At 71.7% G+C, this 113,341-nt stretch carries 101 protein-coding genes, 2 tRNA genes and 1 riboswitch (1 of these 104 cut by a window edge); of the genes, 64 read left to right on the forward strand and 39 right to left on the reverse strand.

What is annotated here, in order from left to right; translation table 11 throughout:
* The coding region (locus tag QUV83_RS13830) for a dihydrolipoamide acetyltransferase family protein (protein WP_289565330.1) at positions 1-962 on the forward strand (962 nt) is incomplete at its 5' end.
* A 7-nt stretch (positions 963-969) separates the two neighbouring features.
* Here the strand turns inward: QUV83_RS13830 and QUV83_RS13835 are convergent.
* Both QUV83_RS13835 and QUV83_RS13840 read right to left on the reverse strand, forming a co-directional pair.
* Positions 970-1,353 carry a GntR family transcriptional regulator gene (locus QUV83_RS13835; RefSeq protein WP_289565332.1) on the reverse strand — a complete coding sequence of 128 codons (384 nt, stop codon included), beginning with the start codon at positions 1,351-1,353 and terminating at the stop codon, positions 970-972.
* On the reverse strand, positions 1,350-2,279 hold the full coding sequence (locus QUV83_RS13840; protein ID WP_289565333.1) for a hypothetical protein: 930 nt from the start codon (positions 2,277-2,279) through the stop codon (positions 1,350-1,352). Before QUV83_RS13840 ends, QUV83_RS13835 begins: the two co-directional genes overlap by 4 nt.
* A gap of 413 nt (positions 2,280-2,692) precedes the next feature.
* On the opposite strand from QUV83_RS13840, the gene QUV83_RS13845 reads away from it, so the two are divergent.
* A complete protein-coding gene (locus QUV83_RS13845) occupies positions 2,693-3,448 on the forward strand; it encodes a cysteine hydrolase (RefSeq protein ID WP_289565335.1) in 756 nt (251 codons plus the stop codon).
* The gene (locus QUV83_RS13850) at positions 3,448-4,134 is read left to right on the forward strand and encodes an AmiS/UreI family transporter (RefSeq protein WP_289565336.1); all 687 of its coding nucleotides are present in this window, start codon (positions 3,448-3,450) and stop codon (positions 4,132-4,134) included. The genes QUV83_RS13845 and QUV83_RS13850 overlap by 1 nt, the downstream gene beginning before the upstream one ends.
* A gap of 99 nt (positions 4,135-4,233) precedes the next feature.
* On the opposite strand, the gene tmk is transcribed toward QUV83_RS13850, so the two are convergent.
* The gene (gene tmk, locus QUV83_RS13855; RefSeq protein WP_289565339.1) at positions 4,234-5,031 is read right to left on the reverse strand and encodes a dTMP kinase; all 798 of its coding nucleotides are present in this window, start codon (positions 5,029-5,031) and stop codon (positions 4,234-4,236) included.
* A gap of 203 nt (positions 5,032-5,234) precedes the next feature.
* Here tmk and QUV83_RS13860 point away from each other — a divergent pair, with 203 nt between their 5' ends.
* From QUV83_RS13860 to QUV83_RS13885, 6 genes are all read left to right on the forward strand, one after another.
* Positions 5,235-5,921 (forward strand): hypothetical protein, encoded by a 687-nt coding sequence (locus QUV83_RS13860; protein WP_289565341.1) that lies wholly within the window; start codon positions 5,235-5,237, stop codon positions 5,919-5,921.
* A gap of 90 nt (positions 5,922-6,011) precedes the next feature.
* Positions 6,012-6,842, forward strand: a complete 831-nt coding sequence (locus QUV83_RS13865) for a YcnI family copper-binding membrane protein (RefSeq protein ID WP_289565343.1) — start codon at positions 6,012-6,014, stop codon at positions 6,840-6,842.
* An 8-nt stretch (positions 6,843-6,850) separates the two neighbouring features.
* On the forward strand, positions 6,851-7,477 hold the full coding sequence (locus QUV83_RS13870) for a copper resistance CopC family protein (protein WP_289565344.1): 627 nt from the start codon (positions 6,851-6,853) through the stop codon (positions 7,475-7,477).
* A gap of 4 nt (positions 7,478-7,481) precedes the next feature.
* Complete coding sequence (locus QUV83_RS13875; protein WP_289565346.1) at positions 7,482-9,581, forward strand: cytochrome c oxidase assembly protein; 2,100 nt, start codon at positions 7,482-7,484, stop codon at positions 9,579-9,581.
* A gap of 153 nt (positions 9,582-9,734) precedes the next feature.
* The gene (locus QUV83_RS13880) at positions 9,735-11,768 is read left to right on the forward strand and encodes a S9 family peptidase (RefSeq protein ID WP_289565496.1); all 2,034 of its coding nucleotides are present in this window, start codon (positions 9,735-9,737) and stop codon (positions 11,766-11,768) included.
* A complete protein-coding gene (locus tag QUV83_RS13885; protein WP_289565347.1) occupies positions 11,768-13,066 on the forward strand; it encodes an alpha/beta fold hydrolase in 1,299 nt (432 codons plus the stop codon). Before QUV83_RS13880 ends, QUV83_RS13885 begins: the two co-directional genes overlap by 1 nt.
* A 50-nt stretch (positions 13,067-13,116) precedes the next feature.
* On the opposite strand, the gene QUV83_RS13890 is transcribed toward QUV83_RS13885, so the two are convergent.
* Both QUV83_RS13890 and QUV83_RS13895 read right to left on the reverse strand, forming a co-directional pair.
* Positions 13,117-13,848 carry a uracil-DNA glycosylase gene (locus QUV83_RS13890; RefSeq protein WP_436231924.1) on the reverse strand — a complete coding sequence of 244 codons (732 nt, stop codon included), beginning with the start codon at positions 13,846-13,848 and terminating at the stop codon, positions 13,117-13,119.
* Between the two features lie 47 nt (positions 13,849-13,895).
* Positions 13,896-14,516, reverse strand: coding sequence for an L-threonylcarbamoyladenylate synthase (locus tag QUV83_RS13895; RefSeq protein ID WP_289565349.1), 621 nt, complete (start codon positions 14,514-14,516; stop codon positions 13,896-13,898).
* 155 nt (positions 14,517-14,671) lie between these two features.
* On the opposite strand from QUV83_RS13895, the gene QUV83_RS13900 reads away from it, so the two are divergent.
* On the forward strand, positions 14,672-14,896 hold the full coding sequence (locus QUV83_RS13900) for a DUF6458 family protein (protein WP_066583712.1): 225 nt from the start codon (positions 14,672-14,674) through the stop codon (positions 14,894-14,896).
* A 137-nt stretch (positions 14,897-15,033) separates the two neighbouring features.
* On the forward strand, positions 15,034-15,252 hold the full coding sequence (locus tag QUV83_RS13905; protein WP_289565353.1) for a DUF6458 family protein: 219 nt from the start codon (positions 15,034-15,036) through the stop codon (positions 15,250-15,252).
* Positions 15,253-15,327: 75 nt separating this feature from the next.
* On the opposite strand, the gene QUV83_RS13910 is transcribed toward QUV83_RS13905, so the two are convergent.
* Positions 15,328-16,485, reverse strand: a complete 1,158-nt coding sequence (locus tag QUV83_RS13910) for a lytic polysaccharide monooxygenase (protein WP_289565354.1) — start codon at positions 16,483-16,485, stop codon at positions 15,328-15,330.
* A gap of 442 nt (positions 16,486-16,927) precedes the next feature.
* On the opposite strand from QUV83_RS13910, the gene QUV83_RS13915 reads away from it, so the two are divergent.
* The 3 genes from QUV83_RS13915 (at position 16,928) to QUV83_RS13925 (ending at position 20,710) form a co-directional block, all read left to right on the forward strand.
* Positions 16,928-17,965 carry a hypothetical protein gene (locus QUV83_RS13915; protein ID WP_354003949.1) on the forward strand — a complete coding sequence of 346 codons (1,038 nt, stop codon included), beginning with the start codon at positions 16,928-16,930 and terminating at the stop codon, positions 17,963-17,965.
* A 451-nt stretch (positions 17,966-18,416) separates the two neighbouring features.
* The gene (locus QUV83_RS13920) at positions 18,417-18,659 is read left to right on the forward strand and encodes a hypothetical protein (protein ID WP_289565356.1); all 243 of its coding nucleotides are present in this window, start codon (positions 18,417-18,419) and stop codon (positions 18,657-18,659) included.
* 92 nt (positions 18,660-18,751) lie between these two features.
* Entirely contained in the window at positions 18,752-20,710 is a 1,959-nt protein-coding gene (locus tag QUV83_RS13925) for an NHL domain-containing thioredoxin family protein (RefSeq protein WP_436231925.1), read from the forward strand.
* A 51-nt stretch (positions 20,711-20,761) separates the two neighbouring features.
* On the opposite strand, the gene QUV83_RS13930 is transcribed toward QUV83_RS13925, so the two are convergent.
* Both QUV83_RS13930 and QUV83_RS13935 read right to left on the reverse strand, forming a co-directional pair.
* Entirely contained in the window at positions 20,762-22,153 is a 1,392-nt protein-coding gene (locus QUV83_RS13930) for a GGDEF domain-containing protein (protein WP_289565359.1), read from the reverse strand.
* 107 nt (positions 22,154-22,260) lie between these two features.
* Positions 22,261-22,941 (reverse strand): heme oxygenase (biliverdin-producing), encoded by a 681-nt coding sequence (locus QUV83_RS13935; RefSeq protein ID WP_289565361.1) that lies wholly within the window; start codon positions 22,939-22,941, stop codon positions 22,261-22,263.
* A gap of 170 nt (positions 22,942-23,111) precedes the next feature.
* Here QUV83_RS13935 and QUV83_RS13940 point away from each other — a divergent pair, with 170 nt between their 5' ends.
* A complete protein-coding gene (locus tag QUV83_RS13940) occupies positions 23,112-23,648 on the forward strand; it encodes a GNAT family N-acetyltransferase (protein ID WP_289565363.1) in 537 nt (178 codons plus the stop codon).
* A 21-nt stretch (positions 23,649-23,669) separates the two neighbouring features.
* Here QUV83_RS13940 and QUV83_RS13945 read toward each other — a convergent pair whose 3' ends face one another.
* The 4 genes from QUV83_RS13945 to QUV83_RS13960 all read right to left on the reverse strand — a co-directional run bounded on the left by QUV83_RS13945 (position 23,670) and on the right by QUV83_RS13960 (position 27,324).
* Positions 23,670-24,278: a TetR/AcrR family transcriptional regulator gene (locus QUV83_RS13945; RefSeq protein WP_289565364.1), complete on the reverse strand. Its 609-nt coding sequence runs from the start codon at positions 24,276-24,278 to the stop codon at positions 23,670-23,672.
* Positions 24,279-24,350: 72 nt separating this feature from the next.
* Positions 24,351-25,112: a heme ABC transporter ATP-binding protein gene (locus QUV83_RS13950; RefSeq protein WP_289565501.1), complete on the reverse strand. Its 762-nt coding sequence runs from the start codon at positions 25,110-25,112 to the stop codon at positions 24,351-24,353.
* 65 nt (positions 25,113-25,177) lie between these two features.
* Entirely contained in the window at positions 25,178-26,284 is a 1,107-nt protein-coding gene (locus QUV83_RS13955) for a FecCD family ABC transporter permease (RefSeq protein ID WP_289565366.1), read from the reverse strand.
* A complete protein-coding gene (locus tag QUV83_RS13960) occupies positions 26,281-27,324 on the reverse strand; it encodes a heme/hemin ABC transporter substrate-binding protein (RefSeq protein WP_289565368.1) in 1,044 nt (347 codons plus the stop codon). Before QUV83_RS13960 ends, QUV83_RS13955 begins: the two co-directional genes overlap by 4 nt.
* Positions 27,325-27,418: 94 nt before the next feature.
* Here QUV83_RS13960 and QUV83_RS13965 point away from each other — a divergent pair, with 94 nt between their 5' ends.
* From QUV83_RS13965 to QUV83_RS13985, 5 genes are all read left to right on the forward strand, one after another.
* Positions 27,419-28,195, forward strand: coding sequence for a hypothetical protein (locus tag QUV83_RS13965; protein ID WP_289565370.1), 777 nt, complete (start codon positions 27,419-27,421; stop codon positions 28,193-28,195).
* Between the two features lie 98 nt (positions 28,196-28,293).
* Positions 28,294-30,771, forward strand: a complete 2,478-nt coding sequence (locus QUV83_RS13970; RefSeq protein WP_289565372.1) for an HtaA domain-containing protein — start codon at positions 28,294-28,296, stop codon at positions 30,769-30,771.
* Positions 30,772-30,971: 200 nt separating this feature from the next.
* Positions 30,972-32,312 carry a transcriptional regulator gene (locus QUV83_RS13975; protein WP_289565374.1) on the forward strand — a complete coding sequence of 447 codons (1,341 nt, stop codon included), beginning with the start codon at positions 30,972-30,974 and terminating at the stop codon, positions 32,310-32,312.
* Between the two features lie 331 nt (positions 32,313-32,643).
* Positions 32,644-33,198, forward strand: coding sequence for a DinB family protein (locus QUV83_RS13980; RefSeq protein WP_289565375.1), 555 nt, complete (start codon positions 32,644-32,646; stop codon positions 33,196-33,198).
* Positions 33,199-33,364: 166 nt separating this feature from the next.
* Positions 33,365-34,297 carry a hypothetical protein gene (locus QUV83_RS13985; protein ID WP_289565376.1) on the forward strand — a complete coding sequence of 311 codons (933 nt, stop codon included), beginning with the start codon at positions 33,365-33,367 and terminating at the stop codon, positions 34,295-34,297.
* Positions 34,298-34,397: 100 nt separating this feature from the next.
* On the opposite strand, the gene QUV83_RS13990 is transcribed toward QUV83_RS13985, so the two are convergent.
* From QUV83_RS13990 to QUV83_RS14005, 4 genes are all read right to left on the reverse strand, one after another.
* Positions 34,398-35,378: a transglutaminase family protein gene (locus tag QUV83_RS13990; RefSeq protein ID WP_289565378.1), complete on the reverse strand. Its 981-nt coding sequence runs from the start codon at positions 35,376-35,378 to the stop codon at positions 34,398-34,400.
* Complete coding sequence (locus QUV83_RS13995; protein ID WP_289565380.1) at positions 35,375-37,969, reverse strand: circularly permuted type 2 ATP-grasp protein; 2,595 nt, start codon at positions 37,967-37,969, stop codon at positions 35,375-35,377. The genes QUV83_RS13990 and QUV83_RS13995 overlap by 4 nt, the downstream gene beginning before the upstream one ends.
* Positions 37,970-38,086: 117 nt before the next feature.
* Complete coding sequence (locus tag QUV83_RS14000) at positions 38,087-38,638, reverse strand: GNAT family N-acetyltransferase (protein WP_289565381.1); 552 nt, start codon at positions 38,636-38,638, stop codon at positions 38,087-38,089.
* A 10-nt stretch (positions 38,639-38,648) separates the two neighbouring features.
* On the reverse strand, positions 38,649-39,017 hold the full coding sequence (locus QUV83_RS14005) for an ArsR/SmtB family transcription factor (RefSeq protein WP_289565383.1): 369 nt from the start codon (positions 39,015-39,017) through the stop codon (positions 38,649-38,651).
* Between the two features lie 96 nt (positions 39,018-39,113).
* Here QUV83_RS14005 and arsM point away from each other — a divergent pair, with 96 nt between their 5' ends.
* From arsM to QUV83_RS14020, 3 genes are read left to right on the forward strand one after another with little or no spacing between them, the layout of a single operon-like run.
* The gene (arsM, locus tag QUV83_RS14010) at positions 39,114-39,899 is read left to right on the forward strand and encodes an arsenite methyltransferase (RefSeq protein WP_289565384.1); all 786 of its coding nucleotides are present in this window, start codon (positions 39,114-39,116) and stop codon (positions 39,897-39,899) included.
* Positions 39,900-39,925: 26 nt separating this feature from the next.
* Positions 39,926-41,068 (forward strand): ACR3 family arsenite efflux transporter, encoded by a 1,143-nt coding sequence (arsB, locus tag QUV83_RS14015; protein WP_289565386.1) that lies wholly within the window; start codon positions 39,926-39,928, stop codon positions 41,066-41,068.
* The gene (locus QUV83_RS14020; protein ID WP_289565388.1) at positions 41,065-41,478 is read left to right on the forward strand and encodes an arsenate reductase ArsC; all 414 of its coding nucleotides are present in this window, start codon (positions 41,065-41,067) and stop codon (positions 41,476-41,478) included. Before arsB ends, QUV83_RS14020 begins: the two co-directional genes overlap by 4 nt.
* A 6-nt stretch (positions 41,479-41,484) precedes the next feature.
* Here the strand turns inward: QUV83_RS14020 and QUV83_RS14025 are convergent, their stop codons facing one another.
* The gene (locus QUV83_RS14025; RefSeq protein WP_289565390.1) at positions 41,485-42,594 is read right to left on the reverse strand and encodes an FUSC family protein; all 1,110 of its coding nucleotides are present in this window, start codon (positions 42,592-42,594) and stop codon (positions 41,485-41,487) included.
* Positions 42,595-42,720: 126 nt separating this feature from the next.
* Here QUV83_RS14025 and QUV83_RS14030 point away from each other — a divergent pair, with 126 nt between their 5' ends.
* A complete protein-coding gene (locus QUV83_RS14030; protein WP_289565391.1) occupies positions 42,721-43,245 on the forward strand; it encodes a MarR family winged helix-turn-helix transcriptional regulator in 525 nt (174 codons plus the stop codon).
* Positions 43,246-43,267: 22 nt separating this feature from the next.
* On the opposite strand, the gene QUV83_RS14035 is transcribed toward QUV83_RS14030, so the two are convergent.
* A complete protein-coding gene (locus tag QUV83_RS14035) occupies positions 43,268-43,696 on the reverse strand; it encodes a CBU_0592 family membrane protein (RefSeq protein WP_289565393.1) in 429 nt (142 codons plus the stop codon).
* Between the two features lie 243 nt (positions 43,697-43,939).
* On the opposite strand from QUV83_RS14035, the gene QUV83_RS14040 reads away from it, so the two are divergent.
* Positions 43,940-44,845, forward strand: coding sequence for a LysR family transcriptional regulator (locus tag QUV83_RS14040; protein WP_289565395.1), 906 nt, complete (start codon positions 43,940-43,942; stop codon positions 44,843-44,845).
* Positions 44,846-44,871: 26 nt separating this feature from the next.
* Here QUV83_RS14040 and QUV83_RS14045 read toward each other — a convergent pair whose 3' ends face one another.
* Entirely contained in the window at positions 44,872-45,396 is a 525-nt protein-coding gene (locus tag QUV83_RS14045; RefSeq protein ID WP_289565396.1) for a DUF4870 domain-containing protein, read from the reverse strand.
* Positions 45,397-45,475: 79 nt separating this feature from the next.
* On the opposite strand from QUV83_RS14045, the gene QUV83_RS14050 reads away from it, so the two are divergent.
* Genes QUV83_RS14050 through QUV83_RS14060 form a run of 3 tightly spaced genes read left to right on the forward strand, consistent with a single transcriptional unit; the run spans position 45,476 to position 46,460 of the window.
* Positions 45,476-45,739 carry a type II toxin-antitoxin system Phd/YefM family antitoxin gene (locus QUV83_RS14050; RefSeq protein ID WP_289565397.1) on the forward strand — a complete coding sequence of 88 codons (264 nt, stop codon included), beginning with the start codon at positions 45,476-45,478 and terminating at the stop codon, positions 45,737-45,739.
* Entirely contained in the window at positions 45,736-46,119 is a 384-nt protein-coding gene (locus QUV83_RS14055) for a PIN domain-containing protein (protein WP_289565398.1), read from the forward strand. The genes QUV83_RS14050 and QUV83_RS14055 overlap by 4 nt, the downstream gene beginning before the upstream one ends.
* Positions 46,116-46,460 (forward strand): hypothetical protein, encoded by a 345-nt coding sequence (locus QUV83_RS14060; RefSeq protein ID WP_289565399.1) that lies wholly within the window; start codon positions 46,116-46,118, stop codon positions 46,458-46,460. The genes QUV83_RS14055 and QUV83_RS14060 overlap by 4 nt, the downstream gene beginning before the upstream one ends.
* A 63-nt stretch (positions 46,461-46,523) precedes the next feature.
* On the opposite strand, the gene QUV83_RS14065 is transcribed toward QUV83_RS14060, so the two are convergent.
* Positions 46,524-47,177: a hypothetical protein gene (locus QUV83_RS14065; RefSeq protein ID WP_289565400.1), complete on the reverse strand. Its 654-nt coding sequence runs from the start codon at positions 47,175-47,177 to the stop codon at positions 46,524-46,526.
* A gap of 107 nt (positions 47,178-47,284) precedes the next feature.
* Between QUV83_RS14065 and QUV83_RS14070 the strand changes: the two genes are divergently transcribed.
* The gene (locus QUV83_RS14070) at positions 47,285-47,728 is read left to right on the forward strand and encodes a hypothetical protein (protein WP_289565402.1); all 444 of its coding nucleotides are present in this window, start codon (positions 47,285-47,287) and stop codon (positions 47,726-47,728) included.
* A 355-nt stretch (positions 47,729-48,083) separates the two neighbouring features.
* Here the strand turns inward: QUV83_RS14070 and QUV83_RS14075 are convergent.
* From QUV83_RS14075 to QUV83_RS14090, 4 genes are all read right to left on the reverse strand, one after another.
* Positions 48,084-48,154, reverse strand: a tRNA-Gly gene (locus QUV83_RS14075).
* A 111-nt stretch (positions 48,155-48,265) separates the two neighbouring features.
* Complete coding sequence (locus QUV83_RS14080) at positions 48,266-49,228, reverse strand: aldose epimerase (protein WP_289565403.1); 963 nt, start codon at positions 49,226-49,228, stop codon at positions 48,266-48,268.
* Complete coding sequence (locus tag QUV83_RS14085) at positions 49,225-51,624, reverse strand: GH36-type glycosyl hydrolase domain-containing protein (protein ID WP_289565404.1); 2,400 nt, start codon at positions 51,622-51,624, stop codon at positions 49,225-49,227. The genes QUV83_RS14080 and QUV83_RS14085 overlap by 4 nt, the downstream gene beginning before the upstream one ends.
* Before the next feature lie 273 nt (positions 51,625-51,897).
* A complete protein-coding gene (locus tag QUV83_RS14090; RefSeq protein ID WP_289565406.1) occupies positions 51,898-54,399 on the reverse strand; it encodes a GH36-type glycosyl hydrolase domain-containing protein in 2,502 nt (833 codons plus the stop codon).
* A 184-nt stretch (positions 54,400-54,583) separates the two neighbouring features.
* On the opposite strand from QUV83_RS14090, the gene dcd reads away from it, so the two are divergent.
* Positions 54,584-55,159 carry a dCTP deaminase gene (gene dcd / locus QUV83_RS14095; protein ID WP_289565407.1) on the forward strand — a complete coding sequence of 192 codons (576 nt, stop codon included), beginning with the start codon at positions 54,584-54,586 and terminating at the stop codon, positions 55,157-55,159.
* A gap of 4 nt (positions 55,160-55,163) precedes the next feature.
* Positions 55,164-56,291 carry a hypothetical protein gene (locus QUV83_RS14100; RefSeq protein ID WP_289565409.1) on the forward strand — a complete coding sequence of 376 codons (1,128 nt, stop codon included), beginning with the start codon at positions 55,164-55,166 and terminating at the stop codon, positions 56,289-56,291.
* Positions 56,292-56,310: 19 nt separating this feature from the next.
* On the opposite strand, the gene QUV83_RS14105 is transcribed toward QUV83_RS14100, so the two are convergent.
* Both QUV83_RS14105 and QUV83_RS14110 read right to left on the reverse strand, forming a co-directional pair.
* A complete protein-coding gene (locus QUV83_RS14105) occupies positions 56,311-57,114 on the reverse strand; it encodes a hypothetical protein (protein WP_289565410.1) in 804 nt (267 codons plus the stop codon).
* Between the two features lie 115 nt (positions 57,115-57,229).
* Positions 57,230-59,428, reverse strand: a complete 2,199-nt coding sequence (locus QUV83_RS14110; protein ID WP_289565411.1) for a (Fe-S)-binding protein — start codon at positions 59,426-59,428, stop codon at positions 57,230-57,232.
* Positions 59,429-59,674: 246 nt separating this feature from the next.
* Here QUV83_RS14110 and QUV83_RS14115 point away from each other — a divergent pair, with 246 nt between their 5' ends.
* From QUV83_RS14115 to mnhG, 6 genes are read left to right on the forward strand one after another with little or no spacing between them, the layout of a single operon-like run.
* Complete coding sequence (locus QUV83_RS14115) at positions 59,675-62,713, forward strand: Na+/H+ antiporter subunit A (protein ID WP_289565413.1); 3,039 nt, start codon at positions 59,675-59,677, stop codon at positions 62,711-62,713.
* Positions 62,710-63,264 (forward strand): Na(+)/H(+) antiporter subunit C, encoded by a 555-nt coding sequence (locus QUV83_RS14120; protein WP_289565415.1) that lies wholly within the window; start codon positions 62,710-62,712, stop codon positions 63,262-63,264. Before QUV83_RS14115 ends, QUV83_RS14120 begins: the two co-directional genes overlap by 4 nt.
* Positions 63,264-64,850 (forward strand): Na+/H+ antiporter subunit D, encoded by a 1,587-nt coding sequence (locus tag QUV83_RS14125; RefSeq protein ID WP_289565417.1) that lies wholly within the window; start codon positions 63,264-63,266, stop codon positions 64,848-64,850. Before QUV83_RS14120 ends, QUV83_RS14125 begins: the two co-directional genes overlap by 1 nt.
* Entirely contained in the window at positions 64,847-65,434 is a 588-nt protein-coding gene (locus tag QUV83_RS14130; protein WP_289565418.1) for a Na+/H+ antiporter subunit E, read from the forward strand. Before QUV83_RS14125 ends, QUV83_RS14130 begins: the two co-directional genes overlap by 4 nt.
* A complete protein-coding gene (locus QUV83_RS14135; protein WP_289565419.1) occupies positions 65,431-65,826 on the forward strand; it encodes a monovalent cation/H+ antiporter complex subunit F in 396 nt (131 codons plus the stop codon). The genes QUV83_RS14130 and QUV83_RS14135 overlap by 4 nt, the downstream gene beginning before the upstream one ends.
* Entirely contained in the window at positions 65,823-66,272 is a 450-nt protein-coding gene (gene mnhG / locus QUV83_RS14140; RefSeq protein ID WP_289565421.1) for a monovalent cation/H(+) antiporter subunit G, read from the forward strand. Before QUV83_RS14135 ends, mnhG begins: the two co-directional genes overlap by 4 nt.
* Positions 66,273-66,302: 30 nt before the next feature.
* Here the strand turns inward: mnhG and QUV83_RS14145 are convergent, their stop codons facing one another.
* Entirely contained in the window at positions 66,303-66,584 is a 282-nt protein-coding gene (locus tag QUV83_RS14145) for a DUF4235 domain-containing protein (protein WP_289565422.1), read from the reverse strand.
* 62 nt (positions 66,585-66,646) lie between these two features.
* Positions 66,647-66,781, forward strand: a riboswitch (TPP riboswitch).
* A 78-nt stretch (positions 66,782-66,859) separates the two neighbouring features.
* On the opposite strand from QUV83_RS14145, the gene QUV83_RS14150 reads away from it, so the two are divergent.
* The 8 genes from QUV83_RS14150 (at position 66,860) to QUV83_RS14185 (ending at position 75,984) form a co-directional block, all read left to right on the forward strand.
* Positions 66,860-67,963 carry a thiamine ABC transporter substrate-binding protein gene (locus QUV83_RS14150; protein WP_289565424.1) on the forward strand — a complete coding sequence of 368 codons (1,104 nt, stop codon included), beginning with the start codon at positions 66,860-66,862 and terminating at the stop codon, positions 67,961-67,963.
* A complete protein-coding gene (locus QUV83_RS14155) occupies positions 67,939-69,738 on the forward strand; it encodes an ABC transporter permease (protein WP_289565426.1) in 1,800 nt (599 codons plus the stop codon). Before QUV83_RS14150 ends, QUV83_RS14155 begins: the two co-directional genes overlap by 25 nt.
* Entirely contained in the window at positions 69,738-70,802 is a 1,065-nt protein-coding gene (locus QUV83_RS14160; RefSeq protein WP_289565428.1) for an ABC transporter ATP-binding protein, read from the forward strand. Before QUV83_RS14155 ends, QUV83_RS14160 begins: the two co-directional genes overlap by 1 nt.
* Positions 70,803-70,924: 122 nt before the next feature.
* Positions 70,925-71,719, forward strand: coding sequence for an SRPBCC domain-containing protein (locus QUV83_RS14165; protein WP_289565429.1), 795 nt, complete (start codon positions 70,925-70,927; stop codon positions 71,717-71,719).
* Positions 71,720-71,951: 232 nt separating this feature from the next.
* Positions 71,952-73,823, forward strand: a complete 1,872-nt coding sequence (gene dnaK, locus QUV83_RS14170) for a molecular chaperone DnaK (protein WP_289565431.1) — start codon at positions 71,952-71,954, stop codon at positions 73,821-73,823.
* Positions 73,820-74,461, forward strand: coding sequence for a nucleotide exchange factor GrpE (gene grpE, locus QUV83_RS14175; protein WP_289565433.1), 642 nt, complete (start codon positions 73,820-73,822; stop codon positions 74,459-74,461). Before dnaK ends, grpE begins: the two co-directional genes overlap by 4 nt.
* 48 nt (positions 74,462-74,509) lie before the next feature.
* Positions 74,510-75,517, forward strand: a complete 1,008-nt coding sequence (locus tag QUV83_RS14180; protein WP_289565435.1) for a DnaJ C-terminal domain-containing protein — start codon at positions 74,510-74,512, stop codon at positions 75,515-75,517.
* A gap of 29 nt (positions 75,518-75,546) precedes the next feature.
* On the forward strand, positions 75,547-75,984 hold the full coding sequence (locus QUV83_RS14185) for a heat shock protein transcriptional repressor HspR (RefSeq protein ID WP_289565436.1): 438 nt from the start codon (positions 75,547-75,549) through the stop codon (positions 75,982-75,984).
* A gap of 13 nt (positions 75,985-75,997) precedes the next feature.
* On the opposite strand, the gene QUV83_RS14190 is transcribed toward QUV83_RS14185, so the two are convergent.
* The 3 genes from QUV83_RS14190 to QUV83_RS14200 form a co-directional block, all read right to left on the reverse strand.
* Entirely contained in the window at positions 75,998-76,267 is a 270-nt protein-coding gene (locus QUV83_RS14190; RefSeq protein ID WP_289565439.1) for a hypothetical protein, read from the reverse strand.
* A gap of 1 nt (position 76,268) precedes the next feature.
* Positions 76,269-76,901, reverse strand: coding sequence for a winged helix-turn-helix domain-containing protein (locus QUV83_RS14195; RefSeq protein WP_289565441.1), 633 nt, complete (start codon positions 76,899-76,901; stop codon positions 76,269-76,271).
* Between the two features lie 82 nt (positions 76,902-76,983).
* Positions 76,984-77,424 carry a hypothetical protein gene (locus QUV83_RS14200; RefSeq protein ID WP_289565442.1) on the reverse strand — a complete coding sequence of 147 codons (441 nt, stop codon included), beginning with the start codon at positions 77,422-77,424 and terminating at the stop codon, positions 76,984-76,986.
* Between the two features lie 385 nt (positions 77,425-77,809).
* Here QUV83_RS14200 and nrdH point away from each other — a divergent pair, with 385 nt between their 5' ends.
* From nrdH to nrdF, 4 genes are all read left to right on the forward strand, one after another.
* Positions 77,810-78,055: a glutaredoxin-like protein NrdH gene (gene nrdH / locus QUV83_RS14205; protein WP_066583875.1), complete on the forward strand. Its 246-nt coding sequence runs from the start codon at positions 77,810-77,812 to the stop codon at positions 78,053-78,055.
* A gap of 68 nt (positions 78,056-78,123) precedes the next feature.
* Positions 78,124-78,540 carry a class Ib ribonucleoside-diphosphate reductase assembly flavoprotein NrdI gene (nrdI, locus tag QUV83_RS14210; protein ID WP_289565444.1) on the forward strand — a complete coding sequence of 139 codons (417 nt, stop codon included), beginning with the start codon at positions 78,124-78,126 and terminating at the stop codon, positions 78,538-78,540.
* Complete coding sequence (gene nrdE / locus QUV83_RS14215; protein ID WP_289565446.1) at positions 78,510-80,654, forward strand: class 1b ribonucleoside-diphosphate reductase subunit alpha; 2,145 nt, start codon at positions 78,510-78,512, stop codon at positions 80,652-80,654. Before nrdI ends, nrdE begins: the two co-directional genes overlap by 31 nt.
* A 40-nt stretch (positions 80,655-80,694) precedes the next feature.
* Complete coding sequence (nrdF, locus tag QUV83_RS14220) at positions 80,695-81,669, forward strand: class 1b ribonucleoside-diphosphate reductase subunit beta (protein ID WP_066583881.1); 975 nt, start codon at positions 80,695-80,697, stop codon at positions 81,667-81,669.
* 96 nt (positions 81,670-81,765) lie between these two features.
* Here the strand turns inward: nrdF and QUV83_RS14225 are convergent, their stop codons facing one another.
* The gene (locus QUV83_RS14225) at positions 81,766-82,401 is read right to left on the reverse strand and encodes a TetR/AcrR family transcriptional regulator (RefSeq protein WP_289565449.1); all 636 of its coding nucleotides are present in this window, start codon (positions 82,399-82,401) and stop codon (positions 81,766-81,768) included.
* Between the two features lie 153 nt (positions 82,402-82,554).
* Between QUV83_RS14225 and QUV83_RS14230 the strand changes: the two genes are divergently transcribed.
* The 3 genes from QUV83_RS14230 to QUV83_RS14240 all read left to right on the forward strand — a co-directional run bounded on the left by QUV83_RS14230 (position 82,555) and on the right by QUV83_RS14240 (position 86,679).
* Positions 82,555-84,711, forward strand: a complete 2,157-nt coding sequence (locus tag QUV83_RS14230) for a glycoside hydrolase family 3 protein (protein WP_289565450.1) — start codon at positions 82,555-82,557, stop codon at positions 84,709-84,711.
* A 93-nt stretch (positions 84,712-84,804) separates the two neighbouring features.
* Complete coding sequence (locus QUV83_RS14235) at positions 84,805-86,097, forward strand: MFS transporter (RefSeq protein ID WP_289565452.1); 1,293 nt, start codon at positions 84,805-84,807, stop codon at positions 86,095-86,097.
* Positions 86,098-86,214: 117 nt separating this feature from the next.
* Positions 86,215-86,679: a VOC family protein gene (locus tag QUV83_RS14240; RefSeq protein ID WP_289565455.1), complete on the forward strand. Its 465-nt coding sequence runs from the start codon at positions 86,215-86,217 to the stop codon at positions 86,677-86,679.
* 7 nt (positions 86,680-86,686) lie between these two features.
* On the opposite strand, the gene QUV83_RS14245 is transcribed toward QUV83_RS14240, so the two are convergent.
* Entirely contained in the window at positions 86,687-87,412 is a 726-nt protein-coding gene (locus QUV83_RS14245; RefSeq protein WP_289565457.1) for a phosphotransferase, read from the reverse strand.
* 340 nt (positions 87,413-87,752) lie between these two features.
* Here QUV83_RS14245 and QUV83_RS14250 point away from each other — a divergent pair, with 340 nt between their 5' ends.
* Positions 87,753-88,049, forward strand: a complete 297-nt coding sequence (locus QUV83_RS14250; protein WP_289565459.1) for a DUF1540 domain-containing protein — start codon at positions 87,753-87,755, stop codon at positions 88,047-88,049.
* Between the two features lie 6 nt (positions 88,050-88,055).
* Here QUV83_RS14250 and QUV83_RS14255 read toward each other — a convergent pair whose 3' ends face one another.
* Positions 88,056-88,868: a hypothetical protein gene (locus QUV83_RS14255; RefSeq protein WP_289565461.1), complete on the reverse strand. Its 813-nt coding sequence runs from the start codon at positions 88,866-88,868 to the stop codon at positions 88,056-88,058.
* Between the two features lie 185 nt (positions 88,869-89,053).
* On the opposite strand from QUV83_RS14255, the gene QUV83_RS14260 reads away from it, so the two are divergent.
* The gene (locus QUV83_RS14260; RefSeq protein WP_289565462.1) at positions 89,054-92,818 is read left to right on the forward strand and encodes a sigma-70 family RNA polymerase sigma factor; all 3,765 of its coding nucleotides are present in this window, start codon (positions 89,054-89,056) and stop codon (positions 92,816-92,818) included.
* An 18-nt stretch (positions 92,819-92,836) separates the two neighbouring features.
* On the opposite strand, the gene QUV83_RS14265 is transcribed toward QUV83_RS14260, so the two are convergent.
* The 3 genes from QUV83_RS14265 to upp all read right to left on the reverse strand — a co-directional run bounded on the left by QUV83_RS14265 (position 92,837) and on the right by upp (position 94,889).
* Complete coding sequence (locus QUV83_RS14265; protein ID WP_289565464.1) at positions 92,837-93,502, reverse strand: SDR family oxidoreductase; 666 nt, start codon at positions 93,500-93,502, stop codon at positions 92,837-92,839.
* Between the two features lie 125 nt (positions 93,503-93,627).
* Positions 93,628-93,969 carry a hypothetical protein gene (locus QUV83_RS14270; protein WP_289565465.1) on the reverse strand — a complete coding sequence of 114 codons (342 nt, stop codon included), beginning with the start codon at positions 93,967-93,969 and terminating at the stop codon, positions 93,628-93,630.
* A 284-nt stretch (positions 93,970-94,253) separates the two neighbouring features.
* Positions 94,254-94,889 (reverse strand): uracil phosphoribosyltransferase, encoded by a 636-nt coding sequence (gene upp, locus QUV83_RS14275; protein ID WP_289565467.1) that lies wholly within the window; start codon positions 94,887-94,889, stop codon positions 94,254-94,256.
* Positions 94,890-94,949: 60 nt separating this feature from the next.
* Here upp and QUV83_RS14280 point away from each other — a divergent pair, with 60 nt between their 5' ends.
* Positions 94,950-95,438: a nucleoside deaminase gene (locus QUV83_RS14280; protein ID WP_289565469.1), complete on the forward strand. Its 489-nt coding sequence runs from the start codon at positions 94,950-94,952 to the stop codon at positions 95,436-95,438.
* Here the strand turns inward: QUV83_RS14280 and QUV83_RS14285 are convergent.
* Positions 95,435-96,313 carry a Sir2 family NAD-dependent protein deacetylase gene (locus QUV83_RS14285; protein WP_436231926.1) on the reverse strand — a complete coding sequence of 293 codons (879 nt, stop codon included), beginning with the start codon at positions 96,311-96,313 and terminating at the stop codon, positions 95,435-95,437. The genes QUV83_RS14280 and QUV83_RS14285 overlap by 4 nt on opposite strands.
* 115 nt (positions 96,314-96,428) lie before the next feature.
* Between QUV83_RS14285 and QUV83_RS14290 the strand changes: the two genes are divergently transcribed.
* Positions 96,429-96,518 (forward strand) — tRNA-Ser (locus tag QUV83_RS14290).
* Between the two features lie 239 nt (positions 96,519-96,757).
* Here QUV83_RS14290 and QUV83_RS14295 read toward each other — a convergent pair.
* Positions 96,758-98,371: a hypothetical protein gene (locus tag QUV83_RS14295; RefSeq protein ID WP_289565473.1), complete on the reverse strand. Its 1,614-nt coding sequence runs from the start codon at positions 98,369-98,371 to the stop codon at positions 96,758-96,760.
* Entirely contained in the window at positions 98,368-99,909 is a 1,542-nt protein-coding gene (locus QUV83_RS14300) for a hypothetical protein (protein WP_289565475.1), read from the reverse strand. The genes QUV83_RS14295 and QUV83_RS14300 overlap by 4 nt, the downstream gene beginning before the upstream one ends.
* Positions 99,910-100,125: 216 nt before the next feature.
* Here QUV83_RS14300 and QUV83_RS14305 point away from each other — a divergent pair, with 216 nt between their 5' ends.
* From QUV83_RS14305 to brxL, 8 genes are all read left to right on the forward strand, one after another.
* On the forward strand, positions 100,126-100,617 hold the full coding sequence (locus QUV83_RS14305; RefSeq protein ID WP_289565477.1) for a hypothetical protein: 492 nt from the start codon (positions 100,126-100,128) through the stop codon (positions 100,615-100,617).
* A gap of 529 nt (positions 100,618-101,146) precedes the next feature.
* Positions 101,147-101,353: a helix-turn-helix domain-containing protein gene (locus tag QUV83_RS14310; protein WP_289565479.1), complete on the forward strand. Its 207-nt coding sequence runs from the start codon at positions 101,147-101,149 to the stop codon at positions 101,351-101,353.
* Positions 101,354-101,417: 64 nt separating this feature from the next.
* Complete coding sequence (locus QUV83_RS14315; protein WP_289565481.1) at positions 101,418-102,050, forward strand: DUF1819 family protein; 633 nt, start codon at positions 101,418-101,420, stop codon at positions 102,048-102,050.
* Positions 102,047-102,646 (forward strand): DUF1788 domain-containing protein, encoded by a 600-nt coding sequence (locus tag QUV83_RS14320; protein ID WP_289565483.1) that lies wholly within the window; start codon positions 102,047-102,049, stop codon positions 102,644-102,646. Before QUV83_RS14315 ends, QUV83_RS14320 begins: the two co-directional genes overlap by 4 nt.
* 5 nt (positions 102,647-102,651) lie before the next feature.
* Positions 102,652-106,149 (forward strand): BREX system P-loop protein BrxC, encoded by a 3,498-nt coding sequence (gene brxC, locus QUV83_RS14325; RefSeq protein ID WP_289565485.1) that lies wholly within the window; start codon positions 102,652-102,654, stop codon positions 106,147-106,149.
* Complete coding sequence (gene pglX, locus QUV83_RS14330) at positions 106,149-109,655, forward strand: BREX-1 system adenine-specific DNA-methyltransferase PglX (protein WP_289565487.1); 3,507 nt, start codon at positions 106,149-106,151, stop codon at positions 109,653-109,655. The genes brxC and pglX overlap by 1 nt, the downstream gene beginning before the upstream one ends.
* A complete protein-coding gene (gene pglZ / locus QUV83_RS14335; protein ID WP_289565489.1) occupies positions 109,648-112,146 on the forward strand; it encodes a BREX-1 system phosphatase PglZ type A in 2,499 nt (832 codons plus the stop codon). Before pglX ends, pglZ begins: the two co-directional genes overlap by 8 nt.
* Positions 112,147-112,163: 17 nt before the next feature.
* Positions 112,164-113,341, forward strand: the 5' portion of a protein-coding gene (gene brxL / locus QUV83_RS14340) for a BREX system Lon protease-like protein BrxL (RefSeq protein ID WP_289565490.1). It continues 961 nt past the right edge of the window; only the first 1,178 of its 2,139 coding nucleotides appear in the window; its start codon is at positions 112,164-112,166; its stop codon lies beyond the right edge, outside the window.

The raw sequence follows: 113,341 nt of genomic DNA on the forward strand, positions 1-113,341 counted from the left end.
TTCCCGCCCGGCAGGCGCCCGCCCAGCCGGCACCCGTCCAGCCGGCGCCCGTCCGCCCGCAGGTCCTGGCCAAGCCCCCGGTGCGCAAACTGGCCCGTGACCTCGACGTCGACCTGGGCTCCGTGACCCCCACCGGCCCCGGCGGCATCGTCACCCGTGAGGATGTGGTCGCCCGCGCGAGCGAGGCGTCGGCGCACAAGCTCGCCACCTACCCCGGCGACGACGCGCCCTGGCTGGCCCAGGGGACTGTCAGCGACGGCGGCCGGCAGACGCGGGTGCCTGTGAAGTCGGTGCGCAAGCGGACGGCCGAGGCGATGGTGGCGAGCGCCTTCAGCGCGCCGCACGTCACGGTGTTCCACACCCTCGACATCACGAAGACGATGAAGCTGGTGGCACGCCTGCGCGAGGACCGCGAGTTCGCGGATGTGCGGGTCACGCCGCTGCTGATCGCCGCGAAGGCGGTGCTCACGGCGGTGCGCCGCCACCCGGAGATCAACGCGAGCTGGGATGACGCCGCACAGGAGATCGTCTACAAGCACTACGTGAACCTGGGCATCGCGGCGGCGACCCCCCGCGGCCTCGTGGTGCCGAACATCAAGGACGCGCACACCCTCGGCCTCAAGGACTTGGCGCTGGGCATCTCGGAGCTGACGGCGACGGCGCGCGCCGGCCGCACGACCCCCATGGACATGTCCGACGGCACCATCACGATCACCAACGTGGGCGTCTTCGGCATCGACACCGGCACCCCGATCCTCAACCCCGGCGAGGCGGCGATCCTGGCCTTCGGCGCCATCCGCCAGCAGCCGTGGGTGCACAAGGGCAAGATCAAGCCGCGTCACGTGACCCAGCTCGCGCTGAGCTTCGACCACCGCCTGGTGGACGGCGCGCTGGGCGCGAAGTTCCTGTCCGATGTCGCGGCGGTGCTCGCCGAGCCCGCGCAGGGCCTCGTCTGGGGCTGAGGCGTCGCTACGGGCTGCCCGGCGCCGGCTTCCCGAGTGCGGCCCGGACGAGGTCCAGGATCTGGTCGTCGGGCATGCCGTGCTCGCGTCCGAGCGTCACCAGGTGGTGTGCCGCACGCCGGGGCGCCGCGTGGGGGGCTCCGGCGCCTGGCGCCACGGAGGTCCCCGTCCGACGACGTGTGGTGACGAGGCCGGACGCCTCGAGCTCGCGGTATGCCCTCGCGACGGTGCCGGGGGCGATGCCGAGGTCGGCGGCGAGGTCGCGGATGGTCGGCAGCCGCGTGCCGGGCTCCAGGCGCCCAGCGGCGATGTGCTCGCTCACTTGGCGGCGGATCTGCTCGAACGGGGGCACTGACGAGCCCAGGTCCACCTCGAGCGTCGTGCCGTTCATGCGGGCGCCACTGCGGGGGCGCGCACGGCCTGCGGTGAGCGCGCCGCCACGACGAGGCTGGTGAGCGCGATCACCAGGGCCAGCAGGATGAGGCCGACGCCGAGCGCGGTGTGCAGTGGGCTGCCCGCGTCGACCAGCTCGCCGTCGATGGACGACCCCGAGGATGCTCCGACGTTGCGGGTCGCCATGCCGGCGAGCATCAGCACTGCGGCGAGGGTCAGGCCCAGCACGAGCTGCGCGCCCCCGAGGGCCGCACGGGCGGAATGCCGCCGCAGCTCGAGGTCCCAGGCGTCGGGGGCGCCGGCGACGGCGGGCCTGCGCGCGACCAGGATCAGCAGGCCGTGCACCGCGATGAGCAGCGCGAGCGTGGCGATCAGCAGGGGCGCGCCGTAGAACCAGCCGGGGAAGGGGCCTGCCCCACGCGTCCCAGCGTCGTACGCGCGGGTGAGGCTGCGGCCGTCGTCGCTGAACGCCCCGCAGGCGATGAGGGTGGTGGCGAGCGCCACGCCCCAGGCGACGGTGAGCCGGTAGGCGGGGCCGGGTGTGACGTCGGCGGCGGTGCGCCGGGTGAGCGTGGCGCGGCGGATGGCGCCTGTCGGACGCGGCCAGGTGAGGTCGCCGACGGCGTGGACGGCGATGAGCGCGATGCCGGCGGCGATGGGGACCAGGCCCAGGAGCCGGCCTTGGGCGAGGCCCTCCACCGCGCCGGTCACGACGCGCAGGGTGGCCGCGCCGATGACGATCAGCGCGCCCCACGCGAGGCCGCGGACGACGCTGGCGTGGCGCCTCGCCCCGAGCGCCGTGTCGGATGAGGGCGCCTGGGCGGGCGTCGTCTCGCCGCTGCGGCGCGCCGCCTGTGCGCCCAGCACCACGGCGATGACCAGCGCGGTGAGGGCGAGCGTGAGTCCGAGCAGGGGCAGCGCCATGACGTTCTCCTGTCAAAGAATCAATACATTGACACAATGGCGTCCCGTGGCCCGCGCGTCAAGCGGGGTGCGGGTGACAAGTGTCCGCCTGTCAAGACTCGTTGTTCCGGGATCTGGCTGCCCATCAGGGGCGGTGCTACCTTCGCCGCATGTCCGACACGATGAACGCCCTGGTCCGCTGCGTGCGGCCCCGCGTCCGTGTCTGTATGTCGCCGTCGACCGTGCGCTGACGCGCCACCTGACGGCCTGCCCCTGAACGACCTCTCCCGGGTGCTCTTCGGCCCCGGGCTCCGCGTGCCTCGAGCACGCTGACGGCTGCCGCGCGCCTCCCGGCTGGGCAGCCCTCCACCCCACCCCGCATGTCCTGCCGCGCGCGCTCCGCCGCGCGCCCGTCGAAGAGCCCGGAGGCTCCCATGTCTGTCGACCTTCCCGTCGCATCCCGCGTGACCCCGCTGGATCCCGTCGAGCTGGACCCGGCCGTGCTCGGCCACCCGGCGACGAACGTCGCCTCGATCCCGCCGCTCGCCGCCCAGTGGGCCTCGCTCGACCTCCGCGAGATCCTCTCCCGGCCGGCGGCGTTCCTGTCCGTCAGCCAGTCGAACTCGCTCTACCGCCCCGGCGGCGTGCAGTACGCCGAGGGGCACGCGTTCCGCGGCAGCCTTCCCGCGACCGTCCAGGCTGTGCAGGCCGCACGCCGGGCGCCGAACTTCGTCTCGTTCGCATGGATCGGCTACTCGGTGTTCCGTGACTCCTACCCGGGCACCGACTTCGACCGCGCGCAGTACGCGTCCTGGACCGGGCACATCGACGCGACGCCTGAGCAGATCGCATGGGACAACGCGCTCGTCCCCGAACTCGCGGAGCTCGTGGAGCCGGGCGACAGCACGCTGTACGAGAAGGCCCTGCAGACGGCCTTCGTGGGCACGGACCTCCCGCTCGAGCTCGCGCGCAAGCGGGTCGAGGTGGTGGTGATCACCGGCATCCACACCGACTGGTGCATCGAGGGGAACGCCCGGGCGGCCCGCGACCACGGCCTGCTGCCCATCGTCATCGGCGACGCGACCGGCACGCAGCACCCGGACCAGGAGGCCGCGACGTTCGAGCGCATCAACAACTTCTTCGCCCCCGTGATCTCGTCCGCGACGTTCGTCGAGCTGGTGACCCGCTGATGGGCAACGTCGGCCTGCTCCTCGTCGGGGCGGTGCTGTTCGTCAACGGCGTCTCCTCCCTCGGGCTGGTGTCAGCGCGCAGCGCCGCCCCGCTCAACCTGTTCGTCGGCACGGCGCAGGTGGTGCTGCCCACGCTCGTGCTGGTGCAGCACGGGTCGGACCCGGCTGTCGTGGCGGCCACCTGGCCCAGCTACCTGTTCGGGTTCACCTACCTGTGGTTCGGGCTGCTCTCGCTGCGGGGGATCGAGCCGCAGGGCTTCGGGTTCTTCAGCGCGTTCGTCGCGGCGGTGGCGCTGTTCCAGGCTGTCGCGACCGTGGGGACGGATCCGGTGTTCGCGGTCATCTGGGCCACCTGGGCCGCCATGTGGTCGCTCTTCTTCGTCCTGCTCGGCCTGGGGATCACCCACGTCCGGGGCCTGGACCTGGGCCGTGCGACCGGCTGGTTCCTCACGCTGCTGGGCATCCCGACGTGCACCGTCGCGGCGGTGTTCCTCATCGACGGGCGCTGGACGACCTCACCCGTCGCGGGGCTCGTCGCCTTGGCCGGCCTGGCGGTGGGCGCGGTGGCGTCGGTCGTCCTGGCCAAGGCTGGTGTGCCTCGGCTGGCGCCCGCTGCCCGCGATGGCGCGTCGACGGCGGGCTCCGGAGTCGCGGCCAGGTCCGGCGAGGCGCTCGCGCGGGCCTGAGCCACGGCGCCACGGCGCCACTCCGTCGTGGCCGGGTCGCAGCACGACCCGGCCATGACGAGAGCTGTCCGGCGTGAGCGGCGCCCGCCGTCGCGCCCCTCAGACGAGGACGCTGGTGCCCTGCTCGGGGGTCGGGGGCGGCTCGGAGGAGAACGGGTCCTTGGGGGACGGCTCCGTGGCCGATGCCTCCTTGGCGGGGGAGCACGGCGCGGCGATGTCCGCGCTCCGGGCAGGAGCGCCCTTGCGCGTGCGGTCCTCGAGGTCCTGGGCGGCGGAGTCGACGAGGCTCAGCACGTCCCGGGCCGCCTCGTCGATGGGCCGGGCGCCATCGACCACGTGGTAGGTGGTGCGCCGGCCCCACGGCTGCTCGAGGTACGTCTGGCGGGAGTCGATGAGGCGCCGCAGGTCGATGTCCTGCTTCTGGCGCAGCGAGCCCTCCCGGTGCACGATGCGGCTGGCGGCGGTCTCGGCGGGGACGTCCAGGTAGAGGGTGACGTCCGGGGCGGGCGCGAACCGGTTGAGCTGCACCAGCCAGTCCATCTCGGTGAGGCCGCAGGCCTGGAAGAACGTGTAGGTCGAGAACACGTACTGGTCGGCGATGACCGTCTCCCCGCGGTCGAGCCGGGGGCAGATGACGGTGCGGGCGTGCCGGGCGAGGTCGAAGGCGGCGAGCAGCGCGAGCTCGCGCATCGCCTCGGGGGTGCGCCGGTCGAGGCTCTCGACGGAGCGCACCAGGTCGTCGCCCCGGTAGAGGTCGGTGGGCTGGCGGGTGATGTGGACCGGGCGGCTGTCGCGCAGGTGCTCGGCGATCCGCGCGGCCTGGGTCGTCTTCCCGCTCGCGTCGATGCCGCACACGGCGACCAGCAGGCCGCGGGTCGGCGTCTCCTCGGTGCTCATGCGCCCAGGATGACGCAAACCAGGAGAGTTCGGGAACTTCTATCGAAACGATCCTTCTCACACTGATCACGGTTAGGTGACGGCGACCGTGGGGCGCCGCACCACGCGACGCGATGAGGGGCTGAGGGGCGCGTCTCCGCATAAACGATTCGGACTTGAGCGGCCCTCCGGCGACGGGCCACGCGCTGCATAGGGTGCCCTGCATGGCCTCACCGGCGAGCGGACCGTTGCGGCTCGCCCGCGCGCTCGCGCTGACCGCCGTGGTGTTCGGCCTCGCGGCGGGCGCCCATGTCGCCGGGGGAGCCGAGCTGCCCGCGCCGACAGTCCTCGCGTTGTTGGCCGCTGTCATCCTCGCCGGGTGCGTCGTCGCGACGCGGTCACGTCTGGGCCTCGTCGCCGTGGGATGCCTGCTGGGCATCGGGCAGGTGGCGCTGCACCACGCCTTCGGGCTGTTGGCGACCTCACCGGCCTGCGCGCCTGTGGCGGCCCCCGCGGCCGACGCCGGGCACGCGCACCACGGCGGCCATGAGGCGGTGAGCGCCGGCTGCGGGACGTCGTCGGACGCCGTGGCGGCGCCGCTGGACGGGTTGGCCTCCGGTCTGACGCATGGCCAACTCGTCGATCGGACCATGCTGTTCGCGCACGTCGCGGCCACCCTCGCCGCCGCGCTGGTGCTGCTCCTGGGGGAACGCGCGCTGTGGTGGCTCGCCGCCTGGCTGCGCCCCGCGCTGGAGCGGTTGACCGCCGTGGCACGCCTCCCGCAGGGCGTCCTCCCAGGCGTGCCCCGCGACCACGTCCTCGTCGCGGGGCCGCAGCTCCAGCCCGGCCCCGCCGGGGTGCGCGGGCCACCCGGCGGCCAGTCGTCGGGCCCTCCCGGGCCGCGCACGTAGCGCGCCGCTGACGGGACCGGTCCGGCCTGCGCCCTGACCGACATCCCGCGCCCGCCGATCGTGCGGGCCACCAGCCTCGAAGGACCCACCATGCGTAGACCCCTGCCCGCCCGCGCGGGCGCCCTCGCCAGCACGCTCGCCCTCGCCGGGGCGCTGCTGCTCATCGCGCCCCCCGCCTCAGCCCACGTGACGGTCATCCCGGAGCGCACCGCCGCCGGCGGCTGGGCGCGCCTGACGTTCCGGGTGCCCAACGAGTCCGCCACCGCGGGCACCACGCGGCTCCAGGTGCGCCTGCCCGCCGACTCGCCACTCCTGCACGTCTCGGCGCTCGCGGTGCCGGGCTGGACGGCCACCGTGGAGAAGGCGGCGCTGGCGACCCCCGTGACGAGCCACGGCACGGAGATCACGGAGGCGCCGTCCGTGGTGACGTGGACGGCAGATCCCGGCGTGCAGATCGGACCGGGCCAGTTCCTGGAGTTCGCCATCTCGGGCGGGCCGTTGCCGGAGGCCGGCACGACGCTGGTGCTGCCCGCCGAGCAGACGTACTCGGACGGCTCCGTAGTGGTGTGGGACGAGGTGGCGGCGGGCGACGAGGAGCCCGCGCATCCGGCGCCGGCCTTCACCACCACCGCCGGTGACGCGCACGACGCGACGGAGGTCACACCCACGCCCACGGCGGACGCGGCTGTCAGCGCCGAGCCGGTGGGGCGGCAAGGCTCCGACTCCGACTCGGGCCAGACGGCGGGCGACGCCGCAGGTGAGGGCGGCAGTGCAGGCGCCGATCCGGTGGCCCGCGCGCTGGGCGGCCTCGGCGCCGTGGCGGGGCTGCTGGCGTTGGCGCTCGCCTGGTCCCGCCGCCGGGCCGCCGCCGCGCCGGAGGGCGGATCGGAAGTTCGGCCCCCTGGCGAACAGAGGCGATGATGGTCGACATGTCCCGCATTCCTGTCGCCCTGCGCCCTGCGCGGCGTGTCCTCGCGGCGGTCATCGCCGCGTTCGTCCTCGTCGGCCTCGGCGCCGGCGGCGCGAGCGCCCACAACTCGTTGCGCTCCACCGACCCGGCTGACGGCTCGACGGTCACCGTCGTGCCCGAGCAGCTCACTCTCACCTTCGACCAGCCCGCGCTGGCGATCGGCACCGAGATCGCGGTGGTCGCGCCCGATGGCGGCCTCGTGAGCGTGGGCGAGCCGGTGCTCGTCGACTCGAGCGTCAGCCAGCCCATCGAGGGGGTGCTGCCGGCCGGCACGTACACCGTGCAGTGGCGGGTGACCTCCGCGGACGGCCACCCGCTGTCCGGCGAGCTGTCCTTCACCGCGTCGGAGGCCACGGCCATCGGCGTCGAGGCGCCCGCGGAGACGGCCGAGCCGGTCGTCGAGGACGAGCCGACGGCGGAGGCCGAGGAGTCGCAGCCCGAGGCCGTCGTGACCTCGGCGGTGGTGGAGCCCGAGGAGGACGGCGGGCTGTCCACCGGGCAGATCGTCGGCATCGGCGCGCTCGTGATGGTCATCGCGGGCGGCGCGCTTGTCGCGCTGCGCATGAGCCAGCGGAAGAAGAACTGAGCCGATGACCGTGCGCGAGGCGCCCCCAGCCACTGACACCGACCACAACCCCAGGGTCGGCGTCGGGGGGCTCCTCGCGCTGCTCGCGGGCAGCGGCGCGCTGCTCGCCGTCCTCGGCGTGTGGATGTCGGGCGCCGCGGTGCCCGGCTTCCTGCGGGACCCGGGCGCCGTGGTGCGCTGGGGGCTCCCCGTCGTCACCACACTCACGGAGCTCGCCGGCTCGCTCACCCTCGGCGCCCTGGTCCTGGCCATCGGGGTCCTCCCGCGCCGGGCCGCGGCAGCGGTGGGGACGGCCACGTCCCGCCCGGCACGGGGCGGCGTGAGCCCTGTCGTGGGCGATGGCTATGCGCGCAGCCTGGTCCTCGCCGGGGTCTCCGCGGCCGTGTGGACGGTGCTGAGCATGGTCCACCTGGTGCTGACCTACGCCTCGGTGAGCGGGCGCCCGCCGGACTCGGCGACGTTCGGCGAGGAGCTCGGCGTCTTCGTCACCCAGATCGACCTGGGCCGCACGCTCATCCTGGTGACGACCCTCGCGGCGGTCGTCACAGCCCTCGCGCTGCTGGTCGCGACCCCGACGGGCGCCGCCTGGACGGCAGTGCTCGTCGTCGTCGCGCTGTGGCAGCAGGCGCAGACCGGCCACGCCGCCGGATCGGCCAGCCACGACCTGGCCACCACGTCCATGTTCGTGCACCTGGTCGGCGCGGCGGTGTGGATCGGCGCCCTGGCGGCTCTGGCGGTGCTGCTGAGCCGGCTGGGCGCGGACCTGGGACCGGCGGTGGCCCGCTACTCGGTGATCGCCGGCTGGTGCTTCGCGGCGGTCGCCGTGTCCGGGCTGGTCAACGCCGTGGTCCGGGTGGGCGGCATGGACGGGATGGCGAGCCGCTACGGCGTGCTGGTCATCGTCAAGGCCGTGCTGTTCGGCGCCCTGGGGCTGCTGGGGTTGTGGCACCGACGCCGCGTCATCCCGGCGCTGGCCGGCGTCGACACCCGTGGGGCCGGCGCACGCCTGTTCTGGCGCCTCGTCGCCGTCGAGCTCGCCGTGATGGGCGCCGTCTCCGGGGTGGCCGCCGCGCTCGGCTCGACGTCGCCGCCGGTGCCCGATGAGCCCATCGGCAACCCGACGCCCGCCGAGATCGTCACCGGCCACGCGCTGCCGCCCGAGCCGACGCCCCTGCGCTGGCTCACTGAGTGGCGCTGGGACCTGATGTTCGCGTTCGCCGCCGTCGCCGGGATCGTGGTCTACCTGGCCTGGGTGCGCCGCCTGCGCAAGCGCGGCGACACGTGGCCGATGAGCCGCACTCTCATGTGGGTGGCCGGGCTGGTCATCTTCTTCTGGACGACGTCCGGCGGCCCCGCCATGTACGGCCATGTGCTGTTCAGCGCGCACATGGTGCAGCACATGATCCTGGCGATGGTCATCCCGATCCTGCTGGCGCTCGCGGCGCCGGTGACGCTGGCGCTGCGGGCGTTGCCGTCGCGGTCGGTGTCGCTGCGCGGGGACGCGTCGCGGGGCCCTCGCGAGTGGATCCTGGTGCTGGTGCACAGCCGGCTCGGCCAGTTCTTCGCGAACCCGATCGTCGCGGCGGTGAACTTCGCCGGGTCGATGATCGTCTTCTACTACACCAACGCGTTCGAGTGGGCCCTGACCAGCAGCGTCGGGCACATCGTCATGGTGGTGCACTTCTCGCTCGCCGGGTACCTGTTCGCGAACGGCCTGATCGGCGTGGACCCCGGCCCGAAGCGCCCGCCGTACCCGCAGCGCATCCTCGTGCTGTTCGGCACGATGGCCTTCCACGCGTTCTTCGGGGTGACGCTGCTCAACGGGGAGTCGCTGCTGGTCGCCGACTACTTCGGGCTGTTGGGCCGCGAGTGGGGGCCGTCCGCGATCGCCGACCAGCAGAAGGGCGGCGGGGTCGCCTGGGGCATCGGCGAGCTGCCGACCTTGGCGTTGGCCGTCGGCGTCGCGGTGTCCTGGGCGCGGGACGACGAGCGGGTCGCGCGTCGCCGTGACCGCAAGGTGGACCGCGACGGGGACGTGGAGATGGACGAGTACAACGCGATGCTGGCCCGGATGTCCGATCGCGACGGCGCCGCCCCGCACTGATCGGGCGGCGAACTGATCTGGCGACGCGCTAGGCGGCGCGTGTGGAACGCATGCCCTGGCGAGGCGCCCGCGTGATAGGACGGACGCGTGACCCAGACGCCGCAGCCTCCCACGCCGTTCCACGACCTCGAGCAGTACATCGCCCTGCCGCGGATGTCGGGCCTCACGCTGTCGAAGGACGGCACACGCCTCGTGACGGCCGTCGCGACGCTCGACGCGAAGCGCACGAGGTACGTGACGGCGTTGTGGGAGGTGGACCCTGTGGGGGAGAAGCCCGCGCGTCGCCTGACCCGCAGCGCCAAGGGGGAGTCCAGCGCGGCGTTCACGCCGTCGGGGGACCTGCTGTTCACCTCGGCCCGCCCGGACCCGGAGCCCCGCGAGGGCGCTGACGACGAGCCGGCGCCGGCGCTGTGGCTGCTGCCCGCCGATGGCGCCGAGGCGCGGGTCATCGCCGACCGTGCCGCCGGGCTGGGCGGCGTCCGTGTCGCCGCTGACGCACCGATCGTCATGGTCGGCTCGGAGGTGCTGCCGCGCGCCGCGGACGCCGTCGACGACGAGCGGCTGCGCAAGGGCCGCAAGGACAAGAAGGTCGCGGCGATCCTGCACACGTCGTACCCGGTGCGGTACTGGGACCACGACCTGGGCCCCGCGACGCCGCACCTGTTCACCGCGCCGCTCGACGCCGACGTCACCGAGCCTGTCGCCGGGGCGCCGGAGCCGCGCCTCGAGCTCACGGACGTGACCCCGGGCGCTGCCGCCGCGCTGATCGAGCAGTCCAGCGACCTGTCGCCTGACGGCCGCACGATCGTCACTGGATGGATGACGCCGATCGCGCGCGGCGCGCAGCGGGCGCATCTCGAGGTGGTGGACGTCGCGACCCGCGAGCGCCGCACCCTCGTCGCGGACGAGGATGCGGACCTCAGCGCCCCTGTGATCTCGCCCGACGGCCGGCTGGTGGCGTACACCCGCGGGACGCTCGGCACGCCGCACAGCGCCCCGCGGTCGGAGCTGTGGGTGGTGGGCCTGGACGGCGCCGGCGCGCGTCGGCTCGCCGAGGGCTGGGACCGGTGGGCGCACAGCCCTGTGTGGACGCCGGACTCCGCCGCACTGCTGGTCTCGGCAGATGACGACGGCCGCGGGCCGATCTTCCGCATCGACCTGGCCACGGACTCCGTCACGCGCGTGACCAGCGACGACGCTGCATTCACCGACGTCCAGGTCAGCCCCGACGGGCAGACCCTGTACGCGATGCGCAGCTCCTACCTGACGCCCGCGCACCCGGTGCGCGTGGACCTGGCGGCCGCCGTCGCCGCTGGATCACCGGTTCCCGCCACCGCCCTCCGCGCCCCGGCGCCCGTGCCCGCCGTGCCCGGGACGCTCACCGAGGTGGTCGCCACCGCCGAGGACGGCCAGCGCGTCCGGTCCTGGCTCGCGCTGCCCGAGGGCGCCTCGGCCGCGAGCCCCGCGCCGTTGCTGCTGTGGATCCACGGCGGGCCGCTCAACTCGTGGAACGCCTGGTCGTGGCGCTGGAACCCGTGGCTGCTCGTCGCCCAGGGGTACGCGGTGCTGCTGCCCGACCCGGCGCTGTCCACCGGCTACGGCCAGGACTTCGTCCAGCGTGGCTGGGGCTCGTGGGGCGACGCGCCGTTCACCGACCTGATGGCCGCCACCGACGCCACCGTCGCGCGGCCCGACATCGACGAGACCCGCACGGCCGCGATGGGCGGGTCGTTCGGCGGGTACATGGCCAACTGGGTGGCCGGGCACACCGACCGCTTCGACGCGATCGTCACGCACGCGAGCCTGTGGGCACTGGACCAGTTCGGCCCGACGACGGACGCGGCCTACTACTGGGAGCGGGAGATGACGGACGAGATGGCCCTGGCCAACTCCCCGCACCTGTTCGTGGAGAAGATCGCGACGCCGATGCTCGTCATCCACGGCGACAAGGACTACCGCGTCCCGATCGGCGAGGGCCTGCGGCTCTGGTACGAGCTCAACGCCCGCTCAGGCCTGCCCGCCGACGAGGAGGGCCGCACCCCGCACCAGTTCCTGTACTTCCCGGATGAGAACCACTGGATCCTCGCGCCGCAGAACTCGATCGTCTGGTACCAGGTGATCGAGGCGTTCCTCGCGCAGCACGTGCTCGACCAGGAGCCGCCCGCGCTGCCGGAGGTGCTGGGCTGATGGCCGACGAGTACCGCGTCCCGGGGCTCGTGGTGCGCGAGCACCGCGTGAGCGTGCCGGTGGACTGGTCCGCGCCGGAGCGCTTCGGGTCCATCGAGGTGTTCGCCCGGGAGCTCGTCGACCCCGCGAAGGCCGGCGACGACCTGCCGCTGCTGCTCTTCTTGCAGGGCGGCCCCGGCGGCCAGGGCCCGCGCCCGCTGGGCGGCGGCTGGTGGGGGACGGCGCTGCAGACGCACCGGGTGGTGCTGCTCGACCAGCGCGGCACCGGCCGCTCGTCGCGTGTGGACGGGCGCGCCATCGCGGCCTTCGACGACCCGCGCCAGGCCGCCGACTACCTGGCGTGCTTCCGGGGCGACGCGATCGTGGCCGACGCCGAGCACCTGCGCGCCACCGTCTACGGCGGACGGCGATGGGCCACCCTCGGCCAGTCGTACGGCGGGTTCCTCACCCTGGCCTACCTGTCCCGCCACCCGCAGGCGCTGACCTCCTGTTACGTGACGGGCGGGCTGCCGGGCATCACGGCCACCGCGCAGGACGTGTACCGGGCCACCTACCCGTTGCAGGCGCAGCGCAACACCGAGCTCGCGCGCCGCTACCCGGCCGACGTGGCGGCCCTGGGCCGGCTCGCCGACCGGCTCTCCGCCGAGGACGTGCGCCTGCCGAACGGCGACCCGTTCACCACCGAGCGACTGCAGACCTTGGGCATGCCGCTGGGCATGAGCACCGGGGCGGACGCGCTGCACTGGCTGCTCGACACGGCCTTCGTCGACGAGGCCACGGCTGAGCCGTCCGCCGCCTTCCTCGCGGCCGTCGCGCACCAGACCGGCTTCGACGACAACCCGCTGTACGCCGTGCTGCAGGAGGTCATCTACCACCAGGGCCACGTCGAGCCCGGCTGGGCCGCGCAGGCCGAGCAGGATCGGTGGCGGCAGTTCGACACCACCGCCCGACCGCTGCACCTCACGGGTGAGGCGATCTTCCCGTGGATGTACGAGCAGGTCAGCGCCCTGCGGCCATTCCAGGCCGTCGCCGAGGAGCTCGCCAGCCGCACCGAGTGGCCCCAGTTGTACGACCTCGACCGGCTGGCCGCCAACGAGGTGCCCGTCGCGGCCGTGCAGTACTACGACGACCCCTACGTGGACCTCGGCCTGGCGCTGGGCACAGCCGACCGCGTCGGCAACGCGCAGGTGTGGATCACCAACGAGTACCTCCACGACGGCCTGCGCGTCGCCGGGGACGTCATCCTGCCCCGCCTGATGGACCTCGCCGCCGGACGCTGGACGGTCACGGGGCGCTGAGGTCACGGGGCGCTGAGGTCACGGGGCGCTGAGGTCACGGGGCGCTGAGGTCAAGGTGCGCTGAGCTCGCGGGCCCGGCGGAAGACGTCGTCGAGCATCTGCGGGGTCAGCCGGCCGGTGAAGGTGTTCTGCTGGCTGACGTGGAACGACCCGAGCAGGGTCAGCGCCTGCCCGTCGGGCCCCGTCAGCGGCGCCTCCGCGCCATGCGCGAACCGGGGCCGCGGCCGGGGCACGTGCCAGCCCTGCTCGCCGAGGGTCGCCAGCATCGCCTGCCAGGCGAAGCCGCCGAGCGCCACCACGACCCGGGGCTGGACCAGCCGCAGCTCGCGGGTGAGCCATGGCGCGCAGGTGCGGCGCTCCTCGGGCGTGGGGGCGTTGTCCGGCGGGGCGCAGTGCACGGGCGCCGTGAGCCGCAGGCCGGTGAGCACCAGGCCGTCATCGGCCCGCACGGACGTGGGCTGTGAGGCGTAGCCCGCGCGGTGCAGCGACGCGATCAGGAAGTCCCCGGACCGGTCGCCGGTGAACATGCGGCCCGTGCGGTTGCCGCCATGCGCGGCAGGGGCCAGGCCCACCACGAGCACCTGCGCGTGCGGGTCGCCGAGGCCCGGCACCGGCCGCGCCCAGTACTCCTCGCCGCGGAACGACGCGCGCGGCGCGGCGGCGACGGCCTCCCGCCACGCGACGAGCCGAGGGCAGGCCCGGCACTCGACGAGCATGCCGTCCAGCTCGTCCACCGTGCGGGCCGAGGCGGCGACCAGGGGGTACGCCGGGTCGTCCGGCACGCGCGGCGCTCCGTCGTCCCCTGTCGCCTGCACCCCCTTCACCCCGGTCACTCGAAGCGGCTGGGGTCCCCGGCGCCGACGCGCACGATCTCGGGGTACCCCTCGGACCAGTCGATGACGGTGGTGGGCTCGGTGCCGCAGTCCCCGGCGTCGATCACCGCGTCGACCAGGTGGTCGAGCTCCTCCTTGACCTGCCAGCCGTCAGTCAGCGGCTGCTCCTCGCCGGGCAGCAGCAGCGTGCTGGACAGCAGCGGCTCGCCGAGCTCCCGCAGCAGCGCCTGCACCACCCGGTGGTCGGGGATGCGCACCCCGACGGTCCGCTTCTTGGGGTGCGCGAGCCGCTTCGGCACCTCCTTGGTGGCCGGCAGGATGAACGTGTACGCCCCGGGGGTGGCGGCCTTGATGGCCCGGAACGCCGCGTTGTCGAGCTGCACCAGCTGCCCGAGCTGCGTGAAGTCCGAGCACACCAGGGTGAAGTGGTGCTTCTCGTCGAGGTGGCGGATCTGGCGGATGCGGTCCGCCGCCGCGTGGTCGTCCATGCGGGCGCCCAGCGCGTAGCAGGAGTCCGTGGGGTAGGCGATCAGCGCGTCGTCGCGCAGCATCTGCACTGCCTGGGCGATGGTGCGCGGCTGGGGGTCGTGGGGGTGGACGTCGAGGTACCGGGCCATGGGTCGAGAGTAGGCCCGCCGCCTGGCCACGGCGCCCCGGCAGGCCCGCGTCATCAGCCTCGACGATCCCGCTCGCCGCGCGGAAACGGACAACCCGCGCCAGACTCGTGGCTGCCCGGGCGGCCCCCCTGCCCGGCCCGACGGGAGGAGTGACCATGGGAATCGGTGGCGGCATAGGCCTCATCGTGCTCGGCGCGATCCTGGCGTTCGGCGTGCAGGACGGCATCAGCGGTGTCGACCTGACGGCGATCGGGTACATCTGCATGGGTGGTGGCCTGCTGGCCATCATCATCGCGCTGGTGCTCAACGCCCAGCGCAGCAACACCACGCACCGCGAGGTCATCGAACGGCACGACGACACCCGCCCGCCCGTCTACTGACGGACCCGGCGACCCTTTTCCGGCGAGCGCCGCACCACGCAGCAGCGCGTGGTGCGGCGCTCGCCGCGCGTCCGCCGTCGGCCAGGGCGAGACTCGACAGTGCGGGCGCCCGACGCCCGGCGCGAGAGGGGTCAGGCATGGGCATCGGCGGCGGCATCGTCCTCATCGTGATCGGCGCGACGCTCGCGTTCGCGGTCACCGACAACGTCCCCGGCGTCGACCTGACGATCGTGGGCTACATCTGCATGGGCGCAGGGCTGCTGGCGCTCATCCTGGCGATCATCTTCAACGCACAGCGCTCGCACACGAGCCACCGCGAGGTCATCGAGCGCCGGGACACGGGCTACCGGTACTGAGCGCCAGGCGACGCGCGCACGAGCGCCCGCCTCGCCGTGATGCGGGCGAGGCGGGCGCAGCGCGTTGCGAGCCGGTCAGGCCACGGTGCAGGCCGAGCCGTTGAGGGTCACGCCGGTGGGCGCGCCCGGGCCGTTGGTCGCGTTGGCCAAGAACCCGAAGCTCGTGGAGCCGTTCGCCGCGATCGTGCCGTTCCACGCGGCGGCTTTGGCGGTCACCACGGCGCCGGACTGCGTGGCTGTCGAGCTCCACGCCTGGCTGAGCTGCTCACCCTTGCTGAAGGTCCACTTCAGCTCCCAGTTGTTCACCGCCGAGCTGGAGCCGTTGCGCACGGTCACCTGGCCGACGAACCCGCCGTTCCACGCGTTCGTCGTGTCGAAGGTGACGGAGCAGCCCGAGGCGGGCGGCGTCGTCGGGGTGACGGTGGGCGTCGGGTTGACCGTCGGGGTCGGGGTCGGGTTCACGGTGGGGGTCGGCGTCGGGTTGACCGTCGGGGTCGGCGTCGGCGTCGGGTTCACCGTGGGCGTCGGGGTGGGGGTCGGGTTGACCGGGCCGCCCTGGAAGTTCACGTCCGAGCAGTTGTAGAACGCCTCGGGGCTGTCGGAGCGCTGCCAGATCGAGTAGATGATGTGGCGCCCCGACTTGTTCGGGAGCGTGGCGTTCCAGTAGTACTCGGCGCCCTGGGGGCCGCCCTCGCGCAGCGGCGGGTTGGTCACCTCGTTGAACGGCGCGGCCTCCAGGTCGCTCCACTTCAGCGGCTGGCTGGGGTTCCACCCGTCCTTGGTGACGTACTGCGACCACGTGCCCGGGTGCCGTGCCCACGCGTTGTACTGCAGCGTGATGGTCGAGCCGGACTGCAGCGTGGTGGTCGGCCAGTCCGTGCCGCCCTTGCGGGCGCCGCTGAACGAGGCGAGCGGGCCGCACAGGTTGCCGTCGGGGATGATCGTGCGGTGCTGGCCGCCGGCGTTGCTCAGCAGGTTCCCGAACCAGTTGTAGAACGGGTAGTTGCCGTTCTCGGCGAGCATGTTCACGCAGGCGGGGTTGGTCGGGTTCAGCCCGCCGCCCACCCCGTTCTCGATGCCGTTGACGTAGCACGCGTAGGTGCGCGTGGCGGGGTAGGTGAGGCCACCGTGCGCCATCGCCGGTGACGTGGGCAAGGCGACTAACAGCGTCGCGGCCAAGGCCGTCGTCGCTGCCGCGGCGATGCGCCGCGCGAGCCTTCGGGCAGGGGACATGCGGGCTCCTCGGGGTGGATCGGCCGGTGGCCCGGGCACGGGCGCCGGGATGGAGGGTGTGCGGTCCGCCGGCGCCCGGTTCCGGTCCGTGCCGGCCGGCCACCCTCCCGGTCGTGCGTCGTCGCAGACGCGGAAGGCGCGGAGCGTGCGGTGTGCCGTCCCAGGGTCGGCGGGCATGGTCGGCCCGTCAACGAGCCGAAACGCTTCAGGTCGGCTGGGGCGATGACAGGCGCGCAGGTGTGCGTCTTGCATGCCCAGCTCATGCGAACTTCCCGGCCATTGAGCGCGCGCCGCTCTGGGGCATGTCGGCGCCACAGGGAACACTGGGGGGCTCGACCGGACGAAACCCCCACGGGGGCAGGGACCGGGCATCGGCGGACAGTGCGGCGCCGGGCCTGCCGGGCTCGGAGGGTACGCACGGAGGCGCGGTCAAGGGGGGCCCATGATGAACAGGGATGAGGCGCGCGAGGTCAAGGCGCAGCTCGCCGATTACGTGGACGAGCTGGTGCAGCGCCAAGGCCTGCAGCCACTCGACCTCGACGTCGCGACGGCGAGCGGTCCCACGCTGGGGCTCGGCCTCGCGCCGCGCGACGGCGGCGGGTACGCGATGGCCGTGCGCTACCGGCTCGGGGTGCCCGCCGTGCGGCGGCTCGCGCGCAAGGTCGTCGAGCAGGCCGGCCCCGCCGTCGACGTGCGCCGCACCGGCCGCATCCGGCCCGTCACCACCGGCCATGTCGCCGACGCCGAGAGTGGCGAGCAGCGCGCCGGGCAGCGGCTCCCCGTGGCGACCGCGCTCGCGGAGGGCGAGACCGGGCGGGCCCGCCCGCTGCGCCCCGGCGTCTCGATCGCCCATGTCGCCGTCACAGCCGGCACGCTGGGCGCCTTCGTGGTGCGCGACGGCGCCCTGCACGTCCTGTCCAACTTCCACGTGCTGGCCGGCACGCCGCGGGCGCAGATCGGGGACGTCATCGTGCAGCCGGGCCCCGCAGACGGCGGGGCGGCGCCGCGCGACCGTGTGGGAACCCTGGCCCAGTTGGTCCCGCTCGAGCGCGGGCGCAGCGCGACCGTCGACGCGGCGATCGCGCTCCTCGACGAGCAGGACGTGGACCTGCGGTACCCCGTGGGCCCGATCACCACCACCACAGTGGCGTTCGGCAACGAGGAGGTCGCGAAGATCGGTCGCACCACGGCGGTCACCACCGGGCGTGTCACGGCCATCGAGCTGGACGACGTGGTGGTCGGCTACGGCAACCCGCTGGGCAACCTGCGGTTCGACGACCAGATCGAGGTCGAGTCGACGGGGGCGGGCCCGTTCTCCCGGGGCGGGGACTCCGGGTCGCTGGTCTACCGGGCCGACGGGGTCGCGCTCGGGCTGCTTTTCGCGGGCAGCGAGACCGGCGGGTCGAATGGCTCAGGCCTGACGTACCTCAACCCGATCGACGCCGTGCTGTCGGCGCTGGGGGTCGAGCTCGCGAGCTGAGCGCCGCGGCGGGGCTCGTCCTCGGGCGAGCCCCGCGTTGCTGTGCTCAGCCGAAGAGGAGGGCGGCGGCGAGGGCGCCGGCCATGAGCCCGCCAGCCGCGACGATGAGCTTGACCCGAAGCGGGTGGCGGGGCGGTGCTGTGGCGCTGATGGTGTGACTCCATGCTCGGATCAAGGTGCGGCGGGATCGCCAGTCACCTGATCGGCCTTGCGCGCCGGGATGTGAGGGCTGAAGATGAGGCCCTTGGTCCTATCGAATCGATCAGGGCCGAGAATCCCGCAGCGCCGGATGCAACTGTCGTGCGACGTTCCATGGCGCGAGGACCCGGTTGCGGGAGACAATGATCTGGACAGGCGTATCACCACCCGATCGAACCGTTCCGAGTGTCTGGGCGCCCCACCCGTCTTTTCGCGGGCGCGCAGGCGGATGTCGAGACGTGAGGCGTACACCATGGCGGACCTGCAGCAGGCACGCGCAGCCAAAGAACGGTTGCGGAGCGAGCTTCGCGAGCGCTCCGGGGTGAGCGGGATCGGCCTGACCACCGACGACGACGGCTACGCCGTCCAGGTCAACGTGCAGCGCCGCAACGACGCCGCCATGCTCCCCCAGAGTGTCGACGGGGTGCGGGTCCAGGTCCGCGTCGTCGGCCCGGTCTCCGCCCAGCCGCGCCCCACGCGGCTGCGCACCGTCTGACCTCCTCCGCCTGGGACCGGCTCGTCCCCTGAGACAACCAGCGGTCACTTCCGCGCCGTGGGCGCGGGGTCGTGTTGACTACCGCCGTGACCGTGACTCCTCGTCTTCCCCGAGTCCGCGCCTCCGAGCTGACCGGCCGCGGCTGGCTCAACACCGGCGGCGTCGACCTGACGCTCTCCGGCCTGCGCGGCAAGATCGTGCTGCTCGACTTCTGGACGTTCTGCTGCATCAACTGCCTGCACGTCCTCGACGAGCTGCGCGAGCTCGAGGCGCAGTACCGAGACGTGCTCGTGGTGATCGGCGTGCACTCCCCGAAGTTCGTGCATGAGGCGGACCCGGTGGCGTTGGCCGCCGCGGTGGACCGCTACGAGGTGCATCACCCGGTCCTCGACGACCCGAACCTGACCACGTGGTCGGCTTACACGGCGCGGGCCTGGCCGACGCTCGTCGTCATCGACCCCGAGGGGTACGTCGTCGCCCAGATGGCCGGCGAGGGGCACAAGAACAACGTGGCCCTGCTGCTCCGCGACCTCGTCGCCGAGCATGAGGCCAAGGGCACGCTGCACCGCGGCGACGGACCCTACGTGCCCCCGGCGCCCACCTCCACGACGCTGCGCTTCCCCGCCAAGGCGATCACGCTGCCGGACGGCCGCCTGCTCGTCGCCGACGCCGGCCACCACTCGCTCGCCGAGCTCGAGGCCGACGGCGAGACCCTCGTGCGGCGCATCGGCTCCGGCCGGCGCGGCCTGCTCGACGGCGACGCCGCCACCGCCCAGTTCAGCGAGCCCAACGGCCTGGCCCTGGTGCCCGACGAGCTGCGCGCCGCCGTCGGCTACGACGTGCTCGTCGCGGACACCGTCAACCACGCGCTGCGCGGAGTGCGACTGTCCGACGGCGCCGTGACGACAGTGGCGGGAACCGGCGAGCAGTACATGGTGGGCGCGGCGGACAACGTGGCCGCGCGCGACGGCGACGAGTCGCAGGCCGACCGATCAGGGCTCCGCTACGACGGCCCCGCACTCGACGTCCGGCTGTCCTCGCCGTGGGACGTCGTGTGGTCGCCTGCCGCGTCGGCGTTCGTGGTGGCCATGGCCGGCAATCACACGCTGTGGGCCTTCGACCCGGTGACAGGCCGCATCACGCACCTGGCCGGCACCATGAACGAGGGGCTCGTGGACGGGCCCGCCGACGAGGCGTGGTTCGCCCAGACCTCCGGACTCGCCGTCGACCAGGACGGCCGCGTGTGGCTCGCCGACTCCGAGGTCTCCGCGCTGCGCAGCCTCGACCTGCCGGGCACGCCCGCGGCCGGCGACGCGACGCAGCCCGTGGTCGGCACCTCGGCGGGCGCCGGGCTCTTCGACTTCGGCCACCGCGACGGCCCCGCCGACCAGGCGCTGCTGCAGCACCCGCTCGGTGTCGCGGTGCTGCCCGACGGTTCCATCGCGATCGCCGACACCTACAACGGCGCCGTCCGCCGCCACGTGCCCGGCCGCGCGGCCGATGGGTCCCCGGCCGGGCCCGGCGAGGTCACGACCCTCGCCACCGGCCTCGCCGAGCCGTCCGACATCGTGGTCCTCACCGAGGGCGACGGCGTGCAGCTCCTCGTCGTCGAGTCGGCGGCGCACCGGCTCACGCGCGTGCCGCTGCCGGCCACCCTTGCCGGGCAGATCCTCGACGCGGGCGCCCACCGCACCCAGCGGCCGGTCACCGACCTGGCGCCCGGGGCGGTGCGGCTCGACGTGGTGTTCACCCCTGCCGCCGGGCAGAAGTACGACGACCGCTACGGCCCGTCCACCCGGCTGCAGGTCTCCTCGACGCCCCCCGAGCTGCTGCTCGACGGCGCCGGGGACGACGTGCCGCTCGAGCGCGTGCTGCGCCTCAACCCGGACGTCGCCGAGGGCGTGCTGCACGTGACGGCCCACGCCGCGAGCTGCGACGCCGACCCCGCCATCGAGTACCCGGCCTGCCACCTGAACGCGCAGGACTGGGGGGTGCCGGTGCGGATCACCGCCGGCGCCGCGGATGTGCTGACCCTGCCGCTGCACGGCTGACCGGGCGACGGCCCCGCGGTCAACGCGGGGCCGTCACTCAACGGCCAACGCTCAGCGGGCGCCGTGGATCGCCACGTCGATCAGCGCCTGCAGGGCCTCGGTGAGGGAGTCAGTGGCGTCGTCGGGCGCTGTCGTCTCGACCTGCACGACCCACGGCGCGTGCTCGACTGTCAGGGTCTGGCGGTCGCCGGGCTCATCCGAGGGGGTGCCGCCGCGCGCGACGGCCGCGGGCATCCCGTCGGTGTCGCGCAGGACCGTCCAGGTGGACCCGCCGAGCGCGGCCGCGGCGGCGCCGGCGAGTGCGCAGAGCCGGGTGACCTCGCCGGTCTGGGCGGCGAGGACTGCGGCGACGACGGCGGTGATGAGCCGGTCGACGGTGACGGCGGACTCGGCGTTACGCCGCTCGAGGGCCTTCGCGGCGCGGGCCCGGCTGCGCTTGGCCTGGTACTGGGCGGCGTCGGCACGGCGGAAGAGGGTGCGGGTGCCGTCGGCGTGCCCGTCGGCGGTGGACGCGATGCCCCAGGAGATCGCGGCGCCGTGCGGCAGCGGGTAGGTGGCCAGCGCCCGCGCGACCGCCTGGCTCACCGTGGCGCGGGCGTGGCCCCCGGTGACGAGGCTGAACTCGTCGCCGCCGAGCCGTGCGGCGGTGGAGCCCGGCAGGTCGTCTTGGATGCGGCGCAGCACGTCGGCGACGGCGCGCAGCAGGTCGTCGCCGGCGTCGTGGCCGAGCTCGTCGTTGACGCGCTTGAGCCCGTCCACGTCGCACATCACGATGCAGGTCTCGCCCTCGGCGTCGAGCGCGGCCTGTGCGGCGTGGTCGGCGACTCGGCGGTTGCCCAGGCCGGTGAGCGGATCGTCCGACACGAGGTGGCGCACCTGGTCCTCGAGGTCGACGCGGGCGACGGCGCCCGCGATGAGCCCGGCGAGCACCTCGGCGGTGGCGACGTCGTCGATCTCGAACAGCGCTTGGTCGACCCCGCGCGCGGCGTAGACCTGACCCCAGACGAACTCGTTGACGATGATCGGCGCGGCGAGCCCGGAGCTGAGTCCGAAGGCCCGGAGCGAGTCGGCCTCGACCTCGTCGCCGACCTCGAGGTCGCTCACGAACTCGGGGGAGTGCGCCACCCAGCTCGCCCGGTCGCGGAGCAGCTTGCGCAGCGCGGGGCGGTCCTCGGCGCGGAATGTCGAGCCGGCGGCGAGCATCTGGTCGGGGGCGTCCGGGTTGGTGGCGAGCACGCTGCACGTGTCCTGTTCGATGCGGCAGATCGCGCAGGCTCGGGCGTCCAGCACCTCGCGGGCGTGGGTCGCGGCGACCTCGGCCACCTCGGCGAGGGTGCGGCACCGGTCGAGGCGGTGCGCGGCCACCGCGAGCTGACGCACGGCGCTGGTCAGTGCGGTGGCGCCCGTCAGGGCCCCTGCTGGTCGCGCCTGTGTGCCGGTCACGTGGCCATCATCCGACACACAGGGCGGCGCGCAAGGGTGTCGTCACCTTTTTGGCCGTGTGAGCATCCACATGTGGACCCCAAGAGGCGCATCTGCCGCGGAACGCCTCAGCGCAGGTGCAGCTCTCCGAGCTCCGCGAACAGCGCACGGTTGTGCTCGAAGGCGTGCTTGGCCTCGGTGACGGCCGCTGCGCGCGCGTCCTCGTCGAGGTCGAGGGCGTCGAGGCGATCCCGGTAGGCGTCCTTGAAGGGCTTCGGCTTGGGGATCTCCGCGAAGTGGTAGAAGCTCACGCCCTCGGCCTCGAAGCCGTAGTGCCGCTGCAGCATGCGCTGGATGATCTGCCCGCCGGAGAGGTCGCCCAGGTAACGGGTGTACGCGTGCGCGGCGTAGGCGGCGAGCGACGTGCCGGTCTCGCGCAGGCGGGCCGCGTACCGCTCGGTGGCGGGCAGCACCCGCATCTGCTGGGCCCAGTCGGGGCCGAGCAGGAACGCGAGGTCGGCCTCGATGGACGGGACGCGGGTCAGCTCGTCGAAGACGATGGCGTCGCCGCCGGGCAGGGCGCGGATCTGGGCGCTCGCGGCCTCGAGGGCGGTGTAGATCGCGTGCTGCTGCACGGCCAGGTCGGTGTACGCGGCGCGGTCCAGGCGCCCGGCCATGAGCGACTCGACGAATCCCATCTGCTCGGCCGCCTCGTGCTCGGTGCGGGTGCCCTCGCGCAGCAGGGTCGACAGGGGTGTGGTCGCGGGCAGGCCCTGCTCCACGGCGAGGGGGTCGGTCGTGGTGGTCACAGCGGTCTCCCTGGGGCGGCGAGAAGTCTTTGATGACAGGTCGTCAGGACGTGCTCAGGGGAACTGTAACCGACGAAGGTAAGGCTTGCCTACATGCGTCCATGGCGGGCTTGGCGACGGGCCCACCGATGGCGGGCGCCAGGGCTCGCGAGCATCGTGGGAGGGTGACGATGCGGATCAGGCTGGCGCACGCGGATGAGTGGCCCGCGGTGCTCGCCGTCGTGCGCGAGGCCTTCGCGGCCACCGACCCGCGTTACACCGAGCTCGTGGAGCGCATCCACGACTCCGCCGACTTCGTCCCGCAACTGTCCTTCGTCGCGGAGCTGGACGGCGTGCTGACGGGCAACGTCATCCTCAGCAAGATCCCGCTGCACACCGCGACGGGCGACGTGCAGGCGCGGCTGCTGTCAGAGTTCGCGGTGCTCCCCGAGCACCGCCACCACGGCGTCGGGGCGGCGCTGATTCGCAACGCCCTGCGGGGCGCCGAGCGTGGCACGGCCTCGATGGTGCTCGCCGCCGGCCCGCCGTCCTACTTCCAGCAGTTCGGCTTCCGCCGGTCCTCCGACCTGGGCGTGATGCCGCCGAACGACACCATCTCCGACAGGGACTTCCAGATGGTGCCGCTCCCGCAGTACAACCCTGCGGAAGACCGTGGGCTCACCGCCCTGCCGGCGTACTTCGGGGAGTCGGGCGTCCGCTGGCCCTGACCTCCCCGCGGCGCCGGCCGATCAGGCGGCGGCCAGGTCCCGCGCGCCGACTGCCCGCAGCACGAACGTCACCGTCGAGTCGAGCGCGCGATCCCGCGCCGGGCCGTCCGCCTCGGGCACGCTGCGGCTGGACAGGCACGCGTTGACCAGCGGCACCGTCGTGTCGATGTCCTGCTCGGCGAACTCGCCGGTGTCGATGCCCGCCCGCAGGATGCGCCGCAGGATCTGCTCGACCAGCACCACGTGCTCGCGGACGCGCTGCTGCGTGGCACGGGAGAGCACCGAGCGCAGGTCCGGCCCGGGGGCCAGGTGGTAGACGCGCTTGAGCTGCGCCTGCGCGAAGACGTAGGCGCGGAGCTGGTCGGTGGGGTCGTCGATGTCCTCGAGCGAGCGTTCCAGCGTCGCGACGTACTGCTCGGTCTCGTCGGTGATGAACGCGACGAGCAGCGACTCCTTGTCGGGGAAGTGGTTGTAGACGGCGGTGCGGCCCACACCGGCCGCGGCGGCGATGTCAGCGAGGGTGATCGCGTCGAAGCCGCGCTCCTCCATCAGCGTTGAGAGCGCCGCGAACAACTTGTGGCGTGTCTGCTCGCGGTGCTCGTGCAGAGATCCACCGATGATCTTGGGCATGCTGACATTCTCCCACCATGTGTCAGGTAGTCCGGCCACCGAGGGCGGCGCGGCGCTGCGCGGCGTCCAGGCTCAACGCACCGGCAAGATGACCTGTCGTGAGGTGCGCGGGTGGTCGAAGACGTCCACCGGGTACTCGTAGACCTCGCTGAGCAACTCGGCGGTGAGCGCCTCGGCAGGCGGCCCGTCCGCCACGACCTGGCCTCTGGCCAGCACCGTCACCTGATCCGCATACGCCGCCGCGAGCCCCAGGTCGTGCACCACCACCACGACGGCGCCGCCCTCGCGCGCATGCCGCTGCGCGAGTTGGAGCACCAGCTCCTGATGGCGCAGGTCCAGGGCTGCCGTCGGCTCGTCGAGCAGCAGCACGCCGGTGCGCTGGGCGAGCACCCGGGCGAGGGCGGCCCGCGCGCGCTCGCCACCCGAGAGCTCCGTGAACTGGCGCTCCGCCAAGTGCGTCACGTCGGCGGCGGCCAGCGCCTGCGCCACGGCGTCGTCGTCCTCCAGGTCGAGCGGGGTGCCACGCCACGGCGCCCGGCCCATCCGCACCACCTCGGTCACGGTGAACGGGAACGAGACGCCCACCTGCTGGAGCAGCACGGCCCGGCGCAGCGCCAGCTCGACGGTGCTCCAGTGCCCCAGCGGGCGCCCGTCGATCTCCACGGCTCCGGCGGACGGCGCCAGGTCGCCCGTGAGGACGCCGAGCAGCGACGACTTCCCGGCGCCGTTGGGGCCCAGCAGCGCCCGCACCTCGCCGGCGCGGACGTCCAGGTCGACGCCCTGGAGCACCTCGCCGGCGCCGCGGGTCAGGTGCGCCCCCCGCACCCGGGCCATCAGCTCGCCCGGCGCCGGGGGCGACGGCAGCTGGGCTGGCCGCCGCCAGAACAGCCCGCGCGCGCTCACGCCCAGCCGCCCTGCGTGGCGCGGGTGCGGCGCAGCAGCCAGAAGAAGAACGGGCCGCCCACCAACGACGTGAGCATGCCCAACGGCAGGTCCGCGTTGGCGATGGCTGTGCGGGCCACCAGATCGGCCACGAGCAGCACCAGGGCGCCGCCCAGCGCCGACCCCGGGACCAGCAGCCGGTGCCCGGGACCCGCGAGGATCCGGACCAAGTGCGGCACCACCAGCCCGACGAACGCGATGATGCCGGTGAACGCCACCCCGGAGGCGACGAGCACCGCGACCAGCACGATGACCCCCTGCCGGAGTCGTTCCACGTTGACGCCCAGGTGCCGGGCCGCGCGCTCGCCCAAGGACAACAGGTCCAGCCGGCGGGACAGCGCCATCGCGATGGCGAGGCCCACGATCACCAGCGGGGCGACGATCGCCACCGACGACCAGGACGAGCCGTTCAGCGACCCGAGCTGCCAGAAGACGATCTGCTCGCGTGCGGCGGGCGAGGCGATGAAGGTGAAGAAGGCCAGCAGCCCGCCCGCGAACGCGTTGATCGCGACGCCGGTGAGCACCAGCGTGACGACCTCGGTGCGGCCGCCCGACCGGGACAGCCCATACACCGCGAACGTGGTGATGAGGCCGCCGACGAACGCCGCCGCCGCGACCCACGGGCCCGCGGTGAGCGCGCCGCCGAAGACGATGACCGCGCACGCCCCGACTGCCGCGCCGGAGGACACCCCGATGATCCCGGGCTCGGCGAGCGGGTTGGCGAAGACGCCCTGCATCAGCGCGCCCGCGCAGCCGAGCGCGGCGCCCACCAGCAGCGCGAGCGTGATGCGGGGGAACCGCACCAGCCACAGCGTGTTCTCGCCCTGGGGGTGGCTCGGCAGCGGGCCCACGTCCAGGCCGACGCGGTGCAGCAGCGAGCCCAGCACCTCCGCGGGCGGGATGCGGACCTGCCCGACGCCCGCGGCCACGACCGCCGCGGCGAGCACGCCGACGGCCAGCAGGATCAGCAGCAGGCGCCCACGGCGACGGCTCGACGCGGTGGCGGACGAGTCAGGGGCACTGGGCGCCGCCGGCTTGGCCGGGGCGGCGACGTCGGCCGTCATCGGGCGGTGCCGTAGACGGCTTCGGCCAGGGCGAGCACCGTGGCGCCGGTGCGCGGGCCGAAGCTCAGCAGGGTGGTGTCGCTCATGTCGACCACGCGCCGGTTCTCGCCGGCGGGGGTCTGCGCGATCCCTGTGATGCCCAGCAGCCCGTCGACGCCGCCCACCGAGTTCAGGCCCTCAGAGAGCATGAGGATGACATCCGGCGCGGAGCTGATGAGCGCCTCGCTGGTCAGGTTCACGAAGGGACGGTCGAGGCCCACGTCGGTGCCGACGTCGACGGCGCCGATGGCCTGGATCATCGCGTCCGCCCCCGAGCCCGGGCCGCCCAGCAGGTACACCCCGGCGGTGCCGCGCAGGTAGAGGAACGCGATGCGCGGCGCCTCGCCGTCGGAGGGCGCCAGCTCGACCGCGCTGGCGATCTCACCCTCGACGCGCTCGACGAGCGCGGCGCCGTCGTCCGGCACGCCGAGGGCGGCGGCCACCGCGGCGATCTGCGGGCCGATGCCCTCGAGGGTGCGCTCGGGGTCGAAGTAGACGACGGGGATGCCGGCCGCGCGGAGCTGGGCCTGCACCTCCGACGGGCCGATGGAAGTGTCGGTGAGGATCACCGTCGGGTTCAGCGCGAGGATCGACTCCGCGTTGAGGTCGTGGCCTGCGGCCGAGACGAGCGGGACGTCGGCGGCCTCCGCGAACCCGGTCGCCCGGTCGCGCCCGACCACGTTGTCGCCGAGGCCCAGGGTGTAGACGATCTCGCCGAGCGTGCCGTAGAGGTCCACGGCGATGATCCGGCTCACGTCGGTGACGGTGACGTCCACGCCGTCGAAGGAGCGCACGGTCACCGGGAGCTGCGGCTGCGGGTCGGTGGTGATGGGGCGGATGCTCGCGTCCTCCACGACAGCGGTCGCGGGGCCGAGGGAGGAGGCCGCGCTCGCGGGCGGGGCCGCGTCGGCGGCGGTGCAGCCGACCAGGAGCACGGCGCTCAGCAGTCCGGCGAGGGCGGAGAGTGCGGCGTTGCGCGGACGCATGCGTGCGCCATTCATCATGTCTCTCCTGGTCATCCGTGCCCCTGCACCGCCCTGCGGAGGTAAGGCTAACATTAGGAAGGTAAGCCTAAGTCGTAGTACGGTCCGGCTCGTGGAACGACGTGACCTCACCCGACGCCTCCTGGCTGTGACCGCCCTCGTCGCCTGTGCGATGACGGGCGCCACCGCCGCGTCCGCCGCACCGGCCGGAGACCTCACGGTCTCGCAGACCGACGGCCTCACGCCCGGGCAGGCCGTGACGGTGAGCGGCGCCGGATTCGACGAGTCCAAGGGGATCTACGTCGCCATCTGTGTCGACAACGGCCCGGGCGCCACACCCACGCCGTGCCTCGGCGGCGTCGACATGGAGGGGACCGCGGGCGGCTCCGCCTGGGTCTCCTCCAACCCGCCGAGCTACGCCGCGGGGCTGACGACGCCCTTCGGGCCCGGCGGCACGTTCGAGGTCACCCTGCCCGCCGTCGCCGAGGACGCCGTCGCCGGGGTGGACTGCCGCGAGGTCTCCTGCGCTGTGACCGTCCGCTACGACCACACCCGCGCGGACGACCGCACCGGGGACGTGCTCATCCCCATCACCTTCGCGGCCGACGGCGCCGCCGAGACCCCCGCCACCGAGACCCCCGCTGCCGACGCGACGCCCGCCGCCGAGCCGACAGAGGGCGTCGCCGACGAGGCCGAGAGCGCCGAGCCCGTCGACGCCACCGCCGAGGCTGACGAGGACACGGGCGTGAACGGCCCCCTCGTCGCCGGGGCGATCGGCGTCGTGCTCCTGGCTGCCATCGCCGGCGGCCTCCTGCTGGCCCGTCGCCATCGGGGGGCGCTCGCCGCCCAGGCCGCCGACGACGACCCGGCCAGCCCCCGCGCCAACTGACCGCCCGCACCACCCGCACCCTGCTCCACGCGCAACCGCATCCGCACTTCTCGCCCATCCCCGGCGTCTGACCGCGCCCGAACTGAAGGAGCTCTCCTGTGCTGACAGGAAATAGGAGGGCCCGGTCCGCCGGGCGAGTCCTCGCCGCGCTGACCGCGGCCGCGATAGCCGCCACCACGGCCGTCGTCGGACTGGCCGGGGTGGCGAACGCCGCCGAGGGGCCGAGCATCGACGTCTCGACAGCCGCCGCAGGTGGTGGCGAGATCACCATCACCGGCACGGGCTTCGCTGTGGACGCGGTCGGGGTGTACGTCGGCCTCGGCGCCACTGGCGCCGCGAACTTCTACCAGGCCACGATCGCCAGCACGGTGTGGGTGGCGCAGGGCCAGGCGGCGAGCGCCACCACCGCGCCGCTCGGTGCGGATGGCTCCTTCAGCGTCACGTTGACTGCCCCTGCGCCGGCGGGCGAGGGCGTCAGCATCTACGTCTCCAAGGCGCACGGCCAGGGCGCGTTCGCCGACCGGACGCAGAACCTGAGCGTCCCGGTGGCCTACGCGACAGCGCCGGAGCCCACCCCGTCGCCGGAGCCCAGCTCGTCCCCGGAGCCGTCGCCGACCACGAGCCCGGAGCCGTCGCCCTCACCCTCGACGTCGCCCAGCCCCGACCCGGAGCCCACGACGTGGACCCCCGCGCTGACGGTCTACGCCGCTGACGGCACGACGCCGCTCGGCAACACGGCCGTCCGCGCCGGCGACACGATCGTCGTCAAGGGCAAGGGCTACGACCCGAACGCCAACGTCGGTGGCCGCGGCATGCCGATCCCGAAGACCCTCCCGCAGGGCGCGTACGTGGTGTTCGGCTCGACGGCCGCCGTCTGGCGCCCCTCGCAGACCACGGCCTCCGGGGTCCGCACGAGCACGACGCAGGGCTGGGTGCTCCCCGAGTCCGTCCTGACGCAGGTCAGCGAGGCGATGCAGCCCGCGATCCGCAAGGAGTGGGTCCCGCTGGCCGCTGACGGCACGTTCACGGCGACGCTCACCATCGCCGAGCCCAAGCTGATCGAGGGCGGCACTGTCGGCGTGTACACCTACGCCGCCGGCGGCACGACCAACGCCGACCAGGAGATCTTCATCCCGGTCAACTACACCTCGGCCCCGGTGGCGCCCGAGCCCGAGCAGCCCACCGACCCGACAGCCCCGAGCCTGACGGTGAGCCCGGCGACGAACCTCGACCCGACGGTCGACCAGAAGATCACCGTCACCGGCGCCGGTTTCGCGGGGGCGCTCGCCTACCAGGGCGTCTACGTCAACCTCGGCACGGCCGGGCAGTGGACCCCGGGCACGGCTCCGTCGCAGGACGGCTGGGCGGCCCAGGCCTACGTCCCGGCGGCGCGGATCGCCGCGGACGGCTCGTTCACCACGACCCTCACCATCAAGGCCGGCACGGCGGCCGCGGGCTCCACCTACGTCGCGGCGGTCTTCTGCGCGCACGCCTGCTCGGGCTTCGACCGGTCGCTTGACGCGGTCTCCGGGCCGATCACGTTCGCCACGAAGTCCACCGGCGGCACGCTGCCGACCCCGACGCCCGAGGCGCCCCCGGTGCTGGCCGTCGAGGGCGTCCCGGCCGGCGGCGGCGTGACCGCTGGCCAGTCGGTGACGATCGTCGCCAGCGGCTTCCAGCCGAACGAGACGGGCATCCGCCTCGAGCTGCACTCCGACCCGATCGTCCTCGCCACCGGCCTCACGGCCGACGCGACGGGCACGGTCCGGGCCACCGTGACGCTCCCGGCCAACACGCCCGCAGGCAGCCACCACCTCGTGGTGATCGCCGCCGATGGCCGCCAGGTCGCGTTCCCGGTGACCGTCGCGGCAGCGGCGCCGGTCTGCGTGGCGCGCGTCGTCTCCGGCGCCACGCTCACCTGGGGCTTCAAGAGCGACTTCCGTGACTACATCACGGGCAGCATCGCCAACGGCTCCATCACCGCCACGGGCGTCTCCGGCTCGGGGCCGTGGACGTGGAGCGGCGGCAGCGGCACGTTCAACACGAATGACGGTGTGGGCCGCGCGGCCTACGCCGGGTCGGTGCGGTTCACCGGCCACGGTGGCGTGCTGGACGTGACCATCTCGAACCCGCGCGTCCAGGTGAACAGCGCGACGTCCGCGACGCTCGTGGCGGATGTGCGCACCGCGGAGAAGTCCTACTCGGGCATCGCGGTGGCGACGCTGCGCCTCGGCGACGGCACGGCCTCGCGCTCCGGCGACAAGCTGACGTGGCAGGGTGTCCCCGCGACGCTCGCCGCCGCGGCGGCCCCGGCGTTCGAGGGCTTCTATGCCGCGGGCGCGGCGCTTGACCCGGTGTCGTTCACGCTGCCGCGGGGCGCCGAGACGGACTGCACGGCCGCGTCCGGCGCGGCGTTGTCGAAGTACGGCAAGGGCGGGGTGCTGGCCACCACGGGTGGCGACCTCGACGCGCTCGCCTACGCGTTGTTGCTGGTGGCCTTCGGTGGCGCACTGGTGCTCGTCGCACGGCGACGCGCGCGGGCGTCCGCGCCGGTGACGGCGCGACTCGAGGGCTGACGCCAACGTCACCAGCAGGAGAGCGGCGCTGATCGGTTGCGGAATTGACCGATCGGCGCCGTTCTCGTCATGTGGGGGAAGCCAGCGCCTCGAATTCCACGGCGAAAGCGTCTTCTTTCGCCATTTGCCACTATCGATCTAGAATCGGGACGAATCACTCGACGACAGCCGCTCGACGACGAGGTCGGGAAGGGTGTGTGATGCGCCGACGAGAAGTGCCCGCCGTTCCACCTGGGGTGGACCCCTCCGCCCTCGCGGCCAGCCTGCGCTCGGCCCACGAGGCATTCGTGACCACTGGCGCGCTCGAGAACGCCGTGCGCCCCGTCGTCGCGAGCTCGTGGCGGCGCAGCGCGCGCAATGGCGTGGACCCCGAGCAGCCGCTGGCGCCCGTCGACCTCACCACCGCTGAGCTTGTCGCCTACCGCCGCGACCACCCGTTGGCGGCGGCCATGCCGGCGGTGCGCAGGCTGCTCGTCGACGGGGCGGTGGGCGATGGGATCGTCACGGCGCTCACTGATGACGTGGGGCGCCTGCTGTGGGTCGAGGGCGACGGCAAGGTGCGCAAGGCCGTCGACCGCGTCGGGTTTGTGGAGGGCGCGTCGTGGGGTGAGGAATACGCCGGGACGAATGCGCCGGGAACTGCCATCGCGGCGCGGCGCGCGTTGCAGGTCTTCTCCGCCGAGCACTTCACGCGCTCGGTGCAGCCGTGGAGCTGCTCGGCGGTCCCGGTGCGTGATCTCGCGACGCGTCGGGTGCTCGGGGTTCTCGACGTGACGGGCGGCGACCATGTCGCGTCGGGCCTCATGCTCTCGTTGGTGCGCGCCACGGTGATGGCTGTCGAGCTGGAGCTGGCCGCCGCGACGGGGGCGTTGCGCATCGGCGCCGGGGAGCAGGATCCGCGGGCCGGCGTCGGGCCTCGAGCTCCCGGCACGGCACGGCTCGAGGTGCTGGGGCAGAACGCGGGCATCCTGCACGGGCCGGACCCGGGCGCCTCCAAGAGCCTGAGCCTGCGCCACGCGGAGCTGCTGCTGTTGCTCGCCGCGAACCCGCGTGGGCTCAGCGGCGAGGAGCTCGCGGTGCACCTGCACCAGGACCACCTGAGCGATGTGACGGTGCGGGCCGAGGTGTGGCGGCTGCGGCGGGCCGTGGGGCCGTTGCTGGGCGAGTCGCGGCCGTACCGGTTGGCGGTGCCGTTGTACACGGACGCGGACGCGGTCCGCACGGCGCTCGCGTCGGGTGACGTGTTGGGAGCCCTGGCGAGCTATCCCGGGCCGATGCTGGTGCGCTCCCGCGCGCCGGGGGTGGAGCGGCTGCGCGCGGAGCTGAGCGCCGAGCTGCGCGCGTCGGTGCTCGCCTCCCAGGATCCCCGCGCGCTGGAGCGGTGGGTGGCGACGGACGAGGGCGCGGAGGACTGGCAGGCGTGGCAGGCCCTCGCGCGCCTGTCGACCACCGGCTCGCCGCGCTGGGCGCGGGCGCACGGCCGCCTCGACCTGCTCTCCCGCGAGCTCGGGGTGGGTCCCGCGAGGCACCTTCGCCGGTGAGCCGGCTGCCGTTGGGGGTGCGCGGAGCCGCGCCCAGGGGCCTGTGGACAAGCTGGGGAGAATTCCCGTCAGATTGGTCGGAAACTGCAACCCGGCTGCAACGTGCAGCCCTTTACGGTGGTTTCTACCGGCTTGACCCGCCGCGGAGATCCAGGTCGTGGGGGTCTCCGACTCCAGCCCAGGGGCTTGACTCCTGGGTTGGACCGCCGGGGTGCCGCACGCCCGGGGGGAGACGTGCGGCACCCTGAGCGGACTGCGGGCAGGCCGGGCCAACGTGTGATCGCGCAGTCGCCCTTGCCCTGCGCCGGAAGGCGGGGAATAAGGTGCGCGCATGACGTCTCCAGTGCCCGAGGTGCCCCAGGCCGCCCCGCCGATCGTGCCCGACACGAAGGACTGGACCGCTGTGCTGGGCGTCGGCTGTGAGGAGTGCGGGTTCCGCCCCGACGAGGTCCCGCCGGCCGCGCTCGGCGGCGCGGTGCGGGACATGGCGCCGCGGTGGGTTGCCGCTCTGCACCGCCCTGACGTGCAGGTTCGCCCCGATCCGACGACGTGGTCGGTGCTCGAGTACGGCGCGCACGTGCGCGATGTGCACCTGCTCTTCGCGGAGCGGCTGCGTCGGATCCTCACCGAGGACGATCCGCTGTTCGACAACTGGGACCAGGACGCGACGGCTGTGGAGCAGCGCTACGACCTGCAGGACCCGGCGGTGGTGGCCGACGAGCTGGCAGACGCCGCGGAGGCGTTCGCCGCGTTGCTCGACGGCGTGCGCGAGGCGGACCTCGACCGGCCGGGGCTTCGGAGCAACGGGTCGGCGTTCACGGTGCGCACCCTCGAGCAGTACTTCCTGCACGACGTGGTCCACCACCTGCACGACGTGCGGGGCTGACCCCCACGTAGTTATCCACAGGCTCTGTCCACACCTGTGTGCACAGAGCGACGCTCAAGCGCGCGAACCTGTGGACGCACCGGTGGACGGCCGTCCGGAGCGCTCGACCCACGGCGCACACGGAGTGGAAACCTCCCGGCAGCATCACGTCAGTACCGTCCGCCGCATGCTCACCCTCACGCCCGGCGTCATGGGCGGGCCCGTGCTCGGCCTGCCGCAAGGACTCGACGTGCTCGCGCTCGCCGGGGCGTGGTTCCCCCACGCGGCCTGGGACCGGGCGCCGGTCACCGCCGCCCAGGCGCAACGGTCCGCACGGCCGATGGCCGGGGCCCGGTTCCGCGGCCTCGCGCAGGCCGCCGCCGCCGAGCCGGGCATCCTCCGGATCGCCGACGACGCGGTGCTGTCGGGGCCCCATCCCCTCGAGGCGCCGTCGCCGGCGCGCGGCTCCCGTGCGGGCTCCTGGCTGCTGGACGGCTACGAGGTCGAGCACAGCGGAGCGCTGCCCCCGCCCGAGGTGACGCGATGGCTCACCGCCGCCGCGCGGCATGCCGGGGGAGCGGTGGTCGCCCCGGATCGGTCCACGATCTCCACGTACGACGCGGCGATGGTGGTGGATCTGACCCTCTGGTCGGCGGTGGCGCTGCCGGTGGACGCGCTCGTGCGGTTGGTGCGCCCACGGCTGCCCGGGGCGCGGGTCAGCATGTCGGCCCCGCCCTCTCCCGCCTCGGGGTCCACCCCGGTTCCCGCCGTCGGCGGCTCGGCGGTGGCGCCGTACGAGATGGTCGCGCGGTTCGAGTACGACGGCGAGGTGCGGCTGCGGTTCGGCAGGGCTCCGGGCCCGAGGGTGCTCGACTCGATCGGCTGGCGCGACCACGGCCCGTTCGCGTACGCGGTCCGATGGGCGCCGCCGGACCCCGAGGAGCTCGAGAGCCCGCATCCGACGACCTCGCACCTGATCGCCCGCAGCCGGGTGGCGCCGGTGGTCGCGCGGGTGGTGGGAGCGCTGATGCCGGCAGTGGGCGGTGTCGTGGTCGACGACGGGGGGTTCCTGGTGGGACCCGCGGAGTTGGGCGTGCGGGCGCGCGGCCTAGAGCGCTGATCGCCCGTCGCCACCGCGCTGAGGGCCGGTGGAGGCCCTCAGAGGGCAGTTATCCACAGATGTTGTCCACAGCCCTGTGTTCTCCGCGTATTTCTGCGGGTCAAGTTGTGGACATGCCTGTTGACGGCCCAGTGGACAACAACTCCAGGTCCACCGACACGGCCAGCTCGGAGCCCGCGCCCTCCGTGAAGATCACGCCTCGCAGCGGCGGCACGTCCGCATAGTCGCGGCCCCACCCCAGGACCACGTGCCGGTCGCCCACGAACAGGTCATTGGTGGGATCCACCTCGACCCACCCGGCGCCTGGCGCCCAGGCGGACACCCACGCATGCGACGCGTCGGCGCCCCGCACCTTCGGGCGGCCCGGCGGGGGCGAGGTCTCCAAGTAGCCGCTCGCGTACCGGGCGGGCAGGCCGTGCACGCGCAACGCCGCGATCATCAGATGGGCGAAGTCCTGGCAGACGCCCGCGCCCTGGGCCAACACCTCGGCCTGCGTGGCGCCCACAGTGGTGGAGCCCGGGCGGTAGGCGAGCTCGGTGCGGATGCGATGGGTGAGCTCGACGAGCACCTCGCTCAGAGGGCGGCCCGGGGTGAACGTGGGCGCCGCCCAGGCCCGCACCCCGGCGGAGAGCACGACATGCCGCGACGGCAGCACCGCCTCGCGGAGAGCGAGCAGGTCGCGGCCGGCGGCGTCCCCATGGCCGTCACGACCATCGGCGCCGGCTGCGCTGCCGAGGGCTGCCCGCGCCGCGCGGGAGGCGTCCTCCCAGCCGACGTCGGGCAGGCTCTCCACGCTGGCCGCCACCCGGGAGACCGCCACGGTGGACCGCGCCGTGACGACCAGCTCGCGGTGCGGCGCCGTCACCGCGAAGTACGTCGACCCGTTGCCGAAGTAGTCGCGGTGCGCGTCCGTGTCCGCCGGCGCGGGGTCCACCGTGACGGTGGAGTCGAGGACGCGCTGATCGGGAAGGTCGCGGGGGATGAGCGTGGTGCGCCCGTAGGAGCGGGTCACCGGCTCGGTGTACCGGTAGGTGGTGCGGTGCCACACGGCATACGTCCGCGCCGGGCGGGCGGCGCTCATCGGGCCGCCTCCGGGGCCTCGTCGTCGGCGCGGCCGTCGCCGCCGCCCGTCTCGCCGCCGCCCGTCTCGCGGCCGCCTGCCTCGCCGGCGCCCCACACCTCGTCGAAGGCGCGGCTCGGCGTCGGGTGGGCGAAGTACACCCGGCTGATCTCGTCGGCGACGGACCGCAGCCGCCAGCGCAGTGACTCGAGCGCGTCGGCGAGCCGGTCGCGGCGCCCGTCCTCCGAGGCGAGGGCCACCGCCGTGGTGTCCAGCTCGGTGAGCAGGTCGGCGAGGTCCTGCAGCAGCCGGTCGCACTGGTCGAGCGACTCCTGGGCGGCGGGGACCGCGGCCAGGTCCTCGCGCAGCCGCCCGAGTTGGAACGCCAACGAGCGCGGGTTCGACGCGTCGGTGAGCAGCAGGTCGAGCACCGTGGTGACGCTCGCCCGCGACTGGTTGCGGCGGCGGTAGGTGAGGATCGACTCGTGCGCGAGCAGCACGGACTCGATGACCAGCGAGTCGACGTCGTCGGCGCGGCGGGTGGTCAGGGCCCGGTCCAGGGAGTCGACCACCCCCAGGGCGCGCTCGGTCCGGCGGCCCGCGTCGAGGAGGCGCCAGCCCGCGTCGAGCACCATGCTCTCGGCGCTGATGCCGGCCACCGCGAGCAGCGCCTCCAGCAGCCGGTCCAGCACCGGGCCCATGCCGGTGGCGCCCGGGTCGCCGCGTCGCGCGGGGTCAGGGCGGCCGCGGTCCTCGGCGGAGGCGTCCGCGAGCGCGCGCTCCATGCTGGCCAACGGCAGCCAGGTGTCCTGGGAGAGCTGATCGCGCACCGCCGCGGAGGCCTCCGCCAGGCGCCGCACCGACCAGGCGACAGTGCCCGGCCGCCACCGTTCGAGGAGTTGGCTCCGCAGGTCGGTGGTCGCCGCAGGGGAGGGGTGTGGGTCCCGCGTCCCGGAGGCGCGGGCCAGCCACGCCCGGGGCTCGTCCGCGTCGAGGGCCGCGAGCAGCACCGCCAGCGCCCGCCCGCCCACAGACCCCGGCGCGCGGTGGAAGTCCTCCCACCGGTCCACGGCGGCGCGCAGGGCGCGGACCGTGCCCTCGGCGCGCTCGGCGTAGCGGCCCATCCAGAAGAGGTTCTCCGCGGTGCGGGGGGACAGGCCGGTGGGGATGCGCTGCGGCGCCGCGTCGCCATGCACCCACGAGTCGGGGCTGGTGTCCGGCTCGGAGGACACCACCCACACGTCCTTGGCGACGTGTCCGGGGGCGGTGGCGTCGGGCTGGGCGGCTCCGGGCATGAGGCGTGCCAGGCCACCGCGCATGACCTGGTAGTCGCCGCGATGCGCGACGCTGAACGCGCGGAGTTGTGCCGAGCCCACGGCGGGGTCGATGGCTCCGATGGGCTCCTGGCCCACCCACAGGTCGGGGTGGGCGCGGATCTGGTCGGCGAGGTCGTCGCGCTCGGCACGGCCCAGCAGCCAGCCGTCCACAGGCGTGCCGTTCGGCGTGGTGGGCCGCAGGGTCAACCGGTCCAGGCGCGTCAGGACGTGCGCGCGGGCGGACTCCTCCCCGCACCAGAACGTGGCGGGGGAGCCGAGGAGCAGGTCCTGGCCGAGCACCGCCCGGGCCAGCCGCGGCAGGCAGGCGAGCAGCCCGGGGCTCTCCAGCACCGACGTGCCGAGCGGGTTCACCACCCCCACGGACCCGGCCCGCAACGCGCGCACCAGGCCCGGCACACCGAGCCGGGAGTCGGCGCGCAGCTCGAGCGGGTCGCACAGGTCGTCGTCGATGCGACGCAGCACCACGTCCACCTGCTCCGCGCCGTCCACGCCCTGGGCCCACACCCGGCCGTCCCGCACCACCAGGTCGCTGCCCTCGACCATCGGCAGGCCGAGCATCGAGGCCAGGTAGGCCTGGTCGAAGGCCGTCGAGCTGTACGGGCCAGAGGTCAGCAGCACCACGCGCGGCTCGTCCACGCCCTGCGGCGCCGCGTCGCCCAGCGCCAGCCGCAATGCGTGGAAGAACGGCCCGATGCGCTGGATGGGCGCCTGCCGGTACACCCCGGCGAGCACGCGGGCCACGACGCGGCGGTCCTCCATCGCGTAGCCCGCGCCGGCCGGGGCCTGCGTCCGGTCGGCCACGACCGTCCACGCGCCCGCGGGATCACGGCACAGGTCGGTGGCGCTGAGCACGAGCCGGCGCGCGCCGGGCGACGGCAGCCCGTGCGCCGCGCGCAGGAACCCGGGATGGCCCAGCACCAGCTCAGGCGGCAGCAGGTCGTCGCGGAGCAACTGCTGGGGGCCGTACAGGTCCGCCAGGACCGCGTCGAGCAGTTCCGCGCGTTGCACGAGGCCTGCCTCCAGGGCGGCCCACTCCTGCTCGTGCACGACGACGGGCACCGGGTCGAGCCGCCAGTCGCGGGAGCCGTTCTGCGTGTCGTCGCTGCCGTGGCTCACCCCGTGGTCAGCGAGGAGCCGGGCCGCCTGCGCGCGGTACCGCGCGATGTCGGCATCGGTGGGGGCGCTCGCCGCGTCGGGCAGCCAGGACCAGTCGGGCCCGTCGCCCGTCGACGGCTCCGCGCCGGGCAGCGGCGGGGAGGACAGCAGATCGGTCATCTGCCCGCCCTCCCGTCGCCGTGGCGAGCCGGCACCGGCCCCTCACCCATGATGACGGCAGGACCCCGGCGTTCGGGGGGCATCGGGCCCGCGTGTTCGGCGGCCGATCGCTGGCGGTCAGAGGTGCGGGCTGCGCCGCTCGAGCAGTGCGACATCCAGCCACCGGCCGGCGTAGGGGCCGTGTGTCATGTGGCCGATGCGCTCGCGGACGCCGACGACGCGGAACCCGGCGGCGGCGTGCAGCGCGAGGCTCGCGGTGTTCGCCGTGAAGACGCCGGCCTGGACCGTCCAGATGCCCGCGGCCTCGGTGGAGGCGACCAAGGCGTCGAGCAGCAGCCGCCCGACGCCCCGGCCGTGGGCGCTGGGCGCGACGTAGACGGAGTCCTCGACGACTCCGGCGTACACGCATCGGGACGAGACGGGGGAGGCCGCGCTCCAGCCGAGCACCTGGCCGCGCGCGTCGAGGGCGACGTGGCGCTGATCGGCCAGGTGGCCGGCGTCGAAGTCCTCCCAGGTGGGCGGCGCGCTCTCGAAGGTGCTGGCGCCGGTGGCGATGCCGGCGGCGTGGATCTCCCGCACGGCAGGCCAGTGCTCGGCGGTCAGGGGAGCGATGGCGAGCGGGGTGGCGACGCCGGGCGCGCTCGCGGCGTGTGGCGCGCGCTCGGTCATGACTGCCGCGTCATGACCGCGGCGCGGCGGGGCTGGTGAGGGCTGCGGCGACGGCGTCGAGCGCGCCGGGGACGAGCGCGTAGTAGGCCCAGACGCCGCGCTTGTCGCGGGTGAGCAGTCCGGCGTCGACGAGCACCTTGAGGTGGTGGGAGACCGTCGGCTGGCTCAGGCCGAGGGGTTCGACGAGGTCGCAGACGCAGGCCTCGGCGCCCTCGTGGGAGGCGACGAGGGAGATCAGGCGCAGCCGCGCCGGGTCGGCCAGCGCCTTGAGGGTGCGGGCCAGGGCGGCGGCGTCGGGCGCGGAGAGCGGCTCGTGGGTCAGCGTGGCGCAGCAGGCGGTGCTGGCGGTGTCCACGCTGGGGGTCGCGCTGGCGGTCATCTGGCCAGTATGGCCAGCCCGATCCGCGCTGTCGATATTGACGGCCGTCGATGTATGGCGCCATCCTCATATCGACACCCATCGATGGAGGAAGCCATGACCGAGTCAGCAGCGAGCGGGCAGCAGGACCAGCAGATCGGGCTGCGCGAGCAGGTCCGAGCGCGCTACGCCGCAGCCGCCCTCGCCGTGACCACGCAGGGTGGCGACAGCGCGGGCGGGTGCTGCGCCGGGACCGAGCTCGCGCTCGACGACCAGTTCGGCGGCGCGCTGTACGACGCGGCCTCGGCCGACCAGGTGCCCGCCGAGGCCCTCCTCGCGTCGCTCGGCTGCGGCAACCCGACGGCCGTGGCCGACCTGGCGCCCGGCGAGCGCGTGCTCGACCTGGGCTCCGGCGGCGGCATCGACGTGCTGCTCTCCGCCCGACGCGTTGGCCCCACCGGCTACGCGTACGGCGTGGACATGACCCAGGAGATGCTCGACCTGGCCCGCGCGAACGCCGAGCGCGCCGGAGTGCAGAACGTCGAGTTCCTGCACGGCGCCATCGAGGACCTCCCGCTCGACGACGCCAGCGTGGACGTCGTCATCTCGAACTGCGTCGTCAACCTGTCCACCGACAAGCCCGCCGTGCTGCGTGAGGCGCACCGCGTGCTGGCCCCCGGAGGGCGGATCGGCATCTCCGACGTCGTCGCCGAGGACCACCTCAGCCCCGCCGACCGCGCCGAGCGCGGCTCGCATGTCGGCTGCATCGCGGGGGCGCTGTCTCGCGCCGAGTACCTCGACGGCCTGCGGGCGGCCGGGTTCGTCGACCCCGAGGTCACGTTCACGCACGAGGTCGCCGACGGGATGCACGGCGCCATCGTCCGCGCGACGAAGCCCGCGTGAGGCGAGCCCGCGTGGGCCGAGCCCGCGTGAGCCAGGCGCCGGCCGCGGCCGAGCCCGTGCTGCGGCGGCTGTCCGCCCTGGACCGCCTGCTGCCCGTGTGGATCCTCGCCGCGATGGCGCTCGGCCTGCTGCTCGGGCGTGCCGTCCCGGCGCTGGGCGACGCGCTCCAGGCCGTCACGGTCGGCTCGATGTCCGTGCCGATCGCCATCGGCCTGCTCGTGATGATGTACCCGGTGCTGGCCAAGGTCCGGTACACCGAGACGGCCCGCGTCACCGGCGACCGCCGGCTGCTCGTGGCGTCGCTCGCGCTGAACTGGATCGTCGGGCCCGCGCTGATGTTCGCGCTCGCCTGGCTGCTGCTGCCCGATCAGCCTGAGTACCGCACCGGCCTGATCATCGTGGGGCTGGCGCGCTGCATCGCGATGGTGCTGATCTGGAACGACCTCGCCTGCGGGGACCGGGAGGCCGCGGCGGTGCTCGTCGCGATCAACTCCGTGTTCCAGATCGTCGCGTTCGCGGGCCTGGGCTGGTTCTACCTGCAGGTGCTGCCCGGGTGGCTCGGGCTCGCCACGACCTCCACGCAGTTCTCGGTGGGGTCGATCGCCATGTCCGTCCTGGTGTTCCTGGGCGTCCCGCTCGTCGCGGGCTACCTCACCCGGACACTGGGCGAGCGCCGGCGCGGCCGGGACTGGTACGAGCAGCGGTTCCTGCCGCGGATCGCGCCGGTGGCGCTCTATGGCCTGCTGTTCACCATCGTCGTGCTGTTCGCCCTGCAGGGGGAGGCGGTGCTGAGTCGCCCGCTCGACGTGGCGCGCATCGCGCTGCCGCTGCTGGCCTACTTCGTGCTGATGTTCGGCGGGGCATTCGCCCTGGGCCGCGTGCTCGGGATGAGCTACGCCACCACCACGACCCTGTCCTTCACTGCCGCGGGCAACAACTTCGAGCTGGCGATCGCCGTGGCCATCGCCTCCTTCGGGGCGGCGTCCGGGCAGGCGCTCGCGGGCGTCGTCGGTCCGCTCATCGAGGTGCCTGTGCTCGTGGGGCTCGTCTATGTCGCCCTGTGGGCGGGGCGGCGGTGGTTCCCTGGCGATCCGACTGTCCCCCGTGTGCCCACGTCGTCCACAGCCGTCCCCGTGCACGCCTCGACCCCTGCCAGGAGCTCCCGATGACCGACAAGCCCAGCGTGATCTTCGTCTGCGTCCACAACGCCGGCCGCTCCCAGATGGCCGCGGGGTTCATGTCCACGCTGTCCGGCGGCGCCGTCGAGGTGCGCTCGGCGGGCTCGATGCCCGCTGAGCAGATCAATCCCGTGGCGGTGCGGGCCATGGCCGAGGTCGGCATCGACATCGCCGCCGCCCAGCCCCAGGTGCTGACCCCGGATGCCGTGCGGGCCTCCGACGCGGTCATCACGATGGGCTGCGGCGACGTCTGCCCGATCTTCCCCGGCAAGCGGTACGAGGACTGGGTGCTGGAGGACCCGGCCGGGCGGGGCATCGAGTCTGTGCGGCCCATCCGGGACGAGATCCGCGGGCGGGTCGAGGCGCTGCTGGCGGAGCTGCTCGAGGCCCGCGGCGCCTGACCGGCGTCAGGTGGCGCTCGTCCCCTGCGTCTTCGCCGGCGCGGGGGCCGGGGGCTCGGCTCGGGCGGCCAGGACCGAGGCTCGGTGCTCGGAGGACAGCAGCGCGATGCCGATGCCCACCGCGGCGCCGATAACGGTCTGCACCGCGCGGTCGCGCAGCAGTGGCCCGACGTCGACGGGTCCCGCGACCGTCGACATCAGCAGTGCCATCGGCGTGATGAAGAGCATGGCGAACCCGTAGTTCCGCCCGACGAACAGCTCGGTGACGACCTGCAGCGCGACGATCAGCGCGATGAGCTCCCACCCGTCGAGGCGCAGGTGGAGCAGTGCGGCCGCCACGACGACGCCGAGCAGCGTGCCGACGACGCGATGGGCGGCGCGGAGCAGGCGGGTGGGTGTGTCGGGCACGGACAGTGGGACGACGGCGGCGACCATCGCCCATCCGGGGTGCCCGATGCCCACCGACGTGGCGAGCGCGCCGGCGACGACGATGGCGCCGCCGTAGCGGAGCGCATGCCTCACCACCGTGGGCTCGCGGAGCACGGTGAGCCCGCCGACCTGGGCGAGCGCGCGGGGCCGTGTGCGGCGGCGCCGGCTGAGCCGGCCGGCCTGGCCGATCGCCGTCGCGAACATCGCCGACGCGGCCGCGACGGCGCACGCGGTCAGGATGTCGCGGCCGGAGCCATGCGTCTCGGCGCAGGTCGCCACGGCGAACACCGCGAACAGCGGACCGACGGGGTGCCACCGGGTGAGGTCGCCCACCACTGACGCCACCGTCGCCATCGCGGCGCAGCCGAGCACGAGGACTCCGGCGCGGAGCGTCCCGGTGGCGGGGATCGTCGCGATGGCCGCGCCGAGGGTGACCGCCGCGACGAGGACCGCCGAGGCGGCGAGCTGCGTGTGCAGGCGGTGCCGGTGGCCGTGCATCCTGCCGTACAGCGAGACGAAGGCCCCGAACGCGGCGTAGACGGCCCAGCCGGCGTGACCGGTGGCGGTCAGCGTGAGCAGGGGCGCCGCGACGGAGATCCCGGCCCGCGCCGCGACCGCGTGGCTGTCGTTGTGCGGGCCGAAGCGCACGAGATCATGGGCGCGCGGCAGGTGGGCGGCGATGGACACGCGGCGTGGACCTCCCAGGGGGTGGCGGGTGGGTGATGCTCCTCGACGGCGCGCAGCGGCGCGCGGAGTGCGTCAGGTAGTTTACACGTGAACTAATGCGTCGCCCGGGCGCGGGATCGAGGGGCCATGAGCAGGGAATCGGCGGCGGAGTCCGAGGCGCTCGACGCCGTGGACCACATGCAGGCCCGGTGGGCTGAGCTGCGACCCGAGCTGGATGTCGCGCCGATGGGCGTGATCGGGCGGCTGCTGCGGCTCGCGCCGATGATCCTGGCTCGATGCGAGGACTGGCTCGCCCCGCACGACCTGACCCGCGCGGAGTTCGACGTCGTCTCCGCGCTGTGCCGCAGCGACCGGCCGCTCAGCCCCGGCGACCTGCGCCGGGCGCTGCTGTTCACCGGCCCCGCCACCACCAAGCGGCTGCGCAGGCTCGAGGACGGCGGCTGGATCGAGCGTGTGGTCAACCCCGACGACGCGCGCGGCTTCCTCATCTCCCCGACGCCCGAGGGCGCCCGCAGGCTCGCCGAGCTGCTGCCCCGCTACCTCGCCTTCGAGGACTCCCTGCTCGACGCCCTCGACGCGGGGGAGCGCGCCGAGCTGGCCGGGCTGCTGCGGCAGATGCTGCTCGCCGAGGGGCGCGTGGCCGAGGGCTGAGCGGCCGAGGGCTGAGCGCCCGTCAGGCGACGAGGGTGACCGAGCTCGGCGGCAGGTGGGCCAGGTCGTCGGCGGTGAGGTGCGACGCGGGGGCCGGCACGCGGGGCTCGGAGGCCTGGGTCGGCACCAGGGGCAGGCGCGTCGTGGCGTCGTCGGCAGGGGTCGCGACGGCCGGCGCCGGAGTCTGGGCGTCGGCGGGGGCAGGAGCGCGGCGGCCCCGGACGACAGCGGTCAGCGCATGGGCGCCGATCAGGGCCCAGGCGATGTTCGAGGCGACGGAGGGCCACACCTGCGAGCGGGCGGCGACCACGCACAGCAGCAGGGCGCCGATCGTGTTGGCCACCTGGTACCGGGTGGACGACGCCGACCAGGTCCCCCGCGAGACGAGCCCGTACGCCGTGACGCAGACGAGGGCGCCGATCCAGCCCAGCGAGGTGATGAAGACGTGCACGACCCACTCCAGAGAACACGGTTCTTGAGGGCCCCGCGGAGGTTCACGCGGCGGCTCGGCATCATTCTGTGGGCGGAATGCAGTTCAGCACAAGTGAACTTTATTGCAACCACTGGTAAGTAGAACTGAACGATATCGGCCGGGTCCAGCGCGCCCCGCGAACGGCCCAAAGGCGCCTCAAGCGCAGGTGAAGCCGCAGGTGGCCGAACGGCGGAAGGCCGCGTGCAGGCCTAGCATTCCCCCATGTCCACCGACGCGCGCCGCCTGGCGGTCCTGCTCGCCGTGCACCGTGCAGGCGGGGTGCACGCCGCCGCCGACGTGCTGCGCGTGACACCGTCGGCCGTCTCGCAGCAGATCGCCAGGCTCGAGTCCGAGGAGGGCGTCCAGGTGCTCGACCGCGGGCCGCGCGGCGTCACCCTCACCCCCGCCGGGCGGGTCTTCGCCGAATCGGCGGAACGCATCGAGGCCGAGCTCGTCGAGGCCCGCAAAGCCATCGCGACACTCGCCGGCGAGGTGTCCGGGCGGGTGGTCATCGCCGCGTTCCGCACCGCGATCCGCGCCGTCGTCGGCCCCGCCGCGACAGTCGTCAGCGAGCGCCACCCCGGCGTCGAGCTGATCATCGAGGAGCGCGAGCCCGCCGTGGCCCTGCGCCGGCTCCGCGAGGGCGACGCCGACATCGTGCTGCTCGAGCGCGACGAGGACGCCGACGCCACAGTGCCGCGCGGCGTCCGGGACACCGTCCTGCTCGAGGAGCCGTGGCGGCTCGTGGTGCCCGCCGCCGTCGCCACGCCCACCCAGCTCGACGACCTGCGGGACGCCCTGTGGGTGGGCGCCGAGCCGGGCACTGCCGCCGACCGCGCGCTCAACCGCGTCGCCACCCTGCTCGGCGAGCGCGTCCGCACCCGCCACCAGTACTACGACTTCGACGTCGCCCTGTCCCTCGTCGCCGCCGGCCAAGGCGTCGCGATGCTCCCCGCCCTCGCGCTGCAGGGCGAGATCCCGCAGGGGATCAGCGTCGTGACGGTGCCCGGCCTCGGCTCCCGGCGGCTCGTCGCCCGCCACCGCGCCACCCGGCGCGAGCCCGGGCCCGCCGTCGCCGCCGTCCTCGACGTGCTGCTCGGAACCGCGGGGGCGCTCGAGCTCGCCTGACCGGGCCTGCGGCCGCCGGTCTCGGCCTAGCCGACCCGCTCGACGTCGGTGGCGGCGCGGAAGAAGGGGAGGGCCGGGGGCTTGAACACCTGGCCGCGCGACGTGCGCGTCAGGCCGAGGATGGTGATCACGAGGTGCATGACGCCCAACACGAGAATGGGCGAGAGGAACACCATCTGCCACGGGCCCGCGTCCGGGTCGGGGGTGTCCGGCGCGGTCAGGAGGACCGCGAGCATGGTCGTCGCGATGCTGAGGACGGTGCCGAGCGCATACGTCAGGCCCCAGTTCGCGGCCCGACGCGCGTTCTCGGCGGCGAGCGCCGAGAGCTTGCGCTGACGTGGATACACCGCGGCCATCGCGACCCCGGCGATGAGCACGCTGAAGAACGGGATCGGCAGCCAGGCGAGTAGGCCCAGGAGGTACGGCGTGCGGCCGGTCGCCGGTGGGAAGCCCTGGGCCGGGGGGTCATGGCCAGGGGCGGGGGCGCCGGGACGGGCGCCTGCGTCGCGCAGCGCGAGCTCGGCCTCCTCCGCCGAGAAGCCCTCGTGCATGAGCCGGTTGCGCAGCGGGAAACGGGCCGCGGCCCGAGCGCCCGGGTGCGGTGTAGCACACGGTGCTACATTGGTACTCATGGAGACCGTCGGGGTGCGCGAACTCAGGCAGGACGCGTCTGGTGTGCTTCGCCGGGTCGAGGGGGGCGACCGCCTCGTGGTGACCGTGCATGGGCGACCGGTCGCGGACCTCGTTCCGCACACCGAGACGCGGCCGACGTGGCGCCCGGTCCGTGAGCTCGCGCCGCTGTTCCCGGGCGTGCAGGACGCGCAGTGGGACCAGGACATGGCACTCGTCGACGGTGACATCGCGGACCCGTTCGAGCGCGGCGCCGACCGATGAGGCTGATCCTCGACACGAACATCCTGATCGACGGCCTGGTGCCCACCGACGCAGGCGTCGAAGCGGCGATCAGCATGGCAACGCTCGCCGAGCTGCGGTTCGGGGTCCTGATCGCGCGCACTCCCGAGACGCGGGCGGCGCGGATGCGGGTCCTGTCGAGCGCGGAGAGCGCCCTGGCGGCGCTACCGATCGACGATGCGGTCGCGTCGAGCTACGCCCTCCTGGCGACGAAGGCCGTCGAAGCGGGCCGGCAGCCACGCGCTCGAGCGTTCGACCTGCTGATCGCAGCGACCGCGCATGCGCACGGCGCCGGGCTCGTCACCCGCAATGTCCGGGACTTCACCGGCCTCGACGATCTCCTGGAGATCCGCGAGCCGTGACCCACACCGGGTACGCGCGCGCCACTGACGGGCTCAACTACACGTCGAACGTGACGTGCGGGTCTGTGACCGTCGCCGATCCTCCGCCTCCGCCGCCGACCTGGGTCAGCACCCCTCCGCCGGCGACCTGTAAGTCCGGGCAGCTTGACGCGCTCAAGGTGGGATGGTTGAACACGTTCGGTCCTGACTACTACACGCCGAGCCCGTTCACGGCCCAGTGGTTGTTCCACGATGACGACAAGCGTGGCGGCAAGTGGCGTGTGTGGGCCCAGAAGCGCTCGAACGGCGATGAGCAGTGGACCACTGGAACGTTCGCGTGTGGCGGTAACACAGGCGTCTGATCGCCAGCGAGCACGAAGAAGCCCTCCACCCGAGAAGGGGTGGAGGGCTTCTTCGTGGAGGGCTTATTTCGTGAGGTCGATGATCTCGTAGGCCGACGGGTCGGGCTGTGCCGCGATGCGCTCCTGAACCAAGGCGATCGCGCTCTCGCTGGTGGAGTGCCGTCCAGGCGCGGAGATGCGAAGCTCCGTCGCGGTGGGCGAGATGAACGAGTAGAAGTCCCAGCCGTTCTCCCGCTCACCGGTCTCGAGGTACCTACCGCGCTTGACGATGAACGCGAGCTTCTTGCCCGTTGCCTCGTACGCGCGCTGCGCGACGACGGTGATGGCCTCGAAGTTGGCATCGGACTGTGCCGAGGTGGCGGCGACCTCGGCGCCGTTCCCGGTGGCGAGCGCGTCGTCGATGATGACCTGGGCGGCCGGTGCGGCCGGGTCAACCACAACGAGTGCGCCAGCCGAGGTCTGGTAGACGCCCAGGCCGGCTGCCTTCGCCGCCGCCTCCTCCTCCGGGGTGGTGATGGCCGAGCCGATGTCCGGGATGGTGATCTCCGGGGTCTCGACTGCGGGCGCCGCAGGGGTCTCGACGGTCGCGGGCGTCTCGGTGGCTGCGGGTACGGCCGGGGTGGTGTCGTCCGAGGAGCAGCCGACCAGAACGCCCGAGCCCACCGCGATGACGGCGAGGGTGGCGGTGATGCTGAGGATGACGGTCTTCTTGTTCATGGTCGGCGCTCCGTTCGAACGTTTGTTCATACTCCAGCGTGGGCGCGGTTGGCACTCATGTCCATAGTCTATGGACATGAGTGCGCGTCTCCACCTAGCGTTAGGGCATGGAGTCGCGCCCCGGGCGATCCCCTGCCCCCACCGTGGAGCGGCGCTCGCGCACGCTCGCAGACGCTACCGCCCCCGAACTCCTCGAGGCGCTCGTGGCGCACGCGACCGCAGCCATCGACCCCATGGAGCGCCTGCGTGAGCTCACCGAGATAGATCGCCTGCTCGCCGCTGAGGGTGGAGTCACACAGCAGTTGCGTGAGGCCCGCACCACCGCGATCACCGAACTGCGCGGCCAGGGCATGCCGATCGCCGCGATCGCCGCCGCGATGGGCGTCACGCGCGGGCGGGTGCACGCGCTACTGGCCGGCAACCCGGTCTACGGCCGCCGCCAGACGCCGCGCGCCGAGCGCGGCACGCGGTTCGCGGACGATATCGACGATGCCGGCATCGATGGTGCCGTCATCGTGCGCCCCGAGGATCAGGTCCCCGCCGACCACTGACTCTGCCGGCACCAGCACATACCGTCGACACCTGCGGTGATGACGCCGAGGGTTCGACGAGCACCTCCCTCGTGGGTCCTCGGCGCGCCCGGACGTGGGACCACGCATGCGAGCGCTACGCCCGCGCCTACCCGAGCGGACCGGCGGTAGACCCGCTCGCCGCGGCGCGCAGCGGCCAGCGCTGGCATACGCCGCGCAGTGGCGCCACAGCCCCATGGCGCGCTGCGCCGCCGCAGTCCGCGCCGCGTCCATCTGCTGTTCCGCCGCCAGCGCGACCGCGCTCGTACGCCGAGGCGACGGCGAGCCAGTTCGCCTTGATCTCGTTAGCGACGTTGACCTGCGGGTTCTACCTCGGAGCGGGTGACGAGAATCGAACTCGCGCTATCAGCTTGGGAAGCTGAAGTTCTACCACTGAACTACACCCGCGCGACGGCCGGACGGTCGACGTCGGCCACGCGCCGACCAATATACCTGCCCGAGCCGCTGCGCCGTACCCCCGGCGACGGATCGCGTCGGCCGGGGGCGTGGCGGAGGGTGTCAGCGCTCGAGCGTGAGGCTGAACGCCCCGGTGCGGGACTCCCCGGGATCGAGCACGAACACGCCCGTTCCGGGAACGCCGTCCTCGAAGAGCCCGAACCCGTCGTTGGCGTTGGTCACGGGCTCCACGGCGAAGTAGGCGCGGCGGCGCGGGACGTACACCACGAGGCTCTCGTAGACGGGGTCCATGTCCAGGCGCACACCGAGCCCGTGGTCGGGGTAGGCGATGCGGGCTGCGGGCTCGCCGTCGCGCTGCGCGGTGAGCACGTCGTCGACGAAGTCGGAGCCCACCACCCGGGCGGCGCGGTAGTCCGCGCGCGGCGGGATCTCGCCCGCGGGCCCGGTGGCCATGCCGGCGACCAGCGGGAACGCGCGGTCGAAGGGCAGCTCGAGCACTGCGTCGGAGCCGCCTGCCTCTTCCTCGGGGCCGGGTGTCCCGTGCTGCTCGACGGGCCGCAGCCGCCGCTCGAAGTACGGGTGGTGGCCGAACCCGGCGGGGAACGGCTCCGTGTCGACGTTCTCGACGGTGGTGGTCACGGTCAGCCGGTCGCCGTCCAGCGCGTAGGCGATGACGGCGCGGAACTGCCACGGGAAGTTCACGCCGACGAGGCTCCGGCTGTCGAAGGCCAGCTCGACGCGGTCAGCGGTGCGCTCGGTGACGTCCCACGTGTGGTGGCGGGTGGCGCCGTGGATGGCGGTGCCGTCGGAGCCGTTGTGGGCCAGCGTCCAGGTGCGCCCGCGGAAGCGCAGCAGGCCGTCCCGCACGCGGTTGGACCACGGGACCATCGGGAAGCTGGAGCACAGCTCGGGGTTGCCGTGGGCGGTCGCGCGGGTGGGGCGCAGCAGGTCGAGCCACTGGCCGTCCACGAGCACGCGGCCGTGGGACAGGGACGCGCCGCTGTGGGGCAGGACGCCCAGGCGCCAGCCCGACGACTCGAGCTCGATGACCGGGGCGCCGCTCATCCGAGCACCACCTCGACGAGCGAGCCGTCCTGGAGCAGGTCCGTGGGCGCGATGTCCCCGTCCACTGCCGTGCCGTCGACGCTGAGCATGAGCACTCCTCTGTTCACACCGTCTGGGTTGGTGACGTGGATCGTCACCGATCGCCCGCGGAAGTCCCGTCGCACGGTGAACTCGTCCCACCCAGCCGGGACGCACGGGTCCACCTTGAGGCCGGTGGGCACCGGCCGGACGCCGAGGATGCGCTGCGTCACGGCCACGTACGTCCAGCTCGCGGCGCCGGTGAGCCACGGATTGCGGGACTGCCCGAACCGCGGCGACGACGGGCCGTGCGTGAACTGGGAGTACACGTACGGCTCGGTCTGGTGCTGCTCGGCGGCGTCGTCGTAGCGGGCGGGCAGGTAGGCCCGGTAGTAGTCGTAGGCGCGCTCGCCGTGGCCCAGCATCGCCTCGGCGACCACCGCCCAGGAGTTCGCGTGGCAGAAGATGCCGCCGTTCTCCTTGTGCCCGGGCGGGAAGACGAGCAGCGACAGCCCGACGCCGTCCAGCGGGCGGGTATGCGGGGGAGCGCACAGGGCGACCCCGTGCTCGGAGGCCAGGTGCTCGTGGACGGCGTCCATGGCCTGCCGGGCGCGCCCGGGGCTCGCCGCCCCCGAGATCACCGCCCAGACGTTGGGCTCCAGGTAGATGCGGCCCTCGTCGGCGTCCGCGGAGCCGAGCGGCACCCCGACGGCCGAGATGCCGCGCACGTACCACTCGCCGTCCCAGGCGCCCTCGATGGCCTCCAGCAGCAACGAGAGCTGCTCGACGCACCACGCCGCCACGGAGCCCTGCCCGATGAGCGCCGCCAGCTCGCTGACCGCCCGCAGCCCGTTGGCCAGCAGGAACGTGGAGAACATCGACTCGCCCTCGACGCCGAACTGGAGGCAGTCGTTCCAGTCGGCGGCCAGGCCCTGCACCAGCCCGTGCGCGCCGCGGTGGTCCAACGAGAAGCGCAGCGCCTGCACCAGGTGGCCCAGCACGGTGTCCTCGCCGGCGTCGGCGTAGGGGAGGATCGTCGACAGGTAGTCCAGGTCGCCCGTCTCGTTGACCAGCGCGGTGACGGACATCGGCAGCCAGAGCGCGTCATCGCTGCGGTACTCCTCCAGCTCCGGGGCGCGCTCCTTGCCCGGGGTATGGGTCAGCGGGTGCACCAGCGGCAGGGCGCCGCCCTCGGCGGTCTGGCCGGTGAGCAGCAGGTTCAGGCGCTCGCGGGCGGTGTCGGGGATGGAGTGCACCACCGCGAGGATGTCCTGTGCGGTGTCCCGGAAGCCCAGGCCGTCACGGTCGCCCGCCTCGATCAGCGACACCCCGCGGGACCAGTTGAACGTCATGTGCGTCTGGTAGGCGTGCCACACGTTGACCATCGAGTCGAGCTGCGGGTCCGGTGTGCTGACCTGCAACGGCGCGAGCCGGGCGGCCCACTCGTCGCGCAACGCGTCGACCTCGGCGGCGATCCGCGCGGGCGCCGCATGGTCCGCGACCAGGTCCCGGCGTGGGGACAGCACACTGTCGCCGTCGTCCCAGGGCGCGTCGGGGGAGCCGACGCCCAGGGTGAAGACGATGTGCCGGGTCTCGCCGGGGGCCAGCTCGAGGCGGGTGTGCAGGGACGCGCACGCGTTGTCGCCCCACGTCTCGCTGCCGGAGCACTCGCCCTTCTCGACGGCCAGCGGCGCCGCCGTGGTGCGGTAGGCGCCCAGGAACGCGTCGCGGTCGGTGTCGAACGAGGCGACCTCGGCGCCGCTGAGCGTGAACCAGCACTCGCTGGAGGTGGCGCGCGTGCGGTTGACCCGGTGGATGAACCCGTCGCGGTAACCGGCCCGGACCACGTACTGGCTGTACTGCAGGTTCTCCAGGTCCTGGCGGAAGCCCCAGTCGTTCGCGAGCTCCGCGTAGGAGAACGCCGAGATGGCCCGCGGCTCGTCGCCGGTGTTCGTGATGCGCAGCGACCAGTGCTCGAACGCCTGGCCCCGCGGCACGAACATCGTCATCTCGGTGTCGATGCCCGCGTAGGACGACTCGAGCACCGAGTAGCCGAGCCCGTGGCGGATCGTCGCGCGGTACGCGTTCGGCCCCTCGAGCGGCTTGCCGACGGGCTGCCACGACGCGGACCAGAAGTCGCCCGTCACGTCGTCGCGCAGGTAGACGTACCGGCCCGGCTCATCCTGCGGCACGCCGTTGAACCGCATCCGCAGCAGCCGCCCCGCACCGCCGGACCGGTAGAAGCTGTACCCGCCGGCGTTCTGCGTGACGATGCCGCCGTACAGCCTCGAGCCCAGGTAGTTGCTCCACGCCCGCGGGGTGTCGGGCCGGGTGATGACGTACTCGCGCGCGTCATCGTCGAAGTGGCCGTAGCGCATCGTCGCCCTGCCTCGTCGTCGGGGGTCGCGGCGGCCCGGGGGGACCGGGCCCTGTGCGACGTCGTCGTCCCGGGGCCGCGATCATGACGCGCCAGGGGCAACGATAACGCGCATGGACGCGCTCCCACTACTGATTGGCGCTGGCTATCGGTCCTTCAGGGCGGCCAGTGTCGGCGGGCGCCACAGGCCCAGCCGCGCCACTGACGCCGCGGGCCGGGCGCCTGAGCATCTGCTGCTCGGGCGCCCGGCCCACGGGGGTCGGGACGTGACGGGTCAGAGCGTCGCGCGCACCTTGACCGTGGCGCCGGCCGGGGCGTACGGCACGACGTTGCCGTCGACAGCGACACCGTCCACCTCGAGGGCCGCGCGGGCGCCCGGGGCCCCGGAGTTCGTCACAGTGATCTCGTACACGGCGCCCCGCGCGCGGCGGGTCACGGTGTACTCGGGCACGTCCGGGCCGATCTGCGGGTCGACGATCAGGCCGTCATAACCCGGTCGCACGCCCAGCAGGTACTGCGAGACGGCCACGAAGTTCCACGCGGCGGTGCCGGTCAGCCACGAGTTCTTGGCCTCGCCGTGTCGCACGGCCTGCTTGCCCGCGATCATCTGCGCGTACACGTACGGCTCGAGCTTGTGCACGTCGGAGATGTCCTCGCGGTACGCCGGCGTGATCCGCTTGTAGTAGTCGAACGCCTGCGCGCCACGGCCCACCACCGTCTCGCCGATGATGACCCACGGGTTGTTGTGGCAGAAGATGCCGCCGTTCTCCTTGTAGCCCGGGGGGTACGTGGAGACCTCGCCGAGCTCGATCTGGTAGCTCGTGTACGCGGGGTACTGGAGCACCATGCCGTGGTCGGTGGCGAGCATGTCGTTGACCGCGTCGAGCGCCTTGATCGCGGGGCTGGCCTTGGCCTCGGGCGTGGTCGGGTCCGTGCCCTCGACGCCGATGCCGGCCATGACCGCGAAGCCCTGCGGCTCGATCCAGATCTTGCCCTCGGGCTTCTCGTCGGTGCCGATCTTGTTCCCGTAGAAGTCGTACGCCCGCAGGAACCAGTCGCCGTCCCAGCCGTGGGACAGCACCGCGGCGCGCATCTCCTCGACGGCGGCACGCGCCTCGGCGGCGACGTCGGCCAGGCCACGGCGCTCGGCCAGCTCGGCGTACTCGGTGCCGTAGAGGACGAACTGCGCGGCGATGAACACGGACTCCGCGACGCCGCCCGCCTGGTTCTCCGTCGTCTGGAACGACTCGCCCGGCTCGTTGGAGAAGCAGTTCAGGTTCAGGCAGTCGTTCCAGTCGGCGCGCCCGATCAGCGGCAGGCCGTGCGGGCCCTTGTTGTCGATCGTGAAGCGGAACGAGCGGGTCAGGTGCTCGAACAGCGACTCGGCGAGGGACTCGTCGTTGTCGAACGGCACCTGCTCGTCGAGGATCGAGAAGTCGCCCGACTCCTTGATGTACGCGGCGACGCCGGCGATGAGCCACAGCGGGTCGTCGTTGAAGCCGGATCCGATGTCGTTGTTCCCGCGCTTCGTCAGCGGCTGGTACTGGTGGTACGCCGAGCCGTCGGGGAACTGCGTCGCGGCGATGTCGAGGATGCGCTCGCGGGCCCGCTCGGGGATGAGGTGCACGAAGCCCAGCAGGTCCTGGTTGGAGTCGCGGAAGCCCATCCCGCGCCCGATGCCCGTCTCGAAGTACGACGCCGAGCGGGACATGTTGAACGTGACCATGCACTGGTACTGGTTCCACACGTTGACCATGCGGTCGAGCTTCTCGTCGGTGCTGGACACCGAGTAGCCCGAGAGCAGGCCCGTCCAGTGCGCGCGCAGCGCCTCGAAGGCGGCGTCGGTCTGCTCGGTCGTCGCGAAGCGGGCCAGGAGCTCGTGGGCGCGGGTCTTGTTGACCACCTGCAGCGCGGCGACGCCGGCGGCCTCGTCGGCCGGGGCCCACTTCTCGTCCTGCGGGTTCTCGATGTAGCCGAGCACGAACGTGTGGCTCGCGGACTCGCCCGGCTCGAGGGTGATGTCGAGGGAGTGCGAGCCGATCGGGTACCAGCCGGAGGCGACCGAGTTCGCCGACTTCCCGGCCAGCGGGACGGCCGCGTCGCCCAGGCCGTTGTACGCGCCGACGAACGTGTCGCGGTCCGTGTCGAAGCCGGTGGCCTGCGCGTTCACGCCGTACACGGCGTAGTGGTCGCGACGCTCGCGGTACTCGGTCTTGTGGTAGATCGCCGAGCCGGAGGGCCCGTCCAGCTCGACCTCGACCTCGCCGATCGACAGGTTGCGCTGGTAGTTCGTCTGGTCGTCCTGGGCGTTCCACAGGCAGAACTCGACGAACGAGAACAGCGTGAAGCTCTTCGCCGCGGCGGAGGTGTTGGTCACCGTGACCTTCTGCACCTCGGCGTTCTCCCCGAGCGGCACGAAGAACAGCGACTCGACCCGCAGGCCCCCGCGCTCGCCGGTGATCGTCGAGTAGCCCAGGCCGTGGCGCGCCTCGAAGTGGTCGAGCTCGGCCTTGACGGGCATCCACGACGGGGTCCACACGTCGCCGCCGTCGTTGATGTAGAAGTACCGGCCGCCCTCGTCGGTGGGGATGTTGTTGTAGCGGTACCGCGTCAGGCGGCGCATCTTGGCGTCGCGGTAGAACGAGTACCCGCCGGCCTGGTGGGACAGGAGCGAGAAGAACTGCTCGGAGCCCAGGTAGTTGATCCAGGGATAAGGCGTGTGTGGCGTCGTGATGACGTACTCGCGGGCTGCGTCGTCGAAGTGGCCGTACCGCATGCGTTATGCCTCTCGCGTACTCGGAGTGACCGCGCGTCCGGTGTTCTCCCGCGGCTGTGCGGGGTGTGGCCAACGCGGCGCTGGGTGGGCGCGAGAGCGCTCCCACGCGATCTCACGGGCACGAGCATAGACCCTCGCCTCGCGTGTGGGAACGATGGGCGCGGGTGACCGTTACGGTGGGCACGTGCTTCTCTCCGACCGTGACATCACCGCCGAGCTCGAGTCGGGCCGGGTCGCCCTCGACCCCTATGACGCGACGATGCTCCAGCCGTCCAGCATCGACGTCAGGCTCGACCGATACTTCCGACTCTTCGACAACCACAAGTACCCCGTGATCGACCCCGCGGCCGAGCAGCCCGACCTCACGCGGCTCGTCGAGGTCGAGGGTGACGAGCCGTTCGTGCTGCACCCCGGGGAGTTCGTCCTCGGCTCCACCTACGAGTCGGTGACATTGCCCGACGACATCGCCGCCCGGCTCGAGGGCAAGTCCTCACTGGGCCGCCTGGGGCTGCTGACGCACTCCACAGCCGGCTTCGTCGACCCCGGCTTCTCCGGGCACGTCACGCTCGAGCTGTCGAACGTCGCGACCCTGCCGATCCTGCTGTGGCCCGGCATGAAGATCGGCCAGATGTGCTTCTTCCGGCTGTCGTCCGCCTCCGAGCACCCGTACGGGTCGAGCACGTACGGCTCGCGCTACCAGGGTCAGCGCGGCCCCACGGCGTCGCGCTCCTGGCAGAACTTCCACCGCACGGAGGTCTAGCACCGTGGTCTGGCCCCCCGTGCTGCCCCGGCTGCCCCTCGACGACCCGGGCCTTCGCACCCGCCACCTGCTGGCGCTCCCGGCGGGCATCGGCGCCGACGAGGTCGAGGTCCTCGCGGTCAGCCGCTTCCCCGCAGCCCGCTGGGAACAGCTCCCCGGCATGCAGGACCGCGCCGCCGCCGCCCGCGGCCGATCGGCCGCCCCGGTGGAGCCCGGCGTGCTGCGCGTGTCCCGGCTCTCCACCCTCACCGGCCCCTTCGCCGTGGACCAGGCGGAGGCCGTGAGCCTGGGCCTGCCCGCCCAGACCACCGTCGTGTACGACGCCGCCTGCCCGCGCGAGCGTGGCGCGAAGCCCTACCCGGGTGGTGACCGCGACGGCCTCAAGCGCGCGTTCCCCGAGGCGATGCCGGTCCGCGAGGAGGAGCGCGTCCTGCTCTGGCTGGTCGCCGCCGCCCGACGGCTCGGCGGCGCCGTGCGCACCGGCGAGCACGGCACGGTGCTCCACCCGGACGTCGACGGGACCATCGACCTCACGCTCTACAGCAGCCGTTGGCTCGAGCCCGACGAGGCGCTGGCCGTGATCCAGCGGGCCGTGCCGCGTGCCCGGCTCGCGATGGACGGCAAGCACTGGGCCGGCCCCGCCACCGACGCGGGCCGCAGGGCGCTCGCCGGGAACATCGGCACCGGCCTGCCCGAGCCTGGCGGCGCGGGTCTCAGCGCGGCCCTCGCGCAGCACGGCGTGGAGGACGAGCGCGAGCGCTCCCGGCTCATCGCCGAGGCCCTCGCCTACGACGCCGCGATGCTCGCCGACCCGCCGCCGCGCGAGGGTTTCGGGGTGATCGTCGACCTGGGCGTCGACGGGCTCGTCGCCGTCGAGGTGGGCGCCGAGGAGATCCTCCCGCCGCTGCTCCGCGACCTGCCGTGGACCGTCGCGGGCGCCGTCGCCTACCGGGTGCGGTGGGAGCCGGCCGACGTCGACGAGCTCGAGCTCGAACGCCCCTCCTTCGCGCACAAGGTCGCTCGTGGGCGCGCCATCCCGCCCATGCAGGCGATCATGCGCGAGCTGCACGCGGCCATCGGCGGGGAGATCGCGGACGCCGCGGACTTCCTCGTCGCCCCGGAGGACCTCTAGCCGCTCGGCGGGTAGGCCCCTAGGGCGCCGGCTCCGCGGCAGGCTCCTCCGCTGGCTCCTCCGCTGGCTCCTCCGGCGCGGGCGTGCACGTCGGCGGAGGGCCGGCGGCGGCGTCCTCACGCGCCCCGACCTCCGCCTCGCGGGCGCTCACAGCGGCCTCCCGGGCGGCGACGTCGGCGGCGGCCCGCTCCACCTCGGCGGCCCTGGCCTCCACCTCGGCCGCCCGGGCATCCGACGCGCCCGACGACGAGCCCGACGACGCCGAGGTGTCGGCGGCGTCCTCCCCGCGCGGCGCCGTCGAGCCCTCCTTCGCGCGGACCGCTTGCTCGCGGGCCTTCACCTTCGCCTCCCCAGCCGTCAGCGCCGCATCGCGTTCCTCGGCCTTCTGCTGGCCCGCCGCCAGCGCCTCCTCGCCCGCGCTCACCGCCGCCTCACGGGCCGCGAGCGCCTCCTCGCGACCAGCAGACGCCTGCTGCTGGCCCTCCAACTCGACGACCTTCGCCTGCAGCGTCTGCGCTGCGTCCTCGGTGGCCCGCAGATCCGCCTGGAACCCCTCGGACGCGCCCACCGCCTCGTCGCGCTCCAGCGCGAGCTGCTGGACCTGTTCCGCCAGGGCCCGGTACACCGGCGTCCTCGTCACCCGCAGCGTCGCCGCCGACAACCCGGCGAGCAGTCCCACGGCCAGGCCCGCCACCAGGCACGCGATGAGGATCGGCCGGTCGTACAGCGCGCGCTTGCGGGCGGCGCCCCCGTGCGGCCCTGGCGGGGGAGCCGTCTCCCCGCCGCCCATGCCCTCGTGCTGCGTCCGCGCGTCGTCCACCATGGCTGCCCCCAGCCGATCGAGTCCGTCTTCCACGGTACGTCGAGGGCAGTGGCGCGCGCGGTGTGGGCCAGCCAAGGGCGGGGCAGCCGAGGGGCGGGGGCAGTCGAGCGGCGGGTCAGTCGCGGACGCGGACCCGGTCGAGCAGGAGCTGGGCGATGTCGACGACCTCGGGCACGCCCACCGGCGGGGTGGACACGCCACCGGCGGCGGCAGGTTGGGCGGCGACCCCGTCGGAGAGCATGACGGTGCAGAACGGGCACGCGGTGGCGACCACGTCGGCGCCTGTGGCGACGGCCTCGGCGGCGCGGTTGGTGCTGATGCGCGTGCCGATGGTCTCCTCCATCCACATGCGGGCTCCGCCGGCTCCGCAGCAGAAGGAGTTCTCGCGGTTGCGGGGCATCTCGGCGAGCTCGACGCCGGGCAGGGCGCCCAGGAGCTCGCGCGGCGGGGAGTAGATCTTGTTGTGCCGGCCCAGGTAGCAGGGGTCGTGGTAGGTGACGCGCTGGCCGTCGGCGGGGGTGCCGGGCTGCGGGTCGGTGGGGGTCAGGCGGCCTTCGGCGACGAGCCGGTTGAGCAGCTCGGTGTGGTGGACCACGTCGTAGCGGCCGCCGAGCTGCGGGTACTCGCGGCTGATGGTGTTGAAGCAGTGGGCGCAGGTGACGACGATGGCCTGCGCGCCGACCTCGTTGAGGGTCTCGACGTTCGCGGAGGCGAGCATCTGGAACAGGACCTCGTTGCCGGCGCGGCGGGCGGGGTCGCCGGTGCAGGACTCGCCGTCGCCCAGCACGGCGAACGAGACACCGGCGGTGTGCAGCAGCTCGGCGACGGCGCGGGTGGTGCGCTTGGCGCGGTCCTCGTAGGCGCCGGCGCAGCCGACCCAGAACAGGTAGTCGACGTCCGCGGCGGAGTCGACGTCGGCGCCGACCACCGGCACGTCGAACGGCAGGCCCTTGGCCCAGTCGAGCCGAGCCCGGGCGGGCAGCCCCCACGGGTTGCCCTGCCGTTCGAGCTTGGTGAACGTGCCGCCGAGCTCCTTGGGGAACGCCGACTCCATGAGCACCTGGTAGCGGCGCACGTCCACGATGGCGTCGACGTGCTCGATGTCCACGGGGCACTGCTGCACGCAGGCGCCGCAGGCGGTGCAGGCCCACAGTGCGTCCGCGTCGAGCACGCCCGTGCCGATCAGGTCGAGGCCCGCGTGCGCGTCGGCCTCGGTGGCGCCGTCGCCCGATGCGCGGGCCGCCTGCAGGTAGGGGGCGGTGGCGGCGGCGTGGTCCCGGAGCGCGAGGACGACGCGCTTGGGGGACAGCGGCTTGCCGGTGGCCCAGGCGGGGCATTGCTCCTGGCAGCGGCCGCACTCGGTGCAGCTCGCGAAGTCGAGCAGGCCCTTCCAGGTGAAGTCCTCGATGGCGCCCACGCCCAGCCGGGCGTCGTCGGGCAGGTCTTCGATGGTCTCCAGGTCCAGCGGGGCGCCGCCCACCTGGATGGGCTGCAGGGGGCCGAGTGAGGGCGCGCCATCGGGGTGGCGGCGCGCGTAGATGTTGACGACGGCGAGGAACCGGTGCCAGGCGACGCCCATGGTGGGCTGCAGGCCGACCACCACGAACCAGGCCATCGACATCAGGATCTTCACCGTGGCGGTGACGATGACGGCCGTCTCGAGCGTCGCCGTGGGCAGGTCTGCCAGGGCGGCGCCGTACCAAGCAGTGAGCGGGAAGTGCCACGCGCCAGCCAGGTGGGCGGTGGCCGCGTCCTGGGCGAGCAGGGCGTACTCGAGGCCGCGCAGCGTCAGCACGGCGAGCACCACCACCAGCACGGTCGCCTCGACGAAGTACGCCTGCGCGGCGTTCGACCCGAAGAACCGTGAGCGTCGCTGCTCGTCCTCGGGCGCGGAGGCGCGGGGCTGGCGGCGCAGCCGGATGCCGATGAGCGCGAGGATGCCGAGCAGGGACGCCCACGCGATGCCCTCGGTGAGCCACTCCCACGGTGGCAGGTGCCCGATCAGCGGGAGGGCGTAGCGCTGGTCGACCACCTGCGCGTAGCCGGTCACGAGTGTGAAGAACAGCACAGGGAACGAGATCATCACGGCCCAGTGCGCGGCCCGCACCACGGGGCGGCCCTGGAAGCGGTCGTGGCTGAGCGCCTCGTCGAGGACGATGCGCAGGCGCGGCCCGAGGGGACGCCACCGCTCGGGGGCCGGACCGCCGATCCGCACGGTGCGGATGATGGCGACGAGGCCCCGCGTGAACACGGCCGTGCCCAGCAGGGACGCGAGGGCCACGACGACGAGGCAGACGGTCTCCAGGGTGGTCACACGGCCACGCTATCGGGTCGGGCTGGGCGCGCGGTGGGCACGTTCGGGCCGGTCCCGGGCCTGATCGCACGACCGGGGCACCAATCATCGGTTGGTAGGCTGCCCTTCATTCCAGTCACGCACCGTGGTCGGCGCAATGTCGTTGCGCGTGCTTGTGGTTGCCTGCACCAACCAAAAGTCCAAACGCTTGCCGTGCCCATTTCCGGGCGCTGACCGACGACCCGCCCACCACAGGACGGAGCGGACGTGCTGACACTGCTCGCCGTGCATCTCATCGCATCCCTTGCTGCGCCTGCGCTGGTGCGGGCCCTCGGCCGCAAGGCGTTCTGGGTGCTCGCGCTGGCCCCCGCGTCCGTCGCCGTATGGGCCCTGACCCTCACCGACCAGGTGATGTCCGGTCACGGACCGGTCGAGGTGGTGCAGTGGATACCCGGCCTGGGCCTCGAGCTCGCGTTCCGGCTCGACACCCTCTCGTGGCTGATGTCCCTGCTGGTGGGCGGCATCGGCGCGCTGGTGCTCATCTACTGCTCCGCGTACTTCTCGGCCAGCGCCCGCGGCCTCGGCCGCTTCGCCGCCGTGCTGGTCGCGTTCGCCGGGGCGATGTACGGCCTGGTCACCGCCGACGACATGCTGCTGATGTACGTGTTCTGGGAGCTCACGACAGTGCTGTCGTACCTGCTCATCGGGCACTACAACGAGCGCAAGGCCAGCCGTCGCGCGGCGATGCAGGCCATCGTCATCACCACCGCCGGCGGCTTGGCGATGCTGATCGGCATCATCCTGCTCGGCTCGGCGGCCGGCACCTATCGGATCTCCGCGATCATCGCCGACCCGCCGCTGGGCGGCGCCGCGGTGACCGTCGCCGTCGCGTGCCTGCTCGTGGGCGCCGTGAGCAAGTCCGCGCTGATCCCCTTCCACTTCTGGCTCCCGGCGGCGATGGCCGCGCCCACACCGGTCAGCGCCTACCTGCACGCGGCCGCGATGGTCAAAGCGGGCGTCTACCTGGTCGCACGGTTCGCGCCCGCCTACGCCGAGCTCACCGTCTGGCAGGTCATGGTGGTGGTGCTGGGCTGCGGCACGCTGCTGCTCGGCGGGTACCGGGCGCTGCGGCAGCACGACCTCAAGCTCATCCTGGCGTTCGGCACGGTCAGCCAGCTCGGCCTGATCATCCTGCTGGTGGGGATGGGCACCCGCGCCACGGCCCTGGCCGGGCTCGCGATGCTCGGCGCGCACGCCATGTTCAAGGCGTCCCTGTTCCTGGTGGTGGGCGTCGTCGACGCCGCCACCGGCACCCGTGACCTGCGGCGGCTGTCCGGGGTGGGGCGCGCGCTGCCCATCACCGCCACCGCCGCGGGGCTCGCCACCGCGTCGATGATCGGGCTGCCGCCCTTCGCCGGGTACGTGGCCAAAGAGGCGGCGCTCGAGTCCCTGGCGCACCTCGACCGGGGCTGGGTGGGCACTGTGGTGCTCGCCGCCGTGGCCGTCGGGTCCGTGCTCACCGTCGCGTACGGCTTGCGCCTGTGGTGGGGCGCGTTCGCCTCCAAGCCTGTGATCCACGCGCTGCCCACCGACGCCTCCGCTGGGGCCACCGTCGCCGAGCTGGAGCAGCCGGCGCGCCCGGCCGCGATCACCAAGCCCGCGCCGCTGCTGGTCATGCCGGCCCTCGTGCTCGCGGTGCTCGGCCTCGCGGTCGCACTGCTGCCCACGTTCGGCGAGGACCTGCTCGAGCCGTACGCCAACACGTACCCGATCGGCGAGCCCGGCCACCTGACGCTCTGGGCGGGCCTCACCCCCACGCTGCTGCTCACCGTGCTAGTGGTGGGCGCCGGCCTGCTCCTGTTCGTGGCGAGGCGGCCGGTCGAGCGGTTCCAGGCGGCGATGCCCACCGGCCCCGAGGCCGACCGCGCCTACCGGCGCTTCATGCGCAAGCTCGACGAGGTCGCCGCGGACGTCACGGCGCTCACGCAGCGTGGCTCGCTGCCGCTGTACCTCGGCGGCATCCTGATGGTCTTCGTGGTCTCCGTCGGCGGCGCGCTGCTGACGTTCGGCGCGCTCCCCGACGACCTCAAGGCCTGGGACACCCCCGCGCAGGCGGCGCTCGGGCTGCTGGTCGTCGTCTCCGCGATCCTCACCGCCCGGGCCCGCCGCCGCCTCAAGGCCGTGATCCTCATGGGTGTGGGCGGTTACGGCGTGGCCGGTCTGTTCCTGCTGCACGGCGCGCCGGACCTCGCGCTCACCCAGGTCCTCACCGAGACGGTCACGCTGGTCGTGTTCGTGCTGGTGCTGCGCCGCCTCCCCCCGTACTTCTCCGACCGGCCGCTCGCCGCGTCGCGCTGGCTGCGGCTCGGCGTGGGGCTCATCGTCGGGCTCACCGTCGCCGGGCTCGCCCTCGTGGTGCCGGGCGCCCGCATCCACGTGCCCGTCTCCGCCGATTTCGCCGCCGAGGCCGTCGAGTTCGGCGGCGGCAAGAACATCGTCAACGTCACGCTCGTCGACATCCGCGCCTGGGACACCATGGGCGAGATCTCCGTGCTGCTAGTGGCGGCCACCGGCGTCGCGTCGCTGGTCTTCCTGCGGCGCCGCGGCGGCGCGATCTTCCGCACCGACGAGGCCGCCGAGGGGCAGCCGGTGTGGGGCGGGGGCGGCGGCGACCCGATGGCGGCGCTGCGCCGGCCCGCGGGCGCCACCGAGCCCGTGCCCGTCGGCAAGGTGACGATCAGCTCCCGCTCCCGCGAGTGGCTGCGCGCGGGGAGCACCCTGGCGCCGCAGCGCCGCTCGGTGATCTTCGAGGTCACCGTCCGGCTGCTGTTCCACACGATGGTCATGTACTCGCTGTTCCTGCTGTTCTCCGGGCACAACTCCCCGGGTGGCGGGTTCGCCGCCGGCCTCATCAGCGGCATCGCCCTGGTGACGCGGTACCTGGCGGGCGGACGTTACGAGCTGGGCGAGGCGGCGCCGGTGCAGCCGGGCCTCCTGCTCGGCAGCGGGCTGTTCCTGTCCGCCGGGGTGGGCATCTTCGCGTTGTTCGCGGGCGGCTCGGTGCTGCAGTCCTGGATGATCGACTTCCACCTGCCCGTGCTCGGCGACGTGCACCTGGTGACGTCCCTCTTCTTCGACGTGGGCGTGTACCTGGTGGTGATCGGGCTGGTGCTCGACATCCTGCGCAGCCTCGGGGCGGAGATCGACCAGCAGGCCGAGCAGGGTGACGGCCCCGACTCCTACGACGACGTGCCGGCACTGCGCACGCAGGGCCCCGGCGCCGGCGAGACGGGAGGCGCCCGATGATCGACATGACCCCCAACCTCGTGCTGGTGGTGGTGATCGGCGTGCTGTTCACCGTCGGCGTCTACCTGCTGCTCGAGCGCAGCCTCTCGCGGGTGCTCATCGGCGTGATCCTCATCGGCAACGGCGCGAACCTGCTGTTCCTCATCGCGGGCGGCGCCGCCGGGGCCCCGCCGATCGTGGGGGACGCGCCCGTCTCCGAGATGAGCGACCCGCTGCCGCAGGCCATGGTGCTGACCGCCATCGTCATCACGCTGGGCATGACGGCGTTCCTGCTGGCCATGGCGTACCGCTCCTGGCAGCTCCACCGCCACGACGAGGTGCAGGACGACGTCGAGGACCGCCGCATCGCCCGGCTCGCGGCCATCGACGAGCACGCCTTCACCGACCGCGACACCGAGGACGCCGGCGAGACGCTGGACGACGAGGCCGCGGAGACCCGAGACGAGACCGACGAGCTGCTCCGGGGCGCGGAGCCCTCGCTGCCCGCAGGCCCAGGGCCGGACGACGCCAACGGCGCCGCCGGACCAGCCGACCCTGAGGAGCGCCCGTGATGACCGACCCCACGTGGCTGGTGCCGCTGCCCGTCGTGGTGCCGCTGTTCGGCGCCGGGCTGGCGCTGGCGCTGTACCGCAAGCCGCGCGCACAGCGCATGATCAGCGTGATCGCGCTGACGATGGTGCTGATCGCCTCCGCGACGCTGCTGGTGCTCGCCGACGGCGGCCCGCTCGTGGTCGACGTGGGCGGCTGGGCGGCGCCGGTGGGCATCGACCTGGTGGCCGACCGGCTCTCGGCGCTGATGCTCACCATCTCCAGCGCCGTCACCCTGGCGGTGCTGCTGTACTCACTCGCCGAGGGCGAGGCGGATGGCGACGAGGCCGCGCCCGTCTCGATCTACCACCCGACGTACCTGGTGCTGACGGCCGGCGTCGCGAACGCGTTCCTCTCGGGCGACCTGTTCAACATCTATGTCGGCTTCGAGATCCTGCTGGCCGCCTCCTACGTGCTGCTCACGCTCGGCGGCACCGGGGAGCGGATCCGGGCCGGCAGCATCTACGTCGTCGTGGCGTTGCTGTCGTCGGTGCTGTTCCTCATCGCCATCGCGATGATCTACGCCGCGACGGGCACCGTGAACCTCGCCCAGCTCGCCGTGCGACTGCCGGAGATCGACCCGGGTGTGCGGCTGGTGCTGCAGATCATGCTGCTGGTGGCCTTCGGCATCAAGGCGGCCATCTTCCCGTTGTCGGCCTGGCTGCCGGACTCCTACCCGACGGCGCCCGCACCGGTCACCGCGGTGTTCGCGGGCTTGCTGACCAAGGTCGGCGTCTACGCGATCATCCGCACGCAGACGCTGCTCTTCCCCGACGGGAGGGCCGACGACGTGCTGATGTGGGCGGCGCTGGCGACGATGCTGATCGGCATCCTCGGCGCCGTGGCCCAGGACGACATCAAACGTCTGCTGTCGTTCACGTTGGTCAGCCACATCGGCTACATGATCTTCGGCATCGCCCTGTCCACCACGATGGGCTGGACGGCGTCGATCTACTACGTGGCGCACCACATCACCGTGCAGACGGCGCTGTTCCTGGTGGTGGGGCTGATCGAGAGACGGGGCGGGTCCACCAGCCTCGACCGGCTCGGCGGGCTCGCGAAGCTGGCGCCGGTGCTCGCGATCCTGTTCTTCATCCCGGCGATGAACCTGTCGGGCATCCCGCCGCTGTCCGGGTTCCTCGGCAAGGTGGGCCTGCTGCAGGCCGGTGTCGAGGTCGGCACACCCCTCGCGTACACGCTCGTCGCCGGTGGGGTCGTGACGTCGCTGCTCACGCTGTACGCCCTGGTGAAGGCCTGGAACAAGGCGTTCTGGCAGACGCCGCCCGCCGAGCTGCCCGACACGCGCCTGCCCGGCGGGATGATCGGCCCCACGGCGGCGCTCGTCGGCCTGGGCCTGGCCCTGACGATCGCCGGCGGGCCGCTGTACGCGTACACCGAGCGGGCCGCCATCGCGCTGCAGGAGCGCTCGCCGTACATCGACGCGGTGCTGCCCGACGGCGAGCGCGGCGCCGGGGAGTCGGCTGACTCCGTCTCCGACCAGACGCCCGCGGACCTCGAGCCGACTCAGGAAGCGGAGGTGCGCCCGTGAGCCCGTCGCGTCGCAGGTCGCTGATCCGCCAGTGGCCCACCATCGTGTGGCTGGCCTTCGTGTGGGTGCTGCTCTGGGGCCGTCCGACGGTGGCGAACGCCCTGATCGGCCTCCTGCTGGGCGCGCTCGTGACAGCGACCCTGCGGATGACGCCGATCGCCTTCCACGGCAAGGTGCGCCCCCTGGGCCTGCTGCACCTCATCGCGCGCTTCGCGATCGACCTGGTGCGGGCCTCGTTCGAGGTGAGCATCGTCGCCCTGCGGCCGCGCCACGTGCCGCACGGCGCGGTGATCGGCGTGCAGCTCCGCAGCCACTCCGACCTCTACCTCACCCTCACCTCCGAGTTGTGCTCGCTGGTGCCGGGCTCGCTGGTGGTCGAGGCGCACCGGCTCACCGGCAAGCTGTACCTGCACGTGCTGGACGTCGAGCAGTCCGGCGGCGTGGAGGCGGCCCGCCAGACGGTGCTGGACCAGGAGGAGCGGGTGCTGCGCGCGCTCGCCTCCGATGACGAGCTGCGCCAGGCGGGGCTGCCGTTGCGGCCCACCCGCCGCCGGGGCCGACGCGTGGAAGGGGTGAGCGCATGAGCGGCTGGGTGGTGATCCTGTGCGGCGCGCTGCTGCTGGCTGGCTGCGTCCTCGCCGTCATCCGCATCGAGAAGGGTCCGTCGATGCTCGACCGGACCATCGCGCTCGACATCGTCGTGGCGACGATGATCTCCGCGGGGGCGCTCTACGCCGCCGTGCAGCGCCGTGCCGACATCGTGCCGATCCTGGTCGCGCTCGCGCTGGTCGGGTTCGTCGCGTCGGTGACCATCGCACGGTTCGCCGCCGTCGAGCCGGAGGGCGAGGGACGGGTGCGCACCCGCGAGGAGATCGCCGCCGAAGAGGCTGAGCGGCTCCGCCGGGAGGAGGCCGCCGGGCCGAGCGCCGACCCGGAGGACCAGGATGGCGCCGAGTCGCAGGGCGGGGTCCGATGAGCATCGAGTGGACGACAGTGGCCGACGTGATCGCGTCGGTGTGCATGATCGGCGGGGCGTTCCTGGCCTTCGCCGCCGGGGTCGGGGTGCTGCGCTTCCCCGATCTGCTGTCGCGGATGCACGCCGGCACCAAGCCCCAGGTGCTGGGGCTGGTGCTGGTGATGATCGGCCTGGGGTTGCGGATCGGGCCGGGCCCGGAGGCGGGGGCCCTCGTCCTCGTGGTGCTGTTCCAGCTCATCACCGCGCCGGTGGCCGCCCACATGGTGGGCCGGGCCGGCTACCGCACGGGCAAGGTCCGCAAGGACTTGCTGGTGGTGGACGAGCTCACCATCGACCAGGCGCGGGCCGACAGCACCGAGCCCCAGAACGTCGCCCCGCCGGTGCCGGACAACGAGCAGCGGCCGGAGCCGGGCACGCGCCCCGGCGAGAAGCCCGACTTCGACTGACCGCCAGCCGCAGGCCGGCTCAGCCCGCGCTCAGCTCGGGGTGAGGCGGTTGCGGTTCACCCGCGAGGCGAAGGTCTTGGTGCCGCGGGTCGCGAGCACGCGGGACACCGCCACCACGGCGCCCGTGGCCGCGGCGGCCGCCATGAGCTCGCCCAGCCCGGAGTCGCCCTCGTCATCCGGCGTCGGCGGCTGGTGACCGCTGGCCGCCTTCCACGCCGCGTTGATCAGCTTGTGCGCGACCCAGGCCGCGGCGAGCGCGGCAACCGTGCCGGCGACCTTGGCGAGCATCGACTCCTGCTGCTCGTCGTTCACTGGGACCTCCTGGGATGGATGGGCGTGGCTGCTGCACACCGTACGCGCGGTGTAAGGTCGCCGCTGAACGACAGGGGAGCGCCACAACCCCTCCGGCCGTATGCCGAGGGGTCCAGGGCGCTGAGAGTGCGGGCCATCCGCAGACCCTCGAACCTGATCCGGGTCACACCGGCGTAGGGAGTCGGGCTTCTCAGTCCCGTCGTCGTCGGCCACGGCGAACGCCGCGGGACCGGTGGCGTCGGTGACCCCCTCCTGCATATGGGGAGGATCCAGCAATGCCACGCATTACCAGCGCCCGTCAGAACGGGCGCGCTCACCGATCGACCTTCGCGACGGGCGTGGCCCTCGCGGCCGGCACGGCCCTCGCGTTGACGGCCTGCTCGGCCATCGGCAGCGGGGACGACGCGTCCAGCAGCCCCGACCAGACGGTCACCCTCGTCACCCACGACTCCTTCGCGTTGAGCGATGGGCTGATCGAGGCGTTCGAGGCGGAGTCCGGCTTGACGGTGGAGATCGTCACCCCGGGCGACGGCGGTTCGCTGGTCAACCAGCTCGTCCTGACCAAGGACGCCCCGCTGGGCGACGCCGTGTTCGGCATCGACAACTCGTTCGCCTCACGCGCCATCGACGAGGGCGTGCTCGCGCCGTACACGTCGCAGGCCCCGGCGGCGGCCGACGCGGCGCAGTACGCGCCGGACGACTCCGGCTCCCTCACCGCCGTCGACGTCGGGGACGTGTGCCTCAACATCGACGACACGTGGTTCGCCGAGCACGGACAGCAGCCCCCGGCCACCCTCGAGGACCTGACGAAGCCCGAGTACAAGGACCAGCTCGTGGTGACCAACGCCGCGACGTCCTCCCCGGGGCTGGCGTTCCTGTTGGCGACCATCGGCGCGTTCGGCGAGGACGGCTGGCAGGGGTACTGGAGCCAGCTCCAGGCGAACGGCCTCAAGGTGGTCGAGAGCTGGTCGGACGCCTACGACGTCGACTTCTCCGGCGGTAGCGGGCAGGGCCAGCGCCCCATCGTGCTGTCGTACGCGTCGTCGCCGCCGTTCACCGTGCCGGAGGGCGGCTCGGAGCCGACCACCTCGGCGCTGCTCGACACGTGCTTCCGCCAGGTGGAGTACGCCGGGGTGCTGGCGAACGCCCAGAACCCGGAGGGCGCCCAGCAGCTGGTGGACTTCCTGCTCTCCGACGAGGTGCAGGCCGACATCCCGGGCTCGATGTACATGTACCCGGTGAGCGGCTCCGTCGAGCTGCCCGCCGAGTGGGCCCAGTGGGCGCCGCTGTCCGACGCGCCGTTCCAGGTGGCGCCCGCGGACATCGAGCAGCACCGTGACGAGTGGATCAGGGCATGGACGGACATCGTCACGGGCTGAGCACCTTCACGCACAGCACCCTCACGCCCGACGCGGACCGGGCCCCGGCCTCGACGCCGCCTCCCGTCCCGACCCGTTCGCGGGCCTGGGCGGGGGGCCGGTGGTCGCGGCCGGGGCTCGGGCGCGCCCTCGTGTGGGGGCTGGCGGTGGGCATCCCGCTGCTGTTCCTCGGGGTGTTCTTCGCCTGGCCCGTCGCCACGCTGGTGGCCCGGGGCTTCACCACCGACGGCGCGGTGGACCTGTCCGCGTTCGCCGACGTGTTCGCCCGGCAGCGGACCTGGCGCATCATCGGGCTCACCCTCGCGCAGGCGGGCATCGCCACCGCGATCGCTCTGCTGCTCGGCATCCCGGGCGCCTATGTGCTGCACCGGCGGCAGTTCCGGGGCCGGGCCGCCGTCCGGGCCTTCGTCACTGTGCCGTTCGTGCTCCCCACCGTCGTGGTCGGCGTCGCGTTCCGCTCGCTGCTCGCCACCGGCGGCCCGCTCGACTTCCTGGGCCTGGACGGCACCTTCGCGGCGATCATCGCGGCGCTCGTCTTCTTCAACTACGCGCTGGTGGTGCGCACCGTCGGCGGGCTGTGGGAGCACCTGGACCCCCGCACCGAGCAGGCGGCGCGGGCCCTGGGCGCCTCGCCGCTGCGCGCGTTCGTGTCGGTGACCCTGCCGGCGCTGGCCCCGGCCATCGCGTCGGCGGCGTCGCTGGTCTTCTTGTTCTGCGCCACGGCGTTCGGCGCCGTGCTGGTGCTGGGCGGCATGCGCTACGGCACCATCGAGACTGAGATCTGGATCCAGACCACCCAGTTCCTGGACCTGCGCGCCGCGTCCGTGCTGTCGGTGGTGCAGCTCGTGATCGTCGCGGGGGCGCTGGCCGTGGCCGGCAGGGCCCGCCGCACCCGGGAGCGCGCGCTGTCCCTCGCGGCGCCCGCCGGGGGAGCGCAGCCGCTGCGGCTGCGCAGCGGCGTCGACGCGGCAGCCGCCGGGGTCACCGCACTGGTCGTGGCGCTCATCGCGTTGCCGCTGGTCAGCCTGGTGGTCCGCTCGCTGCGCACGCCGACGGGCTGGGGGCTCGGCAATTACGTGGCGCTCGGCACCACCGGCGGCAGCAACGCGCTGACCGTGACGGTGTGGGAGGCGGCGGCCAACTCGCTGCGCATCGCCCTGGACGCGACGGTCATGGCAGTGGTCGTGGGCGGGCTCGTGGCGCTGGTCGTCTCGCGCCGCCCGCGCCGCCGATCGGCCCGGCGCGCGGTGTCGCTGCTCGACGCGGTGTTCATGCTCCCGCTGGGCGTCTCGGCCGTGACCGTCGGCTTCGGGTTCCTGCTCACCCTCGACCACCCCTTCGGGCTGGACGTGGACCTGCGCCGCAGCGCGCTGCTGGTGCCGATCGCCCAGGCCGTCGTCGCTGTGCCCCTCGTGGTGCGGACCGTGCTGCCGGTGCTGCGCGCCATCGACCCGCGGCTGCGGGAGGCGGCGGCCACCCTGGGCGCCGGGCCGGGCCGGGTGCTGGCGTCAGTGGACCTCGCGATGACGGTGCGCGCGCTGGGCCTCGCCGTCGGGTTCGCGTTCGCGGTGTCGCTCGGGGAGTTCGGTGCCACGTCGTTCCTGGCGCGGCCCGATCGGCCCACGCTGCCCGTTGTCATCTTCAAGCTCATCGGCCGTCCCGGCGCGGAGAACCACGGCATGGCGCTCGCCGCGTCAGTGCTGCTCGCGCTGGTCACGGCCGGCATCATCGCCGTCGCCGAACGTCTGCGCGGCCCGGCAGGAGGGGAGCTCTGATGGACGGGCTCATGATCGACGCGCTCAGCGTCCGGTACGGCGACCCACGCCGAGGCGGGGCGACCACCGCCGTGGACGGGGTGACCCTCGAGGTGCAGCGCGGGGAGGTGTTGGCCCTGCTCGGCCCGTCGGGCTGCGGCAAGTCCAGCGTGCTGCGCGCCGTCGCGGGCCTGGAGCCCTTGGCGGGGGGCGTCGTGTCCTGGGATGGCGCCGACTTGGCGGGCGTGCCCGTGCACCATCGCGGCTTCGGCCTGATGTTCCAGGACGGCCAGCTCTTCCCGCATCGGGATGTCGCGGGGAATGTCGAGTTCGGCCTGCGGATGGCCCGGGCCCCACGGGCCCAGCGGCGCGCGCGGGTCGCCGAGCTGTTGGATGTCGTGGGGTTGGCCGGGTACGGGTCCCGGCCGGTGGCCACCCTGTCCGGCGGTGAGCGGCAGCGGGTCGCGTTGGCCCGGGCGCTGGCCCCGCAGCCGCGCCTGCTGCTGCTCGACGAGCCGCTGTCGGCCCTGGACCGCGCGCTGCGCGAGCGCCTAGCGGACGACCTGCGCTCGGCGCTGACCGCCACCGGCACGACGGCGCTGTTCGTCACGCATGACCATGACGAGGCGGCCACCGTTGGGGACCGTGTCGCGGTGATGAGCGCGGGGCGGCTGCTGCAGGTGGCGGCGCCCGCGGAGCTGTGGCGCCGGCCCGCGAGTCGAGAGGTGGCCGAGTTCCTCGGCTACCAGGCGTTCGTCGACCTCGACTCGGCGCAGGGGGCGGCGATCCGCGCGGCCCTGGGCGGGGACGTGCCCGCCGGGGCGCGGGTGGCGGCGTTGGCAGAGGGCGCGTTGGTGGTGGTCGGCCGCGCTGTCGACAGGGCGCCTGTGCCCGGCTTGGCGGGCGGCTCTGCCCTCGCCTCGGGGATGGTGCTCGCTTCGGCGTTCCGGCGCGGCCGCATGGAGCTCGCGGTGCGGGTGGAGGGCGTGGGCCGGGTGACTGCCGTGGCCGGTGCGGGCGCTGTGGCGATGCCTGGCGACGAGGTGCGTCTGACCGTCGACCCGCAGGCGGTGGCCCTGCTCTGACCTGCGGATGTGACGAATCGGGCGCCCGCTGGACGGGCCGTCGCGGCCGTCGCGGACTACGGTCGGAAGTGTCCCGGGCTCGTTCGTCCGTCCCGGGCTGACTCAGGGCGGGGTGGAACAGCATGGCGGTCGGTCTCGAGCATCGCGAGGTAGTGGGCCTGGACATCGAGGCGCCGCCGGACGTGGTGTGGCGCCATCTGCGGGATCCGGAGTTGGTGCGCCGATGGTTCGGCTGGGAGCGGGAGGGCCTCGACGAGGAGATCGGCGAGACGTTCGGCGTCCGCCCGGTCGCCTCTGAGACGTCGTCCGTCGGCGGGGCGCATGTGCGCGCGCTCGCCTGGCCGCGGGGCGACCGCCTCGTGTTGACGCCGGTGGCGGGCGAGTCGCATCACCGCTCGCACGTGTCGGTGCAGCGGAACGCCCATGACGGGCTGACCACCTTCGACGGGGTGCACGACCCGCGCGACGAGGCGTGGATCGCGGGGGCGCATCAGCTCAAGTTCGCGCTTGAGGAGCATGCGGGCTCCGAGCGCCACACCGTCGTGATGCGGGACTTGGACGCGGGGCCGCTGCGCGACCGCCTGCTCGACAGGCTCGGCTTGCATGGCCTGCGAGGCGTCCCGGTGGGCGGCCACCTCCAGGCCGAGCTTCCCGATGGCTCGCTCATCGGCGGGCAGGTGCTCTACAAGAGCGAGCACCAGGTGGGCCTGCGCCTGTACGCGGAGCACTCGGCGTTGCTCGTCCTCATGGAGACGCCGGCGGGGAGCCGCCCGCCGCATGGCCTGTTGACCGCTGTGCTCTCGCTGTACGAGGTGGACGACGCGGATGTCGCGCGGATCTTGGAGCGGTGGGCGAGCTGGTGGGGCGGCGCGGCCACGTCGTCGACGGCGAGTCCTCGCCGCACCCGGGTGAGCTGAACCCTCGGGGCGGGGCGCCTGCCGAGGTGCAAGGCGCCCACGGGTGGAGTCAACTGTGAGGAGTGGGGGCGAGCCCCGTCTCCCAGGTTGAGCGGACCAGACTCAATATTGGGCCTTGGAACTTGCGTGGCGCGCCGACTGGGCGCAGACTTGAGCGCAGCAGACTCAAGCAGCCCCGCGGTGGCGCAACTCCCCGGGGTCCTCGCACCCACACGAAAGAAGGCGCACGCTCATGGCACGAGCAGTAGGCATCGACCTCGGCACCACCAACTCGGTGGTCTCCGTCCTCGAGGGCGGCGAGCCCACAGTCATCGCCAACGCCGAGGGATCGCGCACCACCCCGTCGGTCGTCGCGTTCTCCAAGACCGGTGAGGTCCTCGTCGGGGAGGTCGCCAAGCGGCAGGCCGTGACCAACGTCGACCGCACCATCTCGTCGGTCAAGCGCCACATGGGCACCGACTGGTCCGTCGACATCGACGGCAAGAAGTACAACGCGCAGGAGATCTCCGCGCGCATCCTCGGCAAGCTCAAGCGCGACGCCGAGGAGTACCTGGGCGAGCCCGTCACCGACGCGGTCATCACCGTCCCCGCCTACTTCAACGACGCCGAGCGCCAGGCCACGAAGGACGCCGGGCAGATCGCCGGCCTCAACGTGCTGCGCATCGTCAACGAGCCCACCGCCGCGGCGCTCGCCTACGGGCTCGAGCGCGGCAAGGAGGACGAGCTCATCCTCGTCTTCGACCTCGGCGGCGGCACGTTCGACGTCTCCCTGCTCGAGGTGGGCAAGGACGACGACTTCTCGACGATCGAGGTCCGCGCCACCTCCGGCGACAACCGCCTGGGCGGCGACGACTGGGACAACCGGATCGTCGAGCACCTCATCAAGGAGGTCAAGAACTCCACGGGCGTCGACCTGTCCAAGGACAAGATCGCCCTGCAGCGTCTGCGCGAGGCCGCCGAGCAGGCCAAGAAGGAGCTCTCCTCCGCGACGAGCACCAACATCTCCATGCAGTACCTGTCGATGAGCGAGAACGGCCCCGTCCACCTGGACAGCAAGCTCACCCGCGCGCAGTTCCAGCAGATGACCGCCGACCTGCTCGAGCGCACCAAGAAGCCGTTCCACTCGGTGATCCGCGACGCCGGCATCAAGCTCGAGGACATCGACCACGTCATCCTGGTCGGCGGCGCCACCCGCATGCCCGCCGTGACGGAGCTGGTCAAGGAGCTCACGGGCGGCAAGGAGCCCAACAAGGGCGTCAACCCGGACGAGGTCGTGGCCATCGGCGCCGCGCTGCAGGCCGGTGTCATCAAGGGTGAGCGCAAGGACGTCCTGCTCATCGACGTCACGCCGCTGAGCCTGGGCATCGAGACCAAGGGCGGGGTGATGACCAAGCTCATCGAGCGCAACACGGCCATCCCGACCAAGCGCTCGGAGATCTTCTCCACCGCCGAGGACAACCAGCCGTCGGTGCTCATCCAGGTCTTCCAGGGCGAGCGCGAGTTCGCTCGGGACAACAAGCCGCTGGGCACCTTCGAGCTCACCGGCATCGCCCCGGCCCCGCGCGGCGTCCCGCAGATCGAGGTCACCTTCGACATCGACGCCAACGGCATCGTGCACGTCTCCGCGAAGGACCGCGGCACGGGCAAGGAGCAGTCGATGACGATCACCGGCGGCTCCGCGCTGCCGAAGGACGAGATCGACCGCATGGTCAAGGAGGCCGAGGCGCACGCCGCCCAGGACAAGGCCCGCCGCGAGGAGGCCGAGACCCGCAACTCCGCCGAGCAGCTCGTCTACTCGACCGAGAAGCTCCTGGCCGACAACGGCGACAAGCTGCCCGAGGACGTCAAGACCGACGTGTCCAAGGCCGTCGACGAGTTGAAGACCGCTCTCGAGGGCGAGGACATCGAGCCGGTCAAGGCGAAGCACGAGCAGCTCGTCACCTCCGCGCAGAAGATCGGCGAGGCGCTGTACTCGTCCGACCAGGCTGGCGCGGCGGCAGGCGCCGGCGCCGCGGGCGAGGCGCCGTCTGACGCCGGGTCCTCGACCGCCAGCGACGAGGACGTGGTCGACGCCGAGATCGTGGACGAGGACGAGCAGAAGTGACTGAGAACCACGGCCGCGCCGGGGGAGAGGGCCAGCCCGACTCCTCCGGCGAGGAGGCCCCCCGATTCACCGACAAGCGCCGCATCGACCCCGAGACGGGCGCCGTGCGCGAGCCCGCGGAACACGAGAGCCAGCCCGATCCCCTCGCCGGGCTCGAGGCCGAGGCCGACGCCCACATGCACGAGCAGCTCGTGGCGGCCGAGGCCCTCGCGGCCGAGCGCCTCGACGAGCTGCAGCGCGCCAACGCGGCGTACTACAACCTCGAGCAGCAGTACACGGGCTACGTGAAGCGCTCGAAGGGCGACGCGATCGTCGCCCGCGACCGCGGCATCGCCGAGGTCGCCGAGGCGCTGATCCCCGTGCTCGACGACATCGAGCTGGCCCGCCAGCACGGTGACCTGGTGGGCCCGTTCGGGTCCATCGCGGAGAAGCTCGAGGGCATCCTGGCCCGGTTCAGCATCGTCAGGTACGGCGCCGAGGGCGAGGTGTTCGACCCGAACGTCCACGAGGCGCTCATGCACTCCCACTCGTCGGACGTCACCGAGCCGACGGTCGCGACGGTGCTGCAGCCCGGGTACCGCGCAGGGGACCGCATTCTGCGGGCCGCCCGCGTGGCCGTCATCGACCCGGACGCCTGAGGCGCGGCGTGTGTCGCGGGTGCATGAGTTGAGCGGGAGGGAGGCGCGGTGAGCGGCCAGGACTGGCTAGAGAAGGACTACTACGCAGCCCTCGGCGTCCCCAAGGACGCAGACCAGGCCGCCATCAAGAAGGCCTACCGCAAGCTCGCCCGGCAGATGCACCCCGATCACAACCCGGACGACCCCACCGCCGAGGCGAAGTTCAAGGACGTCGGCGAGGCCTACTCGGTCCTCTCCGACCCCGAGCAGCGCCAGCAGTACGACCAACTGCGCGCGATGGCCGGCGGCGCCCGCTTCTCCGGAGCGGGCGCCGGCGGTGGGGCCGCCGGGTTCGAGGACCTGTTCGGCGGCGGCTTCGGCCGCGGCGGGCAGCGCGTGCGCTTCTCCACCGGTGGCGGCGGCGGCCAGGAGATGCCAGCAGGCTTCGAGGACATCCTCGGCGGGCTGTTCGGCGGCGGTGGCGGCGGTGGCGGCTTCGGCGGCGGCTTCGGCGGCGGGCGGGGCCCGCGTCCGGGCGCCGACCTGGAGGCCGTGACCACGCTGCCGTTCCGGCAGGCGACCGAGGGCTCCACCGTCTCGCTCAGCGTGGAGGGGCGCACCGTCAACGCGCGCATCCCCCCGGGCGTGCACGACGGCCAGAAGATCCGGTTGCGCGGCAAGGGGCGGCCGGGCGTCAACGGGGGCCCGGCCGGCGACCTGGTGGTCACCGTGCGGGTCACCCCACACCCCGTGTTCACCCTGGACGGCAACAACCTGCGCGAGACAGTGCCGGTGGCCTTCGACGAGGCGGCGCTCGGCGCCCAGATCGAGGTGCCGACGCTCGACGGCAGCACGGTGCGGGTGAAGATCCCCGCGGGCACGCCCTCAGGGCGGACCCTGCGGGTCAAGGGCCGGGGCATCACCACCTCCAAGGGCACCGGGGACCTGCTGGTCACGGTGCTCGTCGTGGTGCCGCAGAAGCTCTCGGACGCGGCACGCGACGCGGTCGAGGCGTTCGGGGTGGCGACCTCCGGCGAGGACGTGCGCGCGGACCTGCGAGCGCAGGCCCGCGCCTGATCTGACAGACCACGGCGAAGGGGCGAGACATGCTGGCGGACGACGCGCAGGTGTACGTGATCTCGGTCGCGGCCGAGCTCGCGGGCATGCACCCGCAGACGCTGCGGCAGTACGACCGGCTGGGCATCGTCTCGCCCCGGCGCACCCGCGGCCGTGGCCGTCGCTACTCGTGGCGTGACATCGAGCAGCTCCGCGAGGTGCAGCGCCTGTCCCAGGACGAGGGCGTGAACCTCGCCGGCATCAAGCGCATCCTCGACCTCGAGGCCGAGGTCGAGCGGCTCAGCCAGCAGGTCGAGTACCTGCGCTCCTTCGCCGAGCCCGGCCGGCGGGTGTTCACCGCCGGGCCCACGGGCGATGTCATCGCGATGCGCCGTGGGCAGCGTGCCCGCGTCGGCGAGCAGCGCAGCACCGGCGGCGCGATCGTGCTGTGGCGGCCGACGCGCCGCGCGGAGATCACCTACCGCTGACGGCGCGGCGACGTCAGACGCCGGCGCCCGCCCGGAGCGCGAGAGCCCGTCGAGTGTCGGCCTCCCGAGCGACGAGGGTCGCGGCGGCGATGCGGTCAGCCTGGCGACGCGAGGCCTGCTGTGCCGCGACCCTGTCGCGGCGTCGGCCGAGCAGCCGGGCGCGTGCCCTGACATGCCGGCCGGCCAAGGGCGAGATCCGCTGCTGGCGGGGTGATGACCAGGCCAGGGTCGGCACGGGGATGCGCACGCTGATGGTGCGGGACTGGTAGGCGATGGTCAACATCTCAGCCCTCCTCTGGTGAGGGCTCGGAGGCCGGGCCGCCGGGGTCGGGGCTGGCCATCGAGACGATGTTCCAGAGCCGGGCCCCGGGCGGGCGCAGCGCCGGGTCGTCGCGTCGGGCGCGGAAGGCCTCGCCGATCTGGCCGAGCTGCTCGACGAGCTCGTCGGCCTCCTCGGGCGTGACCCATGCCATCGTCTTCAGCAGGCTCGGCCCGGGGTCGGTGTCGCGGTCGCCGCTGGTGTATCGCTCGGCCTCCGCGCGCATCGAGGCGATGAACCTGTCCGCGTCGCGGGAGGCGGTCATCGCGGCGAGTTCGACCACGGCGTGGGTCGACGCGGGGTCGGCTCCGGCGCGGTCGGGGTCCACGCCGAACGATCGGGGGCTCGACACCGTCCGGCGCCACGGGCGAAGCCGGCCGATGGGCTCGGCGCGCTCGACGAACCCGTACCGCTCGAGCGTGCGCAGGTGGAACGAGCAGTTCGCGACGGTCTCGTCGAGGGCCTCGGCGCACTCGGTGGCGGTGGCCTGGCGGCGCGCGTCGATCAGCTCGAGGATTGCGATCCGCACGGGATGGGTCAGGGCGCGGATGCGCTCAGGGTCGCTCGTGCGCGCCTGGGGGGTCGTTCGCTCGTCCATGGCCCGACATCTCTTGCGCAATAGTTGTTGCGCAAGAGATGTTGCGTAAGTGCCGCCGTCCCAGGCGGCCGTCCGGCGCGTGTCAGCCGAGGGGCTCGGTCCAGAGGTAGACGTGCAGGTCCTCGCGCGAGGCCGTGGTGGCGAGGTCGACGATGTCGGAGATCACCGGCGCCAACTCGGCGGCCGTCGCCTCCATCTCCTCGCTAGCGGCCCAGCGCTCCGCCACCTCGGGGATCGCGTCCTCGTCCTCGGCGCGCCCGAGCTCCACCAGCAGGTCCACCAGGAACGGCGGGAGCTCGTAGAGGTTCTCGTGGTCCAGGTCCACCTCCTCGAGCTCGAGGTCGCCCGTGCCGAAGCGGACCACCTCGGCGGCGATCTCTCCGAGGGTCTCGAGCTCGACGGCGCCGATCGAGGTGAGCTCGACGTGGGTGGCGGTGTCGGGCGTCTCGCCGGCGTCGAGCGCCTCGGTGCGGGTGAGTGCGGTCGCGTGGTCTGCTGCGAACAGCTCGCTGAGTTCGGCCATGAGCACACTCTGGCGCCGCTCGCCGGGCGGCGGAACTTCGCGCGCCGCGCGTCCCAGAGGTCCGTCCGGGTGATGTCCGGCACAGCCCGTCGGCGCGTCGCGGCGTTTCGCCCGGTGCGTCGCGTGGCGGCGCGCGGGACGAATCGGGCGGGACCCTGTGGAGGGCGCTGTGGAGGGCCGTGTGGGCGGCCTGTGGACCCCTGGAGAACATGCAGGTCCAGGGCTTGTCGGCGCCTCTCGATACCCTGGAGTTGTCCACAGGGGGTGAAGAACGACACGCGTGTAAGCACAAGCGCTAGTGGTTCGGGCAATCCCCGACCACTAGGTGTAGTGTCGAAGACCTCGCCGCGGGCAGTCCGCGGGTGCCACATCTGGGGGAGCCACGATGACGATCACGGTCTACAGCAAGCCGTCGTGTGTGCAGTGCACCGCCACCTACCGTGCACTGGACAAGGCCGGTTTCGAGTACGAGATCGTGGACATCAGCCAGGACTCCGCCGCGCGTGACTACGTCGTGTCGCTGGGCCACATGCAGGCGCCCGTCGTCGTGGCCGATGGCGAGCACTGGTCCGGCTACCGGCCCGACCAGATCAAAGCGCTCGTCGAGCGTGCGGCTGTCGCGGTCGCCTGACCGCACTCGGCCCCGTCCGGGCCGACAGCACGGCGTCACCAGATCGACCTAGGCGAGGGAGCCGCATCATGAGCTCGCTGGTCTATTTCTCGAGTGCGTCGGACAACACGCACAGGTTCGTCCAGCGTCTCGGGATCCCGGCGCAGCGCATCCCGCTGACGCCCAAGCAGCCTTTCCTGCACGTGCACGAGCCCTACGTCTTGATGACGCCCACCTATGGGGGCGGCAACGAGGGTGGGGCCGTGCCACGGCAGGTGGTCAAGTTCCTCAACGACGAGGGCAACCGCTCACTCATCCGCGGCGTCATCGCCGCGGGCAACACGAACTTCGGCGAGGCGTACTGCATCGCGGGGGACATCATCGCGGCCAAGTGCCAGGTCCCTTACCTGTACGGCTTCGAGCTCCTAGGAACGACTGAGGACGTCACGCGCGTCCGCGAAGGGTTGGGAAGATTTTGGCAGCGACAGTCACGGATTCCGGCGTAGACGCAGGGCTCGACTACCACGCGCTCAACGCGATGCTGAATCTCTACGGTCCGGACGGGAAGATCCAGTTCGACAAGGACCGTGAGGCGGCGCGGCAGTACTTCCTGCAGCACGTGAACCAGAACACCGTGTTCTTCCACGACCTCGCGGAGAAGCTCGAGTACCTGGTCGAGAACAAGTACTACGAGCCCGAGGTCCTCGCGCAGTACGACCCGGCGTTCGTCAAGAGCCTCTTCGAGCACGCCTACTCCAAGAAGTTCCGCTTCCAGTCGTTCCTCGGCGCGTTCAAGTACTACACGTCGTACACGCTGAAGACGTTCGACGGGAAGCGTTACCTGGAGCGGTTCGAGGACCGCGTCTGCATGGTGGCGCTCACGCTCGCCGCCGGCGACCAGGACTTCGCCATCCGCATGGTCGACGAGATCATCGCGGGCCGCTTCCAGCCCGCCACCCCCACGTTCCTCAACTCGGGCAAGGCGCAGCGCGGCGAGGCCGTGTCCTGCTTCCTGCTCCGCATCGAGGACAACATGGAGTCCATCGCGCGGGGCATCAACTCCTCGCTGCAGCTCTCCAAGCGCGGTGGCGGCGTCGCGCTGCTGCTCAGCAACATCCGCGAGCACGGCGCGCCGATCAAGCACATCGAGAACCAGTCGTCGGGCGTCATCCCCGTGATGAAGCTGCTCGAAGACTCGTTCTCGTACGCGAACCAGCTCGGCGCTCGCCAGGGCGCCGGCGCGGTGTACCTGCACGCGCACCACCCCGACATCATGCGGTTCCTCGACACCAAGCGTGAGAACGCCGACGAGAAGATCCGCATCAAGACGCTGTCGCTCGGCGTCGTGATCCCGGACATCACCTTTGAGCTCGCCAAGAAGAACGAGCCGATGTACCTGTTCTCGCCCTACGACGTCGAGCGCGTCTACGGCATGCCCTTCGCGGACGTCTCGGTCTCCGAGAAGTACCAGGAGATGGTCGAGGACAAGCGGATCCACAAGACGAAGATCAACGCCCGCGAGTTCTTCCAGACCCTCGCGGAGCTGCAGTTCGAGTCGGGCTACCCGTACATCATGTTCGAGGACACGGTGAACAAGGCGAACCCGATCAAGGGCCGCATCACCCACTCGAACCTGTGCTCGGAGATCCTGCAGGTCTCGACGCCGTCCACGTTCAACGAGGACCTGTCCTACGACCACGTGGGCCGCGACATCTCCTGCAACCTCGGCTCGCTGAACATCGCCCTCGCGATGGACTCGCCCGACTTCGGGCAGACCGTCGAGACCGCGATCCGCGCGCTGACGGCCGTCTCCGACCAGACGAGCATCGAGTCGGTGCCGTCGGTCAAGCGCGCCAACGAGGGCGGCCACGCCATCGGCCTCGGGCAGATGAACCTGCACGGGTACCTGGCCCGTGAGCGCGTGCACTACGGCTCCGAAGAGGGCCTCGACTTCACGAACATGTACTTCTACACCGTGGCGTACCACGCCATCCGGGCCTCCAACCGGCTCGCGATCGAGCGCGGCAAGGCGTTCGACGGCTTCGAGGACTCGACGTACGCGTCGGGCGCCTACTTCGAGAAGTACGTGAACGGGACCTGGGAGCCCAAGACGGCCCGCGTGCGCGAGCTCTTCGAGACCGCCGGCGTGCAGATCCCCACGCAGGACGACTGGCGCGAGCTGGCCGCCTCGGTGCGCGAGCACGGGCTGTACAACCAGAACCTGCAGGCCGTCCCGCCCACCGGGTCGATCTCGTACATCAACCACTCGACGTCCTCGATCCACCCCGTGGCGTCGAAGATCGAGATCCGCAAGGAAGGCAAGATCGGGCGCGTCTACTACCCGGCGCCGTTCCTCACGAACGACAACCTGGAGTACTACCAGGACGCGTACGAGATCGGCTACGAGAAGATCATCGACACCTACGCCGAGGCCACGCAGCACGTGGACCAGGGCCTGTCGCTGACGCTGTTCTTCAAGGACACCGCCACCACGCGTGACATCAACAAGGCGCAGATCTACGCCTGGCGCAAGGGCATCAAGACGCTCTACTACATCCGCCTGCGCCAGCTCGCCCTGGAGGGCACCGAGGTCGAGGGCTGCGTCTCATGCATGCTGTGACCAGGTCTTTCTCGACGTCGAAGAACACGATGGAGCTGTGATGAGTGAGAAGTTGAAGTTGGTCAGCCGTGTCTCGGCGATCAACTGGAACCGGGTCGAGGACGAGAAGGACGCCGAGGTGTGGGACCGCCTCGTCGGGAACTTCTGGCTGCCCGAGAAGGTGCCGGTGTCCAACGACATCCAGTCGTGGGCGACGCTCAACGAGCAGGAGAAGACGCTCACCACGCGCGTCTTCACCGGCCTGACGCTGCTGGACACCATCCAGGGCACCGTCGGCGCCGTCTCGCTCATCCCCGACGCGCTCACCCCGCACGAGGAGGCCGTCTACACGAACATCGCGTTCATGGAGTCGGTCCACGCGAAGTCGTACTCGTCGATCTTCTCGACGTTGATCTCCACCGGTGAGATCGACGACGCGTTCCGCTGGTCGGAGGAGAACCCCAACCTCCAGCGCAAGGCCGAGATCATCATGGGCTACTACCGGGGCGACGACCCGCTCAAGCGCAAGGTCGCCTCGACGCTGCTCGAGTCGTTCCTCTTCTACTCGGGCTTCTACCTGCCCATGTACTGGTCGAGCCGCGCCAAGCTCACCAACACGGCCGACCTGATCCGCCTGATCATCCGTGACGAGGCGGTGCACGGGTACTACATCGGCTACAAGTACCAGAAGGGCCTCGAGCTGGTCTCGCCCGAGCGCCGCCAGGAGCTCAAGGACTACACGTTCGAACTGCTCTTCGAGCTGTACGACAACGAGGTGGAGTACACGCAGGACCTCTACGACGGCGTCGGCCTCACCGAGGACGTCAAGAAGTTCCTGCGCTACAACGCCAACAAGGCGCTCATGAACCTCGGCTACGAGGGCCTGTTCCCGCGCGACGAGACGGACGTCAACCCGGCGATCCTCTCCGCGCTGTCGCCCAACGCGGATGAGAACCACGACTTCTTCTCGGGGTCGGGCTCGTCCTACGTGATCGGCAAGGCCGTCAACACCGAGGACGACGACTGGGACTTCTAGGGTCCTGACGCGTCTGCGCTCCACCTGCTGATCGGGCGGTCCGGCTCCTGCCGGGCCGCCCGTTCGCGTTCCCGGGCCGGGTTCCGACGCCGGGTGTCAGGGCGTGTCTGAGGGCGGACGCGGTGCGGCGCCGTCGACGCGCAGGCCCGGGATTTCCGCGACCGCGGCGCGCCACCGTTCGACGAGCCCGTGCTCGGGCTCGCGCAGCCATTGCACTTGCAGGCCGTCCATGAGCGCGAGGGCGACCTTCGCGAGGTGGTCGGCGTGGTGGTCGGGGTGGGCCAGTCGGGCGAAGCTCGCGAGTGCGATCCGCTGACGCGAGGCGAAGTAGTCGTGCGCGGGGTGGTCGGGGGTGAGGGACTCGGCCTCGAGCACGGCGTACAGGCGCACGACCTCGGGCTGCCGCGCGTTGTGCTGGACGAGCGCGTCGCACATGCCGCCGAGCGTGACGCCGGCGGCGATGAGCGAGTCGGGCACGGACAGCGGCGGGACGGTGAGGATCCCGTCGTCGAAGCCGAGCTGGCGGGCGAGCTCGATCGTGTCGGCGGTGTCGCGCTGCTCGAGCACCGCGATGAGCAGGCCCGTCTTGGATCCGACGTGGTGCAGCAGCCCGGGGATCGTGAGGTCGCAGGCGTCGGCGACGTCCTGCATCGACAGGCCCCAGTAGCCGCGCTCGGAGATGAGCGCGATGGCCGCGGACATGATCTGCTCGCGGCGCTCCACGGGATCCATGCGGACTCGTCGCCGGGATCGGGGGTTCGCCACCGGCCCATCGTCTCACGCAGGAGGTGCAGGTGAGGGGAGGCGACGGGGCGTCGCGGCTGTGCTTAACTACTACCTACTCAGTACTAGGTAGCGTCAGCGTTGACGCGGAAGGAGTGCCAGGTGTCCACCACCCTCACGCCCTACGAGCAGGCCGTCCAGGCCGTTCGGAACGGGCAGGCGGCCACGGTCGCCGCGCGTGCGCTATACGACCTGATGACCGACGACGAGCGCCTCGGGCTGCTCGACGGCGACCAGGAGTTCTGGGCCGGGATGACCGAGATGATGCAGGAGGGCTACAACACCCGGCCGATCCTGCACGGCGAGGTGACCCGTCTGGGCATCCCGGGCCTGCGCTTCAGCGACGGGCCGCGCGGCGTGGTCATGGGGCACTCGACGGCGTTCCCCGTGTCCATGGCCCGCGGCGCCACCTGGGACGTCGACCTCGAGGAGCGCGTCGGTCAGGTGATCGGCGCCGAGGTCGCCGCGCAGGACGGCAACTTCTTCGCCGGCGTGTGCATCAACCTTCCCCGTCACCCCGCGTGGGGCCGCGCGCAGGAGACCTACGCCGAGGACCCCCTGCTGCTCGGCGACCTCGGGGCTGCCCTCACGCGCGGTGTGCGTCGCCACGTGATGGCGTGCGCCAAGCACTACGCGCTCAACTCGATGGAGAACGCCCGCTTCACACTCGACGTCACGTGCGCCGAAGACGTCATGCACGAGGTCTACCTGCCGCACTTCCGTCGCGTGGTCGAGGAGGGCGTCGACGGCATCATGGCGTCCTACAACTCGGTCAACGGCGAGTGGGCCGGCCAGAGCCGTGCACTCCTCACCGACATCCTCCGGGACGACTGGGGCTTCGAAGGCGTCACGGTCTCCGACTTCATCTTCGGGCTGCGCGACGCCGCCACCTCGCTCGAGGCCGGCCTCGACATCGAGGAGCCCTTCCGTCAGCAGCGCGCGCAGCACCTGCCGCAGGCGCTCGCCGACGGCAGCGCCTCCTGGGAATCCGTGCGGCGCTCGGGCGAGCGGGCGCTGGCCACCCAGCTGCGCTTCGCCGCCGAGCACGACGAGGCGCGTCCATCGATCGACATCGTCGCGTCGGCCGAGCACCGTGCGCTCGCCCGCGAGGTCGCCGCCCGGTCCATCGTCCTCTTGCGCAATGAGCAGGTCGACGGGACCCCGGTCCTCCCGCTCGACGCCACGACGCTGCGCAGCCTCGCAGTCGTCGGGCGCCTTGCCGACCTGCCGAACACGGGCGACCACGGCTCGTCGGACGTGCGTGCCCCCGAGGTCGTCACAGCGCTCGCCGGGCTGCGCGCGGCCCTGCCGGACGCCGAGGTGCACAACGCACCGGACGACTCGCCCGAGGCCGCCGCGGCTCTCGCGGCCAGGTGTGATGTGGCCGTCGTCGTCGTCGGCTACACCGCGGACGACGAGGGTGAGTTCACCGACGCGACCGCGACCAACTCCCCGGCGATCGCCGCGCTCTACCCGCCGCTGCCCGACGGCACCGACCCCGCGCACGTGGCGGCCGCCGGGGAGCTGTCCCTGGGCACGGGCGGCGACCGGTCACGTCTCACGCTGCGTCCCGAGGACGAGGCGATGGTGCTGGCTGTCGCCGCGGCGAACCCGCGGACGATCGTCGCGGTCGTCGCCGCGGGCGCCGTCATCACCGAGACCTGGAACCGCGAGGTCCCCGGCCTGGTCATGGCGTGGTACTCGGGTATGGAGGGTGGCCACGGGCTCGCTGACGTGCTGCTCGGCGCGGTCGACGCGAGCGGGCGCCTGCCGTTCAGCATCCCGACGAGCGAGGCTCACCTGCCGGAGTTCGACCGTGACGCCACGGCGATCACGTACGACGCCTGGCACGGCCAGCGGCTGCTCGACCGGCTCGGTGTCGAGCCCGCATTCCCGCTCGGCTTCGGCCTGTCCTACACCCAGGTCGAGCTCGGTGCGCCGACCGCGCGCCGGACAGGAGAGGAGTCGGGCGAGGTCGAGGTCGCCGTGCGCAACACCGGCACGCGCGACGGTCGGCACGTCGTCCAGCTCTACGGCACCACCGAGGGCGACCCGGTGCGTGCGCTGATCGGCTACGCCCCCGTGGACGTCCCGCGCGGCTCGACCGTCACGGCCCGCGTGCCGCTCTCGCTGCGGCCGCTGCAAAAGTGGGACGCGGCGACGCGCTCGCTGCTCAACCCGACCGGCGACGTCCGGGTCGAGGTCGCCGCCTACTCGGGCGACCCCGACGCGGTGGTCACGACTCTGTCCCTGGACTGACCCCCCGGGCCTGATCGCCTCTGCGTGACCCCCTGCCTGGCGCCCGGCCTGTCCCGGGCGCCAGGCGCCCCCCTCACAGAAAGTCGGACAACGATGTCCTCCGTCCCTCCCCCCGGCGACCGCACGGACGCGCCCGCCGCACCGCTCTCCACCTCCGCCGCGCCGGTCGGCGCCCGTCCGCCCTTGCGGCTCGCAGTGGCCCTCGTGATCGGCGGCATCCTCTGGATCGGCCCGTACATCGCGAGCATCACCGTGCTGCTGCCCGCGCGGCTCGAGATCGTCGCACCTGACAGCAAGGTCCAGGTCATCGCGACCCTGGCGATCGTCGGCTCGATCGTCGCCCTGCTCGCCAACATCGTGTTCGGCGCGTTCTCCGACCTCACGCGATCACGCCTGGGCAAGAGGACCCCGTGGATGCTGCTCGGCTCGGCCATCACGGGTCTGAGCCTGTTCGCCCTGACACGGGCCGAGTCCGTCACCGCGATCGTCGTGGTGTGGTGCGTCTTCCAGTTCTTCCTCAACGCGATCGTCGCGCCGCTCGTCGCGGTGATCCCGGACCGCGTGCCCGAGCGGATGCGTGGCACGTACTCCGCGGTCTACGGCGTGGGCTTCATGGTCGGGGCGGCCGCCGCGAACATCGTCGCCTCCAGGTTCGTGGCCAACCCGACCGACGGATTCATGATCATGGCGATCGCGATCCTCTTCTCCGGCCCGGTCTTGGCCCTGCTGGCCCCGGACAAGTCGAACGCCGGTGAGCCTCGACCCGCGTTCTCTCGGGACATGTTGCTCACCAACTTCTCCTTCCCCCGCCGTGGCGCCCGCGACTTCTACCTCGCGATGTTCGGCAAGCTCCTGTTCGTGCTGGCGATGTTCGCGATCACGGGCTACCAGCTCTACATCTTCACCGACCACCTCGGGATGGATGCTGTGGGCGCCGGCGCGATGATCGCGACGATGGCGACCGTCCAGCTCGTGCTGTCGCTGATCTTCGGGGCCGTCGCCGGACCGGTCTCCGACCGCGTCGGCCGACGCAAGATCTTCGTCATCGGGTCGATGCTGCTCATGGCCGTCTCGCTGCTCGTGCCGTTCGTCTGGCCGCAGCCGGTGGCGATGGTCGTGTTCGCCGCCCTCGGGCTTGGCGTGGCCTCCGGGGTGTTCAACTCGGTGGACCAGGCGCTGAACTACGACGTGCTGCCGAATGCCGAGGCCGCGGCCAAGGACCTCGGCATCCTCAACATGGCCAACACCGGTGGGCAGATCCTCGGACCGGTGGTCATGGGCGTCGTGATCAGCGTGACGGGCGGGTACGGGGCGGGCTTCCCGATCGCCGCCGGGATCGCCGTGGTCGGGGCCGTGCTCATCTCGCGGATCCGGTCGGCTCGCTAACCACGGGGGGTGGTGCGGTTCTGACCTCCCCTCGCACGCAAGGCGCCGTCGGCCCAGGGGTCGGCGGCGTCTTGCGTCGGTCTGGCGCGCGAGAGCGGCGCCGCCTAACGTCCCTTCATGACGACTCCGGCCCGCTCGACTGATCCCGACCAGCGACGCCCAGGCGTCCGGCAGCTCCGGCTCGTGGTCGAGGCGGAGGACTACGAGAGCGCGGTGGCCTTCTACCGCGACGTGCTGGGCCTGTCGGAGGAGGCGGCGTTCGCTGGTGACGGCGAAGCGCTTGTCACGATCCTGGAGGCAGGTCGCGCGACGCTGGAGATCGCCAACCCGGCGCAGAAGCGGATGATCGACGACGTGGAAGTCGGCCGACAGGTCGCCCCACGCCTGCGTGTCGCCTTCGAGGTGGATGACGTGGTCGAGGCGACCCAGACGCTCGTGGATGGTGGCGCCACCCAGTTGGCGCCGCCCACCGAGACTCCCTGGCGGTCACTGAACTCTCGCCTCGACGCGCCGGCGGGCCTGCAGATCACGCTCTTCCAGGAGCTCGAGCCCGATCGCGCCACTGGTGGCTCGCAGGGCTGACAGTCAGTCAGCCCTGGTCGTCGTCGGTGGCGGGCGCGTCGAAGGCGATGTCGGCGTAGTGCCGCACCATCGCGGCGGCGGGGCGCACGAGCTCACGCTCACCGGGCACGAGCGCGGTGTCCTGGATGCGGTGCTGTGCCGCGAGGTCGAGGTGGGGTCGTGGGTCCACGCCGGCGGCGGAGAGGAACGAGACGAGCAGGGCGCGGGCGGCCCGTGAGTAGGCGCCGCCAGCGTCGACGGCGACCTCCGCGACGATCACGGCGGTCATCGCCACGTCGAGCCCGGCTGGCCCGAGGGTGGCGTTCGCCCAGTCCACGAGGGCAGGGCCGTGCGGCTCCGTGAGGATGATGTTGGCCGGGTGCAGGTCCAGGTGGATGAGGCTCTCGTCGGCGCGGCTCGTGAGCGGCGCCCCGGACAGAGCCGAGCCGTCACCGGCCACGGCGGGCAGCGGGATGGCGTGCAGCGCATGGTGCAGGTCCGCGAGGATCGCCGCGGCGTCGGTCAGCGACACCTCCCCGGCGGTCATCGCCTGCAGCAAGGTGGGTCCGTGCAGCCGCTCCATCTCGAGGTCGGGGCCCTGCGCGCTGAACACCTCGGGCGCGGGGAAGCCATGGGAGCGGGCGTGGGCCATGAGGCGCACCTCGCCGAGCGCTGAGCGGCCTGACCGGTAGCGGCGGAGCACTCGCTCCTCGTCCAGCGCGAAGACGTCCGCGTCACGCCCTGCGGCAAGCACGGGGCCCGGGGTCGACGGGGCGTGAGGAGCGGCGTCGGGGGCAATTCCGGCGGAGCACATACTTCGACGGTAGACGCGTCTGCGCAGATTGTCCCGCGCAAGGGCTTTGCAGTTCGGTGGCATGGGGCCGAATCGTGTGCCCAGTCCTCGGCGTGGGCTTTGCCTGGAGCGCCTGATCGACCCAACGAGTGATGTAGATCACAAGTTATCGCCAAGGGGATGGGGCGCCTGGCGCCCGAAGCCGTTGTGGCGCCACGCCCGCGGGTCTACCGTCGAAGGGTCCGCCCGGCTCCGTCGAGGTCGACGTGCCGGGGCCTGGTTCGGCGCCCTGGAGGTCACGATGAGCACGCTCATGGACATGCCGCAGGTCAGCGAGTGCTCCGTCGCAGGATGCTCGTACAACCACGACGGGTGCCATGCCGGCGCCGTCACCATCACCGGGGCGGGCGACGACGCGCAGTGCGCGACGTTCATCCCACTCGGCTACAAGGGCGGACTCGACCGGGTGATCTCGCACGTCGGGGCATGTCAGCGCTTCGACTGCGTGCACAACAAGTCGTTGGAGTGCTCCGCCGACGCGGTGCGGGTCGGGGCGGGGCACGACCTCGCCGACTGCCTCACGTACACCCAGCGCTGACGGCCGTCAGCGGGTGAGGTCCACCAGCAGCTGCGCCGCGTCCTCGTACGAGTCGGGCAGCAGCTCCACCCGCATCGTCGGCGGATGGCGGACCAAGTCCTGGACATCGAGCAGCATCGCCTGACGCGCCACCTGGGCGAGAGTGCTGGTCACCAGTTGGTCCAGGGCAGACGGGCTGCCGTCCGCCGAGTGCTCCTCATCGTCCATGGCCGCCTGGTCCACGAGCACCACGAACACGCCTGACCCCAACCCCGCCAACGGCTGGCCGTCGCCGAACTGGTCGTGCAACGCGGCGCCGACCGCCGCCGACCGCGCGACCCGTGACCATGGCGTCGGATCGGGCGTCGTCGCGTCCAGCACCAGCAGCCGGTGCGACTCCCGCACCGGGACGCCTGCCCGGCGGGCCGCCGCATACGACTCGACGAGGCGCGTCGCCAGGTAGTCGCGGGTAGGCAGGCCCGACGTCGGGTCGAGGCAAGATCCCAACGCGATGCCGCTCGCCTGCTCGTCGGCCCAGCCCTCGCACAGCGCGCGCAGCAGCGCGATCGGCGGCTCCTGGCCATTCACGCACCCGACAAAGCAGCCCAGGTCGTCGATGGCCTCCGCGACACCCACGCCCGCAGCGGCACGCGCCGCGCCCAGTCGCGCCACCGCGACCTCGAGGGCGTCACCCGCCGTCACCGCCGCGATCAGTCCGTCGACCGCAGGGTGGTGCCAATCCGCAGGTCGGCGCCACGTCGACGCCTCGCTCCGCCCACGCCACAACTCGCGCAGCGCGGGGCCCACGGCCTGCGCGCCGTGCGGATGGATGTGCGTCACACCAGGTGAGAGGGGTCACCCGCCGATCCATGACGCGAAAGTGGGGACCTCGTTCGGGACGTTTCCCATCGATACGCCCAACTGTGCAAGGCTGGCCCCCAGATGGCGCACCACAGGCGGTGCGCGTCAGGGCGATGGAGCCCACGGCGGTCCTCCGCCCGGGTGACGAGGGGGTTCGGCGAGCAATGGGCGCGACGCGGTCCGAGGGCACAGCCCTCGGTGACGCCGAGCTCATCCGCGCCGCCCGAGACGGCGACACCGACGCCTATGGCCTCCTCTACGAACGGCACGCCGGGGCGACCTGGGCCGTCGCCCGGCAGTACACCAACTCGGCCGCCGACGCCGAGGATGTCGTCGCCGAGGCGTTCACCAAGGTCTTCGCGATCCTCAAGGAAGGCGGCGGCCCGGACGTCGCGTTCCGCGCCTACATCTTCACCGCCGCCCGACGCCTCGGCCTGCAGCGCGTCCAAGCCGGCAACCGCACCCAGCCCACCGACGACGTCCAGGTGCTCGAGGCCGCACTCGAGCCCGAGTCGTCCACCGAGGCCCCGGCGCTCGCGGACTTCGAGCGCGGCGTCGTCGGGCGCGCCTACAGCACCCTGCCCGAGCGGTGGCAGGCCGTCCTCTGGTACACCGAGGTCGAGTCGCTCAGCCCCGCGAAGATCGGGCCGCTGCTCGGGCTCTCCGCGAACGGTGTCGCCGCCCTCGCCTACCGCGCCCGCGAAGGGCTGCGCCAGGCCTACCTCCAACAGCACCTGCTCGAGCCGCTGGACTCCGGCTGCCGCACCGTCGCCGGGAAGCTGGGCGCCTACGTGCGCGGCGGCCTCGCCACCCGGGAGACCACGCAGGTCGACAACCACCTCGAGGGGTGCGGCGACTGCCGAGCCCTGCTGCTCGAGCTCGGCGACGTCAACCACGGCATGCGGGGGGTCATCGCGCCGCTGGTGCTCGGCGTCCTCGGGGTCGGGGCGCTCGCGCAGCCGCTGCCCGTCGGCGGTGGGCTCGCCGCCGGGTTCACAGCGCTGGGGGTGGCGCCGCCCGCCGCGGCGGCCGCCGCCACCGGCTCGGCGGCAACCTCCGGATCCACCTCCGCCTCGGGCGCTGGAGCCTCCGCGGGCTCCGCGACGGCCTCTGGCGCCGGGACGGCTGGCGCCACCTCGGCGGCGGGTGTCGGCGCGTCAGCCGCCGGGGCCACCGCTGTGGGGGCCGGCGTGGCCACAGCCGGCGGGGCCGTGGCAAGCGCCGCCGGGATCGGCGCGATGCTGGCCTCGCTGCCGCTGGCCGTGATCGGCATCGCCGCCTCCGTGGTGGTCGTCACAGCGGTCGCGGCCGCTGGCGTGCTCGGGGTCTTCTCCTCAGAGGCGCCGGACACCGCCTCCGACATGGCGGCCACCGCCACCCAGGAGCCGACAGTCGCGGAGACGTCGACGACCAGGCCCACATCACCCACCAACCCCGCTCCCAGCGAGGAGCCACCCGCGACGACGGAGCCGCCTCCCGCGCAGCTCCCCCCGGCGTCGTCCGACGCGGTGGTGACACCGGCGGCCGTCCCCTCGGCGACGGGCGCGCCCATCGCCCCGCCGGCGGCGGCCCCTGCCGAGCCGCCCACTACCTCGGCGGTCCCGAGCGAGCCGCCGGTCGAGCCCAACCCCGACGAGACGGCCTCGCCGACGCCGACCCCGACTGCCTCACCGTCGCCGTCGCCCTCTCAGTCGCCGGATCCGGCGCCCTCGCCGGAGCCGACCCCTTCGCCAGAGCCGACCCCTTCGCCGGAGCCGACCTACCTGCCAGCGCAGATCACCCTCCCGGCCAGCGCCGGCCCTGTGGAACTGGTCGCCGACGGCGCCGAGCAGGTCATCAGCGTGGAGATCCAGAACACGGGCGGCGTCGCCGCGACGGGACTGCGCGCGGAGGTCGAGCTGCCCCAGGGCGCCGTCGTCGCCTCATCGGCGGTCCAGCCCGCGGCGTGGTCGCCGGGCGCGGTGTCGTCTGCGCGCGTCGTGTCGGCCATCGGCACGCAGGCGGCCAGGCAGTTCGCCCTCAACGAGGGGAACACGTGGGTGTGCGTCGGGTCGACGGGCAGTGGAGTCGCCACCTGCGCGCTCGACAGGCTGCCCGCGGGGTCGACCGCCGTCCTCACGCTCCGCGTCGTGGTGGACGAGGCCGCGCTGGGCGGCACGGACTCGGCGGTGTCGATCCAGGTCACGGGAGACGAGCTCGCGCCGATGCGGCTGCATGCGCCCGTGGTGGTGCACCGCCAGGCACGGCTCGCGGTGAGCGCGCCCGAGTCGCTCGACGTGATCGAGGGCCAGGTCCAGCCGCTCGTGGTGAGTGTCGCGAACAGCGGGGGAGTGCGGGCGCGCGTCGTCGAGGTGCGGGTCGCCCGACCGTCGGGCGCCGACTGGGCGGCGACGCCCGACGGCGCCGGACCGGGGTGGACGTGCTCGCCGGAGGCCGCCGACTCGCTGCTGTGCGCCCGTGCCGGCATCGACCCGGGTGTGGAGGCCCCGTTGGCGTTGGCCCTGCGCGCCCAAGCCCCGGCGGCGCCCGGTCCGCTCGACGGATCCCTGCAGGTCAGGGCGTCGGCGCAGGGCTCGGTCAGCGGGCGCGCGGACGTCGGCATCGTCGTGCGCGCCTCCCGGCTCGCCTTCGGCGCCCCGCCGGTGGCGCAGCTCATCGACGGGCGGCCGGGCCGTGTGACGTTCACAGTCCTCAACTCCGGCAACCACCCCGCGCAGGGGGCGGTCGCCCACATCACGCTGCCCCGGCATGTGATGGCGGACCTGACGCCGTCTGCTGACGGCCGAGGGGAGTGCACGGCTGTCAGCGCGACGGTGGTGCGCTGCGAGCTCGGCGCCGTGGCGCCTGGGCAGCAGCTCCCCGTGGTCATCGGCGCGAAGGCCGTCGCCGCAGGAGCCGGCCAGGTGACCGTGCGGCTCACCGGGGGGACCGGCGCGGAGGTGACGGCGAGCGCTCCCGCCCAGGTCGCGTCCGGCGGGCTGGCGCCGCGGTTCAGCCGGGCCGGGGGATGGGCCGCCACGCAGGTGGGAGCGCCCCTGCTCGCCTGCGCGGGCGCGCCGGGCACCGGATGGTTGATCCCGGACCCCACGTGCACGCGGGCCATCGCCGGCCTCGGGACGTCGCTCGACAACAACGGGTACTTGATGGTCCCGCTCAACGCGGCAGGCGGGAAGAAGGTGTCATCCACAGCGCGCCTGGACATCCCCGCAGGCCGCGAGATCGCCTTCGCCGGGCTTTACTGGTCCGCGAACCGCGGCCCGATCGACCCGCTCAGCGGCGACCCGACATCCGTGCGGCTGCGCGGCCCCGGGGAGGGCTCATACCGCGACCTCACCGGCGAGGTGCTGGTGGAGACGCGGGATGACGCGCGGCGGGTCTACTACCAGTCCTTCGCCGACGTGACAGAGCAGGTCAAGGCCGCGGGCCCCGGTCAGTGGTCCGTGGCGGACATCGCCGTCGCGCAGACCCGGCTGGACTCGACGCCGACGTACTACGCCGGCTGGTCGCTCGTCGTCGTGTACGCCGAAGCGGGCGCGGGGGACGTCACCGTCTATGACGGCGGCGCGTGGGTCGGACGGCAGAACGCCGCGGCGCCGACCTTCACCTTCGCCGCCGAGCCCGGGTCCACGGCGCGGATCGGCGTGGTGGCCTGGGAGGGCGACCGGGGGACCAGCGGGGACGCGCTGCTGCTCAACGGCTCCGCGCTCACCCCGTGGCGGTGGACGGGCTCAGCGCTGTCCGCCACCGGCTCCCAGGCGAACGCCTTCGACTCGACGGCCACCGGCTGGAGCAGCGCGAACTCGATGGGCGTGGACGCCAAGCGGTTCCAGGACGCAGTGCTCACCCAGCCCCTCAGCACGCTGACGGCGACCACCACCGGCGACGGGTACCTGATCGGCGCCCTCACCGTTCAGACGCAGACCGGCTGACGGCGCGCCTCGAACCGGTCAGTCCTCGAGCTCGGTCGCCGCAGCCACCGCCGCCTCGATGGGCACGTCCCCGGAGGTCAGCTCCAGGGTCAGGCCGGAGGCGCGCGGCTCATGCAGCAACGCCAGCAGCACCGCAGCCACGTCATCACGCGACACCGAGCCGGGCGGCACCTCGAAGTCGAGGCGGACGCGACCCGTGCCCGGATCGTCCGTGAGCGCCCCCGGGCGCAGGATCGTCCAGTCCAGCTCGCGGCCGCTCACGTAGTGCTCGCTGGCCGTCTTGGCGCGCAAGTACGCCGCGAACACCTCCGACGAGCCCTCGGGTGGCTCCTGCCCCGCGCCCATCGACGACAGCAGGATGTAGCGGTGGACACCGGCCTCGGCGGCGGCGTCGGCCAGGGCCATCGCGGCAGCCCTGTCGACGGTGTCCTTACGAGCGGCCCCCCTGCCCGGGCCGGCGCCAGCGGCGAAGACGACGGCGTCCGCGCCTGACAGGGCGCCCGGCAGCACGCCGGGGTCCACCGCTTCGAGGTCGAGGAGCAACGCGCCAGCCCCGTCGTCCTTCACGTCGGCGATGTGATCGGGGTTGCGCACGATCGCGATGGGCGTGTCGCCGTTCGCCACCAGTGCGCGGGACAGGCGACGGGCCACCTTGCCGTGGCCCCCGGCGATGACGATGCGCATGGGGCCACGTTAGGGCCGATATGTCACCCGCGCGCGGTCGGCGCGGGGATGCGTGGAACGTGGGGGTGCGCTGCCGGACCGCCGTGGGTCCCCCCAGACCAGTCGGGGTCCGGCAGCGCGTGTCCTCAGCGGGCGTCCCCCGAGCCGCCGAGGACAGTCGGTGGCGCCTCGAGGAGGCGCAGGTGTGAGAGCCGGTGGCGCAGGCTCTGCACATCGTCAGGGCCGGAACCGCCCGGCACGAGGGACAGCGCGGTGAACGTCTCGGCGGTCGGCAGCAGGTCGCGGGCCAGGTCCCGCAGCGTCTCAGCGATCTCGGTGAGCTCGGCGGCGCCGAACGCGGCAGTGCCGTCGACGGACGACGGGTGGGCGTCGGTCGTGGCGTCGTCTTCGTCCCGCAGGCCGACGTACAGGACGAAGCCGGTGCGGGGGCGCGCCTCGGGCGCGCGCTTCTTAGCGGGGAGGGTCATGCGGGCCTCCGGTGTGCGGTCCCACCCCGTGCGGGGCAGGCGGGTGGTGGTCGGTGGACTGACGCGGGTCAGGACCGACAGCACGTGGGGCACAGGCGCGCCAGGTCGTGCGCCGAGACGGCGACGAGGGTGGGCAGCGCGGAGTTCACGACTTGATCGTGTCAGGTGATACGGAGATGCCCAAGGGGGAATGCCCGAGATCTCACCGAGTGAGAACTCTCAGCCAGCGCCCTGGGGCGCCGCCGAGAGGTGGTGTGGCGGCCTGAGCCGCCCGGCAGGACAGGTCAGACGACGCCGTAGAGGCGGTCGCCCGCGTCGCCCAGGCCCGGGACGATGTACGCGTTCTCGTTCAGTCGCTCATCCACCGACGCCACCACCACCGTGAGGTCGCCCCGGTCGCCGACAGCATCCTCGAGGACCTTCAGGCCCTCCGGCGCGGCCAGCAGGCAGACGGCAGTCACGTCCCGGGCGCCCCGGTCGAACAGGAAGTCGATCGCGGCGACGAGCGTGGCGCCCGTGGCCAGCATCGGGTCCAGCAGGAAGCACTGGCGGCCCGACAGGTCGTCCGGGAGGCGGTTCGCGTACGTGATCGCCTCGAGGGTCTCCTCGTCGCGCTGCATGCCCAGGAAGCCGACCTCGGCGGTGGGCAGCAGGCGGGTCATGCCCTCGAGCATCCCCAGCCCGGCGCGCAGGATCGGCACCACGAGCGGGCGCGGGTCGGCGAGCTTGGTGCCCGTCGTCTGCGTGACAGGCGTCTGGATGACCGTCGGCTCCGTGCGGACGTCACGCGTGGCCTCATACGCGAGCAGCGTCACGAGCTCGTCGACGAGGAGCCGGAACGTCGGGGACGCCGTCCGCTCATCCCGCAGGACGGTGAGCTTGTGGGCGACGAGGGGGTGGTCGGCGACGTGCAGGCGCATGGCGCACACGCTACCGCCTGTCCCACAAGGTGGACGCCGCCTCAGGTCCCAGGTGGGAGGATGACCAGCATGATCGGCCTGCCACGTGACGGACGCGACATGGCGGACGCGCTCGCGGAGGCCCGCGCGGCGCTCGCCACCGGCGACGTTCCGGTGGGGGCAGTCGTCATCGGGCCGGACGGCGGCATCGTCGGGCGAGGCCACAACCAGCGTGAGGCGACCGGCGACCCCACTGCGCACGCCGAGGTGCTGGCCCTCCGGGACGCCTCCCAGCGGCTCGGCCGATGGCGGCTCGACGACTGCACGCTCGTGGTCACCCTCGAGCCGTGCCTCATGTGCGCGGGCGCCACAGTGCTGGCCCGCATCCCGCGACTCGTGCTCGGCGCCTGGGACCCCAAGGCCGGGGCGTGCGGCTCGCAGTGGGACGTGGTGCGCGACAGGCGGCTCAACCACCGGGTCGAGGTGATCGGCGGGGTGCGGGAAGCCGAGTGCGGGGAGCTGTTGCGGGCGTTCTTCGTCGAGCACCGGGGCGGCTTGGCTGAGGCTTAGGCCTCGAGGGTCCGGGCCAGGGCCGTCAGGGTGGGGGTCGTGCCCGCGTCGAGCGTCAGGGTCGCCAGCGCGTCACCACGGGTCGGGCCCTGGTTGACGATGACCACCGGCTTGCCCGTCCGGGCGGCATGCACCACGAAACGCCGTCCCGACAACACCGTGAGGGACGAGCCGGCGACGAGCAACGCCTGCGCGTCGTCCACCAGCGCGAACGCCCGCGCCACCCGCTCCCGGGGCACGTTCTCACCGAAGTAGACGATGTCTGGCTTCAACATCCCGCCGCACTCGTCCCCGCCACCGTCCGGGTCCGGCGCCCAGCACGACGCGACCCGGAAGTCCGCCGTCGACTCGATCACCGCGTCCGCGTCGGGCGCGATCTCGATATCCGCCACCGCGCCCACCGACTCCACGAACCCGGGGTTCAACGCCTCCAGACGATCCGCCACCTCAGCGCGCGGGCGCACCGTGCCGCAGCGCAGGCACACCACCCGGTCGTATCGCCCGTGCAGGTCGATGACCGTGCGCGAGCCGGCCTCCTCATGCAGCAGGTCCACGTTCTGCGTGATGACGCCGTTCACCACCCCGCGGGCCTCAAGCTCCGCCAGCGCGCGGTGCCCCGCGTTCGGCTCCGTGCGGTGCATGTGCCGCCAGCCCACGTGGTTGCGGGCCCAGTAGTGGCGGCGGAACGCCTCGTCGCTGACGAACTGCTGATACGTCATCGGGGTGCGCGGCGGGGAGTCGGGGCCGCGGTAGTCGGGGATGCCGGAGTCCGTCGAGACGCCGGCGCCCGTCAGCACGGCGGTTCGCTTGCCCTGGAGCACGGCGACCACATCGTCGAGCGAGCCGGCCGCGGGGCGGGGGAGCGTCGTCGAGATCGTCACCCGAACACCGTACGACGCGGGTCTGGACGCTGGCGGCGGGGGAGTTGCCGGGCGTCGCTGGGGGCTCGATTACTGACCATGGGCTCCGACCAGGTACCCTTCTCGGCGAGGTAGCGTGTCCGAGCGGCCTAAGGAGCACGCCTCGAAAGCGTGTGTGGGTGAAAGTCCACCGTGGGTTCAAATCCCACCGCTACCGCCACCGGGGTACTGACGAAACTCAGGCCCTTGTAGTGACAGAACCCCTCGTGAGAGGCCCGCAAGGGCTTCGAGCGGGGGGTTCAGTCGTTTCCGGGGCGGCCGTGCGGGCCGAGAGGGTGCCGGGCGAGTGCCACGGGCGCCGTTGTGCGGGTTACCGGCCCGCGCGGGATGCACCGGTGGCCCGCTGGCCTGGGGCCGCGGGCTGTCGGTGGAGGTGGAGTTCGGAAGCGGCCTGAGGTGTCAGGCTGCGAGGGGCGGCTCGACCGCCCCCTGGAGGGCGTGGAGCTCGACGGGTTCGTATCCCACGACGTCGGGCTCAGGGCCCAGGACGATGTCGTCGCCGGTGTAGCCGGTGGTGGCTGCCCACTTGCGGAGCATGCGCAGGTTGTAGTGGATGACCGCGAAGGTGGTCATGAGTCCGACGGCGACCAGGCCCACGACGCGGATCCAGCCCCGCTGGACTCCTTCGCCGTCGAGCGTCTTGAGGTTGCCGTAGCCGCTCTCGACTGAGTTGCGCCGGTTCCACTGGGCGATCCATGCCGGTGAGCCCCAGCGCAGGCGCTGGCGCAGGTGCGGCAGGACTGTTGCGGGGAGGGTGATGGTGGCCTGCTTGAACACCTTCTTCTTGCGCTGGGCGGCGGTCGCTGTGTCGCGGCGGTGCGTCGGGGCGAAGAAGTGTCGGGTGCCGTTTGCTTTTCGCCGTCCGTTCGGGACGAGGGCGTACTGGTCCAGCTCGGCCTGGGCTTCCTGGAACACGCGGAGGGCGGTCCGGTTCGCCTCGTACTCGGCCACGCGCGTGGGGTTCGCTCGCGGTCCGGGCTTCTTGATCGCGAAACGGGGTGGGCGGGCGATCTTGTGCAGGTGTCGCGGGGTCCACGGCGCGCAGGGCCAACCGTCGATCATCAGGACGCCGGTCTGCTGCTCCGGGACCGGGCCGCGCTGGACCTTGCCGAGGTCGAAGACCTGATCCAGGCCGCGCGCAAGGACAGGGTCAGCCCAGTGGTCATGGGTCGACATGGAGAAGCCGCGGTCCACGATGACCTCCGTCAAGGGCTGGTGAGCCGCGAGGTTGTCGATCATCCGCAGGGCCGGCCCGGCGACAGCGGCGTTGGCGGGGATCAGCTTCATGGCGGTGATCAGCTTGAGCGGCTGCTCGGGCGAGCCTGGGGTGAACGAGGTGCTGGCCGTGAGCATCTGGAAACCGAAGAAGCGGTTCGCGTCGTACTTGTCGTGGGTAGGGGTCTGATAGCCCCGCCGCCCGTCCGGGTCCCACGCCCCTGTGGGGTAACGGACAAACGTGCTGTCATTGAGGCGGTAGTCCTCACCCTTGATGGTGCGGACCTGCCCCTTGCGACGGGACCACGACGGCATCGACGAGGCGTCGATCGCCACCACCTCGGACGTGCCGGCCGCCTGGGTCGACGCTTCCACGAGCCGTGTGACGAGCGTGTCAAAATTGGCTTCTCGCTGGATCCGCTGGTCCTGGGTCAGCTTCTCACCGTCGGCGCGAGCCGTGTGCGGCGAGTAGTCCAGTGCACGGGTGATGACCTTGAACAGGTAGCGGACCTGGCGGATCTGGAGCTTGCGGACGGATGTGCCGCTGCGCCAGGCGATGCCGTGACGGAACTGTGTGCTGACGGTCAGGTCTGTGGTGAGCAGATCATGGACGCGAACGAGGGTGGCGCTGGCGGACTTGGGGCCGTGGGCGAGCACGCAGGCCGCGATGAGCATCTCCACGGAGAGGCGACGGGGCCTGCCTCCGGGGTTGGCTCGCAGGATGTCCTCCAGGTCCTTGGCCACTCCTGACCTGCGGATAACGGTCAGGACCCGATCGAGGTCACGGTCGGGGATCATCGGGCGTCCGTCCGGGCCGTGCTGCTGTGGAGGGGAGCGTCGGAGAGGTCAGCGAGCGTGCGCGCGACCTGCTCCGGGTCCGGTGGCGGGCACAGGGGGAGCAGGTCCGCGAGCGAGCGCGCCGAGTGGAGCCCGGACACGGCAAGCAGGTCCCCCAGGGGGAGCGCTGCGTTCATGGCAGCGAACAGCCAGGTGGTCCGCAGCCGGTGGGGCGCGATGGACACCGTGTGGTCGTGCCGGGCGCTCACGATGCCGCTGCGCGCCGCGACGGTGACGTTGTGGCGCGTTTCCTTGCGGCCGAGCACCAGGGCGTCGGAGGGCTGGGTCGCGCTCAGCTCCAGGGCTCGGCGTACCAGCGGCTCGTAGGCGCGTCGGATCGGGACTGTGCGGGGATGCGACCCGCCGACCACCGTGACGGCCAGGTACTGCCCGAGCATCAGGTCGGTGACGACGCGGATGTGGTGGCGCCGCACGTGTCGCAGATCGCGCGCGGCCAGCCCGGCTCCCAGCCCCAGACCCACCACGTAGCACGCGTTGCGTTCTTTGGTCGGAGTTGGCTGCGTCATCGCCAGGGCAGCGAACTCCTCGCACTGTTCGGGGCTGTAGGGCGGGTCGATGGAGACGTACGACGTAGTGACGGGGACGTGATCGGCGTCCAGGGAACGCACACACCGACGAAGCACGGCGCGCGCCGTGCCGATGCTCGACGCCGGCTTGTGCCGCAGTTCGCGGTTCACATACGTCTCGGCGAGAGGGCCGGACAGCACCTCCAGTGCCGTGGGCGGGGCACCAGGGTCGGGTCGGTCTGCCAGCGACCACACCCACTGCAGGAATGCGACGACGATCGTCGCCGCATTGCGAGCCGAGACCACGGACTCCGGCTGGTAACCGGCGACCATCTGGACCGTCAGGGGCCGCAGCGCCGCCCACAGCGCGTTCTCGAGCATCTGGGGCCGGTAGCTCTCGATCGCCGACCGCACGGCCGGCTCCAGTGACGCCATGTCCGGGTGTGCGGCCGGCCGGGGACCCTGGGTCGCCCGCCGGTAGGCGGCTCGGTCCGCTCGCGCCTGCGCGAGCTGCTGGCGCTGGGAAACCTTGCGTGTGTTCGTGGGTGTTGTGGCTCGAACCACCTCCATCATCAGCTGAAGGTCATCGGTGTCCAGGTAGGTGCCCAGAACGCCGCGGTCGAACGTCACGGTGCCGGCGGTGAGCTCGGTGACATTGGCTGCGCAGACGGCCTCGACGAGTCCGGCCAGCTTGGAGTCCGTCAGCGGCCCATCGCTGAGCTTCTCGGCCAGTGCCGCGACCACGGTCAGTGATGACCGGTAACCCGCGGCACGAATCAGCTCCGGCGCGGGAGCCGGACGGCGTCGCGCGCTCCGGGGAGCCACGGGCGGGCGCCGCGGAACACCCGCGATGGCGCGCTGCAGCAACCGCAGCCGCCACAGGTGGTTCTTCCGTGTGCCCCTGTGCTCGGTGAACCCAGCGGCGAACCGCTCGATGGCCGCGTCCGACAGCAAGGCGAGCAGGTCGGGCACCTCGTCGCCGCGCCACCCGCAGGGGCTGGCGAGGAACGCGCACACGCTCGCCGCGAGGACCCGCGCTTCCTCCGGGTTCCTCGGCGCGGCGGCCGTCAGCGCGGCACGGACAGCGGGCCCCGCGAGGTCCCACGCCTCCGCGGAGAGGAGTCGAGGGCGGTAGCTGGCGATGCGGAGCGCGATCGCGTCGGTGGTCTCCATGCCATGACTGGTCCGGTGGCCGCCATCCGCGGCAACGACCGCACGGGCGGCGCCCGTGAACCTGCCAAGAACGTCTTCGGTGAAGGGGTTGCGCCCGGCGGGGACGCGCTCACAGGTGCAGATGAGCGAACGCAGCTCAGCATCACCAGCGGCAACCCAGCCGCCAGGGGTGTCCAACCCATGGAGGACAACATGTCCGCACCGACCCACAGCACGAGCCGTCGTCGCACCCTGAAGCAGGGGCGCCTCACGGAACTGCTGGCCCGGCGCGAGCAAGTCGGAACCGCCTGGGCGGAGAGGGCCTCGCATGGCCTCCCCGGCCTCGGTGACCTCACCCAGGAGCTGACCATCATCGAGTTCGCGCTGACCGAGCAGTGGCCGCACCTGGCGCAGTCCTGGCTGCCCGCGTGGGTCATCTCGGACGCGCGCAAGCTCCACGACCCGTCGGCCAACGTCGATGGGACCTGCGCCATCTGCAGGGCGTCGAATCGTCAGGCGGCTGCCTGATGCACTTCCCGACAGGGCGAGGCGATATGTCTCGCCCTGTCGGCCTTGCCCGCGGCACTGTCTTGGGCCAATCTCTACCGCGGCCACGCTCCTCTGGTGCGCCCGCGTTCGACACCCCCGCGGGAACGTCGCCAGCCCGTCGGAACACGCTGTCGGGGACTCATCGCTGGGTCTCGCGATCGTTGACAGGCCCATCTGGACGAGCAGGCGGGCGAGGCAGCCGCCTGACACACCGGGGCGACGCCGCGAAATGGCGCGACTCGCCGCGCTCGACAGGACCGATGCCGCGTCAGCGCTCGGACCACCGCCTTCCGTTCTGCGTCAGGGTCTGGAGTGCCGAGCGTGGGCTCACCCCGATCGGCCCGTCTCCGCAAGGAACGCTGCTTCGTCAAATGGAACGGCACACCCCTGGCATCAACAATCGCCCACCGTCAGACAAACCCAGCAAGACCCGGTCAGGCCCAGTCTCGTCCGGTAGCGTGCAGGCTCCCGCCGTTCCCCGGTTCCGGTCGCCACAGGAGGCTCTCGCATGCCAGACCCCTGGCTTTCCGCCGACGACATCGCGGTGCACCTTGGCGTCACGAAGGACTCCGTCTACGCCTGGATCGCAGAGAAGGGCATGCCCGCTCACAAGGTCGGTCGGCTGTGGAAGTTCCAGACGAGCGAGGTCGACGAGTGGGTTCGGAGCGGTAGCGCCGCCGCGTCGGGCGAGGACGAGAGCCCGGGTAGCAACTGACCAGCCACGACTGTCGGTGCCCACACATAGCCTGAGCGACTGCCCAAACGGAGAGGAGGGACCAATGAACGACGCACAAGCGACAGTGCCTCGGCGCTACGCGCTGTCCTTCACGACCGGCGCTCTCCTCGTCCGTGAGGGAGCGCTGCTCGCTCCTGTCTACCTTGAGCGGCGCAACTGGGAGCAGGTCCGCGACGAGGCTGTCGAGGGCAACCTCCTGCAGGCGCGGACCTACCGAACCGGCGTCCGATTGGTGCGTGAGACGGTCAAGCGCTTGTCAGCGTTGACGGACGACGAGGTCGAACTCCTGGGCGAGGTGACTGCTTCGGAACGAGGCTTCCTCATGTGGGCTGCCGCATGCCGCCGCTACGAGCTCATCGGGGAGTTCGCCGAGGAGGTGCTGCGCGAGCGGTTCCTGCTGCTTGCCTCGTCACTGGGCTACGACGACTTCGACAGCTTCGTGAGGACCAAGGCGCTGTGGCACGAGGAGCTGGCGGCTATCAAGGACTCGACACTGCAGAAGCTGAGGTCAAACGTGTTCAAGATGCTGCATGAGGCCGAGTTCCTGTCGGAAGCGGGCAACATCATGCCTGCAGTGCTGTCCGAGCGAGTCGCCGCGGCGCTCAGCGCTCGCATGCCGAGTGACCTGCGGTTCTTCCCGACTCCGCAGGTCGTGGGGCAGGGGGCTGCGTTGTGATCCCGAAGACTCTGCCCGAGCAGGAAGAGCATCTGTTCGCTGTGCTCAGCGGCCGGCGCTTCCTGCAGATGGAGGGCCTGAGCAACGAGGTCCCGTTCTTCATCTACCCGTACCCGCCCGCGGACGCGCTTGGGGTCGCTGCGGCGAAGAAGCGGATCAAGAACCGGCTGGCAGGCGCCGGGGTGACGGTCTTCGAGATCAACCTGTACGACCTGTCGGTCGAGCTGCTCAAGGAGCGGGGTGTGTGGGACCGGGTCCTGGCGGTCGAACCGGAGCAGGACAAGGCCGATTTCGGCGAGATGCTCCAGGGGATGCTCGACCCGCAGCTGCACATCGCTCCGGCGATCCGCGACCGGCTCGCGCAGGTTGAGTTCGACATCTTCTTCCTCACCGGCATCGGTGAGGTCTTCCCGTACATCCGCTCGCACAACGTGCTGAACAACCTGCAATCGGTGGTTACCGGCAAGCCCATGCTCATGTTCTTCCCCGGCCGCTACGAGCAGTCGGACACGTTGGGCTCATCGCTCGTGCTGTTCGGTCGACTCAAGGACGACCAGTACTACCGAGCCAAGAACATCCTGGAACAGGAGGCGTGAGCTCGATGAAGCTCGACCAGATCTTCGCCAAGGACATCCAGCGTCCGATCGAGGGCGTCATCAAGGCAGATGACGCCGCGCACCTGGGTACCGAGGTCGACGAGTACGTTCTGACCAACGAGGCCGCCAAGGGCCTGGAGATCCTGCTTGAGGAGTACACGTCCTACACCAACGCCAACGGCGTGTGGATCTCGGGCTTCTTCGGCTCTGGCAAGTCGCACATCCTCAAGATGCTCGCCCACCTGCTGGGCGACGTCGAAGGCCAGGACTACCCGCGCCAGAAGGTCTCCGACAGCTTCCGCGCCAAGACTCCTGACGCCTTCCTGCCAGGCCTGCTCAACAAGGCTGACCACATCCCGGGCAAGAGCCTGCTATTCAACATTGACCAGAAGGCCACGCTGATCAGCAAGGATCAGACCGACGCCCTGCTCAAGGTGTTCGTCAAGGTCTTCGACGAGAGCCGGGGCTACTACGGCAACCAGGGCCACGTCGCCCGGCTCGAGCGCGACCTGGACAGCCGCGGCCAGTACGACGCCTTCAAGGAGGCGTTCGAACGCATCGCGGGTGTCTCCTGGACTCAGGGACGTGAGCAGAGTGCTCTGGAGGGTCCGAGCATCGACCGCGCCTTCGCCGAGGTCAACGGTGGGACGGCCGACGGCATCATCAAGCAGTACAGCGCTTCGTACTCGGTCTCGATCGAGGACTTCGCCGACGAAGTCAAGGCTTGGCTGGACAAGCAGGGCGACCCGGCCTTCCGCCTGAACTTCTTCGTCGACGAGGTCGGGCAGTTCATCGGCTCGGACACCAAGCTGATGCTCAACCTGCAGACGATCGCCGAGTCGCTCAACACCAAATGCGCCGGCCGCGCGTGGGTCTTCGTGACCTCTCAGGAGGACATGGACAAGGTCATCGGCGACCGGACCCGGCAGCAGGGCAACGACTTCTCCAAAATCCAGGCCCGCTTCAAGATCCGACTGAAGCTGACCAGCGCGGACGTCGAGGAGGTCATCCGCAAGCGTCTGCTCGACAAGAACACCGCGGGCGGGGCGGCACTGACCGAGATCTACGCGCACCAGCACGCCAACTTCAAGACGCTGTTCGACTTCGTCGACGGGGCCAAGACCTACCGCAACTACGCCGATGAGTCGCACTTCGTTGGGACCTACCCGTTCGTCAGTTACCAGTTCCCGCTGTTCCAGGCTGCGATCGAGGGCATCTCGGACCACAACGTCTTCGAGGGCCGCAACAGCTCGGTCGGTGAGCGCTCGATGCTCGGCGTCGTCCAACAGGTAGCCAAGGACATCGGCAACGTCGAGGTGGGTCAGCTCGCGACCTTCGACAGCATGTTCGCCGGCATCCGCGCCTCGCTGAAGGCCGCCGCTCAGCGCGCTATCGATCGCTCCGAGCGGGATCTGCCGAATCCTGATTCCGAAGCCACCAAGCTGGCGGTCCGGCTGCTGAAGACGCTCTTCCTCGTGAAGTACGTCGAGAGCTTTCAGGCGACCCCGCGCAACCTCACGGTGCTGGTCTATGACCGCTTCGGCCTCGACCTTCCCGCGCTGTCGGACCAGGTGAAGGAGGCCCTGGCGCTGCTGGAGTCGCAGACGTACATCCAGCGCAAGGGCAACGCGTACGAGTACCTGACGAACGAAGAGCAGGTCATCGAGGAGGAGATCAAGAACGTCGACATCGACGCCTCTGAGGTCAGTGGTCGGCTGTTCAAGGTCCTGTCCGGGGACGTCATCAAGACGAACAAGATCCGCTACGCCAAGAACGGGCAGGACTTCCCGTTCGGCTTCAAGCTCGACGACCAGGCACACGGTCCGCAGCGGGAACTGGCGGTCCACTTCATCTCACCGGAGTCCGCGTACTCGCTGGAAGAGATCCGCATGCACAGCGCGGGCAAGGACGAGCTGCGTGTGATTCTCGACCCCGACGCCCGAGTGCTCGCTGACCTGCGGTTGCTGATCAAGACCGAGAAGTACATCAAGCGCAAGCAGGGCAACTCGATCTCGGCCATCGAGGGGCAGATCCTGCAGGCCAAGGGTGCGCAGAACATCGAGCGCGAGAAGGAGCTCGTCGAGCGGGTACGGGGCTCGGTCGGAAAATCCACTCTGGTCATCAACGCCGCGGACATCGGGTCGAGCTCGCAGGACGCGCTGACCCGGGTGTCCGATGGCTTCCAGGACCTGATCAGCCGCACCTACACCCAGCTGAAGTTGCTCGCCGGCATCACCTACAGCGAGCAGCAGGTCGCCGGAGCGGCCAACCCCCAGAGCGGCCTGTTCGACGCCGCCACGTCTAGCAAGCTCTTCGAGCCGTCCGAGGAGGTGCTGTCCTTTGTCATCCGGAAGGAAGCCCTCGGCGAGCAGGTCACTGCCAAGACGATCGTCGACAGCTTTGCGGCCAAGCCCTACGGCTGGGATCTGGCCTCGATCGAGGTACTGATCGCCTTCCTGGTCGGCGCGTCCAAGGTCACGCTTACGGTCGACGGTAACGTCCTCAAGCGCTCCGAAGTTGCCACCACGCTGCGCAACACCCATCTGCACTCGCATACGGTGGTCGCTCGGCAGAAGACCTTTGACGAGCGCAAGGTCGCCGCCTTCCGAAAGTTCTGCACCGACTTCTTCGATGAGGCCAATACGCCCAAGGACCCGCTGGAGCTTGCCCGGCATGGGGCCGACAAGCTGAAGGGCAAGCGTGACGAGCTCAAGGCCACCGTGGCGGGCTCTAGGTACCCGTTCGTGGAGCAGCTCTCGGCCCCGATCGATCTGCTCGACCAGGTGATCGGCAAGTCTGACGACTGGTACCTGACCAACTTCAACCTCGGCGATGACCTGCTCGACGCCAAGGAGAGCACGATCGACCCGATTCAGGCGTTCCTGAGCGGTGGCCAGAGGGCCATCTACGACCAGGCCGTCGACCTGGTGGCCACCCACAGCAGCAACCTTGGCTACCTGCCGTCCGGCAGCGACGCCATCGTTCGCACAGCTCTGGACGACCCCAACGCCTTCCGTGGCAACCGGATGGCGCAGCTCAAGCAGGCCACCGACCATCTGAGCGCCCAGATCGACCAGGTCGTCGCCACCAACCGTGCCGAGGTCGCCGAGGCCATCGAGGGTCGCAAGGCTGAGCTCGAAGCGAGCGCCTTCTTCGCCAAGGCGACTACGGACGCTCAGGAGAGCGTGCTTCGGCGCGTCGACCAGGACATCAACCGCGTTCGCGGCGAGAAGCAGATTGCCCTCATCCGTGAGCTCGGGTCGAGCTTCGAAGAGACGGTCTACCCGGGCCTGCTCGACCAGCTGGCCTCTGCGCACCAGGGAGATGGTGACGATGACGGCGGCACGCCACCACCGTCGAAGCAGACCGTGTCGGTCAAGACCATCTCGGCCACCGGTGTCGGTGGGGTGCTTGAGACCGAGGAAGACGTTGACCGGTACCTCACAGCGCTGCGCAGCGCACTCGTCCAGACCCTGAATGACGGAAAGCGAATCTCTCTCTGATGGAAACCGCACCGCTGAAGTCGTTCGCCACCTGGGCGCGCACGGCACTCATTCGCGAGGTGACCGCACGCATCGCCGTCGTGCTGGCACCGGCGTCTCTCGAGCGTGTCGAGCAGCCCAGGGTCGTCGCGGCCGTGGAGAAGGCCGTCAGCAGGGCGGGTGGCGGTGACAAGGGCAAAGCAGCGGTCGCCGATCGGGTCGCCTACACCTGGTTCAACCGGATCATCGCTCTGCGCTTCATGGACGCCAACGGCTACACAGGCGTCGGCGTCGTCTCCCCACAGTCCGGCGTCGAGACCGGTCAGCCCGAGATCCTGGCCGAAGCCAAGCGCGGCAACATCGACGCCGCTGTGGCCGGCACCAAGACCCGCGAGACCGTCACGGGCCTGCTCAACGGCACCCGCCGCAGCGACAACGCCCAGGGCGAGGCCTACGCGCTGCTGCTCGCGGACTACTGCCGCTACTGGAACCGCGCTATGCCCTTCATGTTCGAGCGGGAGGGCGACTTCACCGAGTTGCTCATCCCCGGGAACCTGTTGGCAGATGACTCGGCGCCGAGTCGCGCCGTCAAGGTCCTGACCTCCGATGTGTGCAAGGACGTTGAGGTCATCGGCTGGCTGTACCAGTTCTACATCTCGGACCGGAAGGACGAGGTCTTCGCCGGGTTCAACAAGAACAAGAAGGCCGGCGCCGACGAGATCCCCGCAGCCACCCAGCTCTTCACGCCGCACTGGATCGTCCGCTACCTCGTCGAGAACTCCCTTGGCCGGCTGTGGATGCTTAACCGCCCGGGCTCGCGCCTTGTCGACCAGATGCAGTACTACATCGCGCCGATTGACGAGGAGGCCGACTTCGTCAGGATCGGCAGCCCTGAGGAACTCAAGGTCGTTGACCCCGCCTGCGGCTCGGGGCACATGCTGACCTACGCCTTCGACCTGCTGTACGCCATCTACGAGGAAGAGGGCTACGCTCCGGCCGAGATTCCGGGGCTCATCCTTACCAACAACCTTTACGGGGTTGAGATCGACCCACGCGCCGGCGCACTTGCGGCCTTCGCCCTGACGATGAAGGCCCGAGCCAAGCAGCGCACGTTATTCAGCAAGCGGGTTGAGCCCAACGTCTGCGTCCTCGAACCGATCAGCTTCACACCGGACGAGATCGACTTCCTACTGACCCGTGGCGGCGACAAGCACGCTGAGTTGGCGTTCTGGAACCAGTTCGCCCAGGCGAATGTCACCGGCTCGCTGGTGAAGCCGAATCGGGCCGTGCTCGAAGATGCCCGGCGTGGCCTGACGAATGCCAACGCCAACGCCGTCGACGGCGACATCCTGGTGGCCGAGCTGCTGGATCGGGCAGCGGCCACGATCCGACAGGCTGACGTGCTGTCGCGTACGTACCACGTGGCCGTGGCGAACCCGCCGTACATGGGTAGCGGGAACATGGAGACGACGCTCGCCAACTTCGCCAAAAGCGAGTATCCGCTCGCGAAGATTGACCTATATGCGATGTTCATCGACCGCTGCTTCGAGCTCGTCGATTCGATTGGCGCGGTCGCAATGGTTACCCAGGACAGCTGGATGTTCCTCGGGGCGTACGCCAAGTATCGCGTTTGGCTACTGAACCGCGCGTCGCTCGCGACGCTTGCTCATCTCGGGACGTCGGCCTTCGACACGATCAGCGGCGAGGTGGTCTCGACCGTTGCCTTCGTTGCGAACACGTACGGTGCAGGCGTTTCGCGGTCCGTATTTGTCCGGGCGGCAGACGTCGAAAGTGGAGCCAAGGCAGACGTACTCATGAGGGCGGCGGTCGGTTCCGAGGCTGAGCGGACCTGGGTGCGCAGCGTCTCGGAGTTCCTCGACGTCCCTAACACGCCGGTGGTCTATTGGGCATCGGATGGCGAGCTCGCTGCACTGCGCAAGGGGCCTTATCTCGGTGAGCTGCTGCAGGCCCGAGAAGGCCTGACGACTGGCAATAACGACCGGTTCCTGCGTCGCTGGTACGAGGTATCACAGGGCTCGATTGGCTTCGGCATCGAGTCGACAGAGGAGAGCGTAACGAGTGGTGCTCGCTGGTTTCCGTACCAGAAGGGCGGTTCTTCGCGTCGCTGGTATGGCAACTTCGACTTCGTTGTCGACTGGGAAGACGACGGCGAGAGGCCTCGGGCCAACATCGACGAGGCGACCGGGCGAGTCCGCTCGCACAACTACAACGGCACGTACGGGTTCAAGCGAGGGCTGACCTGGTCCGGGATCTCCGGCGATGGGTTCGCCGTCCGCGATGTCGAGGGTGGCTTCATGTTCGACGCCAAGGGGCCGATGGCATTCCCGAATCGTGAGGACGAGCTGCGCGTGCTGGAGGGCTTCCTCAACAGCTCGACCGCGACCAGGTTCATGCGCCTGCTCGCTCCTCGACTCGACTTCAAGCTCGGCCACGTGCTGAGCCTCCCGGTGCGGGTGCGGACCAGTGATCGGGTCTCGGAGCTGGGAACTCGGTGCATCGACCTTTCGAAGCAGGAGTGGGATGCCGACGAGCTGTCGGCCCACTTCCAGGGCTCACCGCTCCTTGGTGCTAGCCAGTCGCTTTCTGCGGCCGTCGACGCCTGCAACCGAGCCGAAGACGTGCGTGCCGAGTCGCTTGCGACGGCCGAGGAGGAGTTGGACAACTTCTTCGCCACCGCTTATCTGGGCGAGCAGGCGACCGGGAAGGTAGTTCGTCTCCCAGAGCCGGCGAACGAGGACGCGCGTCGCCGCGCGCATGTCGAAGATCTCGTCTCCTACGCCATCGGCTCAATGTTCGGTCGCTACAGCCTCGACGAGCCGGGACTCATCCTGGCCGACCAGGGCGCCACGGTTCAGGACTACCTGGCCAAGGTGCCGAACCCGACCTTCGGTCCGGACAGGGACAACGTCATCCCCATCGTGGACGGTGACTGGTTCGAGGACGACATCGTCGCTCGCTTCCGGAGCTTCCTCCGCGTTGCCTTCGGGGAGCAGTGCTTCGAGGAGAACCTGCGCTTCGTCACGGAGTCGCTCGGCATCAAGGACATCCGCGAATACTTTGTCAGAGCAGGTACTCGGGCGGCGTCGTCGAAGTTCTACGACGATCACGTCCAGCGGTACAAGAAGCGCCCGATCTACTGGCTGTTCTCCAGCCCCAAGGGATCGTTCAGTGCCCTGATCTACATGCACCGCTACACGCCCTCGACGGTCTCGACGGTGCTCAACGAGTACCTGCGTGAGTTCAGGGCCAAGCTTGCGTCGAGCCTCCAACAGAAGGAGAGCCTCGCCGCCGGCGGTGGGACACCGCGCCAGCAGGCGGCCGCGCAGAAGGAGGCCGACCGGCTGCGCAAGGTGCTGCTCGAGCTTGAGGGGTACGAGCACGACGTCCTCTACCCGCTGGCCTCCCGTCAGCTCTCGATCGACCTGGACGACGGGGTGAAGACGAACTACCCGAAGTTCGGGGCCGCCCTGAAGAAGATCCCCGGCCTTGAGGCCAGCGATGAGTGACGCCGCCACGGTCCGCCCGCACCTGCTGCGGTGGTTCGACAGCCACCGAGTCGTCTTCTGGCACGACCCGGACGGCCACTACGCCGCAGATTTTGCCGGTCTCGACCTACCAGGCGTCCAGACGATCCAGGTCGCCAATGACGAGTACGGGATCAAGAGGCAGTTGCTGCACGACAAGCCGGAGGGCAGGTTCCTGGTCTACCGCTCCGGTCAGGTTCCGGCCGGTATCGGGAACTGGCTGCTCGACCTGGAGCTGGCCTACGGGGTCTTCACGGCCGACCGCACCGCCCTCGTAGCGCAGGATCTCGGCCTGGCGGGCAAGGGCATCGACGAGGTCGTCCAGGCGCACGAGAAGTTCTTCAACGCGACCAAGCGCGTCCAGAGCCTCAAGGCGCTCCTGAACCCTGACGATGACGCGACTGACCTGCGGGCCAAGATGACCGCGGTGCTGCTGGGCCTCAAGGACACCCACAGCCTGCTGGAGATCACACGCGCCCTGATGGTCGAGAACGCCAAGGGTCAAGAAGCCAAGTACGGGGCCCTCGTTGATTACAGCCTCGATGACTTCTACTGGCGAGGCGTCACGCGCATCTACGGGTACGAGGCGACCTCGCCGAGCATCGACGACCTAGTGCTGTGGATCTTCCGGAGGGCCATCGAGGGCTTCAGGTCTGACCGGCCGGGTGGCCTGCAGAACATCCAGCTCGACTTTGCGAGCCTGCGTAACGACCGGCGTAGCCAGGAGGCGCTGGCAACGCTCGCCAAGCGGGCAGCCCGCGACCTCGACTACATGTCGCAGATCGAGGACGCGAGCTTCCGCGATCTGGTCGGGGTCGACCTGTTCGAGGAGATCGATCAGAAGATCATCAGCGATCTGGCGCGGGCAGTGGCCGAGCAGACCGTCACTTCGCGCGAGGTTGCGGATGTGGTCCGGGCACGTCAGAGCAGCGTGTGGATCGACAGCTACAGCCAGCTCTACACGGCCATCGGCAGTGCCTCTGAGTTGCTCGGTGAGCTGGCCTCGCTGGATCTGGGCATGCAGTCGTTCGACGACGGACTGCAGCGCTACCGCCGCGAGTGGTTCCGCATCGACCAGCTCTACCGACAGTTCGTCTACGCCGCGCGCACGGCTGAGTACCCCAAGCCGCTGGAACCCCTGCGCGAGCAGGTCGAGAAGCGCTACACGAACAAGTTCGTCTACGAGCTGGGGAACGCCTGGCAGCAGCAGGTCGACCAGGCCGAACGCTGGCGCTCGACAGCGCTCCGCTCGCAGACGGCCTTCTACGCCAGCTACGTGGAGCCGCTGGTGCGTGATGGCGACAAGAAGGCGGTCGTCATCATCTCCGACGCCATGCGCTATGAGGTGGCTGATGAGCTCGGCTCGCGCATCCGCCAAGAGGACCGCTTCGATGCCACGCTCGAAGCCGTACTCGGGGTGCTTCCCAGCTACACCCAGCTCGGCATGGCGGCGCTGCTGCCGCACTCGACGCTCAAGCACTCGACCGATGCCAAGACAGTGTTGGCTGACGACCGGCCGACGAACAGCACCACGTTCCGCGGCAAGATCCTGGAGGCTGTTGGTGGCTCGGCGATCCAGGCCGAGGACTTCAAGGCGATGGGCGCGGAGGAGCGGCGCGAGCTCTACAAGGCCAACCGGGTCTTGTACGTCTATCACAACCGAATCGACGCCACGGGGGACAAGCCCGGCACAGAACGCCAGGTCTTCGAGGCCGTGGATGACACGCTGCGCGACATCGTCGAGCTCGTGAAGAAGCTGGCCAGCGCCAACGCCACGAACATCTTCATCACGGCCGACCACGGCTTCCTGTTCCAGGACGAGGCGCTGGCCGACACCTTCTTCCTGTCGACCAAGCCGCACGGCGACGACCTCAAGTACGTCAACAAGCGTTTCGTGCTCGGAACGGGTCTCAAGGCTGACCCCGCCTTCGCTACTTTCGAGGCCGCCCAACTCGGGCTGGAGAGCGAGCTGGAGGTCCAGATCCCCAAGTCGATCCATCGCCTGCGGCTGGCCGGTAGCGGCTCGCGCTTCGTCCACGGCGGCGCGACGCTGCAGGAGATCGTCGTCCCGGTGCTGGTGGTCAACAAGAAGCGCAAGAGCGACACCAGACTGGTCAACGTCGAGGTCTGGCCGGAGTCGGACAAGATCACGACCGGGCAGGTCGTCGTCCGCCTGTTCCAGACCGATCCGATCAGCGACAAGGTTCAGCCGCGCACGCTGCGGGCTGGCCTGTACGTCGGCGAGACCCTGATCTCGAACCTTGTCGACCTGACCTTCGACCAGGCCTCGGCCGACAAGCGCGACCGCTACCAGGGTGCCCGGATGCTGCTCACCCAGGAGTCGAGCGACTACAACAACCGGGCCGTGGAGTTCCGCCTGGAGGAGCGCATCCCCAACACAAACCAGTGGCGGGTCTTCGCCAAGGCGGTCTACACGCTGAAGCGTTCGTTCGCGTCGGACTTCGACTTCTGAGGGGGAAGGGAGCAGAGATGAGTGAGACCGAGAACGAGACGCCCGAACCGAGCCCGCCGGAGCAGAGCGATCTCGATTACAAGATCAACCTGCTGTTCCCCGGAGTCGTCGTCCGCAAGGACCTGGTCAAGGCGGTCAAGGGCAACGCGATCGTGCCGACGTACGTCCTGGAGTACCTGCTCGGGCAGTACGCCGCCTCCGACGACGAAGCCACCATCCAGGCAGGTATCGACACCGTCCGCAAGATCCTGGCCGAGCACTACGTCCACCGCAGCGAGTCCGAGCTGGTCAAGTCGACCATCAAGGAGCGCGGCCGGCACCGGGTCATCGACAAGGTCGCTGTCACCCTCAACGAGAAGGCCGACGTCTACGAGGCTGAGTTCGCCAACCTCGGCATCAGGGGGGTGGTCGTCGACTCGCCGGTCATCAAGGCCCACCCCAAGCTGTTGGTCGGCGGCGTGTGGTGCATCTGCGACATCGAGTACTTCCACAGCGACGATCAGCGCGTTGTGCCCTGGATCCTCGGCTCGATCAAGCCGATCCAGCTCTCCAAGTTCGATGTCGAGCAGTACCTCGAGGCCCGGCGCGGGTTCAATACCGAGGAGTGGATCGACCTGCTCCTGCAGTCGATCGGCTTCAACCCGGCGATGTTCAGCAGGCGGGGGAAGTTCTTCCAGCTCGTGCGTCTCATCCCGTTCGTCGAGCGCAACTACAACCTGGTCGAGCTCGGCCCCAAGGGCACCGGCAAGTCCCACATCTTCTCCGAGTTCTCCCCCCACGGGATGCTGATCTCGGGGGGCGAGGTCACCGTCCCGAAGCTCTTCGTCAACAACTCCAACGGACGTATCGGCCTGGTCGGGTACTGGGACGTCGTCGCCTTCGACGAGTTCGCCGGCAAGAAGAAGCGCACCGACAGGGCGCTCGTCGACATCATGAAGAACTACATGGCGAACAAGTCGTTCTCCCGTGGGGTCGAGACGCTCGGCGCCGAGGCCTCGATGGTCTTCGTCGGCAACACATCACACACCGTGCCTTACATGCTGAAGAACGCCGACCTGTTCGACGAGCTGCCTGAGGCCTACCACGACCCCGCCTACCTCGACCGCCTGCACTGCTACATCCCCGGCTGGGAAGTCGACATCATCCGTGGCGAGATGTTCTCCGATGGCTACGGGTTCGTCGTCGACTACATCGC

The sequence above is a fragment of the Cellulomonas cellasea genome, assembly GCF_030372105.1.
GTDB classification, from domain to species: domain Bacteria; phylum Actinomycetota; class Actinomycetes; order Actinomycetales; family Cellulomonadaceae; genus Cellulomonas_A; species Cellulomonas_A cellasea_A.

Bases quoted from the DNA above. Each gene is read 5' to 3' on its own strand.
- QUV83_RS13835 (WP_289565332.1), bottom strand. From the start codon at position 1,353: ATGAACGGCACGACGCTCGAGGTGGACCTGGGCTCGTCAGTGCCCCCG.
- QUV83_RS13840 (WP_289565333.1), bottom strand. From the start codon at position 2,279: ATGGCGCTGCCCCTGCTCGGACTCACGCTCGCCCTCACCGCGCTGGTC.
- QUV83_RS13845 (WP_289565335.1), top strand. From the start codon at position 2,693: ATGTCTGTCGACCTTCCCGTCGCATCCCGCGTGACCCCGCTGGATCCC.
- QUV83_RS13850 (WP_289565336.1), top strand. From the start codon at position 3,448: ATGGGCAACGTCGGCCTGCTCCTCGTCGGGGCGGTGCTGTTCGTCAAC.
- tmk (WP_289565339.1), bottom strand. From the start codon at position 5,031: ATGAGCACCGAGGAGACGCCGACCCGCGGCCTGCTGGTCGCCGTGTGC.
- QUV83_RS13860 (WP_289565341.1), top strand. From the start codon at position 5,235: ATGGCCTCACCGGCGAGCGGACCGTTGCGGCTCGCCCGCGCGCTCGCG.
- QUV83_RS13865 (WP_289565343.1), top strand. From the start codon at position 6,012: ATGCGTAGACCCCTGCCCGCCCGCGCGGGCGCCCTCGCCAGCACGCTC.
- QUV83_RS13870 (WP_289565344.1), top strand. From the start codon at position 6,851: ATGTCCCGCATTCCTGTCGCCCTGCGCCCTGCGCGGCGTGTCCTCGCG.
- QUV83_RS13875 (WP_289565346.1), top strand. From the start codon at position 7,482: ATGACCGTGCGCGAGGCGCCCCCAGCCACTGACACCGACCACAACCCC.
- QUV83_RS13880 (WP_289565496.1), top strand. From the start codon at position 9,735: ATGTCGGGCCTCACGCTGTCGAAGGACGGCACACGCCTCGTGACGGCC.
- QUV83_RS13885 (WP_289565347.1), top strand. From the start codon at position 11,768: ATGGCCGACGAGTACCGCGTCCCGGGGCTCGTGGTGCGCGAGCACCGC.
- QUV83_RS13895 (WP_289565349.1), bottom strand. From the start codon at position 14,516: ATGGCCCGGTACCTCGACGTCCACCCCCACGACCCCCAGCCGCGCACC.
- QUV83_RS13900 (WP_066583712.1), top strand. From the start codon at position 14,672: ATGGGAATCGGTGGCGGCATAGGCCTCATCGTGCTCGGCGCGATCCTG.
- QUV83_RS13905 (WP_289565353.1), top strand. From the start codon at position 15,034: ATGGGCATCGGCGGCGGCATCGTCCTCATCGTGATCGGCGCGACGCTC.
- QUV83_RS13910 (WP_289565354.1), bottom strand. From the start codon at position 16,485: ATGTCCCCTGCCCGAAGGCTCGCGCGGCGCATCGCCGCGGCAGCGACG.
- QUV83_RS13915 (WP_354003949.1), top strand. From the start codon at position 16,928: ATGATGAACAGGGATGAGGCGCGCGAGGTCAAGGCGCAGCTCGCCGAT.
- QUV83_RS13920 (WP_289565356.1), top strand. From the start codon at position 18,417: ATGGCGGACCTGCAGCAGGCACGCGCAGCCAAAGAACGGTTGCGGAGC.
- QUV83_RS13940 (WP_289565363.1), top strand. From the start codon at position 23,112: ATGCGGATCAGGCTGGCGCACGCGGATGAGTGGCCCGCGGTGCTCGCC.
- QUV83_RS13945 (WP_289565364.1), bottom strand. From the start codon at position 24,278: ATGCCCAAGATCATCGGTGGATCTCTGCACGAGCACCGCGAGCAGACA.
- QUV83_RS13950 (WP_289565501.1), bottom strand. From the start codon at position 25,112: ATGGCCCGGGTGCGGGGGGCGCACCTGACCCGCGGCGCCGGCGAGGTG.
- QUV83_RS13955 (WP_289565366.1), bottom strand. From the start codon at position 26,284: ATGACGGCCGACGTCGCCGCCCCGGCCAAGCCGGCGGCGCCCAGTGCC.
- QUV83_RS13960 (WP_289565368.1), bottom strand. From the start codon at position 27,324: ATGAATGGCGCACGCATGCGTCCGCGCAACGCCGCACTCTCCGCCCTC.
- QUV83_RS13975 (WP_289565374.1), top strand. From the start codon at position 30,972: ATGCGCCGACGAGAAGTGCCCGCCGTTCCACCTGGGGTGGACCCCTCC.
- QUV83_RS13980 (WP_289565375.1), top strand. From the start codon at position 32,644: ATGACGTCTCCAGTGCCCGAGGTGCCCCAGGCCGCCCCGCCGATCGTG.
- QUV83_RS13985 (WP_289565376.1), top strand. From the start codon at position 33,365: ATGCTCACCCTCACGCCCGGCGTCATGGGCGGGCCCGTGCTCGGCCTG.
- QUV83_RS13990 (WP_289565378.1), bottom strand. From the start codon at position 35,378: ATGAGCGCCGCCCGCCCGGCGCGGACGTATGCCGTGTGGCACCGCACC.
- QUV83_RS13995 (WP_289565380.1), bottom strand. From the start codon at position 37,969: ATGACCGATCTGCTGTCCTCCCCGCCGCTGCCCGGCGCGGAGCCGTCG.
- QUV83_RS14000 (WP_289565381.1), bottom strand. From the start codon at position 38,638: ATGACCGAGCGCGCGCCACACGCCGCGAGCGCGCCCGGCGTCGCCACC.
- QUV83_RS14005 (WP_289565383.1), bottom strand. From the start codon at position 39,017: ATGACCGCCAGCGCGACCCCCAGCGTGGACACCGCCAGCACCGCCTGC.
- arsM (WP_289565384.1), top strand. From the start codon at position 39,114: ATGACCGAGTCAGCAGCGAGCGGGCAGCAGGACCAGCAGATCGGGCTG.
- QUV83_RS14020 (WP_289565388.1), top strand. From the start codon at position 41,065: ATGACCGACAAGCCCAGCGTGATCTTCGTCTGCGTCCACAACGCCGGC.
- QUV83_RS14030 (WP_289565391.1), top strand. From the start codon at position 42,721: ATGAGCAGGGAATCGGCGGCGGAGTCCGAGGCGCTCGACGCCGTGGAC.
- QUV83_RS14040 (WP_289565395.1), top strand. From the start codon at position 43,940: ATGTCCACCGACGCGCGCCGCCTGGCGGTCCTGCTCGCCGTGCACCGT.
- QUV83_RS14045 (WP_289565396.1), bottom strand. From the start codon at position 45,396: ATGCACGAGGGCTTCTCGGCGGAGGAGGCCGAGCTCGCGCTGCGCGAC.
- QUV83_RS14050 (WP_289565397.1), top strand. From the start codon at position 45,476: ATGGAGACCGTCGGGGTGCGCGAACTCAGGCAGGACGCGTCTGGTGTG.
- QUV83_RS14055 (WP_289565398.1), top strand. From the start codon at position 45,736: ATGAGGCTGATCCTCGACACGAACATCCTGATCGACGGCCTGGTGCCC.
- QUV83_RS14065 (WP_289565400.1), bottom strand. From the start codon at position 47,177: ATGAACAAGAAGACCGTCATCCTCAGCATCACCGCCACCCTCGCCGTC.
- QUV83_RS14070 (WP_289565402.1), top strand. From the start codon at position 47,285: ATGGAGTCGCGCCCCGGGCGATCCCCTGCCCCCACCGTGGAGCGGCGC.
- QUV83_RS14080 (WP_289565403.1), bottom strand. From the start codon at position 49,228: ATGAGCGGCGCCCCGGTCATCGAGCTCGAGTCGTCGGGCTGGCGCCTG.
- QUV83_RS14085 (WP_289565404.1), bottom strand. From the start codon at position 51,624: ATGCGCTACGGCCACTTCGACGATGACGCGCGCGAGTACGTCATCACC.
- QUV83_RS14090 (WP_289565406.1), bottom strand. From the start codon at position 54,399: ATGCGGTACGGCCACTTCGACGACGCAGCCCGCGAGTACGTCATCACG.
- QUV83_RS14105 (WP_289565410.1), bottom strand. From the start codon at position 57,114: ATGGTGGACGACGCGCGGACGCAGCACGAGGGCATGGGCGGCGGGGAG.
- QUV83_RS14120 (WP_289565415.1), top strand. From the start codon at position 62,710: ATGATCGACATGACCCCCAACCTCGTGCTGGTGGTGGTGATCGGCGTG.
- QUV83_RS14125 (WP_289565417.1), top strand. From the start codon at position 63,264: ATGACCGACCCCACGTGGCTGGTGCCGCTGCCCGTCGTGGTGCCGCTG.
- QUV83_RS14135 (WP_289565419.1), top strand. From the start codon at position 65,431: ATGAGCGGCTGGGTGGTGATCCTGTGCGGCGCGCTGCTGCTGGCTGGC.
- mnhG (WP_289565421.1), top strand. From the start codon at position 65,823: ATGAGCATCGAGTGGACGACAGTGGCCGACGTGATCGCGTCGGTGTGC.
- QUV83_RS14150 (WP_289565424.1), top strand. From the start codon at position 66,860: ATGCCACGCATTACCAGCGCCCGTCAGAACGGGCGCGCTCACCGATCG.
- QUV83_RS14155 (WP_289565426.1), top strand. From the start codon at position 67,939: ATGGACGGACATCGTCACGGGCTGAGCACCTTCACGCACAGCACCCTC.
- QUV83_RS14160 (WP_289565428.1), top strand. From the start codon at position 69,738: ATGGACGGGCTCATGATCGACGCGCTCAGCGTCCGGTACGGCGACCCA.
- QUV83_RS14165 (WP_289565429.1), top strand. From the start codon at position 70,925: ATGGCGGTCGGTCTCGAGCATCGCGAGGTAGTGGGCCTGGACATCGAG.
- dnaK (WP_289565431.1), top strand. From the start codon at position 71,952: ATGGCACGAGCAGTAGGCATCGACCTCGGCACCACCAACTCGGTGGTC.
- QUV83_RS14185 (WP_289565436.1), top strand. From the start codon at position 75,547: ATGCTGGCGGACGACGCGCAGGTGTACGTGATCTCGGTCGCGGCCGAG.
- QUV83_RS14190 (WP_289565439.1), bottom strand. From the start codon at position 76,267: ATGTTGACCATCGCCTACCAGTCCCGCACCATCAGCGTGCGCATCCCC.
- QUV83_RS14195 (WP_289565441.1), bottom strand. From the start codon at position 76,901: ATGGACGAGCGAACGACCCCCCAGGCGCGCACGAGCGACCCTGAGCGC.
- QUV83_RS14200 (WP_289565442.1), bottom strand. From the start codon at position 77,424: ATGGCCGAACTCAGCGAGCTGTTCGCAGCAGACCACGCGACCGCACTC.
- nrdH (WP_066583875.1), top strand. From the start codon at position 77,810: ATGACGATCACGGTCTACAGCAAGCCGTCGTGTGTGCAGTGCACCGCC.
- nrdI (WP_289565444.1), top strand. From the start codon at position 78,124: ATGAGCTCGCTGGTCTATTTCTCGAGTGCGTCGGACAACACGCACAGG.
- nrdF (WP_066583881.1), top strand. From the start codon at position 80,695: ATGAGTGAGAAGTTGAAGTTGGTCAGCCGTGTCTCGGCGATCAACTGG.
- QUV83_RS14225 (WP_289565449.1), bottom strand. From the start codon at position 82,401: ATGGATCCCGTGGAGCGCCGCGAGCAGATCATGTCCGCGGCCATCGCG.
- QUV83_RS14235 (WP_289565452.1), top strand. From the start codon at position 84,805: ATGTCCTCCGTCCCTCCCCCCGGCGACCGCACGGACGCGCCCGCCGCA.
- QUV83_RS14240 (WP_289565455.1), top strand. From the start codon at position 86,215: ATGACGACTCCGGCCCGCTCGACTGATCCCGACCAGCGACGCCCAGGC.
- QUV83_RS14250 (WP_289565459.1), top strand. From the start codon at position 87,753: ATGAGCACGCTCATGGACATGCCGCAGGTCAGCGAGTGCTCCGTCGCA.
- QUV83_RS14260 (WP_289565462.1), top strand. From the start codon at position 89,054: ATGGGCGCGACGCGGTCCGAGGGCACAGCCCTCGGTGACGCCGAGCTC.
- QUV83_RS14265 (WP_289565464.1), bottom strand. From the start codon at position 93,502: ATGCGCATCGTCATCGCCGGGGGCCACGGCAAGGTGGCCCGTCGCCTG.
- QUV83_RS14270 (WP_289565465.1), bottom strand. From the start codon at position 93,969: ATGACCCTCCCCGCTAAGAAGCGCGCGCCCGAGGCGCGCCCCCGCACC.
- upp (WP_289565467.1), bottom strand. From the start codon at position 94,889: ATGCGCCTGCACGTCGCCGACCACCCCCTCGTCGCCCACAAGCTCACC.
- QUV83_RS14280 (WP_289565469.1), top strand. From the start codon at position 94,950: ATGACCAGCATGATCGGCCTGCCACGTGACGGACGCGACATGGCGGAC.
- QUV83_RS14295 (WP_289565473.1), bottom strand. From the start codon at position 98,371: ATGATCCCCGACCGTGACCTCGATCGGGTCCTGACCGTTATCCGCAGG.
- QUV83_RS14310 (WP_289565479.1), top strand. From the start codon at position 101,147: ATGCCAGACCCCTGGCTTTCCGCCGACGACATCGCGGTGCACCTTGGC.
- QUV83_RS14315 (WP_289565481.1), top strand. From the start codon at position 101,418: ATGAACGACGCACAAGCGACAGTGCCTCGGCGCTACGCGCTGTCCTTC.
- brxC (WP_289565485.1), top strand. From the start codon at position 102,652: ATGAAGCTCGACCAGATCTTCGCCAAGGACATCCAGCGTCCGATCGAG.
- pglX (WP_289565487.1), top strand. From the start codon at position 106,149: ATGGAAACCGCACCGCTGAAGTCGTTCGCCACCTGGGCGCGCACGGCA.
- pglZ (WP_289565489.1), top strand. From the start codon at position 109,648: ATGAGTGACGCCGCCACGGTCCGCCCGCACCTGCTGCGGTGGTTCGAC.